97 protein-coding genes and 2 tRNA genes (1 of these 99 running past the window's edge) are annotated in these 115343 nt (G+C 36.2%); 55 read left to right on the top strand and 44 right to left on the bottom strand.

From position 1 onward, the window contains the following. On the top strand, positions 1-1487 hold the 3' portion of the coding sequence (locus LB452_RS10030; RefSeq protein ID WP_224461608.1) for a peptide chain release factor 3. Its footprint begins 100 nt before the window's first position; 1487 of the gene's 1587 nt are visible here — the last part of the coding sequence; its start codon lies off the left edge, out of view; it ends in the stop codon at positions 1485-1487. 111 nt (positions 1488-1598) lie between these two features. Here the strand turns inward: LB452_RS10030 and LB452_RS10025 are convergent, their stop codons facing one another. The 3 genes from LB452_RS10025 to LB452_RS10015 all read right to left on the bottom strand — a co-directional run bounded on the left by LB452_RS10025 (position 1599) and on the right by LB452_RS10015 (position 4346). Continuing rightward, positions 1599-1820, bottom strand: a complete 222-nt coding sequence (locus LB452_RS10025) for a hypothetical protein (RefSeq protein WP_224461607.1) — start codon at positions 1818-1820, stop codon at positions 1599-1601. Positions 1821-2049: 229 nt separating this feature from the next. Next, a complete protein-coding gene (locus LB452_RS10020) occupies positions 2050-3030 on the bottom strand; it encodes a PLP-dependent cysteine synthase family protein (RefSeq protein WP_224461606.1) in 981 nt (326 codons plus the stop codon). Positions 3031-3110: 80 nt separating this feature from the next. Further along, positions 3111-4346 (bottom strand): ABC transporter permease, encoded by a 1236-nt coding sequence (locus LB452_RS10015; RefSeq protein WP_224461605.1) that lies wholly within the window; start codon positions 4344-4346, stop codon positions 3111-3113. A gap of 8 nt (positions 4347-4354) precedes the next feature. Between LB452_RS10015 and LB452_RS10010 the strand changes: the two genes are divergently transcribed. Next, positions 4355-5554, top strand: coding sequence for an exo-beta-N-acetylmuramidase NamZ family protein (locus tag LB452_RS10010; RefSeq protein ID WP_224461604.1), 1200 nt, complete (start codon positions 4355-4357; stop codon positions 5552-5554). Positions 5555-5663: 109 nt separating this feature from the next. Here LB452_RS10010 and LB452_RS10005 read toward each other — a convergent pair whose 3' ends face one another. Next, positions 5664-6086, bottom strand: coding sequence for an OsmC family protein (locus LB452_RS10005; RefSeq protein ID WP_224461603.1), 423 nt, complete (start codon positions 6084-6086; stop codon positions 5664-5666). Positions 6087-6297: 211 nt separating this feature from the next. On the opposite strand from LB452_RS10005, the gene metK reads away from it, so the two are divergent. Then, a complete protein-coding gene (gene metK, locus LB452_RS10000) occupies positions 6298-7548 on the top strand; it encodes a methionine adenosyltransferase (protein WP_224461602.1) in 1251 nt (416 codons plus the stop codon). Between the two features lie 649 nt (positions 7549-8197). Here metK and LB452_RS09995 read toward each other — a convergent pair. From LB452_RS09995 to LB452_RS09950, 10 genes are all read right to left on the bottom strand, one after another. After that, positions 8198-10879 (bottom strand): TonB-dependent receptor, encoded by a 2682-nt coding sequence (locus LB452_RS09995; protein ID WP_224461601.1) that lies wholly within the window; start codon positions 10877-10879, stop codon positions 8198-8200. 24 nt (positions 10880-10903) lie between these two features. Then, positions 10904-11620, bottom strand: coding sequence for a GLPGLI family protein (locus LB452_RS09990; RefSeq protein ID WP_224461600.1), 717 nt, complete (start codon positions 11618-11620; stop codon positions 10904-10906). Positions 11621-11684: 64 nt separating this feature from the next. Next, entirely contained in the window at positions 11685-12374 is a 690-nt protein-coding gene (locus tag LB452_RS09985) for a GLPGLI family protein (RefSeq protein WP_224461599.1), read from the bottom strand. A 65-nt stretch (positions 12375-12439) separates the two neighbouring features. Next, positions 12440-12811 (bottom strand): hypothetical protein, encoded by a 372-nt coding sequence (locus LB452_RS09980; RefSeq protein ID WP_224461598.1) that lies wholly within the window; start codon positions 12809-12811, stop codon positions 12440-12442. A gap of 306 nt (positions 12812-13117) precedes the next feature. Beyond that, complete coding sequence (locus LB452_RS09975) at positions 13118-13345, bottom strand: hypothetical protein (protein ID WP_224461597.1); 228 nt, start codon at positions 13343-13345, stop codon at positions 13118-13120. 43 nt (positions 13346-13388) lie between these two features. Then, positions 13389-14123, bottom strand: coding sequence for a GLPGLI family protein (locus LB452_RS09970; RefSeq protein WP_224461596.1), 735 nt, complete (start codon positions 14121-14123; stop codon positions 13389-13391). Positions 14124-14148: 25 nt separating this feature from the next. Further along, on the bottom strand, positions 14149-14910 hold the full coding sequence (locus LB452_RS09965) for a GLPGLI family protein (protein WP_224461595.1): 762 nt from the start codon (positions 14908-14910) through the stop codon (positions 14149-14151). Beyond that, complete coding sequence (locus tag LB452_RS09960; protein WP_224461594.1) at positions 14886-15680, bottom strand: GLPGLI family protein; 795 nt, start codon at positions 15678-15680, stop codon at positions 14886-14888. The genes LB452_RS09965 and LB452_RS09960 overlap by 25 nt, the downstream gene beginning before the upstream one ends. A 249-nt stretch (positions 15681-15929) precedes the next feature. Further along, positions 15930-16556 (bottom strand): GLPGLI family protein, encoded by a 627-nt coding sequence (locus LB452_RS09955; protein ID WP_322966295.1) that lies wholly within the window; start codon positions 16554-16556, stop codon positions 15930-15932. 504 nt (positions 16557-17060) lie between these two features. Then, complete coding sequence (locus LB452_RS09950) at positions 17061-18116, bottom strand: glycosyltransferase family 9 protein (RefSeq protein ID WP_224461592.1); 1056 nt, start codon at positions 18114-18116, stop codon at positions 17061-17063. A gap of 193 nt (positions 18117-18309) precedes the next feature. On the opposite strand from LB452_RS09950, the gene LB452_RS09945 reads away from it, so the two are divergent. From LB452_RS09945 to LB452_RS09895, 11 genes are all read left to right on the top strand, one after another. Further along, positions 18310-19005 (top strand): hypothetical protein, encoded by a 696-nt coding sequence (locus LB452_RS09945; RefSeq protein WP_224461591.1) that lies wholly within the window; start codon positions 18310-18312, stop codon positions 19003-19005. A gap of 3 nt (positions 19006-19008) precedes the next feature. Beyond that, positions 19009-20277 carry a kynureninase gene (gene kynU / locus LB452_RS09940; RefSeq protein WP_224461590.1) on the top strand — a complete coding sequence of 423 codons (1269 nt, stop codon included), beginning with the start codon at positions 19009-19011 and terminating at the stop codon, positions 20275-20277. Next, on the top strand, positions 20270-21661 hold the full coding sequence (locus tag LB452_RS09935; RefSeq protein ID WP_224461589.1) for an FAD-dependent oxidoreductase: 1392 nt from the start codon (positions 20270-20272) through the stop codon (positions 21659-21661). The genes kynU and LB452_RS09935 overlap by 8 nt, the downstream gene beginning before the upstream one ends. A 9-nt stretch (positions 21662-21670) precedes the next feature. Continuing rightward, positions 21671-22558, top strand: a complete 888-nt coding sequence (locus LB452_RS09930; RefSeq protein ID WP_224461588.1) for a bifunctional 5,10-methylenetetrahydrofolate dehydrogenase/5,10-methenyltetrahydrofolate cyclohydrolase — start codon at positions 21671-21673, stop codon at positions 22556-22558. A gap of 377 nt (positions 22559-22935) precedes the next feature. Further along, on the top strand, positions 22936-24507 hold the full coding sequence (locus tag LB452_RS09925) for a SulP family inorganic anion transporter (protein WP_224461587.1): 1572 nt from the start codon (positions 22936-22938) through the stop codon (positions 24505-24507). 140 nt (positions 24508-24647) lie between these two features. After that, complete coding sequence (locus tag LB452_RS09920) at positions 24648-25733, top strand: amidohydrolase family protein (protein WP_224461586.1); 1086 nt, start codon at positions 24648-24650, stop codon at positions 25731-25733. Further along, the gene (locus tag LB452_RS09915) at positions 25733-26374 is read left to right on the top strand and encodes an O-methyltransferase (protein WP_224461585.1); all 642 of its coding nucleotides are present in this window, start codon (positions 25733-25735) and stop codon (positions 26372-26374) included. The genes LB452_RS09920 and LB452_RS09915 overlap by 1 nt, the downstream gene beginning before the upstream one ends. Before the next feature lie 68 nt (positions 26375-26442). Then, positions 26443-28818 carry a TonB-dependent receptor gene (locus tag LB452_RS09910; RefSeq protein WP_262903000.1) on the top strand — a complete coding sequence of 792 codons (2376 nt, stop codon included), beginning with the start codon at positions 26443-26445 and terminating at the stop codon, positions 28816-28818. A gap of 3 nt (positions 28819-28821) precedes the next feature. Beyond that, the gene (locus LB452_RS09905) at positions 28822-29631 is read left to right on the top strand and encodes a DUF4249 domain-containing protein (RefSeq protein ID WP_224461584.1); all 810 of its coding nucleotides are present in this window, start codon (positions 28822-28824) and stop codon (positions 29629-29631) included. Next, entirely contained in the window at positions 29631-30452 is an 822-nt protein-coding gene (gene murQ, locus LB452_RS09900; RefSeq protein WP_224461583.1) for an N-acetylmuramic acid 6-phosphate etherase, read from the top strand. The genes LB452_RS09905 and murQ overlap by 1 nt, the downstream gene beginning before the upstream one ends. Continuing rightward, the gene (locus tag LB452_RS09895; RefSeq protein ID WP_224461582.1) at positions 30436-30660 is read left to right on the top strand and encodes a DUF6095 family protein; all 225 of its coding nucleotides are present in this window, start codon (positions 30436-30438) and stop codon (positions 30658-30660) included. The genes murQ and LB452_RS09895 overlap by 17 nt, the downstream gene beginning before the upstream one ends. Before the next feature lie 8 nt (positions 30661-30668). Here LB452_RS09895 and LB452_RS09890 read toward each other — a convergent pair whose 3' ends face one another. After that, positions 30669-31538, bottom strand: coding sequence for a sterol desaturase family protein (locus LB452_RS09890; protein WP_224461581.1), 870 nt, complete (start codon positions 31536-31538; stop codon positions 30669-30671). 172 nt (positions 31539-31710) lie between these two features. Here LB452_RS09890 and LB452_RS09885 point away from each other — a divergent pair, with 172 nt between their 5' ends. Beyond that, complete coding sequence (locus LB452_RS09885) at positions 31711-32469, top strand: SDR family NAD(P)-dependent oxidoreductase (protein ID WP_224461580.1); 759 nt, start codon at positions 31711-31713, stop codon at positions 32467-32469. Positions 32470-32472: 3 nt separating this feature from the next. Here the strand turns inward: LB452_RS09885 and LB452_RS09880 are convergent, their stop codons facing one another. Next, positions 32473-32916 carry a methyltransferase family protein gene (locus LB452_RS09880; protein ID WP_224461579.1) on the bottom strand — a complete coding sequence of 148 codons (444 nt, stop codon included), beginning with the start codon at positions 32914-32916 and terminating at the stop codon, positions 32473-32475. A 123-nt stretch (positions 32917-33039) separates the two neighbouring features. Between LB452_RS09880 and hemN the strand changes: the two genes are divergently transcribed. Both hemN and LB452_RS09870 read left to right on the top strand, forming a co-directional pair. Next, positions 33040-34383, top strand: coding sequence for an oxygen-independent coproporphyrinogen III oxidase (gene hemN / locus LB452_RS09875; protein WP_224461578.1), 1344 nt, complete (start codon positions 33040-33042; stop codon positions 34381-34383). An 11-nt stretch (positions 34384-34394) separates the two neighbouring features. Further along, on the top strand, positions 34395-35228 hold the full coding sequence (locus LB452_RS09870) for a universal stress protein (RefSeq protein ID WP_224461577.1): 834 nt from the start codon (positions 34395-34397) through the stop codon (positions 35226-35228). Positions 35229-35294: 66 nt separating this feature from the next. Here LB452_RS09870 and trxA read toward each other — a convergent pair whose 3' ends face one another. The 13 genes from trxA to LB452_RS09805 form a co-directional block, all read right to left on the bottom strand. Further along, positions 35295-35594, bottom strand: a complete 300-nt coding sequence (gene trxA / locus LB452_RS09865; protein WP_224461576.1) for a thioredoxin — start codon at positions 35592-35594, stop codon at positions 35295-35297. Positions 35595-35634: 40 nt separating this feature from the next. Then, on the bottom strand, positions 35635-36921 hold the full coding sequence (locus tag LB452_RS09860) for an acetyl-CoA hydrolase/transferase family protein (protein WP_224461575.1): 1287 nt from the start codon (positions 36919-36921) through the stop codon (positions 35635-35637). Positions 36922-37068: 147 nt separating this feature from the next. Continuing rightward, positions 37069-37467: an STAS/SEC14 domain-containing protein gene (locus LB452_RS09855; RefSeq protein WP_224461574.1), complete on the bottom strand. Its 399-nt coding sequence runs from the start codon at positions 37465-37467 to the stop codon at positions 37069-37071. Between the two features lie 28 nt (positions 37468-37495). Beyond that, the gene (locus tag LB452_RS09850; RefSeq protein ID WP_224461573.1) at positions 37496-38953 is read right to left on the bottom strand and encodes a glutamate synthase subunit beta; all 1458 of its coding nucleotides are present in this window, start codon (positions 38951-38953) and stop codon (positions 37496-37498) included. Continuing rightward, entirely contained in the window at positions 38953-43464 is a 4512-nt protein-coding gene (gene gltB, locus LB452_RS09845) for a glutamate synthase large subunit (RefSeq protein ID WP_224461572.1), read from the bottom strand. Before gltB ends, LB452_RS09850 begins: the two co-directional genes overlap by 1 nt. Positions 43465-43646: 182 nt before the next feature. After that, on the bottom strand, positions 43647-44348 hold the full coding sequence (locus LB452_RS09840) for a sulfite exporter TauE/SafE family protein (RefSeq protein ID WP_224461571.1): 702 nt from the start codon (positions 44346-44348) through the stop codon (positions 43647-43649). Continuing rightward, positions 44349-44795 (bottom strand): FixH family protein, encoded by a 447-nt coding sequence (locus tag LB452_RS09835; protein ID WP_224461570.1) that lies wholly within the window; start codon positions 44793-44795, stop codon positions 44349-44351. Between the two features lie 6 nt (positions 44796-44801). Then, positions 44802-46217 carry a cytochrome c oxidase accessory protein CcoG gene (ccoG, locus tag LB452_RS09830; RefSeq protein WP_224461569.1) on the bottom strand — a complete coding sequence of 472 codons (1416 nt, stop codon included), beginning with the start codon at positions 46215-46217 and terminating at the stop codon, positions 44802-44804. Between the two features lie 17 nt (positions 46218-46234). Then, positions 46235-47122, bottom strand: coding sequence for a cbb3-type cytochrome c oxidase N-terminal domain-containing protein (locus LB452_RS09825; RefSeq protein WP_224461568.1), 888 nt, complete (start codon positions 47120-47122; stop codon positions 46235-46237). After that, positions 47119-47304, bottom strand: coding sequence for a CcoQ/FixQ family Cbb3-type cytochrome c oxidase assembly chaperone (locus tag LB452_RS09820; protein WP_224461567.1), 186 nt, complete (start codon positions 47302-47304; stop codon positions 47119-47121). Before LB452_RS09820 ends, LB452_RS09825 begins: the two co-directional genes overlap by 4 nt. An 11-nt stretch (positions 47305-47315) precedes the next feature. Further along, positions 47316-49511, bottom strand: a complete 2196-nt coding sequence (ccoN, locus tag LB452_RS09815) for a cytochrome-c oxidase, cbb3-type subunit I (RefSeq protein WP_224461566.1) — start codon at positions 49509-49511, stop codon at positions 47316-47318. Between the two features lie 2 nt (positions 49512-49513). Beyond that, on the bottom strand, positions 49514-49720 hold the full coding sequence (gene ccoS / locus LB452_RS09810) for a cbb3-type cytochrome oxidase assembly protein CcoS (protein ID WP_224461565.1): 207 nt from the start codon (positions 49718-49720) through the stop codon (positions 49514-49516). 50 nt (positions 49721-49770) lie between these two features. Next, positions 49771-52167, bottom strand: a complete 2397-nt coding sequence (locus LB452_RS09805) for a heavy metal translocating P-type ATPase (protein ID WP_224461564.1) — start codon at positions 52165-52167, stop codon at positions 49771-49773. 118 nt (positions 52168-52285) lie between these two features. On the opposite strand from LB452_RS09805, the gene LB452_RS09800 reads away from it, so the two are divergent. Beyond that, the gene (locus LB452_RS09800) at positions 52286-52840 is read left to right on the top strand and encodes a hypothetical protein (protein WP_224461563.1); all 555 of its coding nucleotides are present in this window, start codon (positions 52286-52288) and stop codon (positions 52838-52840) included. On the opposite strand, the gene LB452_RS09795 is transcribed toward LB452_RS09800, so the two are convergent. Next, complete coding sequence (locus tag LB452_RS09795) at positions 52837-53310, bottom strand: hypothetical protein (protein ID WP_224461562.1); 474 nt, start codon at positions 53308-53310, stop codon at positions 52837-52839. The two genes, LB452_RS09800 and LB452_RS09795, sit on opposite strands and share 4 nt — an antisense overlap. Positions 53311-53465: 155 nt before the next feature. Here LB452_RS09795 and LB452_RS09790 point away from each other — a divergent pair, with 155 nt between their 5' ends. The 4 genes from LB452_RS09790 to LB452_RS09775 all read left to right on the top strand — a co-directional run bounded on the left by LB452_RS09790 (position 53466) and on the right by LB452_RS09775 (position 57514). Next, the gene (locus LB452_RS09790; RefSeq protein WP_224461561.1) at positions 53466-53939 is read left to right on the top strand and encodes an SRPBCC family protein; all 474 of its coding nucleotides are present in this window, start codon (positions 53466-53468) and stop codon (positions 53937-53939) included. Between the two features lie 6 nt (positions 53940-53945). Next, a complete protein-coding gene (locus LB452_RS09785; protein ID WP_224461560.1) occupies positions 53946-54644 on the top strand; it encodes an SDR family NAD(P)-dependent oxidoreductase in 699 nt (232 codons plus the stop codon). A 93-nt stretch (positions 54645-54737) separates the two neighbouring features. Continuing rightward, entirely contained in the window at positions 54738-56045 is a 1308-nt protein-coding gene (locus tag LB452_RS09780; RefSeq protein ID WP_224461559.1) for a cryptochrome/photolyase family protein, read from the top strand. An 11-nt stretch (positions 56046-56056) separates the two neighbouring features. Next, positions 56057-57514, top strand: coding sequence for an FAD-binding domain-containing protein (locus tag LB452_RS09775; RefSeq protein ID WP_224461558.1), 1458 nt, complete (start codon positions 56057-56059; stop codon positions 57512-57514). Between the two features lie 63 nt (positions 57515-57577). Here LB452_RS09775 and kdsB read toward each other — a convergent pair whose 3' ends face one another. Both kdsB and LB452_RS09765 read right to left on the bottom strand, forming a co-directional pair. Continuing rightward, positions 57578-58321: a 3-deoxy-manno-octulosonate cytidylyltransferase gene (gene kdsB, locus LB452_RS09770; RefSeq protein ID WP_224461557.1), complete on the bottom strand. Its 744-nt coding sequence runs from the start codon at positions 58319-58321 to the stop codon at positions 57578-57580. A 23-nt stretch (positions 58322-58344) separates the two neighbouring features. Further along, positions 58345-59778 (bottom strand): ATP-dependent DNA helicase, encoded by a 1434-nt coding sequence (locus tag LB452_RS09765; RefSeq protein ID WP_224461556.1) that lies wholly within the window; start codon positions 59776-59778, stop codon positions 58345-58347. A gap of 115 nt (positions 59779-59893) precedes the next feature. On the opposite strand from LB452_RS09765, the gene LB452_RS09760 reads away from it, so the two are divergent. From LB452_RS09760 to aat, 7 genes are all read left to right on the top strand, one after another. After that, positions 59894-60538: a hypothetical protein gene (locus tag LB452_RS09760; RefSeq protein WP_224461555.1), complete on the top strand. Its 645-nt coding sequence runs from the start codon at positions 59894-59896 to the stop codon at positions 60536-60538. Continuing rightward, on the top strand, positions 60538-61335 hold the full coding sequence (locus LB452_RS09755) for a DUF3822 family protein (protein WP_224461554.1): 798 nt from the start codon (positions 60538-60540) through the stop codon (positions 61333-61335). The genes LB452_RS09760 and LB452_RS09755 overlap by 1 nt, the downstream gene beginning before the upstream one ends. A gap of 3 nt (positions 61336-61338) precedes the next feature. Further along, entirely contained in the window at positions 61339-61875 is a 537-nt protein-coding gene (locus LB452_RS09750) for an RsmD family RNA methyltransferase (protein ID WP_224461553.1), read from the top strand. An 80-nt stretch (positions 61876-61955) separates the two neighbouring features. Next, positions 61956-62828, top strand: coding sequence for a flavin reductase family protein (locus LB452_RS09745; protein ID WP_224461552.1), 873 nt, complete (start codon positions 61956-61958; stop codon positions 62826-62828). A 2-nt stretch (positions 62829-62830) separates the two neighbouring features. After that, positions 62831-63205, top strand: coding sequence for a DUF3127 domain-containing protein (locus tag LB452_RS09740; RefSeq protein ID WP_224454503.1), 375 nt, complete (start codon positions 62831-62833; stop codon positions 63203-63205). 92 nt (positions 63206-63297) lie between these two features. Next, positions 63298-64650, top strand: coding sequence for a short-chain fatty acid transporter (locus LB452_RS09735; protein WP_224461551.1), 1353 nt, complete (start codon positions 63298-63300; stop codon positions 64648-64650). A 3-nt stretch (positions 64651-64653) separates the two neighbouring features. After that, the gene (gene aat, locus LB452_RS09730) at positions 64654-65301 is read left to right on the top strand and encodes a leucyl/phenylalanyl-tRNA--protein transferase (protein ID WP_224461550.1); all 648 of its coding nucleotides are present in this window, start codon (positions 64654-64656) and stop codon (positions 65299-65301) included. Here the strand turns inward: aat and LB452_RS09725 are convergent. Continuing rightward, the gene (locus LB452_RS09725; RefSeq protein ID WP_224461549.1) at positions 65298-65645 is read right to left on the bottom strand and encodes a tRNA-binding protein; all 348 of its coding nucleotides are present in this window, start codon (positions 65643-65645) and stop codon (positions 65298-65300) included. The genes aat and LB452_RS09725 overlap by 4 nt on opposite strands. Positions 65646-65764: 119 nt before the next feature. On the opposite strand from LB452_RS09725, the gene LB452_RS09720 reads away from it, so the two are divergent. The 6 genes from LB452_RS09720 (at position 65765) to LB452_RS09695 (ending at position 71016) form a co-directional block, all read left to right on the top strand. Next, positions 65765-66865, top strand: coding sequence for an alkene reductase (locus tag LB452_RS09720; RefSeq protein ID WP_224461548.1), 1101 nt, complete (start codon positions 65765-65767; stop codon positions 66863-66865). Positions 66866-66943: 78 nt separating this feature from the next. After that, entirely contained in the window at positions 66944-67582 is a 639-nt protein-coding gene (locus LB452_RS09715) for a flavin reductase family protein (RefSeq protein ID WP_224461547.1), read from the top strand. Further along, positions 67582-67719 carry a DUF2256 domain-containing protein gene (locus LB452_RS13635; protein WP_224461546.1) on the top strand — a complete coding sequence of 46 codons (138 nt, stop codon included), beginning with the start codon at positions 67582-67584 and terminating at the stop codon, positions 67717-67719. Before LB452_RS09715 ends, LB452_RS13635 begins: the two co-directional genes overlap by 1 nt. Further along, positions 67698-69008, top strand: coding sequence for a DASH family cryptochrome (locus LB452_RS09705; protein WP_224461545.1), 1311 nt, complete (start codon positions 67698-67700; stop codon positions 69006-69008). The genes LB452_RS13635 and LB452_RS09705 overlap by 22 nt, the downstream gene beginning before the upstream one ends. A 190-nt stretch (positions 69009-69198) precedes the next feature. Then, positions 69199-70737, top strand: a complete 1539-nt coding sequence (locus LB452_RS09700; RefSeq protein WP_224461544.1) for a cryptochrome/photolyase family protein — start codon at positions 69199-69201, stop codon at positions 70735-70737. 51 nt (positions 70738-70788) lie between these two features. Further along, on the top strand, positions 70789-71016 hold the full coding sequence (locus LB452_RS09695) for a hypothetical protein (RefSeq protein ID WP_224461543.1): 228 nt from the start codon (positions 70789-70791) through the stop codon (positions 71014-71016). A gap of 53 nt (positions 71017-71069) precedes the next feature. Here LB452_RS09695 and pyrF read toward each other — a convergent pair whose 3' ends face one another. From pyrF to LB452_RS09655, 8 genes are all read right to left on the bottom strand, one after another. Then, the gene (gene pyrF / locus LB452_RS09690) at positions 71070-71882 is read right to left on the bottom strand and encodes an orotidine-5'-phosphate decarboxylase (protein WP_224461542.1); all 813 of its coding nucleotides are present in this window, start codon (positions 71880-71882) and stop codon (positions 71070-71072) included. A gap of 6 nt (positions 71883-71888) precedes the next feature. Then, on the bottom strand, positions 71889-72965 hold the full coding sequence (gene prfA, locus LB452_RS09685) for a peptide chain release factor 1 (RefSeq protein ID WP_224461541.1): 1077 nt from the start codon (positions 72963-72965) through the stop codon (positions 71889-71891). Between the two features lie 87 nt (positions 72966-73052). Next, complete coding sequence (locus LB452_RS09680; RefSeq protein WP_224461540.1) at positions 73053-74111, bottom strand: DUF3078 domain-containing protein; 1059 nt, start codon at positions 74109-74111, stop codon at positions 73053-73055. 6 nt (positions 74112-74117) lie between these two features. After that, entirely contained in the window at positions 74118-75293 is a 1176-nt protein-coding gene (locus tag LB452_RS09675; RefSeq protein ID WP_224461539.1) for an AIR synthase related protein, read from the bottom strand. An 86-nt stretch (positions 75294-75379) separates the two neighbouring features. Then, positions 75380-77566, bottom strand: coding sequence for a glutamine synthetase III family protein (locus tag LB452_RS09670; protein WP_224461538.1), 2187 nt, complete (start codon positions 77564-77566; stop codon positions 75380-75382). Positions 77567-77671: 105 nt separating this feature from the next. Further along, a complete protein-coding gene (locus LB452_RS09665) occupies positions 77672-78622 on the bottom strand; it encodes a calcium/sodium antiporter (protein ID WP_224461537.1) in 951 nt (316 codons plus the stop codon). 68 nt (positions 78623-78690) lie between these two features. Then, entirely contained in the window at positions 78691-80181 is a 1491-nt protein-coding gene (locus LB452_RS09660; protein WP_224461536.1) for an OmpP1/FadL family transporter, read from the bottom strand. Positions 80182-80202: 21 nt separating this feature from the next. Continuing rightward, positions 80203-81441 (bottom strand): hypothetical protein, encoded by a 1239-nt coding sequence (locus LB452_RS09655; protein WP_224461535.1) that lies wholly within the window; start codon positions 81439-81441, stop codon positions 80203-80205. Positions 81442-81541: 100 nt separating this feature from the next. Here LB452_RS09655 and proS point away from each other — a divergent pair, with 100 nt between their 5' ends. The 7 genes from proS to LB452_RS09620 all read left to right on the top strand — a co-directional run bounded on the left by proS (position 81542) and on the right by LB452_RS09620 (position 87308). After that, positions 81542-83020 (top strand): proline--tRNA ligase, encoded by a 1479-nt coding sequence (gene proS, locus LB452_RS09650; RefSeq protein WP_224461534.1) that lies wholly within the window; start codon positions 81542-81544, stop codon positions 83018-83020. A 64-nt stretch (positions 83021-83084) separates the two neighbouring features. After that, a tRNA-Glu gene (locus LB452_RS09645) sits at positions 83085-83156 on the top strand. Positions 83157-83189: 33 nt separating this feature from the next. Continuing rightward, a tRNA-Glu gene (locus LB452_RS09640) sits at positions 83190-83261 on the top strand. A gap of 25 nt (positions 83262-83286) precedes the next feature. Further along, complete coding sequence (gene rpsT, locus LB452_RS09635) at positions 83287-83538, top strand: 30S ribosomal protein S20 (RefSeq protein WP_224461533.1); 252 nt, start codon at positions 83287-83289, stop codon at positions 83536-83538. Positions 83539-83655: 117 nt separating this feature from the next. Continuing rightward, a complete protein-coding gene (locus LB452_RS09630) occupies positions 83656-84684 on the top strand; it encodes a Fe(3+) ABC transporter substrate-binding protein (RefSeq protein ID WP_224461532.1) in 1029 nt (342 codons plus the stop codon). A gap of 7 nt (positions 84685-84691) precedes the next feature. Then, positions 84692-86329 (top strand): ABC transporter permease, encoded by a 1638-nt coding sequence (locus tag LB452_RS09625; RefSeq protein ID WP_224461531.1) that lies wholly within the window; start codon positions 84692-84694, stop codon positions 86327-86329. Continuing rightward, complete coding sequence (locus LB452_RS09620) at positions 86313-87308, top strand: ABC transporter ATP-binding protein (protein ID WP_224461530.1); 996 nt, start codon at positions 86313-86315, stop codon at positions 87306-87308. The genes LB452_RS09625 and LB452_RS09620 overlap by 17 nt, the downstream gene beginning before the upstream one ends. Here LB452_RS09620 and LB452_RS09615 read toward each other — a convergent pair whose 3' ends face one another. Then, positions 87309-88685, bottom strand: a complete 1377-nt coding sequence (locus LB452_RS09615; RefSeq protein ID WP_224461529.1) for a sugar transferase — start codon at positions 88683-88685, stop codon at positions 87309-87311. It abuts the gene before it with no gap. Positions 88686-88815: 130 nt separating this feature from the next. Between LB452_RS09615 and lnt the strand changes: the two genes are divergently transcribed. After that, a complete protein-coding gene (gene lnt, locus LB452_RS09610) occupies positions 88816-90393 on the top strand; it encodes an apolipoprotein N-acyltransferase (protein ID WP_224461528.1) in 1578 nt (525 codons plus the stop codon). 1 nt (position 90394) lies between these two features. Here lnt and LB452_RS09605 read toward each other — a convergent pair whose 3' ends face one another. Next, positions 90395-91123 (bottom strand): CDP-alcohol phosphatidyltransferase family protein, encoded by a 729-nt coding sequence (locus LB452_RS09605; protein ID WP_224461527.1) that lies wholly within the window; start codon positions 91121-91123, stop codon positions 90395-90397. Positions 91124-91211: 88 nt separating this feature from the next. On the opposite strand from LB452_RS09605, the gene LB452_RS09600 reads away from it, so the two are divergent. The 9 genes from LB452_RS09600 (at position 91212) to LB452_RS09560 (ending at position 110905) form a co-directional block, all read left to right on the top strand. Further along, positions 91212-92279 carry a putative type IX sorting system protein PorV2 gene (locus tag LB452_RS09600; protein WP_262902999.1) on the top strand — a complete coding sequence of 356 codons (1068 nt, stop codon included), beginning with the start codon at positions 91212-91214 and terminating at the stop codon, positions 92277-92279. A 153-nt stretch (positions 92280-92432) separates the two neighbouring features. Then, a complete protein-coding gene (locus LB452_RS09595) occupies positions 92433-95657 on the top strand; it encodes a SusC/RagA family TonB-linked outer membrane protein (RefSeq protein WP_224461526.1) in 3225 nt (1074 codons plus the stop codon). A 10-nt stretch (positions 95658-95667) separates the two neighbouring features. Then, on the top strand, positions 95668-97101 hold the full coding sequence (locus tag LB452_RS09590) for a SusD/RagB family nutrient-binding outer membrane lipoprotein (protein ID WP_224461525.1): 1434 nt from the start codon (positions 95668-95670) through the stop codon (positions 97099-97101). Between the two features lie 502 nt (positions 97102-97603). Next, positions 97604-100723 carry a SusC/RagA family TonB-linked outer membrane protein gene (locus tag LB452_RS09585; RefSeq protein ID WP_224461524.1) on the top strand — a complete coding sequence of 1040 codons (3120 nt, stop codon included), beginning with the start codon at positions 97604-97606 and terminating at the stop codon, positions 100721-100723. Positions 100724-100735: 12 nt separating this feature from the next. Further along, a complete protein-coding gene (locus LB452_RS09580; RefSeq protein ID WP_224461523.1) occupies positions 100736-102379 on the top strand; it encodes a RagB/SusD family nutrient uptake outer membrane protein in 1644 nt (547 codons plus the stop codon). A 558-nt stretch (positions 102380-102937) separates the two neighbouring features. Continuing rightward, positions 102938-106159, top strand: a complete 3222-nt coding sequence (locus LB452_RS09575) for a SusC/RagA family TonB-linked outer membrane protein (protein ID WP_224461522.1) — start codon at positions 102938-102940, stop codon at positions 106157-106159. Between the two features lie 12 nt (positions 106160-106171). Continuing rightward, the gene (locus tag LB452_RS09570) at positions 106172-107845 is read left to right on the top strand and encodes a SusD/RagB family nutrient-binding outer membrane lipoprotein (protein WP_224461521.1); all 1674 of its coding nucleotides are present in this window, start codon (positions 106172-106174) and stop codon (positions 107843-107845) included. Positions 107846-107858: 13 nt separating this feature from the next. Next, a complete protein-coding gene (locus tag LB452_RS09565) occupies positions 107859-108731 on the top strand; it encodes a hypothetical protein (protein WP_224461520.1) in 873 nt (290 codons plus the stop codon). Positions 108732-108802: 71 nt separating this feature from the next. Beyond that, positions 108803-110905: a M1 family metallopeptidase gene (locus LB452_RS09560; RefSeq protein ID WP_224461519.1), complete on the top strand. Its 2103-nt coding sequence runs from the start codon at positions 108803-108805 to the stop codon at positions 110903-110905. Here LB452_RS09560 and LB452_RS09555 read toward each other — a convergent pair. Further along, positions 110902-111426 (bottom strand): DUF7935 family protein, encoded by a 525-nt coding sequence (locus LB452_RS09555; RefSeq protein WP_224461518.1) that lies wholly within the window; start codon positions 111424-111426, stop codon positions 110902-110904. The two genes, LB452_RS09560 and LB452_RS09555, sit on opposite strands and share 4 nt — an antisense overlap. A gap of 136 nt (positions 111427-111562) precedes the next feature. Between LB452_RS09555 and LB452_RS09550 the strand changes: the two genes are divergently transcribed. From LB452_RS09550 to LB452_RS09540, 3 genes are read left to right on the top strand one after another with little or no spacing between them, the layout of a single operon-like run. Further along, positions 111563-113881 (top strand): ATP-dependent helicase, encoded by a 2319-nt coding sequence (locus tag LB452_RS09550; RefSeq protein WP_224461517.1) that lies wholly within the window; start codon positions 111563-111565, stop codon positions 113879-113881. Continuing rightward, complete coding sequence (locus LB452_RS09545) at positions 113881-114516, top strand: potassium channel family protein (RefSeq protein WP_224461516.1); 636 nt, start codon at positions 113881-113883, stop codon at positions 114514-114516. Before LB452_RS09550 ends, LB452_RS09545 begins: the two co-directional genes overlap by 1 nt. Before the next feature lie 35 nt (positions 114517-114551). Beyond that, a complete protein-coding gene (locus LB452_RS09540) occupies positions 114552-115169 on the top strand; it encodes an L-threonylcarbamoyladenylate synthase (RefSeq protein ID WP_224461515.1) in 618 nt (205 codons plus the stop codon). The last annotated feature ends 174 nt before the right edge of the window (positions 115170-115343 follow it).

Here is a 115343-nt window from a genome sequence, read left to right as displayed (position 1 = left end):
GAGGCGCTATACAGGAAGCGGGTGCTGTAAAGTCCAATAAAATAAAGAAAACTGCTACGAGTGACTTTATGGAAATTGAACGCCAAAGAGGAATTTCGGTAGCCACTTCTGTTTTAGGATTTGAATATAAAAACATAAAAATCAATATTCTTGATACTCCTGGTCACAAGGATTTTGCAGAGGATACATTTAGAACATTAACCGCTGTAGACAGTGTTATCGTTGTGATCGATGTTGCCAAAGGGGTTGAGGAGCAAACGGAAAAACTTGTCAAAGTTTGCCGAATGCGTAACATTCCTATTATTGTATTCATCAATAAGATGGATAGAGAAGGTAAAGATGCCTTTGAACTCCTGGACGAAATAGAGCAAAAACTTGGGCTTCATGTGACGCCATTAAGTTTTCCTATCGGAATGGGTTATGACTTTAAAGGCATTTATAACATCTGGGAGAAAAATGTCAACCTCTTCACAGGTGATCCAAAAAAAGATATCGAAGAAACCGTGAAGGTGAGCGACTTATCTACAGGCGAAATTGATGAACTTATAGGCACAGATTCTGCTGACACACTAAGAGAAGAACTTGAGCTTGCTCAAGGTGTGTATCCAGAATTTGACATAGATCAATACAAAAGAGGAGAATTACAGCCTGTATTTTTTGGTTCAGCTTTAAATAATTTTGGGGTGCGTGAATTGCTGGATTGCTTTATTCAAATCGCTCCACCTCCAAGACCAAAACAAAGTGACATCCGTGAAATTAAGCCTGAAGAAGATAAGTTCACTGGCTTTGTCTTTAAAATTCACGCTAATATGGATCCTCGCCATAGGGACAGACTTGCTTTCGTGAAGGTCGTGTCTGGAAAGTTTGAACGCAACAAACCCTATCTGCATGTGAGAAGTAATAAGAATTTGAAGTTCTCTAGCCCTAATGCCTTTTTTGCAGAACGAAAAGAAATTGTAGATGAGATGTTTCCAGGCGACATCGTTGGACTTCACGATACTGGTACTTTTAAAATTGGAGATACCCTTACCGAAGGAGAAATACTTCAATACAAAGGCATTCCAAACTTCTCACCAGAGCATTTTAGATATATCAATAATGCCGACCCGATGAAATCCAAGCAACTTAATAAGGGCATTGAGCAATTGATGGATGAAGGCGTGGCACAGTTATTCACCTTAGAACTAAACAACAGAAAAATTATAGGTACAGTAGGGGCACTACAATACGAAGTGATTCAATACAGATTAGAACACGAGTATGGTGCCAAATGTTCTTACGAAAACATCAATGTTCACAAAGCTTGTTGGATAGAACCCAAAGATCCTAAAAGTGAAGAGTTCAAAGAATTCAAACGGGTAAAGTCGAAATTTTTGGCTAAGGATAAGTCTGACCAATTAGTATTTCTAGCCGATTCTGAATTTTCTCTACAGATGACTCAGCAAAAATATCCTAACATTAGGTTTCACTTTACCTCAGAATTTTAATTTTTTTGGAGCCGGGAACCTGCTTTCCACTTCAAGTCCTCCCCTTCCCCAAAGCTTTGGGGATTTGGGGTGTGGGCTTTTCAATACAATCAGGGCTAAGACAACCTTCACTTAAGAGGTCAGGTTTCTTTTTTCTTCATCAAAAAATACATAAGCTGAGGCATAGTAGGCTAAAATGCCAAGCATAGGTAAAATCCAAATTATGGATATGAATATAACTTTATCCATCAATTTCTTCTGAACTACAAGTATGTGAAAGGATGAGATAATGTTTAATCCAAATAAGGACATAAGAAAAATATGAATCAGGGGTTCTGGTAGTAGTATGTCCATAAGCTTTATTGATTTAAAGATTTATAAAATTATCAATAATTGCTAAATATACACAATAAATGCTATATAATTTAAATAGCAGCTATTAATTTTTATTTATTGCTTTAATTATTTTATAAATGCTTTTTCGAATTTAGATAAGGTTTTATGCTTTAACCACGGTTTTTACCATAATAAAAAAAGCTCCTGGTTTCTCAGGAGCTTTTTTTCTATTTTTATTAATCTTGGCTTAATCAATGTATCCCATCTCCCGCATCCAATCGTCATTAAACATCTTTCCAACATAGCGACTGCCATGGTCGTGGAACAGCACGACTACCACATCGTCTTTTTTAAAATGCTCTTTTAGTTGTAGTAAGCCTTTCACCGCTGCTCCGGCTGAGTTTCCTAAAAACATACCCTCTTCTTTGGCTAGTTTTTGAGTATAAACTGCAGCATCTTTATCGGTGACCTTGGTAAAACCATCAATCCCATCAAATCTTACATTTAGTGGCAATATGTCTTCACCAATCCCTTCGGTGACATAAGGATAGATTTCATCTTCATCAAACTCTCTGGTTTCATGGTATTTTTTAAAAACCGATCCGTAGGTATCGATTCCCCAAACTTTAATATCGGGATTTTTCATTTTCAAATAGCTACTCACTCCAGAGATGGTTCCACCTGTACCTACCCCTACCACAAAATGAGTGATTTTACCATCGGTTTGTTCCCAGATTTCAGGACCCGTCGTTTTAAAATGTGCTTTACAGTTGGATGGATTATCATACTGATTCACATACCAGGAATTAGGAGTTTCTTTAGCCAATCTGGCAGACGTAGAGTAGTAAGACCTTGGATCGTCTGGAGCCACATCGGTTGGACAAACATGTACTTCACAACCTACAGCTCTAAGAATATCCATTTTCTCTTTACTTTGCTTATCACTCAAGACACAAACCACTTTGTAGCCTTTCACGATTGCAACCAAAGCCAATCCCATACCTGTATTTCCAGAAGTTCCTTCAATGATAGTTCCTCCAGGTTTTAGCGCTCCGCAGGCCTCAGCATCTTCAATCATTTGCAAAGCCATCCGGTCTTTGACAGAATTTCCTGGGTTGAAGGTCTCGTACTTAGCCAGAACTAAGGCGTCTATCTCTTCAACTATTTTATTCATTTTTACCATTGGTGTTTTACCAATAGTTCCAATGATATTTTCAGCGTAATCCATAGTTTCAATTTAATGGCGCAAAGATAAAAAAGTAAAAGTCAAATACTATGTTATTAAGTTTAGACTAATTCCAATCTTACTTATTCAAACTTCATGGCTTTCACTGGAGAAATTTTAGTAATGATAACCGATGGAACCAATAACATCAACACACACAATAAAAGTGTACCAATATTTATTACAAATATATAGTCTAAGCTTAAATAAATTGGGGCTTCAGAGACATAATAAGTTTCTGGATTTAAAGGAATGACTTTGAGGTACTTCTGTATGAGCAAAAGTGAAATACCGATGAGGTTCCCCCAAAACAAACCTTTGAAAATCAAAAATCCCGCATTGTAAAGAAATATTTTTCGAATGGACCAATCTGAAGACCCCAAGGATTTTAAGATGCCTATCATTTGCGTACGTTCCAAAATCAACACCAGTAAAGCCGTAATCATATTAATACCTGCTACCAAAATCATTATTCCGATAATCAATATGATATTGAAATCAAACATCTTGAGCCATTCAAAAATAGAAGGGTATAATTCAATAATGGTGCTGGCATTCAAAAACGAATCCACTTCTTCGTAGACCTTATAACCAACGTCCTGAATTTCTGTAAAGTCTTCAACAAACAATTCAAACTGACCAATCTGGTCTTTTTCCCAGTTATTTAATCTCTGGATCTGTCTCAAATCGGTGATGATGTAGGTTTCATCAAATTCCTTAAAGCCAGAATCAAAAATTCCTGAAATCGTCAATCCTACCGATCTCGGTAAACGGTCCTGATCTTCTCTTATAAAGTAAACAATGAGCTTATCCCCCACATCAAAGCCCAACCGATTGGCGTGGTAGTTTGAGATCAACGCCTCTCGGCTTATGTCCTCATCAAAGATGGGAAGTTGACCTTTGGTTAGATATTCCTTCAGGTATTTCCAGCGGTAGTTCTCTCCTACTCCTTTTACCACGATACCTTCAAAATCGGTCTCCGTTCTGATGATGCCGTATTTGGTCGCTACTTTTTGAATGTGTTCTATTTCTGGAACCGCGGTAAATTCTGGATAAAAATCCTGCTTGGTGGTTATGGGATTTTGGGTGATCGTCGACTGGTTGTTGGAAAAGTTGTTGATCACAATGTGCCCGTTGAAGGCGGCAATCTTTTCTCTTATCTTATTTTGAAGACCCAAACCTGTGCTAATCGCTACAAACATCATTATGATTCCAATCGCTATCGCAGAGATCGCGATTTTAATTATCGGAGCCGATATGTTACTTTTATGATCGGTTTTGGTGACTAGCCGTTTAGAAACAAAATATTCAAAATTCAAGTTGACTTATGATTTTAAAGTGGTTCAAAAATACAGTTTATTTTATTCTTTTGGCATGTATTTCTTGTACAGCGCAAGATGATGAAACTAATTCATTTAGCAGCCTTGGTGTTGCTGCCAATCGAACAGAAACCTATCTCAGTTTGCTTGAGAATAAAAATGTTGGAATTGTAGGTAACCAAACCTCGGTGATCTTTACTTCTGAAACGGATTACGTTCATTTGGTAGATTCACTTTTGAGTCGAGATATCGAGGTCCAAAAAGTATTTGCACCCGAACACGGTTTCCGCGGCACTGCTGATGCAGGTGAACTCATCAAAGATGGACTAGATGCCAAAACGGGAATTCCTATTATTTCCCTTTACGGATCCCAAAAAAAACCAAGTCTTAAAGATTTGGAAGGTATAGACATCATGGTGTTTGATATACAAGATGTAGGTGCTCGTTTCTACACTTACATTTCAAGTCTGCATTACATTATGGAAGCTTGTGCTGAGCAAAATATTCCACTCTTGGTCTTGGATCGACCAAATCCCAACGGTCATTATATCGACGGACCTGTTTTGGAGGATGAGTTTAAAAGTTTTGTAGGAATGCATCCAGTTCCTGTGGTTCATGGATTAACCATTGCTGAATATGCAAAAATGATAAATGGTGAAGGCTGGCTAGCCAATGGAATACAGTGTGATTTAGTGATCATTAGCATGAGGGACTACTCCTTGCAATTGAGCTATGACTTACCTATTAAACCCTCGCCTAACCTGCCCAATGCGAAGTCTATCAATTTATATCCAAGTCTGTGCTTTTTTGAAGGCACCAATGTGAATGCCGGACGAGGAACATCGATGCAGTTTCAGGTGTTTGGATCGCCATTTTTAGACGCTTCCATTTTTGATTTTGAATTCACACCTACTTCCTCAGAAGGGGCTAAATATCCTAAACATGAGAACGAGCTTTGCTACGGCAGGAACCTTCAAAATCAGAGCGATCTCGACCATTTAAATTTAGACTGGTTACTTCAGGCCTATCGTCACACCCAGGACCAAGCATTATTTTTCAACGATTTTTTCAATAAACTGGCTGGAAATGCAAGCTTGCAGGAGCAAATTCAACAGGGAACAACCGCCCAGGAAATTAGAAAAAACTGGGAATCTGATCTAAAGTCTTATAAGAAAAAGATCAATCCCTATTTGTTATATATTCGATAATTTCGGTGAAGTGGTTGACTGACAATTTAAAATTAAGAATTAAAAATTTTGAATTGGTTTTTAAATCAGACAACCTACTACCCGACTCAAAAACTCAATGACTCACTAACTACTCCAACAACTCCCCATTCAACTGCACCTGGTACTGAATATCCACGGTGGCGTCCAACATTTTAGATACTGAGCAGTACTTTTCGAAAGACAATTGCGCCGCTCGCTTCGCCTTGTTTGCCGGAATATCACCCTCTAATTTTACGAGTAATTTGATCGTGTGAAAGACCTTAGGATCGGTATCCTGACGTAAGCCCTCCACTTCTACATCTAAATTTTTAATCTCCAGATTTTGCTTTTTAAGAATATGTACAATATCGATGCTGCTACAACCTGCTGTTCCCATTAATATCAATTCCATAGGACTCGGGGCCTTGGGGTCGGGTGCTGTAGAATTGTAAAGCTCAATTTTATGGCCTAACGCATTTTCTGCTTCAAAATGCACATCGCTGTTGTGTTTCTTATGGAGACTGATTTTCATGATTCTGTATTTTTATACAAAGCAAAGGAATCTGAAGTATAAATCTGCTAAAAATAACTTAATACAATTTAGAATGACTCAAATTTATTATGTTTGCACTGAGGAAGGATTTGACTGATTGCAACCTCTTTTTAAAATGCTAAAGCAGTGCTCTTTGAGATTATAGTCTTTTCAAATCCTTCCTTGCGACTATAACTTTAAACTTATTTTTATGTCCTATTTATTTACTTCAGAAAGTGTTTCTGAAGGACACCCCGATAAAATCGCTGACCAAATCAGTGATGCTTTACTCGATTCTTTTTTAGCATTTGACGAAACTTCTAAAGTGGCTTGTGAAACCTTAGTCACTACCGGACAGGTCGTTCTGGCAGGTGAAGTAAGAAGCAATACTTACTTAGACGTTCAGCAAATTGCCAGAGACGTTATAAACGATATAGGTTATACTAAAGGAGCTTATCAATTTTCTGGAGATTCCTGTGGTGTAATTTCTTTGATTCACGAGCAATCTCAGGATATTTACCAGGGTGTGGACAAAGCTTCCAAAGAAGAACAAGGCGCTGGAGACCAGGGAATGATGTTTGGTTATGCGACCAACGAAACCAAAAACTACATGCCCCTGGCTTTGGACATTTCACATAAACTCCTTATTGAGCTAGCCAAGCTTCGCAGAGAAAACGACGACATAACTTATTTACGACCAGATGCAAAGGCTCAAGTCACTATTGAGTACTCCGACGATAATGTACCCCAGCGCATAGATACAATTGTAGTCTCCACTCAGCATGACGATTTTGATAAAGATGAGACCATGCTTCAAAAAATCGCCGATGACATCAAATCCATCTTGATTCCAAGAGTAAAAGCTTTGTTTGATGAGCAGACTCAAGCTTTGTTTGATGAAAATATCACTTACCACATCAACCCCACAGGGAAATTTGTCATTGGTGGACCTCACGGTGATGCTGGACTTACGGGTAGAAAAATCATAGTAGACACCTATGGTGGTAAAGGTGCTCATGGCGGTGGTGCTTTTTCTGGAAAAGATCCTAGTAAAGTAGATAGATCTGCCGCTTATGCAGCCAGACACGTCGCCAAAAACATGGTAGCTGCTGGTATTGCCGATGAAGTTTTGGTCCAGGTGTCCTATGCTATTGGGGTAAGCGAACCTACGTCCATTTTGGTGAACACCACCAATAAACACATCGACATGAGCGATGGAGACATCGCCAGAAAAATCAGACAGATTTTTGATATGCGCCCAGGAATGATCGAGGAACGCTTAAAATTAAGAAACCCTATCTACAGAGAAACTGCCGCTTATGGCCACATGGGAAAAGAACCTCGCTTAGAAACTAAAATCTACCGTTCAGATTACTCAGGAGAAGTTAGACACGAAGTCGAACTATTCACATGGGAAAAATTGGATTATGTGGATCAACTGAAAGAAGCTTTCGATTTGTAATACCCTACAAATCATTAAACCATTTCAGATATCTCTAATTAAAGCTTTCAATTATAAGAAAGCATAATTATAATTCCGACATAACTTTTGTTTTAAGTTCGAGCGGAGTCGAGAACCCATTCATCTCAACGGAGTTTATACTGAAGTAGTGAAGTGCTCGATGTTAAACACTAGTACCTAGCAACACTTAGCTCAATACTAAAGCTGGCTTCAGCTCAACGTCCAGGCTTGTCAACTTGTCCCAAAGCACGGGACAAGTTGACAAAGCTAAGCACGTGTTAATGCGTTATGTCTCATTAGATAATGATACTAGAACATGGCTTTTAAGATGTCAGGGCTAGCGCCCCTCCTTAATATACTGTCTTCTTTGGCTAAGAAGATGACGGGGCTCTGCCCCTTCCGCGTTTTTTTCGTTATAAAGAATATTGGGACTAAAATTTTTACATGCATTCCCTTAGGATATGAAGACTATTAGGACTACGCCCTTTTAAAAGGGAGCACAGCTCCTAAATCATCATCACACGAACATATACTCATCCGACGGAGGGGGCAGAGCCCACTAATCTTGGTAAAACAAGCACCTAGTTTATGTACCGAGGGGCAGAGCCCTGACACCTAAATCGCGTAAAAGAATTAAATTAAAACCAGATTACAACTTATAAATCACCTTAAACATCACAATCCTGGGCTGTACAAAAATCCGTCTATCCGAAACGATAAACTCATTCACTGAGTTTTGACGTTTGAAGCCGATATCAAATAAATTGGTGGCATTGACTTCAAAGCCCCAGGCTGAATCTTCTTTGCCATAAAACAAAGAGGCGTCCGCCAGCTCAAAGCGATTAACATCCCCTGTTGTCTGGTTTTCAAAATAATTGTAATCGTAATTGAATTCAAAAATAAAGTCACCAAAATCATACTCCAAATTCGCAAAGGGAGACAACGTGGTAAACTTGTTATTAATGGCGTCTGAATCTAATCTGGAAAAGCTCTGTCGTACCCCAGCTTCCAGGTTGGGCCAGTCGTCAAAACGCGTTCTTACTTTGGCGTTATAACCAAAATTGAGGCTTTCATAATCTAGCACCTCATCATTGATGATTCTGGAATATTCAGACAAGTTGGTGTTTCCTCCTAAAGTAAAGGTAAAATCTGGAATGCGTTTGTTGATCGTAGCATATACACTGTACGTATTTTCGGGTAAGTCGGTAAAAATACTGGTACTGATCTGATCGATACCTTCTATCTGGGTTTGATTACGAATACTGCTTTCGCGATGGGTATAGGATAAACGTGCATTATAAAATAAGCCTTTGAACATATTAAACTGACTGTAAAGTAAACTCGCTGAGTGATACACCTGGTTTTGCAGGTTTTCATTCCCACGTTGGATTCGGTTAAAGCTTTGGAGACTTAATCTATTGGCATAACTGGAAGCATTTCCAAAATTGGTATAGCGGTTATAATTCAGTCGTAGTTTTTCTGAAGATTTGAATTTATATTCCACGTAGAGCTCTGGTAATAAAATAGCCGTCTGGTCATTCACCAGTTCTTCATTAAATTGAGAAATGTTCCAGTTATAATTTTGGACCACCAGACCAGGCCGCAACACCAGTTCCCCAATCTGGGTTTTGTACTGAAACCCAAGAGAGGCTTTAAACAGTTCAAAATCCATTTGATTATTGAATCCTGCCGACTCAAAACTATTGGTGCTGCCATCGTTTAAAATCTGCTCATCGAGGGTGTTAAAGTTATAATTAAAATAATCCACTCCCGCTACTGGGTAAATATGATGGAAATCTTCCAGCACCCAGTAGTGTTTTGCATTCACACTTAGATTATGGACTTGCTTTTGGTTGAGTTGATTCAGCCTAAAATCATCGCCTTCGTCGACCAAAGGAATAATATCAGTAAACAAAGCCTGGTTGAAATCCCAGAGTCTATTGGTGGTTTGGTCTTCACTTTTGATTTTAGCTTCCAGCTTTAAGGTGTGTTTGTACGAAAACTGTTTATTGAGATTGAAGGTTTGTAGGAACTCAAAATTTTCTGGCTGAGTGTTGGTATTGACGAACCGACTAGAATTACCTACTTCAGAAGTTAAAAGCGATTGCGCCTCTGCCGTATTGTATTTAAAATTGGTATTGGCCCGCAGATCGGTATCATCATTATTGTCGTACCTCAATTTGATTTTACTGATGCTAAACAACAAATCGTTTTGATTGGTCTGCTCCCTAAGTTCATCTGGCGCCTCTGTAGTTTGGTAAGTGATGTCCTGAAGTGTTTGTGTTCTCATCTTGCTTTTATTGAAAATACTGTAAGCATCCAGACTAAAATTACCGCCAAGTTCCTGGGAGAGACTGGCCGCTCCAAAATCATTTTTATTGAAGACGAAATCATCTTCTCTAAGGAATTGGGCAAAATCATCTGAGTATAATTGGGAATAGGCCCCCTGATCTTCCAGAGCCAAGGCCATACCGCCTTCAAAATCTAAATAATCCTGCATCGTAAACGACTTTTGTCCTGTATTGTTAAAATCGCCAATCGCATTCACGGCAGTTTTGGGGCTGTAATAAAACAGCTTGGGATGAAGCAAAAACCGGTCTTCTACTCCTGCTCCAGCTTCGATATCGCCAAACACAAATTTCTTTTTTCCGTCTTTGAGTTTGATGTTCAGGGCCATTTTATCGCTGTCTTCCAGACCTTTTAGAAAAGCCACTTCACTATAATTATCCAGAGCTTCCACCTCATCCACCGCATCGGCAGGGATGTTATTCACCCCCAGCTTTTCATCTCCTGTAAAAAAAGCCTTCCCATCTACCATGAGCTTGGTTACTTCTTTACCATTCACGGTAACGTTTCCTTCCCGGTCTACTTCTACACCTGGCAGTTTTTTAAGGATGTCGCGTAGCTTGCGCTCCTCCCCGGTTTTGAACTGGTCGGTCCTGTAAGTAATCGTATCTTCTTTTACGATCACCGCCATTTCCTGTTTGATCAGGATTTCCTCCAGACTTTCAGTGGTTTCTTGCATTACGAAATTTCTGGATACATCTTCAGACAATTGAACAGTATCCGTGATTTTTTTAAACCCCAAATGCGTGATTTCAATTAAATAGGGTTGATTCTCCTCCAGCTTTAATCTATACTCTCCTTTGGAACTGCTGATGCTGAACTTGATTTGAGCATTGGCCTGTTGTAAAGGTGTCGCAATCACATTGGTATTGGCTAGCGGGTTGTCTAGACTGTCGGTGATAAAGCCTTCAAGTTGAACAGATTGAGCTGAAGTAACACTTATGAATAGTATAAAGATGAGGAATGAAGTAAAAAGTTTTGGCATAAAAACGAGTAAGTGTCGAGTAAATTAGTTTTGAATGGATGATTTAAAGTCACCAACTTTCTGATCTATCAAAGTATAAAACTCCTTAGAAGGCATAGTATTAGATTTATCGGGTTCATCAAATTCTAATGTATCCTCTTCTATAACTTGATCTAGTGTAAAGATTGTGTTTTGAAGTCTTAACTGGATAACAAGACCAGGTAAACCTACAGCTCCCATTGGCCCATGAGGTATGGGAATATCAGGACAGAACCAAGCTTCGATCTCTTTTTCTTTCACACCTTTAGAACCTATGAATTTTCGACTTGTGGTTGCCTTTATAACTTTATAGTTCCCTATTGCTTTAGTATTATTTTCAATTCGCCATTCAGGTAATTCATTAAATTCTACAGAAAGTGGCTTATTCATAAACTTGGTATTAAGTTGTAAATAAGATTTATCAGCATTATAAAACCACTCTTCATTGACATATGTCATTGCTTTAGCAATATTTAGAATATTCAAATTTTGATTTTGATTATCGATTCTTTTTTCACTGTTGAAAAGTGACTTGTTTTTGTTTAATACCAGTATGAAGCTTTGTTGATTAAGTTCTTTTTCTACTGATTTCATGAGTTTTTTAACTGTTGCCACTTCTATACTATCATAATCTATATCTGCTGAAACTTTATAAATAAAAGACTTCTGTGCAAAGGATAGATTAAAAGTCAAAAAACAGAAAATGAAAAACTTATAAATCATAAATTAAATTTGAATTCAAATATAACTAATTTATTAGTTAAAAACAGGCTTTTCTTTATAAACTTTATTTATAAGGAGATTGACTTAAAAATTCTTTTTTTGTGATGCTTTTTTTAACATCTGGTAATTTGATATTATGTTTCTTATTATTTAAATCAATTTCTGTCGCATAAAATTTTATACCTCGTTCTTCTATTTCTAATATTAAACCTGGAAGCCCTGCATATTCTTTAGGACCAAAATTAAAAGGAATATCTTTCGCAAACCATGCAACTACTTCAATGATATCTCCATTGTCCAACTCTTTTTCTGTAGTTGCTTTTAAACATTGATAACCTAAAACATCTTTTTTCTGATTAGAGATTTTCCATTCTGGAAAATTGGATCGTATTATATACTCATTATTCCATGCTTTTAATTTTCTTAATCTTATTTTTTTGTTTTTACTATTGAAAAATTCACCATCAGCATCGGAGAACCCAGCAATTAAATTGTAGTCAATAATTTCATCAACAGTCATTTTCTTTGCTATTTTAAAAATAGATTCATTGGAATTAAATTTTAAAACATAAGAAGCATAAGGCATCTGTTTTTTCATTTTTTGGACGGTTTGTAACATTGATTTCTTAATCTTATCATCTTTAATTTCTGTTGTGTCAATGACTTGTGAGAATATCTTGGACTTATAGTTTACTAAACCAGAAGTTTGAGCATTTGCTGTAAAGCAAATTAAAAGAATTAATAAATATTTCATGTTTTTTGAATAAAACCCACCATTGAATTATGGTGGGTAATTAAATTAAAATTTTATATCTTAATCTATTGAGATATAGTTACTTCAGTTCCTGAAGTTCCTGAATGGGAAACACAACTATCATATGCAGCATCAGCACGACCAGAGGCAAAATGATCTGTATAACCTTGATTAGTCCAAGAATCATGGACATCCATTGCTAATTGAGTACAATTTGCATTTAGTAAAGTATTAGAATCTTCTTTCAAATTCGTAAAACTACTTAAACTCATTGTCATCGCTCCTAAAGCGATAATTGAAAAAAACTTTTTCATGATATTAATTTTTAAAATGTAAATAAATTTCGATTGTTTTAAATCGAGTCTCAGCACAAGGCTGTACACATCTTCATGAAAAATTAGTATCATTGCAATACGTTTGAGATATGAATTTTTCATGTCTTATACCTAAGTAGATACTCAAATTATCATTTTAGGTATGAATCTGTGGAGCGCTTTTCATCCCGAAAAGCGCTTCCTTTTTTTGAAGCTAGAAGAACACTTTCATATTCAATAGAGTTATCGTTTGTTGATTCAAACCTAAAAAAATAAAAACGGTAGGCTGTAAAAACAGATGTTAAAATTTAAGTATTCGGTAACATTTACGGTTTTCCCGTAACACAATTACGGTTGAACCGTACATTTTAGCAATAATAATGGAATTCTTAAGTAGTTTATACAATAAAGCAATAATGGTGAAATTTACTAAATCAATTTGCTAAAAAATGATTCAAGTCTAAATTTTCCTTTGGAAGTAATGATGCTAAACTTGATTTGAGAATTGGCCTGTTGTAAAGGTGTCGCAATCACATTGGTATTGGCTAGCGGGTTGTCTAGACTATCGCTGATAAAGCCTTCGAGTTGGAAGGATTGTGCAGATGTAACAGTTGTGAATATTGAAAGGATAAAAAAACATGCAAAACGTTTAAACATATATGGACTAGGTTAATGAATTTCTGGCAGGTAGGAAAAGCTTTTAATTATCCATGTAGTCTGAATGCGCTTTTTGAGCCCTTTTATCTAAAGCTTCATAAGTAGTTAATTCCTGACCTGATCTTAATTTTATTATTTGCGGCTTTTCTTTTGTCTCTTGAACTTCAATAGCCCTTAAAGTTGAGTTATGATTCTCCAATTCTAAAACTGCTCCTGGCAGATCTCCGAATACACTTGGGCTAGCCTTAAAATTTAAACCTGGTGCAAACCATACATGTACAGGCATAAAACTTGACTTAATATTTGGTTTATTGGGATTTAATATTGGTAGTGCTTTAAAACATTTAAAACCTAAAATAGTTTTTGTTTCATTTAAAATCTCCCATGTCAAATAGTCCTCATTATCAACCTCTACAACTCGATCTGAAAAAAGCAGATTGTGGGCAAGGCTAGTTCCATTATTGTAATAAATAGGATATACCGAAGCCACCAAAAGTTTTACCGATGATAAAGTCGTGGAATCATATTCATCACTTTCCATGATCTTGTTGAACGAGGTATAGTAAGCATTACCATCGGAAATGGTGTGCATCTTTAAAAATTCACTTATCTGATTGTATTTTTTATATTCTTTAGTGAAATGTTGTTTTAAATAATCTTCAGTTTTCTCTGGAAATTCAGGGTGTGGAATTTCAAACTCATAAGTGATTCTATAATTTTGAGTATAACCAAGCAGGCTAAAAAGTAAAGACATGCACAGTAAAGCAATTTTAATCATAGGTAATAGTTTTATCATAAAATGGCTATCGCTTAAATCTCAAGCTACTTTGCCTGCCAATTTCTTTAAATTCTGACTCATCAATAGTTTTTCCTTTCGAGGGTTCTTCAATTTCGATTTTATCGCTTTTAGTCATTTCAACAGCGGTCAGTATATAGCCAAAATCCCAGTGAACCTCCAGTTCTAATATCAGTCCCGGCAAGCCTCTATACACACTTGGCCCATAAGGGTATGGCAATTCTGAAGTAAACCAGGCTACAATCTCTCTTTTTTGGTTAGCTCTTTGCTCTTCACTCACATAAAATTCTAAAGTCGCTTTTCTACAGTTAAATCCTAAAATGCCTTTTGTTTCCTCTTCCAGCTTCCATGCCAACCCATCAAACTCAGACTGGATAATATAAAGCCGGCCAAAGGCATTTTTTTCATGTAAATTAATATTTCTATTCTGGTCATTATAAATTATACCGTTGGATTTTGCAGAACCAATCATTAAATTGAAAAGCTGTTCTTTTAAACCCTCAGATACTAATCCAACGTCCGCTTTATAAATAGATTCATTGGGAGTGGCTTGCAGTAAGAAGTCAATTTTTGGTAAGAAAGCTCTGGTTTTATTTTGCATCTTTCCCATAAAGCCATCTGTCAATTCTTTTTGGAAGTCAGACTCGTATTTATAAATCACTTCGATGCCTTCTTGAGAAAAAGAATTGAGACTGATAAAAAGCAATAGAATGTATGTCAAATTCTTTTTGACTACAGCATACATTAGTCTTGGACTGGTTTTTCCCATTCGTAAATTTTTTCTATGCTTACTCTCTCAGTTTTGTTTAATGTTATGGAACCACCTCTCGATACTCTGGTTGTCATCCGTTGATCCATCTGTTTCAGTCGGTTATCAAATTTCTCTACAATACTTCTATACGCCACAATAGGAGTATTATATAGTTCTGATGAAAACTTCAAATCAACTTCGTTTTCAAATGGGATGATTAGTTTTGTTGCTGTCCAGTGGTACTTTAAGCCATGATCATCATTATACACTTCCATGATGAGTCCGGGAAGTCCTTTAAATTTAAAAGGCCCAAATCCTATCGGAATTTCGGGCGTATAATAAGCTACAATCTTAGACCCTCTAAATGTTGTCGTTGCTTTATAACATTTAAACCTGCTAATCATTTTGAATTCATCTGTATTAAGATTCCACGAAAAATCAGGCAAACTATCATTAGCTACTATGGGATTCTGCTTGTTTTTAGGCTGACTAACAAAGTGTAAAATTGGCGAATCTGAGGTTGTGTAATACTTCATCGCATTAATTTTCACTTCTGTGGGAGTAATTGAGAATTGATTATTGCCTTCTTTTGCTATGGGTTCATCATTCGTTACTTCCAAAAAATCAGTCGTGTAAAGCGCATGATTTGAGTCTGCGATCAAATATTCAGAACTAGCATTAGCACCCTTTAGGACAGCATATTCCACATATATTTTAACTGCTTTATTTTGACCGTAAACACCATAAACTGCAGTGACTGACATTAATAAGCCTAAAATATATTTCATGATTCTTTTTAAAGATGAAGAATTATTTACCATAAACAATCAATTTGTTCCTTCTTTTAGCTTAACATTCAATCTCTTTTTTTGTAATTGGAGTTTTAATTAGATATAATTGATAATTACACACTCTACAAACTAAAAGATTAGTGTTAATATATAAAAATATTAAGTGTTAAATTTTTAGTCATAAGCAAAAATGTACGGTTTTCTGTAAAAAAAATACGCTTCCCTTAATAAAATAAGTATAAAAAACTAAATTGAATAGGATGAATTGTAATCTCGATTTAAGCTTTCTAGTTGTTTTTTAGAACTGGAAACATAGTCTTCGTATTCTTCCTGACTCATGGCAGTTGCTTCATCTGGTTTCTCAATGGATACCTTTTCTTTTTCTTCTATAAGAGTGGCTGTAACAATTACTTTAGGTAATCGAACTTCAACAACTAGACCTGGTAATCCCATATAAATATCAGGTCCGGAACGAAGAGGAATAGCAGGAATAAACCAGGCTTCCACATCTGTTGTTGTATCCCATATCAAATTATAATATGTTCCTATAGCTTTTCTAGCCTCAAAGCCTAGAATGGGTTTAGTTTCACTTTTAATTTCCCAGTCAAAATCATGAAAACCTGTTTTTATCGTTCTGTCGACAGACATTAAATTTTGCACAAAGATGAGACTATAGGTCTCAAAATCAGCATAAGTTTCTTCGTTGAAACGTGTAAAAGATGCAACAGTACTTTTTAATACATTTACGAGGGTTGGATTTTCAAACTGCACTCGTTTTTTCTCAGAAAAAAAGAATGCTTTTGAATTTGTGGTAAGTACAAATTTCATTCGCTTAGCATAGTCCATACTTTTCTTCATAATATCCTTAAACACCTGTCTTTCATCTTTCAGTGTTTACATATCGAAAAGGGATTCAATTTTGTAAATCACTTCGTAGGTCGGCATATTACTTTGGGAAAAGCTTATAGAAATGAAAAGGCAAAAAATAAGCGTAAAATATGGTTTCATAAGTATTGTTCTGAAGACTGATAAGTCATAATAAATTGATTTAGAATTCAATTAAACACTAAAACTAAGAAACTTTAGCTAGTGAAACCTTCCTACAGCTGTTAAATAAATTCTAGATACACAGACTACTATAATACTTAGTTTTTAAGATGTCAGGGCTAGCGCCCCTCCTATATAATATACTGTCTTCTTTGGCTATGAAGATTGCGGGGCTACGCCCCTATCATATCTACTCCCCGTACTTCTAAACAGAGATTACAGGGCTATGATCGTAAAAAAAGGGAAGGGGGCAGAGCCCTCAAATCTTCTTAAAACATGTAATCAGTCTGTGCGTTGAGGGGCAGAGCCCTGACATCTGATTTAAAAAACTCAAATCTCACTTTCAGCAAAGTCCAGACTCTCTATGTGAGTCCTCAGGATTTGGCAAATTTCTTCTGCGCTTTTCTGGTTGGTATCTATCCCTGAACAGGCCACATTATAAGGCTCGTACATCGCTTTTGCGGTGACATTAAACAACCCAATGGTAGGTGTGTTTGTCGCTGCAGCCAAATGCATGATACCACAATCTCCAGTAATAAATACGGATGTGTGAGAGATAAATGAAGCCAATTCTCTTATATTTTTACTGTAAAACGCGGGGATTTTAAAATCTAAGGACGATACATTCTCTACTGGTAATGCTTCAATAATATTATAGTGAGGATACTCATTTTTTAAAGCTGTATAAAACTGGTTCCACCACGCTTTTGAAAAACATTTATGACCTGTAGCAAACGTGTACAAGCAAATTGTGGGTTTTTCTAAATCAGCATACTCAGCTAATATTTTTTTTCCGTGATTTAATTCTTCAGCTGTCAATTTAATTTCTAAGTCGGGTAAGGGCTTTTCTGTAAGGGATTGCTTCAGAAAGTAACGCAAACTGTAAATGGGGTATTTAGAAATATGATCTACATTGGCTACATCGAAAAGATTCAACTCCCGTTCATAACCAAAAAATTTATAGTTAGCTCTCGCCACCTTAGTCGACAGACGTCCGGAGGAAGAAGAGGCTTCCGCATTGATCACCAAATCATATTTAAGGCGTTTCAACTTAAACCATGAGATTAGATAACGACCTAATTCTTTGAAATGCTTCTTTGGCAAACTGATGATATGATTTACATACTCATAATTTTTAAAAAGGATTTCACCAAGATTACCTTTTAGAAATAAATCGATCTTGGCCCCAGGAAACTGCCGGTGTACTTCTTTCACTAAAGGAGAAATAAGCAACTGATTACCAAGCCGATGATTGGGACGAGTAATTAAAATGCGTTTGATATCCTCTCGATCGGATAGATTAATGCTTTGCTGGTCTAGTAAATTTTTGGTTATAGACTTGGTTGCTTTTTTCCGATAGACATTAATCTTCTTTTTAAAACTCAAAACACATTTAATTTATGATTTTTATAAGGTTTGAAATTAATAAATATTTAAATTTCAGGTCTTGAAATACAAAAGTATATTTTAAAAATTTCAAATACTTAGATCTCCGACAGCTGTTAAATAAATTCCTTGCCATTTCATTTTATTTGTCTAAGCCTTATGCATCGCTTAACTTTACTCAAAAATAAACACCATGAAACATTTTGCTTTATTATGTGTATCTCTACTCATCCTAGTTGGATGTCAGCAGAAAAAAGAAAAGTCTAAAGACTCAAAAGCTACGTCAACTTCTGAAGTGACCTCTAAAAAAGACCTGAGTCTTCTCGAAGAAATCGCCTATGCCAATGGTTACGACAACTGGTCTGAAGTAGATTCTATATCGTATACCTTTAATGCTCAAAATGGAGATAATATCTCCAGCCGCACCTGGAAATGGAAACCTAAAACAGGTCAGGTGACTATGAAAACGCAAGACACCACCCTCACGTATAACACCAATAAGTTTGAAGAAGAAATCGCTTTTGCCGATCGTGGTTTTGTAAATGATAAATACTGGTTACTATTTCCATTCCATTTGGTTTGGGACGATAACTTTGATTATGAAGTTGCCGAACAAGTAAAAGCACCGATTTCTGATGAATTGATGCAGGAAATTTCCGTCATGTATAAAAATAAAGCGGGTTATACCCCTGGCGACACCTACCATGTTTACGTGGATGACACTAACATGATTCGTGAATGGTCATACACCCCCAGCGGTAGCGACGAACCAAGACTGGCGACCACCTGGGAAGATTACGATGACTTTAAAGGCATCAAAATTGCCCGGATGCACGATACCAAAGAAGGCCAGTTTAAAATTTTCTTTACCGATATAAGCGTCAACTAATTTATGAAATACATCAATTCCAGGGCTTTTGCAGAAGAACAGGATCAAAACGATCCTCTAAACCCCTTCAGAAGTCAGTTTCACTTCCCGGTCAAAGCAGACGGTTCACCTAAAATTTATCTGTGCGGAAATTCACTTGGGCTCCAGCCTAAACAAACGGCTGACTATGTTCAGCAGGAATTAAAGGATTGGGCAAATTTTGGAGTTGAAGGCCATACCGATGCCAAAACCCCATGGCTCACTTCTCATGAAGATTTAGCTGAGCCTATGGCTAAAATCGTGGGTGCCAAGCCAGAGGAAGTCGTCATCATGAATACTTTGACGGTGAATCTTCACTTGATGATGGTGTCGTTTTACAAACCGACTCAAACAAAATTTAAAATTCTGATTGAGAGCGATGCCTTCCCCTCCGATAAATATGCGGTGGAGTCTCAATTAAAGTTCCATAACATCGACCCCAAAGACGGTTTAATTCTGTGGAAGCCAAGGGAAAATGAACACCTGTGCCGACATGAAGATTTTGAAGAGTTACTGGAAACCCATAAAGATGAAATTGCCTTAGTCATGATTGGTAGCACTAATTACTATTCGGGCCAGGCGTTTGATTTGAGACGAATCGCCAAGCGCTGTCAGAAAGAAAATATCACGGTAGGTCTTGATCTAGCCCATGGAGCGGGCAATATTAAGCCTAACTTACACGACATCGGCGCCGACTTTGCCGTGTGGTGTACGTATAAATACCTCAATTCTGGCCCTGGAAGCATTGGCGGATGCTTTGTTCATGAAAAACACATTAAATCAACTACGATCGATAGGTTTGTTGGCTGGTGGGGACATAACAAAGACTCACGATTCAACATGCGAGTGGGATTTGATCCTACACCCACAGCGGATGGCTGGCAATTAAGCAATCCACCGATTTTATCTTTGGCAGGAACGCGATCTTCTTTGGACCTTTTTGAAAAAGCTGGATTTGATAAGTTGAGAGAGAAATCCATCCAATTAACGGGTTTTCTTGAATTTTTGATAGATGAATTGAAAGATTCCAGTATTTCAATTTTAACCCCTCGATCACCTGAAGAACGTGGATGTCAATTATCCATACAAATGAAAAATGCCGATCGCTCTTTATTTAAAAAACTCACTACCAGAGGCGTCGTTGCCGATTGGCGGGAACCCGATGTGATCCGGGTGGCTCCTGCTCCACTTTATAATTCATTTACGGATGTTTATGAATTTGTACAACGTTTAAAACATTGTCTACATGACTAAGAAGGAACACATACTGATTATTGGCGCTGGACTTTGCGGGTCTTTATTGGCTCTGCAACTCACCCAATTGGGCTATCAAGTCACTTTAACGGAAAAGCGACCAGATTTGCGAAAAGCCAAGCTTGCCGCTGGACGTTCCATTAATTTGGCTTTGTCCAATCGCGGTTTAAAAGGTTTAAAACTGGTAGGTTTAGAAAAAGAAGTAGAAAGCCTTTGCATCCCGATGTACGGCAGGATGTTGCACAATGTAGAGGGAGAACCTCAACTTTCAAAATACAGCGGTCGCGAGGGAGAATACATCAATTCCATTTCCAGAACTGGTCTTAACGCCTTACTTTTAGATAAGTTGGAAACTTATCCTGGTGTCGAGATCCAATTTGAAGTCACTTGTACCGACGTGAACCTTAAGCAAGCGAACGCCAGTTTTAAGTCAGCAGGGTCAGATTCAGAATATACTTTGCAAGCCGATTATATCATAGGAACAGACGGTGCGGGATCTATTGTAAGACAGCAAATGGAAAAAGAAAAAGGCTTTTTATTTAGTCATTCGCAGGACTTCCTAACCCATGGGTATAAGGAGTTAACTTTCCCAGCGACCAAAACTAGGGATTATGCAACTGAAAAAGGAGCCTTACACATTTGGCCACGAGGGGAAAACATGCTGATCGCTTTGCCAAATATGGATAAAAGCTTTACGGTCACTTTATTTCTAGCCTATGAAGGTGGAACATATAATTTCAATAATCTGACTTCTGAGGCTATTGTTGAAGAGTATTTTAAAGAGGTTTATCCTGATGCTTACAAGTTAATGCCAGATTTAAAAACTGAGTTTTTTGAAAATCCTACGGCGCCTTTGGGAACCATCCGTTGTTCACCGTGGACTTATGGCAAAACCCTATTGATGGGTGATGCTTCTCATGCTATTGTGCCCTTTTATGGGCAGGGTATGAATGCATCATTTGAAGATGTTGTGGAATTTGATAAAGCTCTAAAGGAAACTGATTTTGATGTTGATGCTGCTTTGAAACGGTTTAGTGAGCACAGAAAACCAGATGCTGATGCCATTGCAGATTTGGCTTTGGATAATTTTCATGAAATGAAATCGCATACGGCTGAAGAGGTTTTTCTAGCGAAAAGAAAACTGGAGCTGGATTTTGAAAAGGAATTTCCAAAGGATTACCATTCAAAATACTCGCTGGTGACCTTCAGAGAAGACCTTCCCTACTCCAAAGCGATAAGTCAGGGGCGGGCACAGGACCTGGTCATTCAAGAAATGTTAAGAAAAAACATTCTAAAACCTGAAATGAATCTTCAAGAAAAATTAAATTTGGTGCGTGAAGTTTCCAAAAAAGCAGAGGAAAACGAATTGATTTTTGACCTTTAATTTATTGTCATGAACTTACTAGACGGCCGAGCAGTCTCAAAAGAAATTTTAAAAAACGTAAAAGCAGATATCGATCATTACATCGACCAAAAACACCTGGGGTATAATTTATCCCGACCTAGTATTGCGATTGTGATGGTAGGCCATAATGCAGCTAGTGAATCTTACGTTCGAGCGAAAACTAAAGCTTGTGAGAGGGCAGAAATCAATTACAAAATCATTCGTTTTGAAGACAATATTTCGACCTTCGACTTGATTTCTGAAATCAAAATTTTAAATAAATCTCACTTTGATGGTTTTATTGTTCAGTTGCCTCTCCCCGATCATATCGACCCAAAACCGATTATCAACGAAATAAGTGCTTACAAAGATATTGATGGATTTCACCCGCTGAATTTTGGAAAAATGGCTCTAGGCCAGAAGTCCATGCGACCTGCTACAGCATATGGGATTTTAAAACTGCTTCAGCATTACGACATCCCTACCAACAGTCAGCATGTTGTGGTGATAGGTAGGTCAAATATTGTAGGTAAACCTATAGCGATCATGTTGGGGAATGACTTTGAAGTGGGACGTTCTACAGTGACTTCTTGCGATATTCATACTCCTAAAGAATTATTGATAGAAGAAGCTAAAAAAGCAGATATTGTTATTGTAGCTGTAGGTCAGCCAAACTTTTTGACGGCAGATATGATCAAAGAAGGAGCGGTTGTCATCGACGTTGGCATCAACAGATTGGAATCTGGCAAGTTGGTTGGAGATTGTAACTTTGAGGAGCTTTCAAAAAAAGCAAGCTATATCACTCCAGTTCCTGGTGGCATTGGCCCCATGACCATTGCTGGTTTGATTCTAAACACATTCGAAGCTTGGAAAATGAAAAATTTGATTGAAAGCTAGATTATATATATTAGACAGGTAATTAGTAATCGGTAACTAATATTAAATATTCCATACACAGTATTCAGTATTAAAATTTCTTTATCCTAACAAGTCAAAGGCATAAGAAAATGTTGAACATAGAAACATTTACCACTGGAAAAGTTGAAAACGGTATTGATAGATGGAAGGTTTTAGGAAATAAGTTGTAAATCTGGAATTCAGATCATGGTATTCAGCAGTTAGTATTTCTAAACATAAACTTTACGGAATCTCCATCGATTTCTTCAAAACTCAAGAAGATCCGTAAATTTTTTCCAAAGTTTAATGCTGACTTAACTGACCAAACCTTTTATTTTGACTATTTTTGCGACTTTTAAAAAAAAACCAAACATTCTATGAAGGAAAATCTCGAGTTCATCAAAAAACATTTTGTTACTGATTTATCAGCCGGCTTAGTTGTATTTTTAATTGCTTTACCCTTGTGCCTAGGAATTTCCTTAGCTTCTGGAGCTCCTCTATTTTCTGGAATTATTGCTGGTATCATAGGAGGTATTGTCGTTGGTATTTCTAGTAATTCAAGTATAAACGTAAGTGGACCTGCAGCAAGTGTTGCTTTAGTTATATTCACGGCTATTCAGGTTCTAGGTAGTTTCGAAGCTGTCCTTGTTTCTGTTATTATTGCAGGGATTTTTCAAGTAGGTTTGGGTTATCTAAAAGCTGGTACAGTAGCTTACTTCTTCCCGAATGCTATGATTAAAGGTATTTTAGCATCTATTGGATTGATTTTAATACTGAAACAGATTCCACATGCTTTCGGAGTTGACGATGTGTTTGAAGGCGTTGATAGTTTCAAAAACAACGATGGAACCAATACTTTTTCAGGATTAATGAATATTGTAGGACACATCAATTATGGTGCTTTAATTATCACAATAGTTTCACTTTTCATCATAATAGGATGGGACAGGCCTATTATGAAAAAATTCACCTTTTTTAAATTTTTTCCATCTGCACTTGCTGCAGTAATTGTAAGTATTTTATTAAACGAATATTTCAAAGCCTCTTTTCCTGGTCTAGCTTTGGACACGAGTCACTTAGTAAATCTCCCTGTAGCAGATTCTCTTGGTGAATTTTTCCAATTTTTTCAATTTCCGGATTTCTCAGTTATTGGAAATACGGAGGTTTATACATTCGCAATATCTATAGCATTTATTGCAAGTTTAGAATCTTTATTGAGTACTGAAGCTGGTGATAAATTAGATCCTTACAAAAGAAGAACATCTACCAACAGAGAATTGAAAGCTCAAGGTCTTGGAAACATTGTAGCAGGTTTTATTGGGGGACTTCCCATTACAGCTGTTATCGTAAGAACTTCTGCAAACGTAAACGCTGGTGGACGTACCAAAACGGCCACCATAACCCACGGTATTATCATGTTTGTTTGTGTACTTGCCATTCCTTACGTTTTAAACTTGATTCCACTCGCGGCTTTATCTGCAGTGCTTTTTGTAGTCGGCTACAAATTGACAAGTCTAGAGATCTATAAAAATGTTTATAAACAAGGTAAAAAACAATTTTTACCTTTTATCATAACCATTCTTGTGGTGATGTTTACAGATTTGATTACTGGAATCTTAGTTGGAGGTACGGTAGCTGTTTTCTTTATCTTGAGAGATAATTATAAAAATGCATTTATCAATGAAAAGGCCAATGCTGAAAACAAGAATCATGTTTTAAAACTTTCACAAGAAACTACGTTCCTCAACAAAGCTGACATTCTGTTATACCTAGACCATGTTCCAGAAAAAAGTCACCTGCTTATTGATGGTAGTGATGCGAAATTTGTTCATCATGATATTTTTGAAATTATTGAAGATTTTAAGCAAACGGCCAAGTTCAAAAACATTGATCTAGAAATCAAAAATCTAGATAGAAGCTTAACCACAAAATTTTGGAAAAAACAATAAACCTATACTTCTGAAGTGAATTCTTCAGTTTTATACCTTATTTTATTACTAAATTGCAATGGCTGTTTAAAGCGGTTGCAATTTTTTTTGAATTAAATTTAGTTACCTTAATGCCTCAGAAAATTTAAACAAAAGTAGAGATGACAAAACGAAAACTTAGAATTAATGGCCATTCTCATCTGCTGCCTTACCCAGAAGAAATTCCCGATTTCATGCGTGAGAAGGAAATTTTCTGGATCGATGAGGATAAAAAATTCATGCTTCAAAAAGGCTGGAAAAGACCTGTAACCGATTCTAGTTTTTTTCTCAACGAAAAGCTGGAATGGATGGAACGTTACAAAATAGACCATGCCGTTGTTCTCAATCTATCTCAACTTTACGGAAATGGGCTTCGCGTGGAAGAAATGAAAAAAGCGCTGCGCTTTCAAAATGATTTCAACGCTAAAATTCAACAAAATCATCCTAAAAAATTCACCTGTGGATTTGTAGTTCATCCTGGTTTTGTGCGTGGTGCACTTTGGGAAATCGAGCGTTGCGTTGAAGAATTAGATCTTAAACTACTCTGCTTACCAACTCACTATATGGACAGCATCGGCACTTGGCGTTGCATCTTTGATGAAGAAAACGAACCTATTTTTGAACTGGCAAGCAAGTATAATCTGGCCGTAGAAATTCATCCTTACGATGGCGAAAAGTTCATTAAACTGGAAAATACCTCCTGGCGTTTTCATCTCATCTGGATGCTGGCTCAATGTGCAGATGCCTATCACTTTTTAACCTTGAATGGCTATCCCGATAAATATCCAAACATGCGGGTGTGTTTCGCCCATGGCGGACAATTGGCACAGATCAATTTAGGGAGACGTATTCAAGGTTTTGATGGTCGTCCAGATTTATTTGAAGGCAAAGTTCACCCAAGAAAATCGGTTGGACATAAGAATATTTTCTTTGACACTTTAGTTCACGATACGCGATCTTTGAAGCTACTATTAGAAAATCAAAAAAGTTCCCAAATCCTAGCAGGACTAGACGATCCTTATCCGCTTGGTGAAATGGAGAGCGAACCTCAATCCTCTTATCCAGGAAAAATATTAGATTTAGCTTTAGAACAAGAGGTCATCACCGAAGTAGAAAAGGACGAAATATGGTCGGATAACGTACTTCAATGGCTGTTTGGAGATGATCAGAAGAAAAAAGAAGATTTAGTCAACAAGATCATTAGCTAATGGATTTTATCTCATCAAAGCTTCAAAATTATGTTGAAGCACATTCAGAAGACGAACCCGACTTGCTTCAAAAATTAACCAAAGAAACCTGGCAAAAGGTCCTTCAGCCTAGAATGCTAAGTGGGCATTACCAGGGCCGGCTGTTGAGTTTAATTTCAAAATTAGTTCGACCAAACTCTATTTTAGAAATTGGCACCTATACAGGTTACTCAGCTTTAAGCTTAGCAGAAGGTCTTTCAGAAAAAGGGAAAATACATACCATCGATCGCAACGAGGAACTGTATGATCTGCAGCGCAAGTATTTCGATCTTAGCGGCTACGGAAATCGAATTTTTCAATATACTGGTGATGCAAGAAAAATAATCCCTGAAATTGATGCTGAATTCGATTTGGTTTTCATCGATGCCGATAAAATATCTTATCCACGTTATTTTGAATTAATTATTAACAAGCTCAAACCTGGCGGGCTAATTTTATCCGACAATGTTTTATGGAGCGGTAAAGTTGTTGAAGAGCTTAATCCTAGAGATAAAGACACCAAGGCTTTACTGGAATATAATTTACTGCTCAAAAACGATCCAAGAATCGAAACCCTTTTATTACCTATAAGAGACGGATTTACGATTTCAAGGAAGCAATAAAAAATTGTGAAATATTTTATTTTATTTAAAGTTTTATTCAGAGCTAGAGTAAGTTTTGTTAAATATATTTGATCAAAATTTCAGCTATCAAATTTTTATTCATCCTCTTTTTTTTAATTAATGCTCATATTGTTTCAGCACAAGGCTATGAGCTTTCAGGCACTGTACTTGACGATAATAATCAACCTATTCCTGGGGCAAATATCATTATCGATGATAGCAATAGAGGAACGGTATCCAACGAAAATGGAAAGTATTCAATAAAACTTGCTAAGGGTAATTATACGATCAAAGTTACTTATCTTGGTTTTAAAACTATTGAGCAACAAATCACCTTCAATAATGATAAAACATTAAATTTCAATTTGATTCCACAGACTGAGGATTTGCAGGAAGTTGTAGTCTCAGATAATATTGAAGGCATTAATATAAGAGATCCGGAAATGAGTGTGAGTAAACTTGATGCCTCAAGTATTAAGAAAATTCCAGTGGTCTTTGGTGAGGTTGATGTTATACAGTCTTTACTCCAACTCCCTGGTGTTTCTAACGCTGGTGAAGGAGCTTCTGGATTTAATATAAGAGGTGGAGCCACCGATCAAAATTTAATTTTGATAGATGATGCTTTAATTTATAACTCCTCTCACCTTTTTGGCTTCTTCTCCATCTTCAATCCGGATGCTGTCAAAAATCTAAAACTTTATAAAGGTGGTATTCCCGCCAACTATGGAGGACGTGTATCCTCAGTTTTGGATATCAAACAAAAAACAGGAAATACACAAAAATTAAAAGGCGAGGGTGGAATTGGAGTCATCTCCAGTAAACTCACTTTGGAAGGACCTATTCAAAAAGACAAAAGTTTCTTCCTCCTGAGTGGAAGAGGGACTTATGCACATTTATTCCTGAAACTAACAGACAATTCTAATTCTGCTTATTTTTACGATTTAAACACCAAACTGAATTTCAATATTGACGAGAAGAATTCGCTGAGCTTTTCTGGTTACTACGGTTTAGATTACGTCAATATCAACGATAGCTTTACCAATATTTACGGTAATGCATTTGGGATTTTAGACTGGGAACACAAGTTCAATGAAAATATAAATTCAAACTTGAATTTTTCTTATAGCCAATACAACTACGAACTTGATTTGGCTTTGGTAGGTTTCAACTTTGATAATAGTATTTCCAATTTCGATTTAAGTTATCAGATCAATCATACTATCAGCCCAAATCTTGATCTCTCATATGGATTGAGCAGCATTCAATATACCATAAATCCTGGTGAAATCGTGCCTACGACTGCAGATTCTGGAATCAACCCAAGAAAATTGAATAACAAATATGCTTTTGATAATGCAGCTTTTTTGTCTGTAAATCAATCTTTAAGCGACAAGATTAATATTCAATATGGATTAAGAGTGAGTGCATTTTTAAGAATGGAAGATGAATCCATCGACATTTATTCCAATAACAATCCGCTTTTATATGACGAAAATCGAAGTATCTACGTCGAAGCAACTCCTACGGAAACAATAAGTGGCAACACATCTCGTGTCAACGAAAGCTTTATAAATTTGGAACCAAGAGCTGGAATTTCTTACCTCATAGACGACAATACTTCTATAAAAGCAAGTTACAACCGCATGGTTCAAAACCTTCATTTGCTATCCAACACCTCATCTCCTACTCCATTTGACGTGTGGGCTCCGAGTGGCACTTACATCAAGCCACAAAAACTAGATCAATTTGCTTTTGGTTATTTCAAGGATTTTGAAAACATACCTTTCACTTTAGAAACTGAGGTTTTTTATAAAACCATCAATAACAGAATTGACTATATAGACGGGGCCAACCTCATTGCCAATGATGCTATTGAACGGGTGATCCTCAATGGCGAAGGCCGAGCTTATGGACTTGAGTTTTATCTCAAAAAGAATACAGGAAGACTTACAGGCTGGCTATCTTACACCTTATCCAGAAGTGAGCAGCGCACACCTGGAAGAACACCTAATGAAATCGGCATCAATAATGGAGATTGGTATCTCAATGGTTATGATAAAACACATGATGTGTCTTTAACCAGCAGTTACGAGCTTAATGAAAAATGGCAGATTAATAGTAATTTTGTACTACAAACTGGGCGACCTGTGAATTTTCCCGTCGGCCAATTTGAATTTCAGGATCTTGATATTCCAGTTTTTGAAGGAAGAAATTTGAACAGACTACCTACTTTCCACAGACTAGACTTATCAGCGACTTATACTCCAGAAAAGAATAACAAAAGCTGGTCTTCCTCCTGGAATTTTGGTATTTATAATGTTTATAACCGAAGAAACGCCGCATCGTTAAATTTTGAGCAGAATACAACCACAGGGCAAAATGAAGCGGTTAGATTTTCTATCTTCGGAATAGTTCCATCTGTTAGTTATAGTTTTAAATTTTAAATGATGAGGAAATTCTTTATTTTACTTGGTCTTGTAAGCTTGCTATCCGCTTGTGAAGATGTGGTAGAAGTAGATCTGGAAGAAGCACAGCCAAGACTTATCGTGGATGCTATATTGAGTTGGAAAAAAGGTACTGATGGAGCAAATCAAACCATAAAGCTGACTCGTACGCGTGGTTTTTTTGAGCAAGAACCCAATCCGGTTTCTGGAGCGAGTATAGCGGTAAGCAACAGTTCTGGTAAAGAATTTATTTTTGAAGAAGTCACTTCAGGTGAATATTCCACTGATAATTTTGAACCAGAACTGAATGAACTTTACAGCTTAACGATAGAACTTGATGGTAGCGTCTATACCGCAGAAGAAACTCTGAAACCTGTAGTTGCCATAGATTCTATTGAACAAAATGATGAAGGCGGTTTTTCTGGTGAAGACATCGAACTAAAAGCATTCTACAAAGATCCCGAAGGAATAGAAAATTATTATTTATTCAAGTTTTTCGCTCCTTTTCTTGCCTTCCCAGACTTTAATGTTTTCGATGATGAATTCAATGATGGCAACAGAATATTTGGATTATTTTCGGAAGAAGACCTAGCGCCGGAAATGGAAATAGGTGTACAAATTCATGGGATTTCACGAGAGTACTTTAACTTCTTGGAAATACTACTTGCTCAGGCTGGCAGCGCAGGTGGTCCTTTTGAAACTCAACCTGCTACCGTGAGAGGAAACATCAAGAATGAAAATGATTCAGAAGAATTAATTTTTGGTTATTTTGGACTTTCAGAAGTAGATGAAGTCATTTATACCATTCAATAATGAGCAAATCATTCGAAAAAATAACAGAACAATCTTCCAAGTACAGAGATCTGGAAACCATGTCAACACGGGAACTTTTAACCCATATAAATACTGAGGATCAACAGGTTCCACTCGCAGTTCAGAAGGAAATTCAAGCCATTGAAAGCTTAGTTGACGTGACCGTAAAGCAAATTCAGAAGGGAGGAAAATTATTTTACATTGGTGCAGGCACCAGCGGAAGATTGGGGATTTTGGACGCCAGTGAATGTCCACCAACCTTTGGAGTTTCGGCAGAACTGGTTAACGGACTCATAGCCGGCGGTGACAAAGCCATCAGAAAAGCAGTCGAACACGCCGAAGATGATACCGAACAGGCCTGGTTAGACCTCAAAGAGCATCATATCCAAAAAGATGATGTTGTGATAGGCATTGCAGCTTCTGGAACTACGCCTTACGTGGTTGGTGGATTGAAAGCTTGCCAAAAGCAAGAAATTATTACTGGCTGTATTGTTTGTAACCCAAACTCACCAATTTCAAGAGTATCTGACTATCCCATTGAAGTAATTGTAGGACCAGAGTTTGTAACAGGAAGTTCCAGAATGAAAGCAGGAACAGCCCAAAAGTTGGTGTTGAACATGATTTCAACTTCGGTAATGGTTAAGCTGGGCAGAGTTAAAGACAACAAGATGGTAGATATGCAGCTTAGCAATGCAAAACTAAAGCAGCGTGGAAACCTTCTAATTGCTGAGGCTTTAAATATTTCAGAAAAGAAAGCTGATGAGTTATTAAAAATTCACGGAAGTGTGAGGAAAGCTATCGATCATGAAACACACCAATAAAGATACTTTAGCCAAAGGCGTGAAATATCTGGCAGGTGCTTTACCGCTCATTTTCATTGGACCTTCAATATTATATAGTGCCTTCAACAATCAAGATAAAACTTTATACTGGCCAATTTTAATAATTGGAATTTTAATTAGTTTTGGAGCTATTTTTCTAATTTTTAAAGGGATTATGACCCTTTTGAAAGCCTTGTTTGACGAATAAAGATCAGCTTACTCCTTGAAAGGCCTTTTCAATTGATTCCAGAAATCCTGAGGATAATCTTCATCGCTATCAAAACCAAGCTCAATATTTTTACCATCTTCAGGAATATGAGCAGTGCCAAATAAATAATCCCAAAGACTTAAAGTTAGCCCGAAATTCATTCCATAAGGACGCTCTTCTGGTAAAGCTTTGGAATGATGCCAAATATGCATTTTAGGATTATTCAATATATATTTAAAAGGTCCATAATCCCAACCGACATTAGCATGGTTCAGATGTCCAATCAAAACACCAAACATGTGTACGATAAAGAATTCCTGAATTCCAAAACCTATCATAGCTAGTGGAACGTATTGTACCACCTTGTAAACAATAGTTTCCATAAAGTGGAATCTGAATTGAGCCGCAAAACCCATTTCCTTTACACTATGGTGAACTTTATGAAACTTCCACAACCATGAGCGTTTATGCAATTGTATGTGAACATTCCATTGAATGAAATCTGCCACCAGAAACATGATAAGAAATTGAGACCAAATCGGGAAATTCTGAATGTGAAAAGCGACTAAATTATCAATTCCGAATAAGCCTAAGAAATCATTAAACAATTCTACAAACACGTTGGAAACAGCATTATAACCTATAAGAGAAAAGATAAAAAAGTTGAAGAAGACGTAAAATACATCCAGCCAAAATCCTTTTCTTATAATTTTCTGGTCTTTTCTCCAAGGGATAATGATTTCCATAGCGAGGACTAAAAAGGAGAGTCCAATCAACCACCAAAAATAATTTGTCAGCGAAGGGTTTTGAATTTCATTGATCAGGTAATTAAAATACCCTGAAAATGAGTTTAAAAAGATGTCAATATATTTTTCCATAGCGGAACACAAAATTAAGCTCTCAAAGCGATTACAGGTGTAACCTTTGTCACAAAAATCCCTTAAATTCCAAAGTAAAAGCGAAGCAGGCATTATTAACCATTTTAGATGCTTATCAACTTCAAAAAGCCTTATTTTTATTTCGAATAAATTTTTAACTCAAACAAAGTCTATGGATTTTAAAGATAAATGTGTACTAGTCACTGGAGCCTCCAGAGGAATTGGAAAAGCTACTGCTCTCGCTTTTGCCGCTAAAGGAGCCAAAGTCGGTATCAACTTTAGAAGTCGAATTGGTGAAGCAGAAAAAACACTTGCAGAACTACCAGGCAGTGGACATCAACTTTTTAAGAGGGATGTTTCTGTCAAGGAAGAAGCTAAAGCTCTGATTGATGATTTCATTGATGCCTACGGAAAAATAGATGTATTGGTCAATAATGCAGGAATAGCGATTTCTCATAAAGTAGATGAGATTGATTTTGAAGACTGGACTTCTGCCTGGGAGAAAACACTTCAAACCAATCTTTTTGCTCCAGCGCATTTATGCTACCTAGCGGCACATCATATGATAAAAGCTGGTAGTGGAAGTATAGTTAATGTGTCATCCAGAGGTGCTTTTCGTGGAGAACCCGATCAGCCCGCATATGGCGCTAGTAAAGCAGGGTTGAATGCTTTAAGCCAATCCCTTGCAAAAAAACTTGCCCCTCATCATATTCATGTTGGTGTTGTAGCGCCTGGGTTTACAGAAACCGATATGGCAACGGAAACACTCACTGCATCAGAAAATGAAAAAATGCTGCAAGAAACTCCTTTCCATCGTATGGCAAAACCTGAAGAAGTTGCTCATGCTATTTTATTTTTATCTTCAGAAGAATCCGCTTATTTCTCTGGAACAATTATAGATGTGAATGGAGCTAGTTATCTTAGAAGTTAGAGTTTAGAATTTAGGAAAAAACCGTCCCGTTTTGGATTTATAGAATTTATAATCCTCAAATGTATTTTCAAGTAAAGATTCTTCGTAGCGGGTTTTATAATAGAATAAAGCTAAAATCGCCAGACTTACACTTAATTTATAACCATCCCCAAGCCAGAACGAAAAACTAAACATAAAGATTAAAATTCCCGTATAAATTGGATGTCTACTGATTTTGAAAACACCATTAGTAATCAGTTTGGAATTAGCTTTAGGTGTTGGAAAAGGAGATAAGTTAACATTTAACTGTAAAAGTGCGATTCCTGAAATAGCGACACCTAGAACACCTAGGTAAAACCATATGAAATGCTCCATAAAGTTTAATGAAAACCACTCCACATTCAGAAAATATACTAGCATCAAGAAAAACTGAATAGAAACTAAAACAACATCTTTAAGTTTTGGCATTCCCTTTTTATTTTCAAAGTTAGCATTCTTTACGCGCACATATAATAGTAATATCTTATATGCTGATTTATATCATTTTAAATACGCCACTTCCCTATTACTTTTGAATAAAATGCAATGGTAATGCAGAATTTAATAAAGAAATATAATGTCCCCGGACCTAGATACACGAGTTATCCGACGGTTCCTTTTTGGGATGAAACCACTTACAGTACAAAGTCATGGATCCATAGTCTTCAACAAGACAATTCTTCCAGAGAAATAAGCTTGTATATTCATCTCCCTTTTTGCGAGAGTTTATGCACGTTTTGTGCGTGTAATAAACGTATCACTAAACGTCATGAAGTTGAATTACCCTACATAGACGCTCTTCTTAAAGAATGGAACATGTATTTGGAAATTCTTCAGGATAAACCTATTCTGAAAGAAATACACCTTGGTGGCGGAACACCGACTTTTTTCGATCCAAAACATCTGGAATATCTACTGGAAACAATTAAAAAAACCTGTGAAATTCCTGAAGATGTAAGCTATAGCTTTGAGGGTCATCCTAATAATACGACAACAGATCACTTGCAAACATTGCGGCAGTTAGGCTTTGATCGTGTGAGTTACGGCATACAGGATTATAATCCTAAAGTTCAAATTGCAATACACAGGATTCAGTCTTTTGAAACTGTCAAAAGAATTACTGAACAGTCTAGAGCATTGGGATATAATTCTGTGAGTCACGATCTTATTTACGGTTTACCATTACAAACCCTTGAAGATGTTATTTCAACCATAGAGAAGACCATAGAATTAATGCCAGATCGTATTGCATTTTATAGTTATGCCCATGTGCCATGGACCAAAGGAAATGGACAGCGTGGATATGATGAAAAGGATTTACCTTCTCCGGATTTGAAGCGTCAGCAATATGAAACGGGAAAAAAAATGCTCGAGGATCAAGGATACATAGAAATTGGAATGGATCACTTTGCATTGCCTGAAGATGATTTAACCAAAGCTTTTCAGAATCAAAATCTTCACAGAAACTTTATGGGCTACACCACTACCAAAACTGACAAAATGATCGGTTTAGGAGTTTCTGCCATAAGCGATAGTTGGTATGGATTTTCGCAAAACCATAAAAAACTTAATGAATACTATACTAGTTTGTCCAAAAATGAATTACCCGTTTCCCGGGGTCATATTTTGAATAAAACCGATCTGATTATCAGAAGAAAAATATTAAATTTAATGTGTCACTTTGTAACTGATCTGGATGGATTAGACATTAGTCATCAGCTTGAAATTAAAAGCGGTCTGGATGAATTTAAAACTGACGACTTAATAAACATCGAAGATGATATGATACAAGTAAAACCAGCAGGAAAAGCTTTTATTAGAAACATATGCATGGCCTTTGATCTTAGATTGAAAGCGAAGCAAACAGAATCAGAATTATTTTCAATGACCATTTAAATCCAAATATTATGAAAAAGATATTAGTACCCGTAGATTTCTCAACACCATCTGAAAACGCACTCAAAGTTGCAGCACAACTCGCCAAAAAGAATAATGCAGAAGTGCATGTATTGCATGTAGTCGAACTTGCAGAATCTCTGTTTGGCGCAGAACAGTTTAATGTCAACGACGAGCAAATCATTTTTTTCATGAAACTTGCTCATAAGCGTTTTGAGAAATTTTTAAAACAAGATTATTTAGAGGATGTCACTGTAAAAAGTTACGTTGAACCAGGATCTGCTGCAATGGCTATTAGAGATACAGTTAGTAAAAACGAGATTGATATGATCGTGATGGGTTCAAGTGGCACATCAGGATTGGAGGAAATTGTGATAGGTTCAAACACGGAGAAAGTTGTAAGATATTCTGAAGTACCAGTATTGGTTGTCAAAAATGAAATACAAAGTATCAATATTAAAAATACAGTATTCGCCTCTAATTTTGAAATCGAAAATATTGAAGCCTATCAAAAAGCTAAAAAGTTTGCAGATAGTTTTGATGCAAAAATGCATATGCTGTATGTGAATCTCCCTGGGAATCAGTTCAGCAGTACAACAGAAATACATGAGCAAATGCGAGTCTTTCTAAATAAGGTTCAAATGCCATTAAATAAGGAGCATATCGAAATTTTTAATGATTACACCATACAGGAAGGAGTTTTAAATGGATCGAAGAAACTTAAAGCTGACCTCATCATTATCCCAACACACGGAAGAAAAGGCTTATCTCATTTCTTCAATGGAAGTATCGGTGAAGATGTGGTTAATCATTCAGAATTGCCAGTTCTCACTCTCAAAATTTGATAAATAATTTGTATTAATAAAAAAGCACCTCAAGTTGAGGTGCTTTTTTGTTTTTAAACCAAGACATTAAGAATTTGACTTGATGACTTGAACGATCTCATCTTTCTGCAGAACACCACTTTGCCTCCATTTTTGCTCACCATTTTTGAAAACAATCATGGTTGGCACACCACGCACTTGATATTTAGCTGCTAATTGCTCGTTTTTGTCCACATCTATTTTGATGATTTTAATAGCATCACCAAATTCTTCTTTTACTTCTTTAAGGATTGGAGCTAGCATTTTGCAAGGTCCACACCAATCAGCGAAAAAGTCTATAAGTACGGGAGTTTCGCTTTTTATAATTTCATTAAATTTCTGACTCATAATTGTAAATTATTAAATTAATACTCAAACTAATTATCTATTAAGCTTTTGACCTAAAGCGTTCAAAAGCTGCTTTCTCAAGATCTTCCCTATGATCTGGATGAGCGATTGAAATTAAGGCTTCTGCTCTTTGTTTTAGATTTTTACCATAAAGATTAACGACTCCATATTCTGTGATTATATAGTGTACGTGAGCTCTAGTTGTCGTTACACCTGCACCTTCATTCAGGAATGAAGAAATTTTTGAAATGCCTTTACTGGTCACAGATGGCATGGCGATGATAGCTTTCCCTCCTTCAGACAAGGAAGCTCCTCTTATAAAATCCATCTGACCTCCCACTCCAGAAAACTGCATTTTTCCGATTGTATCTGCACAGACCTGACCCGTCAGATCAATCTCTATAGCTGAGTTAATAGCTGTCACTTTAGGATTACGCCTAATAATAGCGGTATCATTGGTATAGGCTGCTTCTTTCATGTGTACCAGTGGATTATCATCCATAAAATCATAAAGTTTTTGGGAACCCAAAGCAAAGCAAGTTACAATTTTTCCAGTTTTTACTTCCTTTTGACTTCCATTGATCACACCACTCTCAACAAGAGGTAAAATTCCATCAGAAAACATTTCTGTATGAATACCGAGATCTTTGTGACCCCCAAGATTTTGTAAGGCAGCATTTGGAATTCCTCCAATGCCCATTTGTAATGTTGCACCATCCTCGACCAAACTTGCAACATTAGCTCCTATTTTCCTTTCCAATTCTGAAACTTGAGCGGGTTCATGACTAAATATGGACTCATCTACTTCAACAGCAAAATCTAACTCACTCATATGAATAATACCATCACCATGAGTTCTTGGCACTTGAGGATTGACTTGTGCAATAACCAACTTAGCGGTTTGGATCGCTGGTATTGTGATGTCAACTGAGACACCAAGCGAACAATAGCCATGCCGATCTGGAGGTGAAACTTGTATAAAAGCAACATCTAAAGGCAAGATTGAACGTCTGAACAGTCTGTGGACTTCACTTAGGAAAATAGGAATATAATCACCGTTCCCTTCTCTCACTGAGTTTCTAACATTTCCACTAACGAAGGCACTATTAATTTTGAAGGCATCAGAATAAGGTTTTTCTGTATATGCTGCCTGACCCTCAGTGTGAAGGTGCATAATTTCAACATTTTCCAAGGTTTTATATCTCGAAACTAGAGCATCAATAAGTTTTAAGGGAGTCATCGCTGCACCTTGGATAAAAACTCTATCCCCAGAAGTTACTTTGGAAACGGCTTCTTCAGCAGTCACTTTATTAAGTAGATGAATCATATACTTGTTTCTATATTAAATTAAAGTACAAAAATAAGAGCCAAAAGTCTACTATGGCTGAGCTTAAACAAAAGCTTATATGATTTCAATCAGTTTCTGGAAAGGTTTTTTGATAAAAAAAAGACCTCAAATTTTGAAGTGAACCAATTAATTCTTTTGAATTTGACTCCAGGTCCAGACTTGTGCATCTTTATACGTTGAAAATATCTCAAAAGGAACGGGCTGTTTTTGGAGCAAAAGAATCATCTTTAACACCCATCTCATGGTTTTATTTGGAATCACATAAGCTGTCCCTAAGCAATAGTCTTCCATCAAAGTAGTATTTTCCCTTAACCATTGAGCTTGCAAAATCTGGTGGGAAATTTTAGGCACCACGGCCTTTGTAGCATCAAAAACAATTGCCAATTTCTGCTGTGCAAAATAGCAATCATCTAGTTCTTTCAGGTAGGACTTGAAGCTAGCGTTCGTTCCTCTTTCACCAGTAAATGTTACCGTTATTAAAGGAAATGCTGTCTGATCTACAACTGCGTAAGGATTCTTTTTCAAAATTTTTATCCAAATTTAAGATAAACTTTTATACTTCCAAACTTAAGTATGAATCGTTTTTGGATGGAAGTTCGGTAGTTCCCATTAAGAATTCATCAACTTCCCTGGCAGCTTCACGGCCTTCTGAAATAGCCCAGACAACAAGCGATTGTCCTCTTCTAGCATCTCCTGCAGCAAATATGAAATCTATATTTGTTGAATAATTATTAGAATCTATGGTTCCAGATTTAGTTTGAGAAACACCAAGATGCTTCAAAAGTGAGCTTTCTGGCTGGGTAAAACCGATCGCCAGTAGAGCAAGTTCACAGGGTATTAAACGCTCTGTTCCTTCGATTTCCTTCATCTGTTGTCGTCCACCCTGATTGACCCACTCTAGGTCTACAAGCTTGATGTGAGTAAGCTCACCTTTATCGTTTCCAACAAACTCCTTGGTTAAGGTGCTCCATTTACGCTCACCGCCTTCTTCGTGTGAAGAGGATGTTCTCAATGTCATTGGCCACATTGGCCATGGATCATTTATTCCGCGACTGCTTTGAGGTTTCGGCATTAATTCCAGTTGCAATACAGATGCAGCACCTTGTCTGTGAGAAGTGCCTATACAATCTGAACCTGTATCACCTCCCCCTAGAACCACGACATTTTTGCCTTCTGCAGTAATTTTATCGTCAAACTTAATTCCATCAATTTCCTTATTCTGAAGACTAAGGAAATCCATAGCATAATGGATGCCTTTTAATTCTCTGCCAGGTATAGGGAGATTTCTTGGAACCGTTGAACCGGTACAAACCACTATGGAATCAAAATCGTCTTTTAACATATCAGGATTTACGGTTTTACCGACTTCAGCATTAACTTTGAAACGTACTCCTTCATCATCCATGATTTGAATGCGACGGTCTACTACCCATTTTTCAAGTTTAAAATCTGGAATACCATACCTTAACAATCCACCAATTTTCGCTTCTCGTTCATATACAGTAACCCAGTGACCAGCTTTATTCAATTGATCTGCAGCGGCAAGCCCTGCAGGGCCGGAACCGATAACAGCGACTTTCTTGCCTGTCCGCACTTTAGGTGCATTGGCTTTTATAAATCCCATTTCGTGAGCTTTCTCAGCAATTGTTTTCTCAATGTGTTCAATCGCCACAGGATTTTTATTAATTCCTAAAACACAGCTAGCTTCACATGGTGCTGGACAAATTCTTCCGGTAAACTCAGGAAAATTATTAGTTGAGTATAAAATGGAAACTGCATTTTTCCAATCTTCGTTATGAACTGCTTCATTAAATTCTGGAATGATATTACCAAGCGGACAACCTGAATGGCAAAAGGGCACTCCACAATCCATACATCTTGCTGCCTGACTCTTGGTCTTCTCTTCTGGAAAAGGCTCATAAATTTCTTTATAATCACCAATTCTCACTTCTGGAGCTCTACTGTTTGGCAACTCCCTATCATATTTCAAAAATCCGTCGTGTTGTCCCATTATGCTACTATTTTTTGTTCTTGTTTTTCTTTCGCTTCTAAAATTCGTTTGTAATCATGTGGAATAATCTTGACGAAATGAGATTTCATCTCTTCAAAATGATCTAAAACGTGCTTAGCTTTCTTACTTCTCGTCAATTTATAGTGACTCTCAATCAAGACTTTAAGTTCCTCAAAATTATCTTCTGAAGGTATTTCTAGTCCAACCATTGCCTTGTTACAGTTATTTTCAAAAGCATTGTGATCATCGAGTACATAAGCGATTCCGCCACTCATACCTGCTGCAAAATTCTTACCTGTTTCTCCTAAAATTATAATTTTACCGCCGGTCATATATTCACAAGCATGATCTCCTACACCTTCTACTACGGCTTCTACTCCTGAATTTCTGACACCAAAACGTTCGCCAGCCATTCCATTGATATAAGCTGTTCCTGATGTTGCTCCATAAAAAGCCACATTTCCTATAATTATATTTTCTGCTGAATCAAATGAAGAGGATTTTGGAGGGTAAATAATCAATTTTCCACCGGATAATCCTTTGCCAAAATAATCATTGGATTCGCCTTCAACTTCAAAAGTGACGCCTTTAGCTAAGAAGGAGCCGAAACTCTGACCAGCAGATCCATCAAATTTGAAATGTATTGTATCTTCTTTCAATCCCTCAGCTTTAAATTTTTTACTGATTTCATTGGATAAAATTGCACCAGTGGCTCTATCAATATTTCTGATGGAATATGAGTTTTTGACTGATTTACTACTTTCGAAAGCTGGTTTTGCATCTTCCAAAAGTTTCCAGTCCAAAACTTCATCAATTTCATGATCCTGATCAATTTGTTTGAAAACACCTACTTGTTCAGCTATGTGTTCTTGATACAAAATTGGACTCAAGTCCAAATCTTTCAATTTCCAGAATGGTACGTCTTTTCTTACTTTCATTACTTCTGAATGACCAACCATGTCACTCACTGTCTTGAACCCAAGTTGTGACATGATTTCTCTCAAATCTTCCGCCAGGAATCTAAAGTAATTGACCACGTGGTCTGGATTCCCTGTGAAGAGTTTTCTCAATTCTGGATTTTGGGTTGCAACACCTACAGGACAGGTATTAGTGTGGCATTTTCTCATCATGATACAGCCTTCCACAATCAAAGCTGCCGTAGAAATTCCCCATTCTTCAGCACCGAGTAAAGTCGCGATGGCGAGGTCTCTACCAGTTCTCAATTGACCATCCGCCTGAACGGTGATTCTACTTCTTAAATTATTTTTCACCAGCGTTTGATGAGCTTCGGACAAACCAAGTTCCCAAGGCAAACCTGCATGACGTATAGAACTTAAAGGAGACGCTCCGGTTCCTCCATCGGCTCCAGAAATCAAAACCACATCAGCATTGGCTTTTGAAACTCCGGCAGCCACAGTCCCAACTCCTGCTTGTGAAACTAATTTCACATTGATTCTGGCTTTGCGATTTGCATTTTTCAAATCAAATATAAGCTGAGCTAAATCCTCTATTGAATAAATATCATGGTGTGGTGGTGGTGATATTAATCCAACACCGGGAGTAGAATTTCTTACTCTACCAATCCACTCATCAACTTTATGACCAGGCAATTGGCCACCTTCTCCTGGTTTTGCTCCCTGAGCCATTTTAATTTGGAGTTCATCAGCATTGGTGAGGTAGTAACTCGTCACCCCAAAACGACCTGAAGCTACTTGTTTTATGGCAGAACGCTCCCAATCACCGTTTGGCTTGACTTCAAATCTGGCTTCATCTTCTCCACCTTCTCCACTATTGCTTTTGGCACCAATCCTGTTCATAGCAATAGCTAAAGTTGAATGTGCTTCGTGCGAAATAGAACCAAATGACATGGCTCCAGTAGCGAAACGTTTCATTATATCTTCTGCCGGTTCTACTTCCGCAAGTGGTATGGGTGTTCTTTTCTTGAACTCCAGTAAACCCCTTAAGGTCAATGAATCTTTTAATTGGTCATTGACCGTTTTAGCAAACTTTTTATACAAGGGAAAATTATCCGTCTGTGAAGAATGCTGAAGCAAATGAATAGTTTCCGGGTTGAAAAGGTGTTTTTCACCTCTCAACTTCCACTGATAGATCCCGCCAACTTCCAAACTCTTTTTCACCTCATCATTTCCCGGAAAAGCTTTATGATGTCTGACTAGAACTTCTTGAGCAAGTCCATCAAAATCAATTCCTTCTATCCTTGATATGGTCCCTTTAAAGCATTTTTCAATCACGGTAGTATGCAAGCCCAAAGCTTCAAAAATCTGAGCGCCTTGATAAGATTGAACTGTGCTAATTCCCATTTTAGAGAGAATTTTTAGGAGCCCATACCCTATTGCCTCTTGATAATTGGCTTTGGCTTGGTCTACACTTATATCTGCATCGAGTTTTCCATCGATCTGCAGATGTTCGATAGATTGTAGAGCTAAATAAGGATTGACTGCACTGGCTCCATAGCCTATTAAAGTTGCAAAATGATGTGTTTCTCTAATGTCTCCCGCTTGTACTAAAATACCAGCTTTAGTTCTCAAATTCAGTTTGACTAGATGGTGATGAACTGCTCCAGTGGAAAGCAAAGATGGGATTGGCGCATGGTTTTTATCAATAACTTTATCAGATAAAATCAAAACCTTTTTACCAGATTTCACTGCATTTTCTGCTTCCTTACAAACCTCATCTATAGCCTTCTCTAAGCTTCCAGGTTTTCCATCCGCTTTAAAAACACAATTTATAAAACCGTAGTCAAAGCCTTTTTCTGCTAGATGCTTAAATTTTTCAATATCAGAATCCAATAAAACAGGTTGTGAAATATGAATCTGTTTGGTATGTAATTCAGATTCATCCAATATATTAAGACTTTCTCCAACTCTTGTAAATAGTGACATTACCATTCTCTCCCTAATAGGATCTATTGGTGGATTACTAACTTGCGCAAACAATTGTTTGAAATAGTTGGCCACATGTTGACTTTGTTTACTCAATATAGCCAGCGGCGTATCAGCACCCATTGATCCTATTGGCTCTGTTGCTCTTACGGCCATATCGGCAAGAATAACTTTCAATTCTTCTGAGGTATAACCATAGGCATTTTGAAGGTGAAGTAACTCTTCACTTGATAATTTATTTTCTTCAAATTCAGGAATTGGCTGAAGCCTTAATTTGATACGTTGGTTTTTAATCCATTGCGAATACTGCTTATCCTTGACGATTCTATTTTTAATTTCATCGTCGTAAATGACTTTATTCGAATCAAGATCTGCCATGATCATACGTCCAGGTTGTAAACGACCTTTTTTGATAATTTGTGAAGAATCCACAGGAAGTGCGCCGGCTTCAGAAGAAATGATAAAGCGGTTGGTCGATGTAATGCAATACCTTGAAGGCCGTAAACCATTTCTGTCTAATGTTGCCCCGACCTTCTTACCATCTGTAAAAATAAGCGCTGCCGGGCCATCCCAGGGCTCCATTACAGAAGCATGGTATTTGTAGAAGGCCTTTCGTTCTGGGTCTATGGATGTATTATCCTGCCAGGCTTCTGGCACAAGCATCATCATCGCGTGTTCCAAAGGTCGCCCATCCAGAACAAGCATTTCTACCATGGCATCTAAGTTAGCCGAATCTGAATGCTCGGGATTAGTGACGGGAAGTAAACGCTGAAGATCTTCGTCGGAGAATACTTTAGATTTAAAATTTGCCTCCTTAGATTTCATTTTTGTCACATTCCCCCTAATCGTATTGATTTCGCCATTATGAGATGTAAAATGAAAAGGCTGAGCCAGTTTCCAATTTGGAAACGTGTTAGTTGAAAACCGTGAATGAATAATCGCAAAAGCAGATTTGAAGTTTGGATTTCTTAAATCTTCAAAATATTTTCTTAGTTGATTGGTCTTGAGTTGCCCTTTATATATGATGGTATTGATAGACATACTGCAGACGTAAAATGCCTTATTGTTACCTTGTATGTTTTTACCTATATAATGAGTTGTATGATTTCTGAGAACAAAGAGTTTTCTTTCCAGTTCTTCGTTAGACATTTTAGTTTTTGGCTGAATCAAAACCTGCTCAATTAATGGTTCCACAGGTTTTGCTCCCATACCCGGAACTTTAGAATCTACTGGAACCGTTCTGTATCCTAAAATTTCAAGATCGAGTTCCTCTGCATGTTTGGCTAAAATTTCTTTGCACTGATTGGCAACGCTTCGAACTTTTGGAAAAAACAGCATTCCAATTCCTACAGGTTTTCCGGCATCAATATCAACAGCAATCTCTTTTGCAATTTCCTTTATAAAATTTTCATCAATTTGAATAAGAATTCCAGCCCCATCGCCTGTTTCCGGGTCTGCGCCTGTTCCTCCCCGATGCTCCATATTTTCCAACATGGTGAGAGCATCGACTATAAGCTGGTGTTCTCTTTTCCCATCAATATTTATGACAGACCCGATTCCACAAGCGTCATGCTCAAAACTACTATCGTACATTGATTCTCCCTTCATAAAAATATTTTCAACTGTTATTATAAGAATTAACTCTTAAATCTAGTTAATTATGAGGAAAATAATCAGTAGTAGAAGATTAATTAAGCATTATTTTTGTTAAAATTGATTATAAGCTAAACTAAAACGATTTCGTAAGTGTATGAAATTAAATATAGAATGGAGGAAGGTCAATCTCAAAGTTAATGACATTCCATAGAAGAAGTTACTTGAGTTTGGGCAGGTTTTGGGGAAACGTAAGGAATACCAAGCCCCATTCCTCGAAGGATAAAAAGAATGCCAATTATGGCAATAGCAATAGGAATTAAGCGTTTAGGATTGAATTTTAAAACTGATTTGAGCCAGTCTTTAGCATAAATCACAATGCTCATTAGCGGGATTGTACCTAGACCAAAGAAGGCCATATACAATGAACTTTCAAACAATCCTGTGATGGCTATAGATCCAAAAACTGCCATATAGACCAAGCCGCAGGGTAGTAAACCATTCAGAAAGCCTAAATAATAGAATGTATCGAGATCCTTTTTCTTTAACGAAGAGCCAAGCTCGGACTTCAGTTTACCTACCCATTTATAAAGTGGTTTGGCCAGATTAAGCTTTCCTAGAATAGATTCAGAAAAAAGAAGAGAAGACAGCATGATAACTCCAATGATAATTGAGAGTTGTTGCTGAAATCCGAATAATGCAAAACTTTCGCCGATAAGGCCAAATACCAAGCCTATGAGCGCATAGGTTGTTATTCTGCCTAAATGGTATAAGGAAACCTGGAAGGCTTTTCGCCATGGGTTTCGGCGATCTACGGGCAGCATAAGGGCTATAGGTCCACACATGCCAACGCAGTGAAAACTACCTAAAAGTCCTAAAATGAAAGCTGTCCACAACATTTAGATTTGAATTTTTTGTTGAATAAAATAATCTTCGCCTTTGTGATTAAACTTTAGGTTGACTTCCCATTTCCCAGCCTCCATCAATGATCTTGGTAAAACATATTCACTGTTTTCCAATTGAAGCTGAACTGTGAAATCCAATGCCTTATCTGATGGTCTGTAAAGAAAAACTTCTCCTTCTATTTCAGAATAATCAAAATCTGAAGGAAAAATAATCTGAAGCCCTTCTGATGTCATTGCTATATTCACCTGATTTTCCAAATCTGCCGCATTCTGTGCAGAGTCCAAATCGTCCTGAAAAGTCAATTCTTTTTGGTAATAAGACTCCACGACAAGGTCGTATTCTAGTTCTTTATTTGACAACATTTGTACCACCATAAACATGATGAATCCAATGAAAAGTACAAATGCTATTACTATAGATGTTCCCCAATTTAATTTCATAATTTTTTATCTAAAGGTTCGTGGTCCCATGAAGTTAGTCGTTGCCCGGTCAATGATTCGGTCTTTACTATAAACTTCTATTTCAATTTTATTTTTGGAATCGCTAAGCAGAGCTGGTTCTATTTCTATGAAGAAGGTTCCTTTGGCAATTCCGCCTTTATCTATGCTGAAATACTCTTTTTTAACCATTTTTAATTCACCGTCAAAAGAGTTAAGTTTAAAATGAATACTATCCATTTCCACATTGGTTTTGTTCAGTAATTTATAAGTGAAAACATTGGACACTTTACCTTCTTCTGTCATTTCATAAAGTTGTCCAGGTAATCTCAAAACCTTAGCTTCAATATCGCTTCTGATAAGTAAAAGACCTATTAAAAAACCAATGAGTATAGTCAAAACTGCTGAATAGCCTTTCAATCTCGGTGTAAATTCGAATTTGGCTTTTTTCTCAATATTCTCTTCACTAGCATAACGAATAAGTCCCTTAGGTAAATCCACGCTTTCCATGATAGAATCGCAAGCATCGATACATGCGGTGCAGTTAACACATTCCAGCTGAGTCCCATTTCGAATGTCTATCCCCGTAGGACAAACTTGAACACATTGCGAGCATTCAATACAATCTCCAACACCTTCTTCTGCCCTATTTTGATTTTTCTTAAATTTTTGACGACCAAGTTCTCTTTCTCCCCGCTTGTGATCATAAGCTACCACAATAGATTTCTTATCCAGCATCGCACCTTGAAGTCTTCCGTAAGGACAAGCTATGATACAGACTTGCTCTCTAAACCAGGCAAATACAAAGTAGAAAACGGCCGTAAAAATGAGTAATGGTATAAATGTTCCTAAGTGACTAGTTGGTCCATTGGTGATGTATTTCACTAACTCATCACTACTGATCAGGTAAGCTAGAAACACGTTGGCAATCAAAAAGGAGATGAAGGCAAAAATAGCCCATTTACTTCCTTTTTTTAATATTTTTTCTTTGTTCCACGGAGCTTTATCTAAGCGTATCTGTTTGCCTCGATCGCCTTCTATGGCATATTCTATTCGTCTAAATACCATTTCCATAAAAATGGTCTGTGGACAAATCCACCCACAAAAGATCCTTCCAAAAGCAACAGTAAACAAAGCGATAAAAACGACTCCAATAATCATGGAAATCACAAAGAGATAAAAATCCTGTGGCCAAAACGGAAATCCAAAAATGTTGAACTTACGCTCTAATACATTAAAAAGTAAAAATTGATTCCCATTGACTTTAATAAAAGGAGCGGCGAACAAGAAAAGTAACAGAAAATAACTAACGTATTTTCTATACTTATAAAAAACACCATTAGGCTTTTTTGGATATACCCAGGCACGCTTTCCCTCCTGGTCTAACGTCCCTATGCTGTTTCTAAATTCTTGCTTATTATCCACTTTGCTTTATTTTAAAATTATTCTATTTCTTCTACCCAAATCTCACCTTCAGGTTCTTTAGGTTCAGCTGGGACAGTTCCTTGCAATGAAAGCACATAACTCGCTACCTGCTGTAATTCTGAAGGTTTGAAGTCATTTTTCCAAGACACCATGCCTTTTCCTGGTCGCCCACCTTCAAGTAAAGTTCTGTACACATTCTTAATTCCACCCCCAAGAATCCAATGTTCATCTGTTAGGTTAGGACCAATTCCTCCACCTGCATCAGCCTTGTGACAAGCTACGCAGTTGTTGGTGTAGATTTGCTTACCAGCTTCCAGATCTGATGGATCTGCCATAAGCGTTACTGTTTCCAGAGTAACCAAATCTTTGGCAGTTTCTTTATATCGAGCAATGTCTATTTCAGCTTGAGCCACCTCAGCTTTATATTCTTCAACTTGGGTGTAATCGTCAAACACATGGAATCTCACTAAGTAAATGGCTGCAAAAATTATACTCGCATAGAAGCTATAGATCCACCATGGTGGTAATTTATTGTCCAGCTCACGAATACCGTCATAGTCATGATCCAGCTCAATTTCACCTTCTTCTTCAATAGGTCTTGAACGAGTCAAAAGTTTTGGAAGGTTTTCAAATTTCGCCTTCAATTGATTTACTTGCTTATTTTCTAAGGCTAAAAATTTTTCTTGTTTCTCTTCTGAAAGTGACTTGAACAATGTAAATCTAAGTGCAGCAACAGAAACTTCAATAGCAATAGACACTAGAGCTATGACTCCTAAGAAAATTAAGGTTTTTGGATATGCTAACACGGCAAGCTGTCCTGGTTCTGTTTCAAAAAGAAGTTCAATTCCTCCCCAAGCTATTGCTACCAGCGCTATGATTCTAAATATAGATGCTAGGTTTCTCATAATTGATGGTCGTTTTTAGATTCCAATGGTATTTGACTTACTTCTTCCACGTAGTCTTTCTTGGCGGTAAACACCCACCAGAAAAGCACAACAAAAAAGATGAAGAAAATAAGCAGAGAAATGATGGGATAGATCTCTATCCCTTGTATCGTTTCCATATGTCCTTTTATAAATTTCAACATAGTTCAAGGATTTAATTAGAAGTTGTGACTTCTTGGTTAGTCTTTATTTTAATATCAGTTCCCAGTCTTTGCAGGTATGCAATAAGAGCAACAATCTCTCTGTTTTTCATTTCAACAAAATCGAGATTATTTTCTTCCGCATAAGCTTTATCAGCTTCATATGCTTTTACAAAATCCGGATCGTTATACAAGTTAGATTGAATCTCCTCTCCCTGTGCAAGCATTGAAGCCTGAGCATTTTCTATTTCTTCATCAGAGTATGGAACTCCAAGATCTGCCATAGTTTGTAATTTATCTTCAGTGTTTGATTTATCAAGCTCATTCTTGATTAACCACTGGTAACTTGGCATGATAGATCCCGAAGAGGTACTTTGCGGATCGTACATATGGTTAAAGTGCCAGTTGTCAGAATATTTTCCTCCAACTCTCAGTAAGTCTGGACCTGTTCGTTTACTTCCCCATAGGAATGGTCTATCGTAAACAAATTCTCCAGCTTTGGCATATTCACCATAACGTTCTACTTCACTTCTGAAAGGTCTCACCATCTGGGAGTGACATCCCACACAACCTTCTCGAATGTATAGGTCACGACCCTCAAGTTCTAATGGGGTATAGGGTTTCACAGTAGAAATTGTTGGTATATTAGATTTTACCAATAAGGTGGGAATGATCTGAACTATACCACCTATAAGAATGGCGATTGTTGCCAAGATAGTTAATTGGATAGGCTTTCTTTCCAACCAAGTATGGAATTTCTCTCCTCTTTTTCTTCTACCACCGCGGCTTAAAGCAGCTGCTTCTGCAAGTTCATCCTCAACGCTTGAACCTGCTTTTGCTGTTCTAATGACGTTGTAAATCATTACAAAAGTACCTATGATATAAAGACTACCTCCGATAGCTCTCATCCAATACATCGGCATAATTTCAGTAACAGTTTCTAAGAAGTTACCGTAAAACAAACTTCCATCTGGATTGAATTGTTTCCACATTGAAGCCTGTAAGAAACCGGCAACATACATTGGTAACGCGTACATGACAATACCTAGAGTACCCAGCCAAAAGTGTAAGTTAGCTAACCCAGTAGAAAATAATTTAGTCTTAAACAATCTAGGAACCAACCAATAAACCATACCAAAAGTCAGGAATCCGTTCCATGCTAAGGCTCCAACGTGAACGTGAGCGATAATCCAGTCTGTAAAATGAGCGATAGCATTTACATTTTTAAGCGAAAGCATAGGTCCTTCAAAAGTAGCCATACCATAACCTGTAATAGCAACCACGAAGAATTTAAGAACAGGATCTGTCCTTACTTTATCCCATGCACCTCGAAGGGTAAGAAGACCATTAATCATTCCACCCCAGGATGGCATCAATAACATAATAGAAAAGGTAACACCTAAATTTTGAGCCCAGTCTGGCAATGCAGTGTATAGCAAGTGGTGTGGACCAGCCCAGATGTAGATAAAGATCAAAGACCAGAAGTGAATGATCGATAATTTATAAGAATAAACAGGTCTGTTCGCTGCTTTAGGTACAAAATAATACATCAAACCTAAGAATGGGGTAGTCAAGAAAAACGCAACCGCGTTGTGTCCATACCACCATTGTACCAAAGCATCCTGAACACCAGCGTAAGCAGAATAACTTTTAAACAGGTTAACAGGCAAGGCCAAACTATTGAAAATATGAAGCACGGCAACGGTAACGAATGTGGCTAAGTAAAACCAAATGGCTACATATAAGTGACGTTGACGTCTTTTGAGGATTGTACCGATAAGATTCCATCCAAAAACAACCCAAACAATGGCTATCATAATATCGATAGGCCATTCTAATTCAGCGTATTCTTTTGAGCTTGAAAAACCTAAAGGTAATGTGATTGCTGCTGCAACGATGATTAATTGCCATCCCCAGAAGTTGATTTTACTTAAAGCATCACTAAACATTCTAGCTTTGAGTAATCTTTGAGTAGAGTAATATACCCCAGCAAAAATAGCATTACCAACAAATGCGAAAATCACAGCATTGGTGTGTAATGGTCTTAAACGACCGAAACTTAACCAAGAGATACCATCGGTTACGCTTGGAAAAATAAACATAAATGCCAATAATAGGCCAACAGACATTCCTACCACACCCCAAATAATTGTGGCATAAAGGAAGTTTTTTACGATTTTGTTATCGTAATGAAATTGCTGTAACTCCATAATTATGATTGTTTTTGTTGATTGGGCGAATTTTCTTTGTCTTTTACTTTAGCGTCATCGTCTTTAACTAATTCGTCATCGAATAGCATTCTTACCGATGGTGTATAATCATCATCAAATTGGCCTTTTTTAACTGAGAAAATAAAGAGCCCAAAAAACACAAGGGCTACAAGAATACTGATGGCAAGAAGTCCGTAAATGACATTCATAGTTTAATTTTTTTCAAAATTACGCGGGTAGTTCTCTTTAAAAAATGACCTTAGTCATGTTTACTTGGCTTTTCATTAAGAATTGGTTTGGAAATGTATTGTGTTGCCAATGTTGTAAAAATGACGATTGAAATTGAGCTTAAAGGCATGAGTATTGCAGCAATAACAGGCTGTAGCTGACCTGTCAAGGCGAAATAGAGACCAATGACGTTATAGAGGAATGAGAATGCAAAACTGAGTTTAATGATTTTGATTCCTTTTTTTGTAATGCCAACATACTTATCAAGTTTATAAAATTCAGAAGCATCCATTATCGCATCGCAGGCAGGAGAGAAAACATTTACATCTTCTGAAATGGCAATACCTATATCAGCTTGCTTAAGTGCTCCAGCATCGTTTAAACCATCTCCAACCATGGCGACATTTTTGTTTTCAGATTGAATTTTTTCAATCAAACGCATTTTGGAGTCAGGCTTTTGATTAAAAAACATTTGGGTAGTTTTGGGTAACATCTTGGTAAGCACTGGCTTTTCTCCTTCGTTATCTCCAGAAAGAATAATCAGTTTATAATGCGAGTCCAAAGACCGGAAAAGTGGCTCTACTCCTTTTCTGTAAATCGTATCAAATTCAAACTTGCCTAAGTAAGTCTCATCCTTACTGATGTGAACGGCAGTTGACAAACTCGGATCCTCCACATGATCCGAAACAAATTTTGCAGAACCCAACTTGTAGGTGTGGTCATTGTAAGATGAAATAATCCCCTCTCCGAGGTGTTCTTCGAAAGATTCTGAATCTTGAATATTCTGACTGCTTAAAAAGGAATACAACTCTCTACTCAAAGGATGATTGGAGTTTCTGAAGGAGTTTTTCAATACCATCTTGTCATCCTCGCTTAGAGTCAGGCCAGAATAGGAAATATCACTTTTTTTATTTGTTGTTAGTGTTCCTGTTTTGTCAAAAACAAACACATCTAGGCCTGCCATTTGCTCCAGGACGTTTGTGTTTTTGAGATAAAACCCATTCTTCCCGAAGATCCTCAACAAGTTACCCATTGCAAAGGGTGTCGCCAAAGCAATAGCACAAGGACATGCAATAATGAGCACCGCTGTAAATACATTTAAGGCAAGACTGGCATCGTAAAACAGCCAGAAAAGCAAGCCTGAAAAAGCTATAGAAAGAACTGCTACTGTAAATTTCTTACTGATCTTATCAATAAGACTTTGAAATTTTGGATTGTAATCTTTTTGAAAAACATCATTGCTCCATAATTGGGTCAGGTAGCTTTGTTCAACCGACTTTTCGGCAACAATTTCTACAGCGCTTCCACTCTGCTTTCCTCCTGCATAAACTTTATCGCCAGATACTTTTTTTACAAGTTTAGCTTCGCCAGTAACAAAGCTATAGTCGATTTCTGCAGTAGCGGACATCAGGACTCCATCTACAGGAAGCAGTTCCTGATTTCTGATGAGTAACCTATCTCCTCTTTCTATTTCGTAAACCTGCGTGTTTTCTTCTTTTCCTTCTGAATTTATTTTCGTTACCGCTATTGGGAAATAGGATTTATAATCCCTTTCGAAGGACATAAATTTATACGTCTTCTGTTGCACGATTTTACCTAAAAGCAGAAAGAATACTAAACCCGTAAGACTATCGAAAAATCCAGATCCTAAATTGAAAAGAATATCAACGGTACTTCTCAAGAACAAAACGGTAATTCCTAGAGCGATGGGAATATCAATATTTAGAATTTTACTTCTCAAACCCTTGATGGCCGACTTGAAATAATCTTGTCCAGCGTAGATAACCACCGGCAAACTGAAGAAAAACATGAGCCATCTAAAAACTGGCTTATACTGCTCCAACCAATATTCAGATACTTCAAAGTATTCTGGAAAACTCAGAAACATTACATTACCAAAAGCAAAGCCGGCAACCCCAATTTTGTAAACGAGACTTCTATCCAAATTTTGCTTGGCTTGTCCGTAATTTTCAAGACTGATATAAGGTTCGTAGCCAATTCTCGACATCAACTCGACCAATGACTTCAGAGAAAATTCTTCTGTATTGTAAGTTATCGTAACTTTTTTCTTGGGAAAGTCAACTTGAGAAGAAACGACGTGTTTATTTAATTTATGAAGATTTTCGAGAACCCAAATGCATGAGCTACAGTGAATATGAGGGATATAAAGAGTAACAATTTCAGTAGAATCTTCCTGAAAATCAATGAGCTTATTTACGATATCTTCCTTTTCAAGATAATCAAATTTACCATTGATTTCATTTGGAGTTGCCCCAGGATTTTGCTCTAAATCATAGTAGCAAGTCAAGTCATTTTCAGAAAAGATCTCAAAAACAGTTTTACAACCATTACAACAAAAGACTTTATCATCGTGATAAACCTTGGTTGAACAGTCATCACCACAGTGAAAACACTTATCCTTTGACATAAAATTAAATTAGGATACAAAAATCTCACAATAGCCTGTTACTAAAAATGATATGTATCAGCTCTAGTGATATTGGAGGAATAAGTTTATATCTTTGCTGTAGATAAAGATGAAAATTATGAAAACTCTATTTTCTACTGTTTTATATTTATTAATATTAAGTAGTGCACATAGTCAAGTCTGGCTTGACAACACCTGCCCAATTGAAATAGAAATTTCAAATGAAGATTATACCTCTTCAAAATCCAATAATCTGTTGACGCTAATCATTGATCAGGAGGGAAAGTTATTGATGAATGGTATCAAAAAAGAAGGAATTTCTGAAATTAAATTAAAAGAAACGGTTTATGATTTTATAACTAATCCTAATAAGGAAAAAACTAAAGCTGACTCTTCAAAACAAGCTATCATTGCGTTAGGATCTTATGGAGAACACGATTCTTACGATTTGATTTTAACCTATGTAAGAGAAGTTTATTTGTATGCCTGGGATACGACTGCTGAGGAAAAGTATGAAACGTTTTACGCCAATTTGGATTGTAAGAAAAGAAAGAAGATCAGAAATGGGAACTTCCCTTACAATGTCATAGAACTAAACTCTGAAGAGGATACAAAAAAACCGAGTTTCTCACCTGGCGTTCCTACATTTTCTGGGGATGTTATTGATAATTAGATTTCAAGATCGATAATCTGAATTATATGTTTTTTATCTGATTTGATTTCTAAATGAAGTGAAATAGTTTCCTTGTTATTTATAATTACAAGTTCTCCGTGATTTACATAAGTAAATCCAGTCTCTTCACAATCACAGATTTTACCAAACACTACCTTCTGATTGTTTAGACTATGATTTTTGGAATGAATTTCTCTAAATCTTGATGGGATTTGAAGATAGATTTCTTCAATATATTCTTTTCTCTTGGAGTCTTTGTATTTGATAAAAATAACTTGAAAATCTTTGTCCTCTTCAAAAGATACATCTGAGATTTCTGATGATTCTTTTTGAAGTAATAGTTTAGTTTCTTTAAAAACTTGAACTTCACAATCCCCATTCCCAGGACAATTCTGCAAAACAGGCAAATCAGTTTGAGAACTTTTACAGCCCGTGAGTACAAGCAGTAATAAAAGACTCTTATATATCATCTAAATTATTTTGTTACAAATAAAAGCATACTCCTTATGATCAAGTATCGTATAAAGATTTATTTATCAGTTTTTAGGTTTGAAACTACGTAACAATAACTTTTGTTTAACTTCAATCTTATTTCATTAAACAATAAAATATTTACTTTTGGATCATGATATATGAAATCAACACTAAACAGAAATTACCCATTACAAAACTAGAAACTTGGGAATTTCTTTCAGATCCTAAAAATTTACAAGAAATTATGCCGGATGACATGGGGTTTGAAATATTATCTGGCGCGGATAGAAAAATGTTTACTGGACAATTGCTACAATATAATGTAACTCCTCTGCCAGGTTTCAATACAAAATGGGTGACTGAAATTACACATGTGGAAAAACCTAACTATTTTGTAGACATTCAGCTATATGGGCCATATGCGTTGTGGCATCACAAGCATTTTATCAATGAAATTGAAGGTGGCGTAGAGGTTGAGGATTTAGTCCACTATAAATTACCACTCGGAGTTTTGGGTAGATTAATGCACCCACTAGTTGTTAAGCCAAAATTGAATAAAATTTTTAGAGCCAGAGAGGCTAAAATGATTGAAAAATTTGGTCATTTTGAAAATCAAAATAAATAGATAATTATGAAAAAGAATATTTTACTTATTGGTGGATCCAAAGGAATAGGTTTGGAAATCGTAAAAGAGTTAAGTGCAGAACACAATATAATAGTGGCATCAAGATCTGATGAAAATTTATCAGACTATGATGTGACTTATCATAAGTTTGACGCATTAACAGATGACATTTCAGAATTGGATTTACCAGACACTTTAGATGGTTTAGTATACTGCCCGGGAAGTATCAATTTGAAGCCTTTCAAAATGATGAAACCTGAAGTCTTTGAAGATGATTTTCAATTGAATTTTATGAGTTTGGTAAAAGTTACTCATGGTTTGCTATCCAAGTTGAAAAATTCTAAACAAGCTAGTATTGTATACTTTAGTACTGTTGCAGTACAAACTGGAATGCCATTTCACACCAGTGTTGCGGCAGCGAAAGGTGCTATAGAAGGTTTTGCTAGATCACTAGCAGCAGAGTACGCACCTTCATTTAGAGTGAATGTAATTGCCCCATCTCTTGTTAATTCACAATTGGCTGGTAAATTGCTAAACAACGATAAAAAGAAAGAAAAAATGGATGAAAGACACCCACTTAAGCGTGTAGGTGAACCTTCTGATATCGGAAAAATAGCAAGTTTCTTACTATCCGAAGATTCTACATGGATTACAGGCCAAGTTCTTGGAGTAGATGGTGGAATGGGAAGTCTTAATGTAAGTTAGATTTCAGCTAAAATTTTTAAAATCTTCTTGTAAGTCGGTTAACTTACAAGAAGATTTTTTACGTTTAAGAAAGTAATTTAAATTTCTAATAAAATGAGTGATAAAGTAAGAGTGTTTTGGTTTAGAAGAGATATGCGTTTTGAGGATAATGTCGGGCTATATCATGCGCTTTCAGGTGAATTTCCTGTGCTTCCTTTATTTATATTTGACAAGCATATTCTGGACGAGCTCCCAAAAAACGATGCTCGCGTTACTTTTATTCACGATGAATTACAAAAAATGCGCTCTTATCTTCAGGAGCATCACGATTCTTCTATTGCCACTTACCATGATACTCCAGAAAATGCAATTAAACAGCTTATTGAAGATTTTGAAGTTGAAGCGATTTACACCAATAGAGACTACGAACCTTATGCTCAAAAACGAGACGCTGAAATTAATGCTCTGTTAGCTGAAAACGGTATAGAATTCCACGATTTTAAAGATCAAGTCATTTTTGAAAAAACTGAAGTCGAAAAAAATGATGGTGGGATGTACTTAGTATTCACGCCCTATATGAAGCAGTGGAAAAAAGAATTCGAAGATATCAATTTTAAAATCAATCCTTCTGAAGACTTACTAAATAACACTTATAAAAATACAAGATTACCCAATTTTTCCTTGTCTGACATGGGATTTGAGAAGTCTTCCATAAAAGTTCCAGACCATAATTTTGATAAAGACTTATTAAGAGATTATGACGATACCAGAAACATTCCTTCTATAGAGGGTACTTCAAGGTTAAGTCCTTATTTAAGGTTCGGCACCATCGGTTACAGAAAAATTGTGAAAAAGGCATTATCTGTTGAGAATAAAGCATTTTTGGATGAGTTGATCTGGAGAGAATTTTATAAAGCCATTCTATATCATTATCCGGAAACACAGGATAGAGCCTTCAAGCCCAAATACGACAGAATTGAATGGAGAAATAACGAAGAAGAGTTTGAAAAATGGAAAACAGGACAAACGGGTTATCCCATCGTGGATGCAGGAATGCGTCAACTCAATAAAACTGGATGGATGCATAATCGTTTGAGAATGGTTGTTGGAAGTTTTCTTTGTAAACATTTGTTGATTGATTGGCGCTGGGGTGAAGCCTACTTTGCAAAAAAACTACTGGATTATGAAATGTCCTCCAATGTCGGAGGCTGGCAATGGGTCGCTGGTTCTGGCGTAGATGCAGCACCTTACTTCCGGGTTTTTAATCCCTATTCTCAAACTGACAGATTTGATAAGGATAAAAAATTCATCAAAAAATGGGTGCCAGAGTTTGAATCCGACGAATATCCTGAACCCATGGTTGAGCATAAAATGGCTAGAGAGCGTTGTCTGGAAACGTATAAAGACGCAGTAAAAAATTAAGAGAAAATAAAATGGTAAATGTAGTATGGCTGAAGAGAGATTTGAGATTGCAGGACCATGCACCATTACATAAGGCTTTACAAAACAGGCATCCAGTTCTGATTCTTTATGTGTTTGAGCCTATTCTTCTTAAAGATCCACATTATAGTGAAAGGCATTTTAGATTCATCAAAGAATCTTTAGCAGATCTTCAAAAAGAATTAGCTGGTTATCAATCTGAAGTATTAATTGTAAAATCATCAGCAGAAGAGGCATTTAAAAAGATACACGCACAACTGAAAATTAAAAGTGTTTTTTCTCATCAGGAGACTGGTTTGAATATTACTTTCCAAAGGGACAAAAGGTTAAAAAGCTTTTTTGATTCTCATAAAATCCAATGGAAAGAATTTATCAATAATGGTGTCATTAGGGGTTTGAGCAACCGAAGGACCTGGGTCAATTCATGGGAGAATTTCATGAATCAAGAGGTGATTCCATTTTCTGCAAATCAGGGTCAGCTTGTCGATTCCAAGACCATACAAAAGCTCAAAGGCCAATTTGAAACTGTAAATATTTCTGTAGAAAGAGATGCAAATTATCAAAAAGGAGGTCGAAAAACCGCTCTTCGTTATCTCAATAGTTTTCTGGAAGAACGCTATTCCAACTATCAAAATCACATTTCAAAACCACTTTTGGCCAGAAAATCCTGTAGTCGTTTATCGCCTTACATCGCCTGGGGAGTGCTATCCATAAGGGAAGTTATTCATGCTTCAATGGAAAAAGGAGAAAAAATTAAAAACAAGCAAGCTTTAAGTCAATTTCAATCTAGATTGAGATGGCAGGCACACTTCATACAGAAGTTTGAAATGGAATACAAAGCAGAATCACAAAATTTTAATTCTGCGTTTGATGTATTAAAGCATAAAAAAGATAATGTTTTAATTAAAGCCTGGAAAAAGGGTATGACAGGATTTCCGCTTGTGGATGCAAGTATGAGATGCTTGACTCAAACGGGATATCTTAATTTTAGAATGCGAGCTCTTCTGGTCTCATTTTTCACTCATTTATTATGGCAAAAGTGGCAGGATGCATCAGAACATTTAGCGAGTTTATTTTTAGATTTTGAGCCAGGCATTCATTATCCTCAACTGCAAATGCAAGCTGGAACTACAGGTATCCATACGTTAAGGATTTACAATCCGGTAAAAAATTCCTATAAACATGATCCTGATGGAGAGTTTATATTGAAATATGTCCCAGAATTGAATACGATCCCCATTGAATTTGTTCACGAACCTTGGAAATTAACTAGTATGGAACAAGAAATGTATGGATTCAAACTGGGTGAAGATTACCCAGAACCCGTGGTTGATTTAGAAAAATCTCGCCAACACGCCTCAGATTCTATCTGGAAAATTATTCAATCTGAAAGGTCAAAAATTGAAGGAAAGAAAATTCTGAAGCGACATACCATAAGAGGAAGTAGATAAATCTATCAATTTCCAGTTAAACAAGTGGATACTTTAAAACTTACACGAACGGTTATTAGACCCTCAATGAGTAAATCTAAGTCTTGCTTTTTCTAGATCTTGCGGCGTATCAATTCCGATACTTACTTCTTGTGTTTCCACCATTTTTATGGTTTTACCATTTTCCAAATAACGAATGCATTCGATTTTTTCTGCTGATTCCAATGGACTCATCGGCAGGTTATAAAAAGCCATCAGGGCATCTTTCCTGAAGGCGTAAATGCCCACATGTTTAAAATAATCGACCTGTAAGTCTTTGGCTCTGTGAAAAGGAATTGGTGACCTGGAAAAGTAAAGCGCAAAATTATTGAGGTCTGTAATCACTTTGACATGATTTGGATTCAAAATATCCTCTTCAGAGGTTAATTTTACTTTTAACGACGCTAAGTCTATGAGTCTGTCTTTATCTTCTTTGAAAACATTCAGTAGTTTACTTAAGGCCTTTTCATTAATGAAAGGTTCATCACCTTGAACATTGATAACAATATCAACATCCATATGTTGAACAGCTTCTGCAATGCGATCGCTGCCACACTCGTGTTCCTTTTTACTCATTATCACCTTTCCACCTTCTTTTTCAATTTCAGAAAAAATGAGTTCAGAATCTGTAACAACGTAAACTTCATCAAACAATTCAGTTGATTTTGCGGCTTCGTAAGTTCGGGTAATTACCGTTTTCCCTGCTAAATCCTGCATCAACTTTCCAGGAAATCTGGAGGCTTCGTACCGAGCTGGAATCATTGCTATCACTTTGAAAGACTTAGACATAGTTTAAAGGTTTTATTAAAAGTTTACAATTGCTTTTCGCTGAAAAAATCATCTTTAAAACCGATGAGATAAAGTTTTTCTTTAGCTCGAGTACATGCGGTATATAACCACCTTAAATAATCTTTGGTAATACCATCTGGCAAATAAGGCTGTTCTACAAACACCGTGTCCCATTGTCCACCTTGGGATTTATGACAAGTGATCGCATAACTGAATTTGACCTGCAAAGCATTAAAAAATGGATTCTGTTTCACCTTCAAGAACTTCTTGTATTTGGAAGTAATGTCTTCATAGTCTTTCATCACTTCCTGATATAGCTGATTGGACTGCTCATAGGGCAAGGACGGAGAATTCAAATTTAATGTGTCCAACATAATCACCGTTTCAAAAGGTTTCATTTTAGGGTAATCTACCATTTGGACTTTTACTTCTGCAAACCTAAACCCGTAAAGTTCTTTGATTCCAAAAATTTCTAAAATTTCAACAATATCACCATTAGCAATAAAGCCTGCATCGCTTTTCGGTTTGACCCAGAAGTAATTATTTTTAACAACCATCAAAAAATCACCCGGAGCAATTTCATCTTCTCTCAGTAATATCCTACTCCGTATTTGCTCGTTATATAGATTAGCTCTTTTATTGGATCTTACAATGATGGCGGTTTCCTCATGACCAAGATTGTCATAAGCTTCATTGATAGCATCCAGGATTTCGTAGCCATCTACAAGTCTCACCATGTCAGCTTTATTAGACAACTCAAATTTGAAGCTTTCAAAATCTTCATTTTCAATGGTTTCCCGGATTTTGGTAGCATTTAATAAAATACTACTCTCGAGTTTTTGTCTTACAACCTCATCAAGCTCTACAGGAATTACATCCATTTGGTAATGAGTAGTTAAGGTTTTTTCATCTAATGCGGGACTCAGATTCGCTTTAACCGGAGGTAGCTGAGCAGTATCTCCGATAAAAATTAACTTACAATTTTCTCCAGAATAAACATATTCCATGAGGTCATCTAACACAGATCCACGGTTGAAAAGTTGATCTCCACTTGGGAAATCTGGAATCATTGAAGCCTCATCTACAATAAAAATTGTGTTTTTATGCTTATTAATTTGAGGAACAAACTCTATTCCTCCACCACTGGTACTTTTGGGCTGATATATTTTTCTGTGAATGGTTTGAGCGTATTGATTACTGTAGTTTGAGATGACTTTAGCAGCTCTACCTGTTGGTGCCGCCAAAATGACCTTCTTTTTTACCTTCCAGATGTTTTTGACAAGTGTTCCTATTATCGTTGTTTTACCTGTTCCCGCATAGCCTTTTAATAAAAAAATGCGGTCTACTGAAGTTTCCAAAACAAACTTGGACAACAATTGTAAAGTAAGATCTTGCTTTGGTGTTGGAAGGTGTCCAAAATCGGTTTTGAGGGCTTCGTAAAACTCTTGATTGTTCATAAAGTAAGATACAATTCGTAAATTTCAAATATAAGCACGATTTTTTGGTAGTAAACTTTTGTGATTGAAAAAAAGTTGTAGTTTTGTTTAAATCAAAAATTCTTAATTTTAAGTTATGAAGATTGTAATACAGATTGTTTTATGGGTTGTTATCGGAGTGCTAGGTTACTTCACTTATAACGCGGTTTACGGACCTGTCGAATTCAATAAAATAAGAGACAGAAGATACGTAGATATTGTTGAAAAAATGAAAGACATCCGTGATGTGGAGTTAGCTCACAGAGAAATCATAGGTAACTTTGTTGGAAATTTCGATGATATGATTAAATTCATTGACACTGCTGAATATGTTATTACGCAAAGAAGAGATACTACTTTTCTTGACGAAGAATACCTTAAAACCTACGGAGTAGACAGATATATTCAAGACGTAGTGATTGATACTTTAGGGTTTGCAGCTGTTAAAGATTCCATATTTGGTCAATCAGACAGATATAAGCAAATAATGTATATACCACATACAGACAAGAAGACTTTCAAAATTGATGCGGGATTTATAGAAGAAGATGGAAATAAAATTCCTGTTTTCGAAGTGAGTGCACCAAAAGACTTGATTCTTGCAGACCAAGATAGAGATTTGGTGATCCAAGAAAAGCAAATAAAATCTGTTGATGGTGTTGATGGAGATGCTATTAAAGTAGGATCTATGAGACAAGTTAATACAAATGGTAATTGGCCAAAAAACTTTGGTGACAATTAATGAGTGTATACACAACACATATTCATAATAGACTATCCATCTTAATTTTACAAGATGGATTTTCTTTTTTAGTACTTAACGAATATCAAACTCCACTGGTTTTTGAACATTTTAAACTGGAAGCAACTTCATCTGTATCCGAACTTTTTAAGCTTTTAAGATCAAAAATCAATTCTCAGTTCTTAAGCTATTATGCAATTAAAGAACTTGAAATCATTTATGGAAATCCTCAATTCTGCATCGTTCCCCAGGAATATTTTGAAGAGTCTCATCTGCCTCACTATTTAAAATATAGTTCAAAACTTATAGAAGGTGATGATTTCTCTTATGATGAAATTAAGTCTATACATGGGAATACAGTTTATATTCCCTACATCAATATCAACAACTATTTGTTCGAAGAATTTGGAAGCTTTAAATTCACTCATATAGTTTCAGGTTTGGTTGAGGATGGGTTTAATGAAAGTTCAGTTTCAGCAGAATATTTGAAAATTCATGTATCCAGAAATCAGTTCTATCTGGCGGCGTTTAAAAATCAAAAATTACAACTTGCAAATGCCTTTTTCTTTGAAACAGCAGAAGATTTTGCCTACTATGTGTTGTTCTCTATTGAAGAATTGAATTTCAATAGAGAAGATTTGATTATTGATTTCACAGGAAATTTTTATAATTCTGAAGACAATAAAGCTTTCTCAATACTTTCAACCTATATCCGGCATATGCACTTCAAAAACAAGGAAGATTTATCTGGTTTTGAATATAAAGAAGGATTTCACGAGCATTTTAATCTAATATAACATATGAGAATTGTATCTGGCAGTCTTAAGGGACGAAGAATTATAGCTCCCAAGAAACTTCCTGTAAGGCCAACTACAGACATGGCCAAGGAAGGTTTATTTAACATTCTGAATAACAGATTGCACTTTAGAGATTTAGAAGTAATTGACCTTTTTGCAGGGATAGGAAGTATTTCTTTTGAATTTATTTCAAGAGGAACTCAACGCATTACTGCTGTGGATTCAAATTATGACTGCATTAAATTTTTGACCAAAACTTCTGAAGAATTAGATTTGAATTTAAACATTATAAAAAGTGATGTTTTTGATTTTTTAGAGAAAACACCTCAGAAAGCAGATCTTATTTTTGCAGATCCTCCTTATGGAATTCCTCTGGAAGAATTTGAAAGGATTGAAAATACTATAAGAGAACGTAAACTTTTGAATGAGGATGGTTTGCTCATTATTGAACACTCAAAACATACAAAGCTGGAACATATCGATACCTTTTCTGAACAAAGAAGATATGGAAATTCTGTGTTTAGCTTTTTTAAAATCTAGCTCCAGGTATTTTTTTTAAGTGAGATCTTTTCTGAAAAGAAATTCCAAAAGAGATTAATTACCTTTGTAAAAATTCAAGCATGAAAAGTTTTTTGCCTTCAGAACTGGAAACTAAAAACGTTTACGGACTTCTTTCTGGTTCTGTAGGACCTAGACCTATTGCTTTTGTGAGCAGCGTCGATAAGAATGGGAAACCTAATTTATCTCCCTACAGTTTTTTCAACGTTTTTAGCGCTAAGCCACCTATTTTAATATTTTCACCCGTGAGGCGCGTTAGGGATAATTCCATAAAGCATACCTTGGAAAATTCAATGGAGGCAAAAGAAGTAGTCATCAATGTTGTCAATTGGGATATGGTTCAGCAAGTCTCACTCTCAAGTACAGAATACGCTCAAGGTATAAATGAATTTGAAAAGGCTGGCTTTACAATGCTAGAATCGGATTTAGTGAAACCACCAAGAGTAAAAGAATCTCCGGTACAATATGAGTGTATGGTCAATGACATTATCTCACTTGGAGAAGAAGGCGGTGCAGGAAATCTTGTAGTTGCCGAGGTGGTTAAAATTCACGTTAGAGAAGATTTACTGGATGAAGGTTTGCACATCGATCAACATAAAATAGACTTAGTGTCCAGAATGGGTGGTAACTGGTATTCCAGAGCAAATGAAGGCATGTTTGAAGTTGAAAAGCCTATACATAAAACTGGAATTGGTGTTGACCAATTACCGAAATCTGTGAGGCTAAGTAAAATTCTAACAGGAAACGATTTGGGGAAACTTGGAAATATTGAAGAATTACCTGACAAAGTTTTAATTCAAAAATTTATTTCTGAAAATGATTTAGAACATTTTATAGAAGAAAGCACTGATGAGCGCATACATGTGATCGCTCAGGAATATATAGAAAAAAATGAGCTTGAAAAAGCTTTAAATATTTTACTCGCAAAACAATAATTATGGAAGTACAAGGAAAAATTAAAGTCTTAGGAGAAACCAAAGAATTTGGAAGTAATGGTTTCAGAAAACGAGAGATGGTTGTAACCACAGAAGAACAATACCCTCAACATATTCTTATTGAATTTGTTCAGGATAAAACCAACTTATTAGATAATTTCAATGTTGGACAAAACGTGAAAGTAGGGATTAATTTAAGAGGTCGTGAGTGGGTAAGTCCACAAGGAGAAACCAAATACTTCAACTCTTTAAATGGTTGGAGAATTGAGAACTTGGAGCAAAGTAATTCAGCTGGAGCTCCTCCAGTGCCACCGTCGGATCAATTTGAACCTGTACAGGACCTGAATGATGATGACGAGGATGATTTGCCATTTTAACTCGTATTCAATAACAAATACTTACAGCTCTAGACGTTTATCTAGAGCTTTTTTTATTTTTACTTCAGAATTTTTGAAATAACCATTATCTGTTGATCGCTAAACTCGAACTCTTTTTTGCAAAAGTACTCCCCTCACCTTTTACCTTGAGTATTGGACTTACTTTGCTTACTCTTGTTTTAGCTTTTGTCTTCGGCGATTTCTCTGGTGACCATTCCCAAGTAGTTTCCACATTACAAGCCTGGCAATCTGGAATATGGAATCAAGATCTATTGGTTTTTGGCTACCAAATGATGCTAATTTTAGTTCTTGGTCATGTTTTTGTTTTAAGTAGTCCTGTAAATAAACTTCTTGAATTAATAACAAAAGGCGTAACAGACACCAAAACTGCCATCGTCATAGTAAGCGTAAGCACCATGCTAATGGGATTTTTCAACTGGGGTTTAGGGTTGATTTTTGGAGCCATACTCGCCAGAAAAATTGGCGAGAAATCCGCAAAAGAAAACCTGGACATCAACTATCCGCTCATTGGCGCTTTAGGTTATTCTGGAATGATGGTTTGGCATGGCGGCATATCTGGCTCAGCTCCTTTGAAGGCTTCAGAAAATGGTCATCTACATTCTATTATCAGTGATATTCCTGCTGGTTTTCCTTCAGAACTATCTACTTCTGAAACTATCTTTAGCTGGAGCAACATCATCATATTTGTCGTAATTCTTTTAGTAGTTCCATTAATTTTCAGATGCATAAAGCATAGATCCTCTTCCAGGTTTGATGTCTCTAATCTCTTAAGTGAAGTAGGATCAAATTCAGAAGAAAAAACAGCGCATCCTCTGGAGAACAACAGGCTTTTACCTTTAATTTTTGGAGGATTGATTAGTTTATGCTTTTTCGTGGTGTATCATGAGAATCTGCTAAAACTCAATATCACTCCCAATATGCTCAATTTCCTGATGCTTGGATTGGGGATTTTATTTCATAAATCCATCATTCGTTACCTGGATTCTCTTTCTGAAGCTATTAAAGGAGCTTCAGGGATTTTAATTCAATTTCCACTTTATTTTGGAATCATAGGGGTGATGAAGGAAAGTGGACTGGCCATAAACTTTGCCCAATTTTTTATTAGTATTTCTAATGAAACGACATTACCGATTTTTACATTCATCAGTTCTGGTATCGTAAATATTTTTGTCCCCAGCGGTGGTGGGCAGTGGGCAATACAAGGACCTATTGCCTTGCAATCTGCTACAGAACTTGGCGTGCAACTCCCCAAAATTATCATGGCCTTGAGTTATGGTGACCAGATTACAAATATGCTCCAGCCTTTTTGGGCTTTACCGCTTCTTGCCATAACCAAGTTAAAAGCAAGTGATATTTTCCCATTCACTTTTATATTATTTATAGTTGGGAGTCTTATTTTTATAACAGGATTACTTATTTTTTGAAACATGTATAAACTCACTAAAGACATCATATTTCCACATCCAAAATTTGCAGACGACAAAGGATTATTGGCTTTTGGAGGAGATTTGAGTTTGGAACGTATAAAAGTTGCTTATGAAAATGGAATTTTTCCATGGTATGAGGAAGGGCAGCCTATTTTATGGTGGAGTCCAGATCCTCGGATGGTACTGTTTCCTGAGAACTTAAAAGTCTCAAAATCTATGAAGAAGCTTTTTAAAGAAAAAGCCTTCACAGTGACGTACAACAAGGATTTTGAATATGTGATGCGCAAATGTGCAAACATTAATAGAGATCGACAAGACGGCACCTGGATTACTGAAGATATGATAGAGAGTTTCATCAAACTTCATGAAGCAGGATTAGCGAAATCTGTTGAAGTTTGGAAGGATGATAAAATTGTTGGTGGTCTTTATGGAATTCTATTGAAAGAAAAAAAAGTATTTTGTGGAGAAAGCATGTTTACTGAGGCGGACAACGCGTCGAAGTATGGATTCATTACCCTGGTCAAAAATATGGAAAAAAATGGCATTAGTCTTATAGACTGTCAGGTTTATACCAAGCATCTGGAAAGCCTTGGCGCAGAAGAAATAAGCAGGCATAACTTTTTAACCATTTTAAATTCCAAGGTCTAAGAAATTCGAGTTCCATTTTTTAACCTATGATCTAGGGATAAAAGAGATATCCCAATTTCATTATCTACTCCAGCTAGGACCAAACACTCACTCATCATGTTAGCGATTTGTTTGGGTGGGAAATTGACAACAGCTATGATTTGTTTTCCAATGATATTCTCTGGTGAATACAGCCTGTTGATTTGTGCGGAAGAACGCTTCACTCCTAATTCTCCAAAGTCAATTTCTAGTTTTATTGCCGGCTTATTAGCTTCCTTAAATACTTCAGCTTTGAGAATTGTACCAACTCTCATATCTACTTTTTGAAAATCGGACCAGCTTAAATTATTTTCTGAAATATTCATAATTTGTTTTAGTATAATAAATCATTATATCTTAATAAGATAAAAGTAAGTTTCTTTTATAATTGCCTTAACTAACTAGATTTTAATAAATACTAAGTTTACAAAAAAAATATTTAATAATGAGTGATCAAGCTTTACTAAAGCCTATTAAAATGGGCGATATGGAATTAAAAAATAGAGTGATTATGGCTCCAATGACAAGAAATCGAGCCAATAATAAGCATAATGCACCTACGGACCTTCACGCAGAGTATTATAAACAACGCGCAAGTGCAGGACTAATTATAAGCGAAGGTGCCCAAATATCTTATCAAGCCAGAGGGTATATAAATACGGCAGGCATTCATTTGCCAGAACAGATTGAGGGATGGAAAAAGGTGACAGATGCAGTTCATGAAGAGGATGGAAAAATCTTCGTCCAGTTATGGCATGTAGGAAGAATTTCACATCCAGACTTTCATAATGGTGAAAAACCGGTTGCCCCAAGTGCAATTAATGCAAACGCACAATGTTTTACAGAAGAAGGTTTTAAGGATACTGTAGAGCCTAGAGCTATGACAACAGAAGAAGTAAAACAAACTGTTCAGGATTTTAAAAGAGCTGCTAAAAATGCTGTAGACGCAGGTTTTGATGGTATAGAGATTCACTCTTCCAACGGCTATCTACTACATCAATTCTTTAACAAATCTTCCAATCATCGAACAGATGAATACGGCGGGTCGATTGAGAATAGAGCTAGAATACTTTTTGAAATACTGAACGCCGTGAAAGTTTTTATGCCAGAGAATAAGATAGGATTGAGATTAAATCCTTCACTAGATGGAATATTCGGGATGGAAGCTGATGAAGAAACCATTCCAACTTTTGAATATATCGTCAAGAAGCTAAATGAGTATGATTTGGCTTACCTCCACTTGTCAGAACCTTTTAATGATGTAAGTGAAAAGGATTATCTGGTAAGCAATATTGCTGAACACTTTAGACCTTTATACAAAGGAAACCTTATGATCAATGCAGGTTTTGACCAGGATAGCGGAAATAAAGTGATCGAAGAAAGCCATGCGGATATGGTAGCTTTTGGTAAATTATTTATCTCTAATCCAGATTTACCTGTGAGATTTGAAAAAAATGCAGAAATGCAGGACTGGGATCAGGACACCTTTTATGCAATTGGTAAAGAAGGTTATACAGACTATCCCAAACTTGAAGAACAGAAATAATTTAATTTTGTTTAATTTTTAACAATAAATGATTGAACAATATCTATTTTTAGGTAGATTAAAACTCGACCTTTTTTTATGCCTTATTTTTCAAAAGAAGACATTATCAACTTACCTGGAATTGAGCGAATGCACCTCATCAATTCGTGTGGAGGTATTAAATCAGGGAATCTTATTGGCACTGTTTCAAGATCTGGGATTTCCAATTTAGCTGTTTTTAATTCAGTAATTCATTTGGGTAGCAATCCACCGATGTTAAGTTTCATGTTGAGACCTACTACTGTAGAGCGTCATTCGTACGATAACTTCTGTCAAAATTTGTTTTTCACAGTGAATCACATTAATGAAAATTTCGTGGATAAAGCACATCAAACTTCAGCTAAGTATGAGAAAGAAGATTCAGAGTTCAAAAAAGTAGGGTTAACCGAAGAATACATTCATAACTTCAAAGCCCCATTCGTCAAAGAGTCGAAAATTAAAATGGGCTGCAAATACATCAACGAATATTACATCAAAGAAAACGGTTGCAGGCTAATTATTGGAGAAATTCAACATCTCACATTCGATGATGGATTACAAGATAATGACGGATTTTTAGATTTAGCAAAAGCAAATTCAGCAGGAATAATAGGTTTAGACGGCTATGTAAAAACTCAACTCATTGAGAGGTACGAGTATGCAAGGCCAGACAAAACATTAAAAACTTTGAAAAGATAATGGCACATAAAAAAGTAAATCTACCGGAGAAGATATGTGCTACTTGTGGTTTACCATTTGCCTGGAGAAAGAAATGGGAAAAAAATTGGGAAAACGTAAAATATTGTAGCGAAAAATGCAGAAGAAACAAGACATAAATATAGTTTGGTTTAGAAATGATCTACGCACCAGAGATCAAAAATCATTACATGAGGCTTGCCAACACGATGAACCGGTATTAGGCTTATATTGCTTCGATCCAAGACATTACGAAACCACAAAATATGGTTTTAAAAAAACCGAAAAGTACAGAGCTAAATTTTTAATAGAGTCGGTTACTCAACTTTCCACAAATCTGAAAAATCTAAACATCAGCTTGCAAGTTGAGCACGATGAGCCGGTAAATGTGTTGAAACAACTCGACGAAAAGTATAACATCAAGACTGTTTTTTTTCAAACCGAATGGACGAAGGAAGAAAAACAAGTAGAGCTCGAAGTGAAGTCAGCCCTAACAAAATCTAATTTTGTTGATAACTACAATCAATTCCTATTTCATCCGGACGATGTTCCATATGACGACTTTAGTCAGATTCCAGAGGTTTACACAAATTTCAGGAAGAAATGCGAAAAGCAAAGTGAGGTAAGGAGTGAGATTCCTGTCCCAGATGCTCGTTCTTCCAATGATTTATTGGACATTGAAACCAAAATACCAGGTCTTGAAGATTTAGGCTTAGAAGAATTTGAGATGGATGAAAGAACAGCATTTCCATTTCATGGAGGAGAGAATGAAGCCTGGAACCGCCTACAACATTATTTTTGGGATACTAAGAAACTACAGTATTACAAAAAGACCAGAAATGGTTTGCTAGGCAAAGATTACAGTTCCAAATTTTCTGCATGGCTTGCAAACGGAAGTATTTCAGCGGTTTCTATTTATCATGAAGTCAAAAAATTTGAAAAAAAAATTAAGAAAAATCAGGATACTTATTGGTTGATATTTGAGCTCATCTGGAGAGATTACTTCAAATATGTTTCGCTTAAACACGGCAACAAAATATTTCAGTTGAAAGGTATTACCAACAAGAATTATGACTGGGGAAATAGTAGTAAAGCCATCAATCAATGGATTAATGGTAACACTCCAGAATCATTTGTCAATGCCAATATGATAGAAATTCGTGAAACTGGTTTTATGAGTAATCGCGGTAGACAAAACGTCAATAGTTACTGGGCAAAGGAATGGAAACAGGACTGGAGGATTGGTGCTGCATATTTTGAAGCCATGTTGGTGGATTATGATGTCCACAGCAACTGGGGCAACTGGATGTACAACTCCGGAGTGGGCAATGATCCTAGAGACAGAAAATTCAATATAAAAAGCCAGGCAGATCGTTATGATTCCAACGGAAAGTACCAGAGAACTTGGTTGCAGGACTCTTTGTTCTAAGAGCCAGGAACCTGCTCTCAGCTAAATCTTGCCCTATGAGCTACAGCAAACTAGGCTTTATAAAAGAGCTTCTTATCAGTCGCTTTTTAGAAAGCAGTTTGCAAAGTCACTCAAAGGCCAAGGATATCGCTTCCATCAGGGCTATTTAGGTAGTAGAAAATTAAAGAATAAGATTGTAAAAATTGATGCAATGGAAAAAACATTACGATTTATACTCGGTGACCAGCTAAACCACAAGCATTCCTGGTTTCAGGAAAGAAATGAGAACGTCATTTACTTCATGGCAGAAACTCAACAGGAAACTGGTTATGTAAGACATCACGTGCAAAAGGTAGTGGCTTTCTTTCTATCCATGAGAAATTTTGCAAATGAGCTAAAAGAAAAAGGACATCAAGTGATTTATTATCAGATTGATGATAAGAAAAATCAACAGAATTTGCCATCCAACCTTGACCAAATCTTAAAGGAAGAACATATTGAACATTTTGAATATTTGTATCCAGACGAATATAGACTTGACATTAAGTTAAAAACTTACTGTAATAAGTTAGATATTACAAGTGAAGCTTATGACACTGAGCATTTCTACACAAAAAGAGAAGACATAGAAAAGTTTTTCGAGGGTAAAAAGGAAATGACCATGGAGTACTTCTACAGAGATATGCGGAAGAAACATGGGATAATGATGCTCAATGACAAAAAACCCGAAGGTGGAGAATGGAATTACGACAAAAGCAATCGTAAAAAATGGACCGGAAAGCCATCTATACCAGAGGCGAAAACTTTTGATAAAGACATCAGTGGGGTTTTGAAACAACTGAAGGCAATGGATGTAAAAACCATGGGGAGAATTGACGAGAACAAATTCCCTTGGCCTACATCCAGAGAAGAATGCCTAAAAGTGCTAGATTATTTTTGTGAGAATTTACTGGTTCATTTTGGTGACTACGAAGATGCACTTCACACCGACCAGAAGTTCTTATTTCACTCAAGGCTTTCCTTTGCCATGAATAGTAAGATGTTATCTCCAAAAGAAGTTATTGAAACAACATTAGATTATTATTACGAGAATAAAGAAAATATTGATATTTCTCAAATTGAAGGATTTGTAAGGCAAATTTTGGGTTGGAGAGAGTTCATGAGAGGTATTTATTGGAAAGAAATGCCTGGCTATAAGTCCAAAAATGAACTTAAAAACACCAACAAACTTCCAGATTTTTATTGGACTGGTGAAACGGATATGAATTGCCTAAAGCATTCTGTCAATCAAAGTCTTGATGACGCTTATGCGCATCACATTCAGCGATTGATGATTTTAGGAAACTTCGCCTTATTAACCATGACCGATCCAGATGAAGTCGATGCTTGGTATCTCGGTGTATATATAGACGCGATCGAATGGGTTGAACTAACTAACACGAGAGGAATGAGTCAATTTGCAGATGGCGGTATCGTAGCTACCAAACCCTATGTTTCCAGTGGGAGTTACATCAATAAAATGGGGAACTACTGTAAGTCCTGCAAGTATAAGGTAAGCAAAAAAGAAGGCGATGATGCCTGTCCATTCAACAACTTATACTGGAATTTTCTTTATGAAAAACAAGAGCATTTTAAAGGAAATATGCGAATGAATATGATGATGAGTCTTCTCAAAAAAATGAAAAAGGAAACGCTTGATAACCACATTAATCGCTCAAGAGAAATAATAAAAAACCCTGGTAATTTTTAAAATATTTAAGAAATTTCTATACTTTTGGCTTTCAATCAAAAATCAAAACAAATGAAAAAGTCAATCTTATCAATTACAATGGCTGCACTTCTTGGATTAGGAATAGTGAGCTGTAGAGAACAAAAAAGTGATGCTGAAAAAGCAGCAGACGAAGTAGAAGAGTCCATGGAAGATGCTGGTGATGCAGTTGAAGACGCTGCAGATGAAACTGGTGATGCGGTAGAAGATGCTGCTGAAGAAACTGGAGATGCAATGGAAGAAACTAAGGAAGAAATGTAATTGCATTTTAAATTCTTATCATAAAAAGCTTACACTTGACAGTGTAAGCTTTTTTAATTTATGAATAATGCCATTTCCTTTTGAAGTGCTTTAGCTTTTAACTTCGCTTTTTCGGCGAAATCGTTTTGATTTGATGCATAAATAATTCCTCTGGAAGAATTGATAAGCAATCCATAAGAGCTATTCATTCCGTTCTTACATACCTCTTTTAATGAGCCGCCTTGTGCACCAACTCCTGGAATAAGTAAAAAACTATTGGGTAGAATTGACCTAATTGACTTTAAATGATCTGCTTTAGTAGCTCCTATTACATACATCAATTGCTGACTATTTTCCCAGGTCTGTGATTTTTTTAATACGTTTTCAAACAGAAATTCATCTTCAGATTTCAAGAACTGAAAATCCTCGGATCCCTGATTTGAAGTTAGTCCCAATAAAATCGTATGCTTATCATTAAAACTCAAAAAAGGCTCAACCGAATCTCTACCCATATAAGGAGCGACTGTAACAGAGTCAAAATTTAAATTTTTAAAAAAAGCTTTGGCATACATTGAAGATGTATTCCCAATATCACCACGCTTAGCATCAGCAATGGTGAATTGCTCGGGATAAAACGTGTTGAGATAGTCTATGGTTTTCTTAAGTGCTGCCCAACCTTTAAGTCCTTGAGCTTCATAAAATGCGGTATTAGGCTTGAAGGCTACACAAAATTCCTGTGTGGCTTCAATTATAGCCTTATTAAATTCAAAAATAGGATCTTCATGATCAAGCAAGTGCTTGGGTATTTTTTCTAAATCCACATCCAAACCAACACAAAGCATGGACTTTTTCTTTTCAATTTGCTGGATTAACTTTTGAATTTCCATTAACTTTTATAAATCGTCAGAGATATTTTTGAGTTTTTCGGTATTATCAACGAGTTTTAATTCATTAATTATTTTTTCAATATCACCGTTTATAACGTTGTCTAGATCATAAAGCGTCAAGTTGATTCTGTGATCTGTGACTCTGCTTTGTGCGTAATTATAGGTTCTAATTTTTGCACTTCGGTCACCACTAGTCACCATAGAACCTCTTTTTTCAGCATCTTCTGCCTGTTTTTTAGCGAGTTCCATTTCATAAAGTCTAGATCGTAAAACTCTAAAAGCCTTTTCTTTATTCTTATGCTGTGATTTTTGATCTTGACACTGAGCTACAATTCCGGTAGGTTCGTGTGTTAATCTTACTGCAGAATAAGTTGTATTAACCGATTGTCCACCTGGTCCTGAAGAACAGAAATAATCGATACGTACATCTTTAGGGTTTACTTCTATATCAAACTCTTCCGCTTCAGGAAAAACCATAACTGTAGCAGCACTGGTATGTACACGGCCTTGAGTTTCTGTTTGTGGTACACGTTGCACACGATGCACGCCTGCTTCATACTTCAAGGTTCCATAAACGTCTTCTCCGGAAACTTCAAATTGAATCTCTTTGTATCCACCATTAGTGCCTTCACTATAGTCCACAACATCTACTTTCCAGCCTTTGCCTTCGCAGTATTTTGTCAACATTCTAAAAATATCTCCGGCAAAAATACTTGCTTCATCACCACCAGCTCCAGCCCTTACTTCAACAACTGCATTCTTTGCATCTTCGGGATCTTTGGGAATAAGCATCATCCGGATTTTTTCCTCGAGTTTTGGCAGTTCATCTTTGGCTTCATCATACTGAAGCTTGGCCATGTCTACCATTTCAGAATCAGACTCATTCGAAATAATTTCTTCTGCTTCCTCTATGTTGTTTTTCAATTCAATATAAACCTCGCGCTCATCCATGATGGCTTTGAGATCTTTGTACTCTTTAGAAAGATTTATATAACGCTTTTGATCAGACATGATGTCTGGCTGAATGATAAGATCACTCACTTCATCAAAACGTTGTTTTATAAAATTTAATTTATCTAGCATATCTATTAAATGTGATGCAAATTTAAGTGAATTCTGATGATTTTTTTACCACAAAACCTCCTTAATCTTTTATATAATAAAGTGTCTCTACAAGTCAATGGCGATGCCTATACCCAATTGCTGCTTAAGCTGAACTTTGGGACCTCCCTGAGTAAGTGAGCCATCTTCGGCTTCATTTTGCACTTTGATGTCGTCATCGTATCTGATATGAGCGCCTAGATTTGCTCTCATGAAACTATTAATTTTGAAATCTAAAACAAGCTCCCAGTCAATATCAATATTTCCAAAATTGTTTAAATAATCTGTGTATAGGCTTATTCTGCTGGAAAGCACAGTACTTTCAAACAGCTTTTGTTCAAAATCATTGGTTACCAAAATACCGAGTTCATTTCTGGAAGTTTTTCCTTCTCTTATAATTACACCCTGATCATTCCTTACAGCTTCTCTTACACCAAAAGCTCCTTGGTTTGCCAAGCGTTGGTTTAATACAAACGTTGACTTTTGTGTTAAAGGAGATAAATAGAGTTCAAAGTTGCTTTTAGTTTCAACAAATTTTGCACCTGCACCAAGAAAAATATAGCCGGGCGCCATAAACTCTGAAATTGAAACCTCTGTGTCTGGATAATCAAATCCTCTGGCAACTTGAGTTTTAAACCTAAATTTACCAGTGTAAAACCATTTCGAGTTTTTAGAAATTTCATAGCCAAAAGATGAATTAAACTCCAAATCATCATCAGTTTTTCTCAGCTCCTGACCTTCCTGTTGATTAATTCCGTACCTGAATCGAAATTGATTATCCCATCTAAAACCATCATTATTATAGGCCCTTACTAAATTCATCCCGTAAAGCCCAGAGATTGAATTTACACCCCCTGCGTTCCAGTTCACAAATGCAACTTCACTCACGTCCAAAGTGAACTTATTCACAGATTCCCAAAAACTAGTTCTACCAGTTCTTGGCACCAACTCGTTGTAACTGAACTCATATTTAACTACCAGATCCAAGCTTGTTTTGATAAATGGGGTTGCGCCCACTGGAAAAATATTATCCCCAATGGGTTTCACATCAATAATTTCTCCAAAAGACTGAGAAAATCCATGAGTTATACAACCCAGGAAAAAAACGACTATTAAAACTCGATTCATTAATATTTATTGATAAACGAAATGACCTTGGTCTGATGAAATACTTAGAGATTTATTTTCTGAAGCTTCTACCCTTCCTACTATTTGCGCATCAACATTGAAGCTCTTTGAAATCTCTATAATTTCATCAGCAACAGACTCATCAACATAAAATTCTAAACGATGTCCCATGTTAAAAACCTGATACATTTCTCTCCAGTTTGTTTGGCTTTCTTCTTGTATGAGTTGAAATAACGGAGGAACATCGAACATATTATCTTTTATGATGTGCAAGTTATTGACAAAATGAAGTATTTTAGTTTGAGCTCCGCCACTGCAATGAACCATGCCATTTATAGATTTTCTACCTAGTTTTTCAAAAATCTTTTTAACTATTGGTGCATAAGTTCGAGTTGGAGATAAGATCAATTTACCTACGTCTGGTAAAGTTTCAGAAATATGATCGGTCAAAGATTTACTACCTGAGTAAATTAAATCTTTCGGAACATCAGGATCAAAAGATTCTGGGTATTTCTCAGCTAACTTGTGGTTCAGAACATCATGTCTGGCTGAAGTTAATCCATTGCTTCCCATACCACCATTATATTGATCTTCGTATGCTGCCTTACCAAAAGATGAAAGTCCAACAATGACGTTACCAGGTTTTATATTAGCATTATCAATAACATCATTTTTTTGCATTCTGGCCGTTACTGTGGAATCAACGATGATAGTTCTCACTAAATCACCGACATCTGCAGTCTCTCCTCCAGTTGTATAAACATTGACACCATGTGCTTTTAAGTCATTGACTAAATTTTCAGTACCGTTAATGATTTCAGCAATAACATCTCCAGGAATTAAGTTTTTATTTCTACCTATAGTTGAAGACACCAAAATATGATCTGTAGCTCCTACACAAAGCAAGTCGTCAATATTCATAATCAATGCATCCTGAGCTATTCCTTTCCAGACGGATAGGTCGCCAGTTTCTTTCCAATAAAGATAAGCGAGTGAAGACTTAGTTCCTGCACCATCGGCGTGCATGACAACGCAATGATCGTCACTACCGGTAAGATAGTCTGGAATAATCTTGCAAAAAGCCTGTGGAAAAAGGCCTTTATCTATATTCTTTATGGCTTTGTGGACATCTTCCTTTTGTGAAGAAACCCCTCTTTTTGCATATCTATCTTGATCACTCATCTTAAAAAATTTATGGCAAATTTATAAAAAAATAACCCAGCCGTAGTAAACATACTAGACTGGGTGAAAGAAATCTATTTATTGTTTTATTTAGTAAATAAAAGCTCTCTATATTTAGTCATAGGCCAAATTTCATTATCCACTAATAGTTCTAATTTATCACAGTGGTAACGAATATCATCAAAGTAAGGTTTCACCTGATTGCAATATGCAAAGGCTTTTTCTGTAGGATCTTCAAGAACATTAGCCTTTTTACGCTCTTCTATCATCAACTCTACTTCTTCATTTATCTTTTCTATATGCTCAGAAATAGCTTCAATAATGCTGATCTGTTGCTTGGCTTGATCTTTAAAGTTTGAACCATATATCTCTTTTAAGCCCTTCACGTTTTTGATAAGTACGTTTTGATACTTAATAGCTGTTGGGATAATATGATTTCTGGCGATATCACCTAGGACTCTACCTTCAATCTGAATATGCTTGGAATAATCTTCGATCTCGATTTCATACCTAGCTTTGACTTCTCTTTCATTCATGATATTAAGTTCCCCAAACAGATCAATAGCCTTTTTAGAAATCTTTGCCTTAAGGGCTTCAGGTGTTGTTCTAAAATTACTCAAACCACGTTTTTTCGCTTCTTTTTCCCAAGCTTCACCATATCCATCGCCTTCAAATCGTATTTTTTTAGACGATTTAATGTACTCTCTCAAAACATTAAAGATAGCATCGTCTTTTTTCATTTTATTATCTGAAATAAGACTATCAACCTCAATTTTAAATTCTTTAAGTTGTTTTGTAACTATTGCATTGAGAACTGTCATAGGATCTGCACAGTTTGCAGTTGATCCTACGGCTCTTAATTCAAACTTATTCCCTGTAAATGCAAAAGGTGAAGTCCTATTTCTATCAGTATTATCCAATAAAATTTCTGGAATTTTACCTACTACATTGAGTTTAAGTTCAGTTTTTTCTTGTGGGGATAACTTTCCGTCAGTAACTTTTTCAAGTTCATCAAGAACTTTGGTAAGTTGTGATCCAATGAAAACTGACATTACTGCTGGTGGTGCTTCATTTGCACCTAATCTATGATCGTTGGAAGCAGAGGCGATAGTCGCTCTTATGATTTCTTCATTTTCATAAAAGGCCTTAATCGTATTAATGAAAAATGTGAGGAATCTCATATTTTTCATAGGCGTCTTTCCAGGACTTAGTAAGTTAGCTCCAGTATCTGTTGCCAAAGACCAGTTATTATGTTTTCCGCTACCGTTTACCCCTTGGAATGGTTTTTCATGAAATAGCACTTTAAAATGATGACGCTCTGCAATTTTATCCATCACATCCATCAATAATGAATTGTGGTCTACTGCAAGGTTAACCTCTTCGAAAATTGGAGCAAGTTCAAATTGATTTGGTGCTACTTCATTGTGTCTAGTTTTGACAGGAATTCCAAGCAACATACATTCTTTTTCCAAATCTCTCATATAGTTGAGAACACGACTAGGAATAGATCCGAAGTAATGGTCGTCAAGCTGTTGACCTTTTGCCGGAGAGTGACCTATTAAGGTTCGACCTGACATCATCAAATCTGGACGCGATGAAGCTAAAGCTGAATCTACAAGAAAATATTCTTGTTCCCAGCCTAATGTGGTTATGACTTTATTTGTCTTTTTATCAAAATATTTAGCTACATCTGTAGCCGCTTTATCTAATGCGGAAACCGATCTCAACAGCGGTGTTTTATAATCTAAAGCTTCTCCAGTGTAAGACACGAAAATTGTTGGAATACATAAAGTAGGCCCCCAAACGAAAGCAGGCGAAGATGGATCCCAGGCCGTATAACCTCTGGCTTCAAAAGTATTTCTGATTCCACCGTGAGGAAGACTGGATGCATCTGGTTCCTGCTGAACCAATTGAGAACCACTGAATTTTTCCATGGCACCTCCGTCTTCAATAGTTTCAAAAAAAGCATCGTGTTTTTCGGCTGTTGATCCTGTGAGCGGCTGAAACCAGTGTGTATAATGGGTCGCTCCTTTTGAAATAGCCCATTCTTTCATCCCTGTTGAAATATTTTCCGCAAGCGAACGATCTATTTTAGTGCCGCTTTCTATTGCACTTTTTAGCCCTTCAAAAGAGTCTTTGGTAAGGTATTGGCGCATAGCCTTTTGGTTAAAAACATTGCTTCCAAAAAGATCGGAGCGGCGTTCGTCTTCCTGAATTTTAACCGGTGTTCTATTAAGTGATTCTTTTAAAGCATTAAATCTCAAAGTTGCCATGTTGAATTAAGTTTTGAATTCAAACAAAAATAGATAATTTTAGAATATGATATAAAATAAAGGGGGTTAAATTTAATAAGACAGCATTTTTAAAAAATAACCCCTCTATTTTTTAATGAAGGTTAGAAGTAGAAACAAAATATAAGCTAAAAATATAATAACCCCCTTATATCTAGATATTGTGTTTTTTGGAGGCAGAAAAACTAATGGAAGAAGTACCAATGAAAATCCAATCATCCACAAAATATCATTGCTTAAAACTTCCTCAGATTGAAGAAAGATAGGTTGAATGAGTGCGGTGAGTCCTATTACAGAACCAATATTAAAAATATTGGAACCTATAAGGTTTCCTAATGAGATCCCTTTTTCTTTCTTCAGTGCAGCAATTACGGAAGCAGCCAATTCAGGTACACTTGTGCCCACTGCTATCATCGTTACAGAGATAATTCGTTCGCTTACGTCAAACGATTCTGCTATTCCTACAGCGCCATCAACTAACCATTCAGACCCAAAATAAAGTCCTGCGGCACCTATAAAAAGCCATAGAATTATTTTAAAAATGGAGGTGTGAGTTAGGGTTTCATCTACACCTTCAGAACCATCAACTTGTCCTTTTATAGCTTTTCGAATCAAAATCAGAACAAAAATAAAAATGACTATTAATAAGGCTATCCCTTCAACTCTGGATATTTGCTTCCCTGTAAAAAGAAATAAATAAAGCAATCCAGATAATAAAATCATAACTGGAAAATTAAATTTCAAAAAGTCCTTATCGGTGTCTATTGAAGAAATAATAGCAGTGAGACCGAGTACCAAGCCTATGTTAGCAATATTTGACCCAATAACATTTCCTAAGGAGATATCAGAAAAACCGGACAAGGCGGCCTGTAAGCTTACTAAAAGTTCCGGAGCTGATGTAGCAAATGATACAACAGTAAGACCGATGATCATTTTTGATATATTAAATCTTAATGAAAGAGCAACAGAAGATCTTACTAAAAACTCTCCTCCTACCACTAAAAGAATAAATCCTAAGATTACTAAAAAAATATCCATTAATTTTTTTTAGCGAAAATAGGATTTTGAAAGATATGTGATTATAAAATCTCCTCTAAAGTTTGATGTTATAAATTTAAAGTCAACGTAACCATATAATTATTCATAAAACTTTGTATGTCTGCTTCCTGAGTTATATCTGTAAAATATAAAATGCCTTGTCGATCTTGATCTACACGTTGGTAGGAGAAATCCAAAATGGCATTGCCAAAATTGAAGCCTAACCCAAAAGAATACCCCGTCGTATCACCAAGAAAATTTTCATCTGAATATGGACTTTCTTGAATAAAGTAACCAGCCCTTAAACTAGTATTTTGAATTCTGTATTCACCACCAAGATTGAAAGTAGAAGCTCCTGACATTAAGTTTGAAATTTCATCATTTTGAAAACCAAATCCTCTTGAAGTGAATTCCATAGCTGAAAAATCTTTATAACTGTAATCAAAACTGATTAACCCAGAGCCTCCAAATACGTAAGCTGTGCTCAAAGACAATCGCCCTGGAGTTTTAAAATTATAATCTGGATAAATATTGAGGATATCTGGATCTAGGATCGCTGGAGTATTAACGCCTGCCCTTACCGTTTCTAATCTTTGGATAAGTTCTTCTGAAATACTCATCCAAGTTGGAGAATCATAGGTAAAACCTAACCTCCACTCTTCGGTGATTTTGGCAATTCCACCCAACTGGAATGAAAATCCACTACCTCTAATTCTTAAATCATTATCAAAAAATATTTCATTTACTCCAGGCCCAGAATTAAATTCATCAAATAAAGTTTCTCTTCTATATTCCGAAAAATGAAAATTAAGGTTCAATCCTAGATGAAGCCGATCACCAATCATACCTCCACCATTAATCGTATATTTCCCTGAACTCCCTCTAGTGGTTTCACTATAATTTTGATTGGAACTCGTCCCAAAAACATTACTCACGTATGAAGTATTATTAGGATTGTCAGGATTTGCAGCATCAATTATGAATGTGTTATACCCTATAAAGCCCTGTTGAGCGGCAAAATTTTGTCTTCTGCCAAAGTCACGATAAGCTCCAATAGGATTTGACAAACCTTGATCAAATGTATTAAGGGCAGTTCCATCTGCTCTGTTGATAAAATAATCTGCAATGGTTTCTATATTATCTCCATTCACAAAATATTCGTTATCGTAATTATTTGTTCTGTTGTATGAAAATCCTAATGTCAATTTCTTAAATAAGGCATCTTGATTATTGGCTTCAAATACAAATACTGCGCCTAGCTGATTAAGATCAAAATTTGATGAAGACGTAGAGTTGAAACCTCCTCCATAAAAAGCGTCATTATTGACAGAGGTTAAATCTAAAGATCCTGAAAATTTATTATTTAAAAAAACTGCAGAACTCGCTGGGTTAATATTAATCGCAGATATATCTCCACCTAGAGCACCGAATGCTCCTCCCATTGCTGTATACCTTGCAGTTCCGTTAACTTCCTGAGTAGAAAACCGTAGAGCATCTGTAATATCCTGCGAGAAGCCACTTGTACCAATAAATAAGACTAAAATTATAAACCTTTTCATTCGATCTGTTTTGATTAAAAATTATCCTCTTCCTCCTGAACTTCTACCACCAGAAGATCTTCCACCGGATGATCTTCCTCCAGAAGACCTTGAACTACTACCACTGCTTCTCGTAGAAGAACTTCTTGATGAGCTGCCTGTAGATCTAACACCAGAACTTCTTGATGAACCGCTTGAAGATCTAACACCAGAACTCCTCGTACTTCTGGAAGATGAATTATATAATCCTGCTCTAGAAGAATTGTTTGAATAGCTTGAATTTGTTCTGGATCTTGCATTCACATTATTAGAATTTCTAATTCCAGATCTTGAATAATTAGAGGAACTTCTTACCCCAATGCTTCTTGAGTTGTTTACTCTATTAGAATATCTTGAAGTATTAGTTCGTGTACTTCTAGCAACATTAGACCTGTTACTTGAAGCTCTGGTAACGTTACCTCTAGATCTTGTAGAATTTGCTCTAGTAACATTAGATCTGGCAGTTCCTGATCTATTACTATAATTACCTCTCGAGTTTGTTAAAGATCTAGTATTGCTTGTATACCCTCTATTGTATCTATTATAAGCTATACCATTATATCCTCTGCCATAAAAGCCGCCACCATAGAAACCACCATAAAAAGGATAACCAAATCCTCCGCCATAGAATCCTGGGCCAAAAAAGCCGCCGTAACCAAATCCTCCATAACCGAATCCTCCATAGCCAAATCCTCCCCAGCCTGGACCATAAAAGCCTCCATATCCAAATCTACCGAAACCCCAACTTGGGCCATAAAAGCCTCCTCCAAAGAATGGTCCACCGAAACCAAAGCCGCCCCAACTAGGACCGAAAAAGCCATTATTTATGTAGTTAACGCTTACGGAAGTTGGGTTTGTACCCCAACCGGCATTATTACCATTGTACACTGGTTCTTCGTAATATTTTTCCTCTTCAGTATAGTTGCCATCATCAGATGAATAATTGTCAACATCAGTAAATACTTCATTATTAGAAATTCTAGCTTCAGAAATCATTTGCCCCTGATCTTGAAAGAACTTTGAGTAAGTATTTGTTTGGTTATCTGAATTCTGAACTGAAATGGATTTTCGTTGTGTAGTATTTTCATTAGAAACTGACCTTCTAGTCTCCGAAGGGACGCTAGATCCATAAATTCCATCAGACGTAGAATTTACATTTCTGTAAGACGAACACGAAGTCAAGAAAACCACAGATAATATTCCTAAGGATACGAAATTTAAAATTTTGTTTGATTGTATCATAACTTGTGGTTTTTATTATTACTATTATCAAATTTAATTAGTTTTGTGCTAACTAAATAATCATTAACACAGGTACAACATTTGTGCCAAAGCAAACAGCATGGGAAAGAGCTTAACAAGTAGAAAAGAAGATTACTCCAAGTGGTATAACGAGTTAGTTGTAAAGGCAGATTTGGCTGAAAACTCAGCTGTAAGAGGCTGTATGACTATTAAACCTTACGGCTTTGCCATTTGGGAAAAAATGCAAGCTGAGCTGGATAGGAGATTAAAAGAAACTGGGCATGAAAATGCATACTTCCCCCTATTTGTTCCAAAATCTCTGTTTGAAGCAGAAGAAAAAAACGCTGAAGGTTTCGCTAAAGAATGTGCTGTCGTTACACACTATAGATTACAAAATGATCCGGACAGACCTGGAAAATTAAGAGTTGACCCTGAAGCTAAACTTGACGAAGAGCTTGTAGTGAGACCTACTTCAGAAGCGGTTATCTGGAATACTTTTAAAGGTTGGATACAATCATATAGAGATTTACCATTGAAAATCAACCAATGGGCAAATGTGGTAAGATGGGAGATGAGAACCCGTTTGTTTTTAAGAACGACAGAATTTTTGTGGCAAGAGGGACACACAGCTCATGCCACGAAAAAAGAAGCTATTGAAGAGGCTGAGCTTATAAACTCACTTTATGCCGATTTCGCTGAAAACTTTCTAGCAATGCCAGTGATACAGGGTTTGAAATCTGAAAGTGAAAGATTTGCTGGTGCTTTGGAGACTTATTGTATAGAAGCTTTAATGCAAGACGGAAAGGCTTTACAAGCAGGAACTTCACACTTTTTAGGTGAGAATTTCGCTAAAGCATTTGATGTAAAGTTCACCTCAGACCAGGGAAAACAAGAATATGTTTGGGCAACAAGCTGGGGAGTTTCAACAAGGCTAATGGGCGCACTAGTGATGACCCATTCAGATGACAATGGTTTAGTCCTTCCGCCAAACTTAGCACCTATACAAGTGGTCATTGTTCCTATTTTCAAAAATCAAGAACAATTAGATCTAATCACTGAGAAAGCAGAGTCGATAGCTGAAGCCTTAAAAGCTAAAAACATCAGAGTAAAGTATGATAATAGAACTACTCATAAGCCGGGTTGGAAATTTGCAGAATATGAGCTGAAAGGTATACCATTAAGAATTGCTATTGGACCAAAAGATCTTGAAAAAGGAACCGTTGAACTTGCCAGAAGGGATTCGCTTACCAAGTCTTTTGAAGATCAAGAGGGTATTGAAAACCTTATTGACAATCTCCTTAAAGAAATTCAAGGTGCATTGTTTACGAAAGCTAAGAATTTTAGAGATTCTCATATTACTGAAGTGGATACTTTTGAGGATTTTAAAGACATCCTTGAAAATAAAGGTGGATTTATTTCGGCACATTGGGATGGAACTTCAGAAACTGAAGAAAAAATTAAAGAAATCACAAAAGCCACAATCCGTTGTATTCCTATGGAAGGTCATAAAAAAAATGGTGAATGCGTCTTAACAGGCAATTTTTCTTCTCAACGCGTTTTATTCGCGAAAGCTTATTGATTTTTTTCAAAAAAACATTTGTGCAATTTAAAAAATTGGTTATTTTTGCACTCGCAAATTTAATGGTCCGTTCGTCTAGGGGTTAGGACGCCAGGTTTTCATCCTGGTAACAGGGGTTCGATTCCCCTACGGACTACAAGTTTAAGTTCATATAATAAATTATTAACACGGTCCGTTCGTCTAGGGGTTAGGACGCCAGGTTTTCATCCTGGTAACAGGGGTTCGATTCCCCTACGGACTACTATTAAAATTTTATATTTAAAGTTATGGCTAATCATAAATCAGCATTAAAGAGAATAAGAAGTAACGAGGCAAAGCGCTTAAGAAATCGTTATCAACATAAGACGGCTCGTAATGCCATCAGAAGATTGAAAGCTACAGAAGATAAGTCCGAAGCGACTAAAAGTCTTCCTGAGATCATTTCAATGATCGATAAATTGGCTAAGAATAACATTATTCACAATAACAAAGCTGCTAATTTGAAGTCTCAACTTACAAAACATGTTTCAGCTCTTTAAGTTGAAGCGTTTAATAATTAAATGATCTCTTAATTGAGGTCATTTTTTTTGATCAAAAATATTATTAATAATAAGTCTAAATAAGTTTAGTTGTTATAAATTTGTAAATAAAAAACTATGAAAAGAATAATCTATTTACTTCTAATTGCAGTTTCAATAATCGGATGTAAATCTGAAAACAAAGAAGAATCTGAAAAAATACTAACTGTATATACACACAGACACTATGAATCGGATCAGGAATTATTCAAACGTTTTGAAAAAGAAAGCGGAATAAAACTCAATATTGTGAATGCCAGTGCTGATGAATTGATACAAAAAATGAGTCTTGAAGGTAAGCAGTCTCCTGCTGATGTACTTATAACTGTAGATGCAGGTCGACTTTACAGAGCTAAATCTCAAGATTTATTACAACCGATTTCTTCATCTCTTATAGATTCTATTGTACCCAGCTATTTAAAGGATGAAGATGGACACTGGGTTGGATTGACCAAAAGAGCTAGAGTGATTGCTTATTCTAAAGAAAATATAGACTCCACTCAATTATCTACATATGAAGATTTAACTTCAGATAAATGGAAAAATGAAATACTTGTTAGGAGTTCTTCTAATATTTATAATCAGTCTCTTTTAGCCTCTATTATAGCTAATAAAGGTCAAGAGAATGCAGAAAATTGGGCCCAGGGCATAGTTAATAACATGGCTAGGTCACCTAAAGGTAATGATCGGGATCAGGTAAAAGCAGTAGCTAATGGTGTTGGGAATTTAGCTATTGTGAACACCTATTATATTGGAAAACTTTTAAATTCTGAAGATGAGGATGAATTAAAAGCTGGAAATAGTGTTAATATATTTTTCCCAAACCAAGAAACAACAGGAACACATATTAATGTGAGTGGTATTGGTGTTGCTAAATATTCTCCAAACAAAGAAAATGCTATTCAATTTATTGAATTCTTATTGAAAGAAGAAGCTCAAAATATATTTGCAGGATCTAACTATGAGTATCCTGTAAATCCAAATGTTGAGCCTTCAGATATATTGAAGCAGTGGGGGGATTTTAAAGAAGACAAATTATCACTAAACGAACTTGGCAGAAATAATAAAGAAGCTGTTATTATTTTTGATAAAGTAGGCTGGAAATAATATTTAGTTGAACATAAAAGATAGATTTTACAAACTAAAAAGAGACCTCAATAGATGGTCTCTTTTGTTGTTGTTAATCTTAGCAGTAGTAGCCATACCAATTCTCACCATAGGCCTCAAATTATTTGACGGTCCTGGAGAAAGCTGGAATCATATAGTAGACTACGTACTGTTTGACTATTTGCAAAATTCATTTCTATTAGCCATTTTCTGTTCTATCATTGTTATTGTCTTCGGAGTTACAACAGCTTGGCTGGTTTCCAGGTTTGAATTTCCTTTCAGAAAACAATTGGAGTGGCTTCTAATTTTACCACTGTCGGTCCCCGCTTATATTATGGCCTATGCTTATGCTGGTGTTTTTGGATATTCTGGAGTATTTTCAAACTTTATGGAATTAGTGGGAGTAGATAGTTTCAGAATAGAATTCATGAACATTTACGGCCTCTCATTTGTTCTCAGCATCTCACTCTTCCCCTATGTTTATGTAAGTTGTAGAACTTTTTTTCTAGCTCAGGCAACCAATTTACTCGAAGCTTCAAGAATGCTTGGAATAAGTGAATTCAAATCTTTTTTCAAACTTATTTTCCCACTAGCTCGTCCAGCTGTAATAGCAGGATTAGTCTTAGTACTTATGGAAGTATTGAATGACTACGGTGCTGCAAGTTATTACGGAGTAAGTACATTTACTACTGGGATTTTTAGATCCTGGTTTTCTCTTGGAGAACCTGAAACTGCTATCTATTTATCAGCCATCCTTTTGATTATCGTATTCGGATTAATTCTTTTCGAAAAGTGGCAAAGAAGAAATCTGAACTTCACTTCAGCAAAATCTTCAAAGCAGAATTACAACTCAAGGTTAAAACCAAAAATGAGTAATCAAATTTGGTTTAGTATAATTTGCTTTGTCCCTGTTTTTTTAGGTTTCATTTTACCTGTTGTCCAGTTAGTTATCTGGGTAAAACAAACTTTAGAAAAAGTTTGGAATGTTGAATTTATTTCAATTACCCTTGAAAGTTTTGGCATTGCTTTTCTAACTGCTTCGGTTACCGTTTTGGTAGCTCTACTCCTACTCTTTTTTACAAAATGGAATAAAATTGAATTGCTTAAAACCACCTCAAAGCTTGGTGTTTTAGGTTATGCGATTCCTGGGATTATAATTGCTATAGGTGTTTTAATACCTAGTTTATACCTAGATAAGTGGTTAATCGAAAGAAATATTACTTCAAAACTGATTTTGAATGCGACGTTAATTGCATTAGTATATGCATATGTAGTAAGATTTCTAGCTGTAGCCTACCAACCCCTAGAGTCTTCTAGTCTAAAAATAGACAGAAGCTTATCTGATTCTTCTAAAGTCTTAGGCAAAGGAAACTTCAGAACCTTCTTCAAAATTGAGTTCCCCCTCATAAGAACTGGATTATTGAGTGCTTTTATTCTTGTCTTCATTGATATTCTGAAGGAATTACCGCTTACTTTAATCATGAAACCTTACGACGTAAATACTTTGGCCGTTAAGGCTTTTGAATACGCTAGTGATGAAATGGTAAGTTCTGCAGCACTTCCTTCTCTTCTCATAATATTAACGGCATTAATTCCCGCAATTTTTTTAAATAAGTTACTTTTGAAGAATGCAAGCAACACTTAACATTTCTAACTTATCAAAGTCTTATGACCAAGGAAAGGTAAAAGCGCTCGATAACATATCTTTTTTCGTCAAAAAAGGAGATATCTGCGCAGTAGTTGGTGAAAGTGGGAGTGGTAAAACAACCCTAATCAGATTGATTGCTGGCTTGGAAGAACTAGATAATGGAGAAATCCTCATAAAAGACCAACTCGTAGCTTCCATCAAAAAAAATACTGCTCCAGAAAAAAGAGATGTCGGGATGGTATTTCAAGAATATGCCTTGTTCCCACACCTTTCCGTTTTAGAAAATGTGATTTACGGCATTAAAAAATCGAAAACCAAAAAAGATGTTGCATTAGAAACCCTTGACCTTGTTGGTTTGAAAGGTTTTGAAAAACGTTATCCTCATGAATTGTCTGGAGGACAACAACAAAGAGTTGCATTAGCAAGAGCTCTGGCTCCCAACCCCTCTGTATTGATCTTGGATGAGCCCTTCAGTAACCTGGATGCCATGATGAGGCACAGGCTAAGAAACGAAGTTTTCAATATCATCAAAAAAACTGGTGTAACCGCTATTTTTGTTACTCATGATACTCAGGATGCCCTAGCAGTAGCAGATGAAATTCTGATTCTTCAAAATGGCAGGCTAGTACAAAAAGATGAGGCTTCAGCTTTGTATAAAAAACCACAGTCCATATACGTCGCTTCATTATTCGGGAATACAGTCCAACTTAATAAAGGTTTGCAGACTGCATTCAAATGTCCGCTAAAGGAGGATTGTTGCCATGCCATAAGAAATGAAAACCTTACTGTAAATCAAGATTGTGATTATGTTTCTGAAGCTGAAATACTCAAAAGAACCTTTCTAGGCACCCACTCTCAATTACTTCTAAAACTTGATAATGGAGAACACCTTACAGTTGTCACAAACGAACCTGTTTTAGGCAATACCATAAAGATTGGATTTAATTCTAAGGATGTTCTGGCTTTCGACGAATAACTATTGACCTCTAAAGAATATAACCGTACTTATCGTTTTGAGAATAATTCTTAAATCCAAAAAAATACTTCTATGCTTGATGTAGTAAAGGTCATATTGAAGCTTTTCAATCATATCTTCATCGGAATTGGCGTATTTTGAATTCACCTGAGCCCAGCCGGTAAGACCAGGTTTTATAATTTGTCTCACTTCATAAAATGGTATTTTTTCTGAAAGTGTTTTAACAAACTCAGGACGTTCCGGCCTTGGACCGATCAAACTCATATCTCCTTTCAACACATTAAAAAACTGAGGGATTTCATCAAGTCGACTTCTTCTTAAAAAATTTCCGAATTTTGTGATTCTTACATCACCTTTCGAAGCAAGTTGAGCACCATCAGTCTCAGCATTTTTGATCATAGATCTGAATTTGATTATATAAAACTCCTTACCGGATTTTCCTAACCTTAATTGCTTGTAAAATAGACTACCCCTATTTCCTATCAAGTTACCAAGCAATACCAAAGGCAAAAAGAAAACACCAAAAATCAAACCAATTAAACTCATTAGAATATCGACTATTCTATGGTATAAAAGATAAAGTCGATTCTGATTGCTTCTACTAAAAGGAAAATAAAAATAAAAATCGTTGTTGATATATTGAATGGGCACTTTACTGGTGATTTCTTCATAAACATGCGCATAGGCTTTAATTGGAAATCCTGTCTTAAGAAGAGGTGTCAAAGCCTGATAAAGCTCGGAACTCAAACCATCCATAGAATTTGCAACTACAATCTCCCCTACTTTACGGGCCTGGACAACATTTTGCAGATCACTAAGTTTGTAAGCTTCAAAATTGACAGATGTCCTTTCTTTAGTACTTATAAAACCTTTGATTTCATAATTAGGGTCATTCGATAACAAATCATTTCCAATTTTATCAATATCAACATCATCACCAACGATCAAAACTCTTTTAAAGAATCTAGGTGAAGCAATTAAGCCTATGTAAAGGAATCTCCAAACCAATAGAGTAAAAAGAATTATTCCAAAAAAATAGATGATTTGAAATCGGTTATCTGGAAGTGGAGGAGAGAAAATAGGTGTAAGCAGAAAAAATAAGGTAACAAGCAAGCTAGTGAACACTACATTTTTTACTGTAGCCTTTCTGGACTCAGCTTTTTGCAAATCATAAATTTCGAAAACAGTTCCAAACAATAAAATGTAAAAACCCAGCGTGACTAACCAAGTCCATACATTGTCTTTGAATGGAAAATAAGTGAACGCGGAGCTTTCTGTAGTTATATAGAGGGCGATCCAAACAAAAACCACATCAAAAATTCTAAGTAGTATTTTTCTCTCAGAAATCTCAAAATGGGTAGCTTGGTTAGTTTTCATATTTCAGGATGAGCAGACAAATTTATAAAATATCCAGATGAATACTCGATGAACTATTTCTTTATATTTTTGTTTGTTAGAATTTCTTTTGAGGGCTTCAATTTTAAAGTAAATTTGAAAAAAATTGAGTTTGAAAAACATACTTTTAGCCTTAGCATCTGGATTATTATTAGCATTAAGCTGGCCTACAAGCGGATTTAGCCCTTTAAGTTTTATTGGATTTGTCCCACTTCTACTTGCTGAATTTGACATCAGGAAAGATAATTTTAAAAGAAAAAACTTGAGAACCTTTGGTTATGCTTACCTCAGCTTCTTAATATGGAATATTATAACGACTTATTGGCTTTACTTCTCTACTCCCTTCGGTGGGATTTTTGCTATTCTCGCCAACTCTCTATTGATGAGCGTGGTTTTATTGATTTATCATATCATAGCTAAAAAAGTTACATTTACAGCAGCATCTTCATTTTTTATTGCCTTATGGCTTAGCTTTGAAAAACTTCACCTTGGTTGGGAATTCTCATGGCCCTGGCTAAATCTTGGTAATGTCTTTGCAAATGATATCAATCTCATCCAGTGGTATGAATACACAGGGACTTTTGGCGGAAGTCTATGGATCTTGATTTCCAACTTCATAATTTTTAAGGGGATTTTGCTTTATATCCAGCATAAAGATAAAGGGATACTCGTTCGCACAGGACTAAGATTTATACTCATAATTGCGTTACCTATCATCGTTAGCCTTATAATAAAGCCTGAAACAAGTTCAGAAAATACTATTGAAACCTTAAGTCTTCAACCTAATGTTGACCCTTATGCTGAAAAGTACACAACAGATAATAAAGGAATTTCCAAAAGCCTAATCAAGCTTACTAAACCTTACCTCAATGAAAAGAAGCAACTTCTCATAGCGCCTGAGACGGTTTTTGCTGAAGGTGTCGATATAAACAACTACAGATTTTCTCAAGCTAAGAGATTTTCTCAGCAACTTTTTGAACAAAACGAGAAACTCAACATTTTATATGGCATATCGATGTATGAAATTTTACGCGATAAGAATCAATTGTCACCACAAAGCAATTTTTTGAGAAAAGGTGTTTGGTTCAATGATTATAACAGTGCAGTATTCGAGAGAAAAGACACTCAACATGAGTTTTACCATAAATCGAAATTAGTCGTAGGAGTAGAAAACTTTCCTTATCAATCTACTCTAAAGCCATTATTGGGAGATATTATGATAGATCTTGGCGGCACCGTTGCTATGAAAACCACTCAAGATAAGAGAAGCGTTTTTGAATTGAATAATGGTTCGAGCATTGCTCCTATTATTTGTTATGAGTCAGTTTACGGTGAATTTGTAAATGGATACATAAAAAATGGTGCCAATGCACTGGCTATCATAACAAACGATGCCTGGTGGGGAGAAACTCAAGGGCACAAACAACATTGGAGTTATGCGAGATTGAGAGCTATTGAAACAAGACGAGCGGTTGTAAGAAGTGCAAATACTGGAATATCAGGCTTTGTAGACAAAGATGGGACTGTTCTTAAAAAATCTGAATATGATGAAAAAACTATTCTGAAATATGATTTACCTCTGTATGAAGGTGAAACTTTTTACGTTAAATCTGGCGACTATATTCCTAGAATTTCAAATTTCCTGGCGTTATTCATATTTCTATTTGCAGTGACAAGAAGGAGAAGATAAATCAAGTTTTAGACTGCAGAGCTATCGATAACATTATGTAAGTCAAAATAATGAGAGGGATCGCAACAAACTGAAGTAAAAGTAAAGCTACGATGGAGAAAATCACAATAAAATATCTAAACCAATTTTCTTTAAAGTTTAAGTTTTTGAATTTCAATGCGAATAATTTCAATTCTGCATTGAGTAATAAAACGCTGAGTACTGAAATAAAAATAAGAACGTAAGTATTTTCAATCAAAGGAATTAAAAAAGATTCCGGATGGTATTCCAGGATAAGTCCTAAACTTAAAATCAACAAGGCATTGGCTGGTGTTGGCAAGCCTATAAAACTTTCAGTCTGCCGCTCGTCGATATTGAATTTTGCCAATCTGTAGGCAGAACCAAGTGTAATGATTAATCCTATAAAAATCATCCAATTCACCTCTGAAGACAGAAAGTCTAAATCCATATAAGAATCGATAGATTGTAATAAAAGCTGACACATTACAATCCCTGGAACCAAACCACTTGTAACCATATCTGCTAAGGAATCTAATTGTAAGCCCAGATCACTTTTCACGTCCAAAGCCCTGGCAGCCAAGCCATCGAAAAAATCAAAAAAAATACCAAAGCCGACAAACAGAGTTGCAACCCCTAAGTCGCCTTGCACTGCAAGTACAGCAGCAACACTTCCGGAGAGTAAATTTAAAAGGGTTATAAAGTTTGGGATTTGTCTTTTTATCAATGACATAAAGTTGAATATTTTCACACAATAAGAAATAGCAAAATAAGTTTTAATATTATTAATTGTAGCATATTTGCTCAAAATAATTACAAGATTGAAGAGGCTTACCTTCATATTAATTTCGTTTTCTACATTTTTTGCTTTTTCACAGACAGCAAAGTATTCCAACGAATTCTTAAACATTGGTGTGGATGCCGCTTCCTTTGGAATGGCAAACGCTGTAACAGCTACTACGAGTGATGTGAATTCTGGATATTGGAATCCTGCTGGTTTGATTCATCTGGAAGACAATCAAGTTTCTGCAATGCATGCCAATTATTTTGCCAATATTGCTACTTACAATTATGTCGCTGGTGCGATGCCGATTGACCGTAGAAGCGCTGTTGGCTTTAGCGTAATAAGGTTTGGTGTAGATGACATTTTAAATACAACTCAACTTATAGACGAACAGGGCAATATTGATTACAATCGCATAAGTCTTTTCTCGACAGCAGACTATGCTTTTACTTTATCTTACGCCAGAAGTTTACCTCTTGAAGGATTTTCTTATGGCGTGAATGCCAAAATCATAAGAAGAGTCATTGGCGATTTTGCCAATGCCTGGGGATTTGGTTTTGATGCTGGAATTCAATTTCAAAAAAACTCCTGGTACTTCGGTGTAATGGCAAGAGACATTACAACCACCTACAATACATGGACTTTTGATGATTCTGAATTAGCTACAATTCAGAATGCAATAGAAGGTCAAAATCAGTCAATGCCAGAAACCTCAGAAATCACTTTACCAAAACTTCAAATTGGGATTGCAAGAAAAACTGCAATTACAAGAGATTTTGACTTGAACACTTCTTTAAATCTTGACATGAGATTTGCGCAAACCAACGACGTGATCTCCTCCGGTACGTTAAGTGCTACCCCTGCTTTTGGTTTTGAAGTAGGCTATGTCAATTTAGTTTATCTGCGAGGAGGCGTTGGCAATTTTCAAAATCTGGAGCAACTGGGAGGAAACGGCACCGAGCTTGGTTTTCAGCCCAACTTTGGAGTTGGCTTCAAGTATAAAGGCATACAAATTGACTATGCCCTTACCGATATTGGCGACCAAAGTCTTGCTTTATACTCCAATGTTTTCTCTTTAAAATTGGACTGGTCGATATTTAGATGATTTCTAAATAGCTTCAATCCTCTCTCGCCCAGAGCAATATTTACAAAATTATAGTAACTACTTAACAAGTCATAAAGTTTTAACCTTATCGCCTTGTTAAAAGTTTTTGAGCCCTTTAGTTTCGCCGCTGGCTAATTCAAAAACAACTAACTAATGAAACAAAATGCAAATTGGATCTTTTTATTCGTTTTCGCTTTAATCTCCCATGTGGGGTTAGCGCAGAATCAAGAAGTGACAGGAACTGTCGTTGACAACACTGGATTACCCTTACCAGGTGTTAACGTCATTGAAAAAGGAACAACTAATGGTACTCAGACTAACTTTGATGGAGAATTTACCCTTCAAGTTGGTGATGACGCTACTTTGGTGTTTTCCTATTTAGGAATGAAAGAACAACAAGTAAATATTGGGACTAAAACAAGCCTTGACATTACATTACAACCTGATACGGGTCAACTTGATGAAGTTGTTGTAACTGCTTTGGGTATAAAAAGAGAGAAGAAATCTTTAGGCTATGCGACTCAAGAGGTCGGAGGAAATGAAGTCTCTGATGTAGCAACACAAAATTTTACAAACGCTTTATCTGGTAAAGTTGCCGGTCTTAAGGTAAAATCTTCGGGTACCATGGGAGGTTCTACCAATGTAGTAATAAGAGGAAATGCTTCATTAACAGGAAGTAATCAAGCCTTATTTGTAGTAGATGGAACGCCAATTATCAATCAAAATTCCAACACAACAGGACAAACCCAAGGACGTGGTGGGTATGATTACGGGAACGCTGCTGCGGATATCAATCCTGATGATATTGAATCCATCAATGTCCTGCGAGGAGCTGCTGCTTCTGCACTTTATGGAGAGAGAGCTGCTAATGGTGTGATCATTATCGAAACTAAAAGGGGACAAAAAAACAAAGGTATAGGCGTAACCGTAAGATCATCTGTAATGTTTTCTAACGCAGATGATGAAACCTTACCAGACTACCAGCAAAAATATGGAGCTGGATATGGGCCATACTATCAATCTGAAGATGGTTATTTTAATCTTTTTGATGTCAACGGTGATGGTGTTTTAGATGAAACAACTCCTTTTACAGAAGATGCTTCTTTTGGTGCAGCTTTCGACCCGGATAGAATGATTTATCAATGGAATTCTATCTATCCTGAGCTAGACACTTATCAACAAGCTTCCCCTTGGGTGGCTGGAAAAAACACCCCAAATGACATTTGGGAAACTGGTTATACAATGATCAATTCTGTTGCACTGGATGGTGGAACCGATAAAAGCACATACAGAGTTGGATTCACAAATTTAGATCAAGAAGGAGCCTTACCAAATAGTAGCATCACTCGTAACAACATCAAATTTTCTGCATCTCATGATTTGACTGATAAATTCAGTGTGAGTTCTAATTTCAACTTTATCAAAACAGATGGAAAAGGAAGATATGGTACTGGTTATGATGCTTTGAATGTTATGCAATCATTTAGACAATGGAATCAATCAAACGTTGATTTGTACAAACAAAGAGATGCATATTTTGCTACTGGTAATAATATTACTTGGAATCCAAACGGTCCAAATAATTTGACTCCAATCTATACAGATAATCCCTATTTTACGAGATATGAAAATTACCAAACAGACACTAGAAATCGCTACTTTGGTAATATTAATTTGAATTATCAAATCAGTGATGTATTTAGTGTTTTAGGACGTTTCACATTTGATACATACAGTGAACTACAAGAAGAACGTAAAAATGTTGGATCTGTTGGAGTTTCAGGGTATTCAAGATTTGATAACAGAGTCGCTGAATACAATTATGACTTAATTTTAAATTTCAATAAAAATTTAAGTGATGACTTAAATTTAGATGGTAATGTTGGTTTCAATTTGAGAAGAAATGAGCAATCATCTATCAGAGCATCCACCAATGGAGGATTAAATGCACCTGACTTTTTTGCCTTGAGCAATAGTAAAGATCCGCTAAATCCACCTTCAGAATATGAAGCAGACCAAATGCTCGACGGTATATTTGCCAGAGCAAGTTTAGGTTACCTGAACACATATTACATGGAAGCTACCATGAGAAGAGACAGATCTTCTACTTTACCAAGTTCAGACAATACTTATTATTATCCATCAATTTCAACAAGTGTTTTATTATCAAACATCATTGATAAGTATTGGTTGAGTTTTGCAAAATTTAGAGCCAACTATGCACAAGTAGGAAGTGGAACAGATCCTTACAGAGTTTTTAACACTTACCTGGTCTCAGCACCATTTGACGGTCAAGGTGTTGCAAGTTTGAACGGAACTCTCAATAATCTTGAATTAAAATCCGAAACTTCTAAGTCATTTGAAGTAGGTTTAGAGTCCAGCTTTATAGACAACAGATTAAGTGTAGATTTTTCTTACTACAACACTAGAACAGAGGATCAAATCACTCCTGTTCCTGTTTCTAATGCCACAGGTTACACAAGAAAACTTCTTAACGCAGGAGAGATAGAAAACAAAGGTTTTGAAGTTCTTCTTAGTGGTAAGCCAGTACAGATGGATGATTTCAACTGGAATGTTAGTGTAAACTGGTCTAGAAATAGAAATGAAGTGATAAGCCTAACAGATGGAGTCGATAACCTTCAACTGGCAAGCCTGCAAGGAGGAGTTTCAATTAATGCAGCTCCAGGTCAACCATATGGAGCGATAAGAGGAACTGATTATGTTTACGATGAAAATGGAAGTAAAATCGTAAATAGCGACGGTTATTACGAAACAACAGATTCTAATAATAACGTAATTGGAAACATTCAGCCAGATTGGAATGCAGGTATCACAAACTCATTTAGATATAAAAATTTCAGATTTAGTTTCTTGATTGATATACAAGAAGGAGGAGATATCTTTTCATTAGATACTTGGTACGGAATGGCTACCGGAGTTTATGATGTCACAGCAGGTATAAATGATCTTGGAAACGAGATGAGAGCACCATTAACTGGAGGAGCTGATAGCGGTGGTATAATTTTACCAGGTGTAAATGCAGATGGATCCCAAAACGAAACAAGAGTTCCTTTTGATACCTATGCTAATCCTTACGGGTATGCACGTGATGCGAACAAAGGGCACGTTTATGATGCCTCTTACATAAAGCTTAGAGAATTAAGTCTTACTTATGATTTCAGCGATAAAATTCTCGAAAAATTGCCATTTACCAACGCTTCTATTTCATTCATAGGTAGAAATCTATGGATTATTGATAAAAACTTACCGTATTCAGATCCTGAAGCTGGATTGAGTTCTGGTAATGTACAAGGCTATCAGTCTGGAGCGTATCCAGCAATGAAGCAATATGGTCTTAATCTTAGGTTTAATTTTTAAACAATAAAAAATGAAAAAATACTTAATCATATTAACGGTAGCCTTTCTTTTCGCATCATGTTCTGATGATGAAAAGTACGAAAGGCTCAATCAAGACCCAAAAAATCCAACCCAAGTATCAGAAGACTTCTTATTTACTTCGGCAGCGGTGAGTTTGGGAGACTTTTTGGCAAGCCCAAATGTAAACATCAATATTTTTAGATTCGTAAGTCAGTACCTCACAGCTACAACTTACGTAGATGAGCCAAATTATGACTTGACAAACAGAAATATACCTCAGTCCCAGTGGTCTGAAATATATAGAGATATCTTATTAGATCTTGATGACGCTAAAGGGTATATCAATGATAATTCTGATCTTTCTCAAAGTGAGAAGGATGCACGTATAGGACAAATTGAAGTTATTCAAGTTTATGCATGGCAAGTTTTGGTTGATACCTTTGGAGATATACCCTATAATGAAGCTTTACAGGCAGAAACAAATACACTTCCAGCTTACGAAGATGATGCCGTAATATATGAAGATCTTATAGAAAGACTTCAAGCTGCAAGTGCATTGTTAAATTCTGGACAAGGATTTGTCGGTCCAGATGTAATATTCGGAGGAGATATGAGTAAATGGAGTAAATTCAATAACTCTCTTCAACTTAGATTAGCAATGAGAATTTCTGATAGTAATCCAAATTTATCAAAAAGCGCTGCAGAAGATGCCGCTAGTAAAGGAGTTTTTACAGGAAATCAAGATAATGCGATAATAGCTTACCAAAGTTCACCGCCTAATACCAACCCATTGTGGGAAGATTTAGTACAAAGCGGAAGATCCGATTATGTTGCAGCAAATACTATAGTTGATATCATGAACGATCTGGAAGATCCAAGACGAACCTACTATTTCGATCAAAACCTAGGAGATGGTGTTTATGAAGGAGGTATTTATGGGTCTCAAAATCCATTTTCTGGATCGACTCATATAGGGGAAGCCTTTAGAGATCCAACACATGCAGGTATATATTTAGATTTTGCTGAAGTTTCATTTCATTTAGCAACTGCATCAGAATTAAATTATAATGTTTTTGGTGATGCAGAAACACATTATAACAATGCTATTACAGCATCTATGAATTATGCTGGTATTGATGACCAAGATGCTATTGATGCTTATTTGAGCAAACCGAATGTTTCTTATGATCCTTCGAACTCCAATACTTTAATAGGAACTCAATTTTGGATTGCTATGTTTGATAATCCTTTGGAAGGATGGTCAACTTGGAGAAAATACAACGAACCAAATTTAAATCTACCCGGATCTACAGGAAATCCAGTACCAGTGAGATATACTTATCCTGTTAATGAGCAAAATTTGAATGAAGCAAATTATAATGAAGCTTCTCAAGCTATTGGAGGAGACACACAACAAACCCAAATCTTCTGGGATGTGAATTAGCTTTCAATTTTATAGTATATTATCAAGACCTGCTAGAGAATTCTAGCAGGTTTTTTTTGGTTAAAAATCACTCTAAAAATCTGGATTAAATATTTTAAATTATATTTTACTCGATATCATAGTTATCAAAAAGTCCAATTAGATCATTTTTTAAAATAAATACATGATCTCTAAAAAAAATAAATCAAGAAATAATTTCAGACTTAATTAAATGGTATTTTATAAAAGATCTCTAACCAAAATCGGTCTTATTTTTTGTCTTTTGATTTTGAATTCATTTTAAAGTTAAATCTGGCTTTATTAAAAGTAAGAATAAAGAACGTTAAAATTGTTTTTCTTATTAGGATTTAAAATTAACATTTTTGGTGTTATAAATAAATAGCTTTTATATAATAACCTGTTTAACAGATTATTATATAATTTTTTAAAAAAATAAATTTAACATAAATATATTGTTAATTTAGTTTAGGTTTGTGTTTGGCTAATTCAAATAAATAAAAACATGAAATTAAAAATTAATGGATTTATGACGCTTTTTTTAGCGTTTGTGGTGCAAGTAACAATTGCTCAAACCAAGACGGTTACTGGAACTGTTACAGATTCAGAAAGCTTGCCATTACCTGGTGTAAATGTGCTTATTAAGGGGTCTTCGAGTGGTACACAAACTGATTTTGATGGAAATTATTCCATTGAAGTGGACAATAACCAGCAACTCATATTTTCGTACGTAGGGTTTCAAACCCAAACCGTTCGTGTTGGTGATAGAACAGAAATCAACATCCAGTTAGAGACTGGTGAATCCTTAGATGAAGTCTTTGTTGTCGCCTATGGAACAGCCTCTAAAGAATCTTTTACAGGTTCTGCAAGTGTAATTTCTTCAAAACAATTGGAAACCCGTAATGTGACCTCTCCAATTGAAGCTATCGAAGGTAGAGCAACAGGTGTGCAATTTACAACACCCACAGGCCCTGGGGATTCTCCAGGAATAGTCATTAGAGGTGTTGGAACACTAAATGGCGATACTGATCCTTTGTATATCGTAGATGGAGTACAATATAATGCGCCTTTAAATACATTGAACCAGGAAGATATAGCGTCTTTCACTATTCTAAAAGATGCCGCATCAACATCTATTTATGGATCCAGAGCTGCTAATGGTGTGGTTATCATTACAACAAAGAGCGGTACCAAAGGAGCAATAAAAGTAAGTGCTTCTGCTCAATCCAGTATTATAAATAGAGGTAGACCATTATATGATCAGGTGAATCCAGGTCAATATTATGAAACAATGTGGGAAGCTCTAAGAAATTCTTCTGCTGCCAATGGAGACGCTGCTTTTGCTAGTGCAAACATCTACAATCAATTAGGTTATAACCCCTTCAATGTGGCCAACGATCAAATTGTAGGAACCGATGGTAGACTCAATCCTAATGCTCAACTCATTTACAAAAGCTTAGACTGGTTTGAGGAATTGGAGCGAACTGGACAAAGACAAAATTATAATGTGAATGTATCTGGAGGCGGGGAAGATCACTCTGTATTTTTCTCTGCTTCATATTTGGAAGAAGACAGTTATGTGATCACTTCAGGTTTTGACAGATTCACTGCTAGATTGAATGCCGATTTTCAGGTCACTGATAAAATTAAGGTCGGTGGTAGTACAAACCTTTCTTTAACTGAAGCAAGAGCACCAAGTTCTGCAGGAACAGGTAGTATTGTTAACCCTTTTAGCTTTGCACAAGGCATTGGTTCTATCTATCCAGTTTTTGTCAACGATAGAGATGGAAACATAGTTTTAGATGAAGTAGGTGCTCCTTTATGGGATAGTGGAGAAGGCTTCCCAGACTTTGGAATTGGATCACGACCAACGAATCAAGGAAGACACGCGATTCAAGAATTAACTTTAAATCGTGAACTCGAACAAAACAATACATATGGTATACGTTTGTTTGGTGAGTATGAAATCATAGATGGGTTGACCTTTAAATTAAATTATGGTAGAGATTTAACTGACTTTTTTGCAAGTCAATACGAAAACCCAATTATTGGAGATGCTCAGCCAGTTGGTCGTTTAGATCAAAGACGGGCAAGACGTGATACAGAAACTTTTAACCAACTTCTAACTTATCAGAAAAGTTTTGGTTTTCATAATTTAGACTTGACTGCTGGTCATGAGAGCTACGAAACTTCTATTAGTGATTTGGATGGTTTGGCAACGATTCAGGCTGCAAGCGGCATATTTGAATTTGCTAATTTTTCAAACATTGTAGACTTAGATGGAGCAACATTCGACAGGTCTTTGGAAAGTTATTTCTTTAGAGGAAATTACAACTTCAATGACAAATATTACTTAAGTGCATCTGTTAGAGCTGATGGTTCTTCGGTTTTCCAGTCTGAAAACAGATGGGGTAATTTTTACTCTGTTGGAGCTTCATGGAGAATGGATCAGGAAGAATTTATACAGAAGATAGATTGGATAGATCAGCTAAAAATAAGAGGCTCTTATGGTGAAGTAGGTAATGACGATCTTTTAGATTCTTATCTCTCACAAGCTAGATTCAACATCACCTCTAATGCTGCAAATCCTGCAATATTGTTTACTGATATCGGAAATGAGGATTTACAGTGGGAAACCACAGAAAGCTATGATGTGGCTTTAGAGTTTGGTTTATTCAATAACTTTTTAGATGGTTCTGTTGAATATTATAGAAGAAATTCTACTGACCTACTTTACAATCTTCCAATTGCACCTAGTAACGGACTGAATGTGGTTCCAGTAAACGCTGGAGACCTTTACAATTCTGGTTGGGAAATGGCCTTGACTGGTCATATGGTTAATACCGATGAACTTAAATGGGATTTAACCTTATTAGGATCAACGCTTAAAAATGAAATCACAAGTCTACCAGATCCATTCATTAATGGAAGTAAACGATGGGCTGAAGGAGTATCTAGATTTGATTTCTTCCTTTTTAGAACTGCAGGAGTCGATCCAGCTACGGGAGACCAGTTATACTTACAATACGAACTTGACGCAAACAACGAGAGTATTCCAGTCTTAGATGCTAATGGAAATCAATTAACGACCAACGATTGGACAGAAACAGAGAGAGCATATACAGGAGATTCTTCAATTCCAGATTTTATTGGCTCTGTTGCTAATACAATCAGCTATAAAGGATTTACGCTAGATCTATTGATTACTTATGGTATTGGAGGAAGTGTTTTAGACAATGGTTACGCCGACCTTATGCACGCGGGTGCTTATGGAAGATCCTCACATCCTGATATTTTAAATGCCTGGAGACAACCTGGAGACATTACAGATGTACCACGATTAGAAAATGGAAATGTCCTTTTAGTTCAAACTCAATCTGATCGCTTTTTAACAGATGGTTCTTATATTAACTTAAGAAATGCTAGTCTTAGCTATAGATTCGACAGCTCTATGGTCGAAAAATTAGGCTTAGATAATTTGACTGTAAACTTAACAGGAGAAAACCTTTATTTTAAAAGTAAAAGAGATGGACTCGATCCTCAATTCAATTTAGCGGGCACCTCTCCAGCTAACAACTTTTTTGCTCCAAGAATTATATCCCTAGGGTTAAACATTTCACTATAAAAAATTATAGATATGATAAATAAAATTAAACTTATACTACTGGCTGCTTTATTTTTTCCAGTACTATCATGCGAAGACGAGTTCTTAGAGAGAACTCCTACCGATGCGATATCGGCTGACGATGCACTTGCAAGTGTTGACAATATGCAACTTGTTTTAAACGGTGTACACAGGGGCTTATATTCTCAATCACAAACCGTTTTCCCTGGTGGTAACACTGGGAGGGCTAATGATCATTACTGGGTACCAATGGGCGACAATTTAGCAGGTTATCTTATTCATTCTGCAAACGCCAATAATCTCGGATGGCGAACCAATGCGCAATGGAATGATCACACAGTTCAAACCTCTTTAACAACTGAATTACTTTGGTATCACCGTTACAACATCATATTACACGCAAATCTTTTAATTAATGGTATTGCTGAAAGTGGATTTACTGAAACAGCGAGACTTAATGAAATATTAGGTCAAGCTTATACCTATAGAGCTATGGCCTACCTTTCTTTAGTACAACATTACGCAAAAGGTTATCTGATTGGTAATCCAGAAACAGATCCAGGTGTACCATTATTATTTTCTTCAGAATCTCCGTTCACAAGTCAACCAAGGTCAAGTGTACAAGATATATACGACCAAATTGGAAGTGATTTGACCGATGCTATAACAGCATTTGAAAACGGTACAGGAAGATCTGGTTCGGGAGCTGCAGCAAAATCTCAATTGAATATTGATGTGGCTTATGGCATTAGAGCAAGATGGGCTTTATCTAAAGGAGACTGGGAAACTGCTGCAGCATCTGCAGTAGCTGCAAGACAAGATTACCCTTTAATGAATGAAGCTGACTGGCTTTCTGGTTTTAATTCTAATGAACTCTCAGAAGTGATTTGGGGAAGCCATGTAATAGAAGCTGAAACTACATTTTTTAGATCTTATTTCTATTTAGCCAGTAATACATTCAATGGAAGTCAGATAAGAAATAATCCTAAAATAGCAGACCGTAGATTGGTAGATGCTATTCCTGAAACAGACTATAGAGGTAAAGTTTTTATAGTGGATGCACCAAACACAAATACATCAGCTGCAAATGGACAAGGTGGGTTTGGAAATGATCCTAATTATACTGACCAGGCCGAATTTAATGCACGTAGAGCTGAGATTAATGCTGAATATGGTATTTCAAACAGTTTTAATCAACATCCATATATGCATTTCAAATTAAAGAATGCAAATCCTGGTACAATTGATCCAGATGATGTCATTTATATGCGATCTTCAGAAATGTATCTAATTGAAGCTGAAGCCTTAGCGATGATGGATGATATTCCAAATGCTCAAATAGCACTTGAGGCCTTAGTTAACGAAAGGGACAGCGCTTTTGATGTTTCCGTATTTAACACCAAACAAACGTTAATGGAACAAATCAAGTTTCAAAGACGATTAGAGCTTTGGGGTGAAGGTTTTGGATATACCGATAAAATACGTTGGGATGAAAATATAGATCATGCTGCAGATGGTGGATCTGGAGCTTCTCAAGTTCTTTACCAGCAAGCCTATCAAATCGATAGACCATCAATAAATGACGATTGGATCTTTAAGATTCCTCAGGCTGAAATTAACGCAAATCCAAACTTAAGCTCAAGTGATCAGAATTAAACTAATAATCCTTTTAACTTAGTATCAAGACCTGCTAGAATATCTAGCAGGTTTTTTTTGGTTGAAAATCACCCTTAAAGATGGATTAAACCTTTTAAATTGATTTTTACTTGATATCATAGTTTTCAAAAAATCCAATAAGATCCTTTTTTTAAAATAAATACGTACTCCTAAAAGGGATAAAATCAAGATATAATTTCAGACTTAATTAAATATTTAAAATTAAATGGTATCTCATAAAAGATCTCTAATCAAAATCGGTCTTAATTTTTGTCTTTTGATCTTGAATTCATTTTTAAGTTAAATCTTGCTTTATTCGGTAAAATAAAGTGACTCACTTTTTGAAAATCTTTTACTAAACCGATATAGTTAATTTTGTAACTTCTGTTCGTTATTTAAACAATTATAATAAACAATACGTAAATCACTGTTTTTCAGTATTTTGAAAATTATTAATAAATATTTTTTAATAAATTATGTAATTTTAACGTTAGTATCTTGTTAATATGTTAAAATGCATTTAGGTTTGTAGTTGGCTAATTCAATTAAACAAATGATATGAAAACAAAGTTAAATGGAATTTTAATGCTCTTTCTGGCATTAACGGTGCAATTCAGTATTGCACAGACCAAAACGGTAACCGGTACGGTTACCGATAACACTGGTTTACCATTACCGGGAGTTAATGTTTTGGTGAAAGGAACAACACAAGGAACACAAACCGATTTTGATGGAAATTACTCCATCGATGTGGAGCCTACTCAACAATTAGAGTTCTCTTACATCGGTTTTACAACGCAGACCATTGCTGTGAGTAACAAGTCTGAAATCAATGTTCAAATGGAATCAGGAGAAGCGCTTGATGAAGTTGTCGTTGTTGGTTTTGGTACGAGTAGAGAAAAGAAATCTCTTGGTTATTCTGTAAGTGCTGTTGAGTCAGAAGGATTGGAAGACCGATCTGAAGGTGATTTAGGACGCGTATTACAAGGTAAGGCTTCCGGGGTTGTGATTAACAACTCTAGCGGTGTTTCTGGATCTGCAACCAACATTAATATTAGAGGATATACTTCTATAAATGGTAGCAACCAACCCTTATTCATTGTAGATGGTGTGCCAATTTCAAACGACACCAATGGAGTTGGTGATTTTGAAGATGGTAACGCAGGATCTTCACGATCTTTAGATTTAGATCCAAACTCCATTGAAAGCGTATCTGTGCTTAAAGGGTTTGCTGCAGCAACTGTTTACGGTTCTGCTGGAAAAAACGGGGTGATTTTAATCACTACCAAAGCTGGTTCTGCTGGGGAAAGACAAAAGAAAAGTGAAGTCTCTGTTTCACAAGGAATTTTCTTCAATGAAATAGCTTCATTACCGGACTATAACAGTAAGTATGGTAATGGATTTGATGGTGCCTTTGGAAACTTTTTTTCAAACTGGGGCCCTGGTTTTAATGCCGAGGGTTTTGGTGGATATCCGCAACAAGGAAGTGGAATTAATGCTGATGGAACTTATAACCATCCTTATAACCGAGCTAATTTAGCAGACGTATTTCCAGAGTTTCAAGGAGCAACATTGCAATGGGAAAACCAGCCAAACAACGTAAAAGACTTCTTTAGAACTGGATTAGTAAAAAATACTTCAGTGAACATAGGGAAAACTTCAGAAGATGGTAAAATTTCTTACAATGTTAATTTTGGACATCTAGATGATGAAGGATTTACTCCTAACAACAGTCTATCCAGAACTAACTTTTCTGTAGGAGGCAGAGCTCTATTATCAAATAAGCTAACTGTTAATAGTACAATTAACGTCTCAAGAACTGACTTTAAAACACCTCCTGTAGCCCTTGGCGATGGTAACAGTACAACGGGTGATGGATTGTCTGTATATTCAAATATATTTTTTACCCCTAGAAACATTCCATTAATGGAGATTCCTTTCCAGAATCCCGTGACTGGTGCTAGTGTTTATTATAGAAACGATGAAGCAATTCCAAACCCAAGATGGGTTGCCAATAATAGTTTTGTAAGACAAACAACTTCTAGGTTTAATACTGCTAATACACTAACGTATGAAATAAATGAAAGTTTGAATTTTTTATACAGAGGTGGTTTAGATATCTATTCAGAACGTAACGAGACAGGTACTAATATTGGTGCTACAATAGGTCCAGTTCTTGGAGAATATTCTTCTTTTACAAACACCAATATCGTATGGGATCATAACTTCCAATTGAATGGTGAATATGATTTAACATCAGATCTCAATGTAAATTTTACTCTAGGTGCTACATCTAGATACAACAAATTTCAAAGAGACGGTGTAAGAAGCTCTGGCCAAATTGTTTTTGATGTATTTAGGCATTTCAACTTTAGACAGCAATCACCTATACAATTTGAAACTTTTCAAAATATTGTAGGTGTATATGGAGTTGCCGATTTTGAATATAAGGATTACTTATACTTTAATTTATCAGCTCGTAACGATTGGGTGTCAAATCAAGAGAATAACTCTCAATTTTATCCAAGTACAAGTGTATCCTTTCTTCCAACATCTGCTTTTTCAGACTTAAGAAGTCAAGATGGACTGAATTACTTAAAAATTAGAGCAGGATATGGTACCTCTGCTGGTTTTGCCTCAGGATTTCCTACGGTAAATACGCTACCTTTAAATACACGATTTTTCCAATCAGCTGGAAGCAGTACGCCAATAGCAAGCAACTCTTTATCAAGAGTCTTAGCTAATCCAGACATTAGGCCTGAGCTTTATGAAGAATATGAAATTGGATTAGAGGCTAGAGCTCTAGACAATAGAATATCACTGGACTTTTCTTATTTCAAGAGAAATACACAGGACTTAATAATCAATAGACCTTTAGCTCCAACTACTGGTTTCACTTCAACACAGTTTAATATTGGTGAAATCCAGGGTTATGGTTTTGAAGGAGATTTAGGAATAGACGTCATTCAAAATGATGGAACAGGATTAAATTGGAATGTAAATTTGAATTACACTAAGATACGTTCTAATGTTACAGATCTTGGTTTGGAACCAACTGATGACCCCGTAGATAACGCCATTCCTTATTCTGGATTTTCAAACTTAGGAAACGCAGCTATTGAAGGCCTACCATTTAGCACAATGATTGGATCGTCGGTTGCTAGAGATGAGGATGGAAACCCATTGGTGAATTCTCAGGGTACTTACGTCATAGATAACGGACCTAATGTCATTGGAGATGCTACACCTGATTTCTTAACTAACTTCAGCACAACTTTATCTTACAAAAATTTCACATTCAATGCATTAATTAGTTACCAACATGGAGGAGATATTTACTCCAACACCATTGCAACCATGCTAGGTAGAGGGGTAACAACAGATACAGAAAACAGATTAGATACTTACATTCTTCCAGGTGTACTAGCTGACTCAGGACAGCCAAATGATATCCAAATCAACAATTCCACTTACTATTTTGATGTATTTGGTATTGGTGCGCCAGATGAGTTAAAAGTGTACGATGGCTCATTTGTTCGTTTACAAGAGGTATCTTTAACTTATAAATTTCCTAAAGAATGGCTAGATTCAACACCTTTTGGTAATTTATCTTTATCAGTTCAAGGTAATAACCTTTGGTATAATGCTCCAAATACTCCGGATGGGGTAAACTTTGATCCAAACATCATAGGTACTGGAGTGGGTAATGGTCGAGGCTTTGATTTTCTAAACGGCCCAAGCGGAAAGCGATATGGATTTACTTTAAGAGCAACATTTTAAAAAATAACTACAATGAAAAACATAAAATATACTGTTATTTTGATGCTAGGTCTACTTACACTTTTTTCGTGTGAAACTACAGACCTAGACAAACTAAATAACCCAAACGAATTAAGTCCAGATCAAGCTGATATCGACTTATCTATGAATGCAATTTTAGTAAGAACTGGAGATTTTACAAATACAATGGGTTCTTATGGTTCGAGATTTACTAGAATAAGAAATATGTTTGGCAGAACTTATCTTAACGTTTTTGGTCCTGCTACATTTAGCGGAGTATGGAACCAAGCTTATGCGGATATTTTGAGCGACATACGTGCAATGAACCAGCAAATAGATGGCTTAGAAGGTGAATTTGAAAAGCATAGAGCCGTCGGTGAAGTTATAGAAGCCTATATCGTAGTAACTTTAGTAGATTATTTTGGTGATATCCCTTACTCAGAAGGTCTGGATCCTGCAATTTTAAATCCAGCAGTAGATAGTGGAGCTGATGTTTATCAAGCTGCTTTAAATCTTTTGGATGATGCTATTGTAAAGCTTAATGAACCAACTACTGTTAATATAGCAAATGATCTTTACTATGGAGGAGACTATGACAAATGGGTTAAGCTAGCTAACACTTTAAAAATGAAAATATATTTTCAACAGCGATTGGTCAATCCATCTGCAATTGATGATTTTCAAACCATTGTAAGCGGAGGAAACTATATTCAAGAAGGGGAAGACTTTGTTTTCAACTGGGGAGAAAACCTCGATAATCCAAATTCAAGACATCCTATTTATAACGTCCAGTATGCCCCAGGTGGTCCGGATACATGGTATATGTCGAATTGGTTAATGGACCAAATGAGAAATGGCCAGACTACTGAAGATCCAAGAATTCGTTATTACTTTTACAGACAAGTAGATGATGTGGTCTCCAATGTAGATCCGGATTCTGGTTCAGAGAAGCGTTGTATTATACAAACTATACCCCCGCATTATGCAAACAACAATATCTTATATTGTTTTCCTGAAGACAATAGAGGTTTATGGGGTAGAGATCATGGACAAGATGATGGTATTCCGCCAGATGGATTCTTAAGAACAGCTTTTGGAATTTACCCAGCAGGCGGTCGTTTTGACGACAGCAGTTTTGAAATTATTGATGGAAATAACTACGGTGCAAATGGTGCTGGAATTACTCCAATTTTGTTAGCCTCAACGGTTGATTTCTGGAGAGCAGAAATCGCATTGGAGATAGATAATGATCCAGGTACAGCATCTCAGCTTTTAGAAAATGCTATGGTAAAACATATAAACTATGTTCAGTCGTTTACCTCTAGAAGTGCAGCAGATTTTGATGAATCGACAATTCCAACCAACGCGGAAGTGTCAAGCTTCGTCACAGAAGTTATTGATGAGTTTGATACTGCAAATGCAGAAAAACAACTCAACATCATTGGAGAGCAGTTCTTTATTTCTTTGATCGGTAACGGCACTGATGCCTACAACTTCTATAGAAGAACTGGGGCACCGACAGATATTCAGCCAAGTGTTGAACCAAATCCAGGATTACTACCAAGAACATTATGGTATCCAGCAACAGAAGTTACTGCTAATCCAAACGTATCTCAGAAGGATGATTTAACAGTGAAAGTATTTTGGGATAATAACCCATCCACTGGTTTCCCTGTTAATAATTAAAACAAATATTAAAATGAAAACACTCATAAAACAAATAAGTATCATTACAGTTCTTGCTTTTCTAGTTGGTTGTAGTGATACAGAGAAAGTAACAGAAGTTCTACAGGAAACTACTGAAAGAGGCACTGTACTAAAAACTATCGAAACGAACTTGGAGTTTGAAGTAGGTGAAGATAATTTAATTTCAGTGTCTGCTGAAGTTATAGATCAACGTGGTCAAGATTTCGAGAAAATTGATGTATTCTTATCTTTTACTGATAATAGAGATGCATCTGATCCAGACAACGTTACTCAAGATGAAACTCTCTTCGAGACGTTTTCTCCAGCAGACTTGGACAATAGTAGTGAATATCCAGTTTTGAATTTTGATTTTACTGGAGATGAATTTGACGATTTCTTTGGTATAAATGATACAGACTATGCACTTGGTGGGCGAATCAATATCCGTATGGAACTAGTCATGAATGACGGCAGGGTATTTACGAGTACAAATGTAAATGCAGTGGTATCTGGTGGAGGATTTTACCGTTCTCCTTTTCAATACAGCATGAACCTAATTTGTCAACCAGCACAGCCTGTACCAGGAACATGGGTTATAGATCAACAAGATAGTTTTGGTGATGGCTGGAATGGTGCAGAACTGATTGTCACTGTTGACGGAGTTGAAACAAGGTTTGGTTTGGATGATGGTGGCTCAGGAACAGCAAGCTTTATAGTTCCACCTGACACTGATGTTGTTTCAGTTGTTTTCTCATCTGGAGATTTTGATGGGGAAGTTAGCTTCCAAGTTAGAGCTGCAAATGGCAATACTGTAATAGATGCAGGTCCAGGGCCATTAGTGGATACTGAACTAATTGACTACTGTAGATTAGATTACAGATTGTAAAATAATTGATAGACGATTAATTCGTTATCTAAAACTTTAAACCTGCTAGAGAATTCTAGCAGGTTTTTTTTATGGCCAAGCCTTACCTTTGGAACATGCAAAAGCTGACAATACTTTTACTACTCTACTCTGCTATTGGATTTAGCCAGCAAACTGATAAAGTAGACTTCTTGAAAATGGAGGCTGAAGTTGAAGTTGATACCCTTGAGTTTAAAATCAAAGGAAATATTCAAGTCAAATTTAAAGCACTTCAAAACATAGATTCGGTATTCTTGGACGGGGTAAATATGAAGATTAAGACTTCTGAAACAAACCCTTTCAAGATTGTTCAAGAGGACGATAAGATATGGATCACCAGTAATTTTAAGGAAAATACAGAATACACTGCAGAATTCTCTTATGAAGCAAAGCCACGGCAAACTGTTTATTTTGTTGGGTTCAATTCAGATTTGAAAGCTTATCCTTCTCAAGTCTGGACACAAGGTCAAGGCAAATATACCTCACATTGGTTACCAAGCCTGGATGATATGAATGATAAACTCATTTTTAATATCACTTATAATGCACCAAAGAATTATGAGGTTATGGCTAACGGCAAACTTTCCCGAACCAGAAATCGATTGAATCATAAATCGTGGACGTTTGAAATGCAAAATCCTATGAGCAGTTATCTCGTTGCTTTTGCTATGGGTCACTTCAGGAGATCGACAAGCAAAAGTAATAATGGCACTCCCCTTCAGTTATATCTTGAAACCAAACATGCAGATAAAGTGAATTCCACCTATAAGCATCATAACAAAATCTTTAATTTTCTGGAAAGCAAAATCAATGTTAACTATCCATGGCAGAATTTTAAGCAAGTCCCTGTGAGGGATTTTTTGTACGCTGGCATGGAAAACACTACACTTAATATATTTTCTGAAGAATTTGTAGTTGATGATATAGGTTTAAACGACCAGAGCTTTGTCAACGTGCAGGCGCATGAGCTTGCTCACCAATGGTTTGGAAATCTAGTTACTGAAACTTCCTCTCGCCATCATTGGCTCCATGAGGGTTTTGCAACCTTTTATGCTCTGGAAGCTGAACGAGAAATTTTTGGGGAGGATTATTATTACTTCAAAATCTATAAAACTGCAGAAGAACTTAAAACCTTAAGCGATACAGGCAAAGGCCAGATTCTAGTAAGTCCCGGCGGCTCTTCCCTTACCTATTACCAAAAAGGAGCTTGGGCGCTTATCATTTTGAAAGAAATTGTAGGTGAAACTGTTTTTGAAAATGCCGTAAAAAATTATCTAAACAAATATACTTTCAAAAATGTGACTACAGACGATTTTATGAATGAAGTGGAACTCGAATACGGCCAACCGCTCACTAATTATAAAGAAAGATGGCTAAACCAGAAGGCTTTCCAATCGAGAGAAACTTTGGAATTTTTGAAAAAAAATGAGTTTATTCAAGACTACATGAAATTAGTGGCTTTTAGAGAAACGCGACTAACTTTTAAAACTGAAAGGCTTGATGAAGCTCTTGATTTTCCTGTCAATGATTATTTAGGACAAGAAGCGGTTTATCAACTAAACAGTAATGAACCTGAACTTTCACTACCCTTGTACCGAAAGGCTCTAAAAACAAATAATCTTTACGTTCGTCAGGCTGTAGCAAATTCTCTTACGGCCGTTCCAAAAGCTCTCAAAACCGATTACGAGACTTTACTTGATGACAAGTCATACACGACAATAGAAAAAGCACTATTACACCTATGGATGTCTTTCCCAGAGGACAGGCACGAGTACCTGGATCGAACAAATAACATCACAGGCTTTCAGGATAAAAATGTGAAACTTTTATGGCTGACCTTAAATCTTGCAACTTCAGATTATAATCCAAAAGAGAAATCAAAAGTTTATTCTGAATTAAGCAGTCACACTCAACCAGGCTATCCTTACCAAATAAGGCGCCATGCTTTTGGGTATTTATATCAAATTAATACATTCACTGAAGATAATTACAAGGATTTGATGGAAGGTGTTTTCCATCCTGTTTGGCAGTTCAAGAAATTTTGCAGAGAGCTATTGGACACACTGATGAAATCTGATCTTCATAAAAACGCACTTCTAAAACTGAGGGATAACTTTTCTACAAAAGAAAAAACCTTTTTTAATAACAGATACTAAAAAAGATGTTTGATCTCATTTTTAACAAAAGCAATACCTGTGTCGCTTGGAGATGACTTTTCCAGTAAATCTGTCAAAATAACCTCTCTTAACTTTTGAGCATTGGTGATTTTATCACTCATATTCGTATGTCGAATAAGTGAAATGGTCGAATTTTTGGAAGCCTTTATGGCATCCCAGCATTTCTGACTTACATACACTTGTTGCACAAGATTGTGCTCAAATTCCTGCTCTATAGAAGCAATAAGAAGATTTTCATAATCATATTTATCATCACCTACAGGTTTTACCCGAGATAAAAGCTGGCCTGGAGATATACGCTCAAGAAAGAGCACCAAACGCTCAAAGGCCTGAAGTCGCAATGGAAGAACCTCACTCCTATTTTCTTTCCTTAGGACTAGATACTGCATCTCCTTTTGGTGATCTACATAAGTTTTAAAAAAATAATAGCCTATACCACCAGCAATAAGTGCAGGAAGCAAATAAGCCAAATAGTTTAAAAATTCTGAAGATGATACCATTATGAAGTTTTTTTCAAATATAAATATTAAACCTTAGTTTAGGTTTAGAGATTTAATTTTTAAAGATGATATCCCACTAAATGCTTACAAAATTCACTAATTTTGAAGTGATTGTAATAATTTAAAAATTCAACTCTTGCAGAACTATATTGAACAATTGAACGATGCTCAGCGCGAGGCTGTCTTGCAGAAAGATGGTCCTATGATCGTTATCGCTGGTGCTGGATCTGGTAAGACCAGAGTTCTTACTTACAGAATTGCGTATTTGATGAGTGAAGGTGTCGATTCTTTCAATATTCTCGCACTTACTTTTACCAATAAGGCTGCAAGAGAAATGAAAAACAGGATTTCTGAAATTGTTGGTCCTGAAGCAAAAAACTTATGGATGGGAACCTTCCACTCCGTATTTGCAAAAATATTGAGGTTCGAAGGCGATAAACTTGGCTTTCCCTCCAATTTTACGATTTACGATAGTAATGATTCTCAACAACTGATTAGAACAATCATTAAAGAAAAGAATCTCGACAAGGACATTTATAAATATAAACAAATTCAATCGAGAATTTCCTCATTTAAAAACAGCCTGATTACTGTTAAAGCTTATCATCAAAACCCAGAATTGCAGGAAGCTGATGCTATGGCTAAACGTCCTCGTATGGGCGATATCTACCAGGAATACGTAGATCGCTGCTTCAAATCTGGCGCTATGGATTTCGATGATTTACTGTTGAGAACCAACGAACTTTTAACGCGTTTCCCGGATGTGCTGGCTAAGTATCAGCAGAAATTCAAATACATTTTAGTCGACGAGTATCAGGATACGAACCATTCTCAATATTTGATTGTAAGAGCTCTTAGCGATAGATTTCAGAACATTTGTGTCGTAGGAGATGATGCTCAGAGTATTTATGCGTTTCGAGGAGCAAACATCAATAACATTTTGAATTTTCAAAAGGACTATGACGATGTCAAGTCCTACAGGTTAGAGCAGAACTATAGATCCACAAAAAACATCGTAGAAGCAGCAAACTCCATCATTGAAAAAAATAAAACCAAGCTGGATAAGATAGTCTGGACACAAAATACAGATGGCTCTAAAATTCATGTAAATCGCCTTATCAACGATGCCGAAGAAGGTCGATTTGTGGCGAGCTCTGTCACCGAAAAACGCATGCAGGAGGGTGCTAAAAATGGAGATTTTGCCGTTTTATACCGAACCAATGCACAAAGTAGAGCCATTGAAGATGCTTTAAGACGGAAAGATATTCCCTACAGAATTTATGGGGGGTTGTCCTTTTATCAGCGTAAAGAAATAAAAGATGTTCTTGCCTATTTGAGATTAATTATAAATCCAAAAGACGAGGAATCCTTAAAACGTGTCATCAATTATCCTTCTCGAGGGATTGGACAAACGACCTTAGATAAATTGACACTAGCGGCAAATCACTATAAAAGAACAATTTTTGAAATTATAGAAAACATTGGAAAGCTGGATCTCAAAATCAACAGAGGGACTCAGACCAAACTGACCAACTTTGTGAATATGGTCAAGAGTTTTCAAATACAGAATGAAAATTTGAATGCCCTTGAGATCACAGAAATTGTCTCCAAAAAAACAGGACTTCTTCAGGAATTTAAAAAAGACGGTACACCAGAAGGCATTGCCAGAATTGAAAATATTGAAGAGCTTTTAAATGGTATCAGTGATTTTGTGGAAGGTCAAAAAGAACTGGTGGATGCTAAAGGATCTCTTTCAGAATTTATGGAAGATGTTGCTTTGGCTACCGACCTGGATAAAGAAACGGCAGACGAAGACCGGGTTGCCCTCATGACTATTCACCTGGCAAAAGGACTAGAGTTTCCTTATGTGTATATAGTTGGTCTTGAAGAAGACCTCTTTCCTTCCGCAATGAGTATGAACACAAGGTCCGAACTGGAAGAAGAACGACGTTTGTTTTATGTCGCACTTACACGAGCTGAGAAGGAAGCTTACTTGACTTATGTGCTTTCCCGATATAGATGGGGAAAATTAATCGATGCTGAACCCAGTCGATTTATCGAAGAAATTGACGATCAGTATCTGGACTACATGATTCCCAAAGATGATTACAGATACAAATCATTAATTGATAAGGATATTTTTGACGATGTCGATAAAAGTAAATTAAGACAAACCAAACCAACCAATGGAACACCTCCCCCAAGTCATAAACCAACAGAGCAACAACTAAGGCGACTCAGGAAAGTAAAGCCAGAAGGTGACGAACTTCCTACAAAAAAGGCTAAGCCGGTACAACTAGATGAAGGGCAAATTGTTGAACACACACGATTTGGAAAAGGTGAGGTTTTAAAAGTTGAAGGTGCGGGTATGGATAAAAAAGCGGCCATCAAATTTGAAAATGGAGGAGTTAAAAACCTCATCCTGAAGTTTGCTAAACTTAAAGTTATCTCTTAATGTTAACAGTCACCAAACTCATTGTTGCGCTATTATCAATATTCAGTATCATACTGTTGAGTTTTACTTTCTTCATTGAAAAGGATTCTGAGCTATATCGCCTAATTCATTATTACGATTTCGGGCTTTGCATGATTTTTTTGTATGATTTCTTTGTACAGTTATACAAAAGAAAAAAACGATGGCGGTATTTCTACACCTACGGCTGGTTGGACTTGTTGTCTTCTCTTCCTGTTATAAATCAATTGAGATACATTAGAGTTCTTAGAATTTTTAGAGTGTTACGAATAATAAAATCTTTTAACAGGCTTTATAAATTTATTATTACCAACAAAAAAGCAAGCCTCTATGGATTGATAGTTTTCGTATCTACCATAACATTAATTTTGAGTTCAACGTTGGTTTTGTACTTAGAAGAAGATGTAGGTAATATTCAAACGGCTGAAGATGCCTTATGGTGGAGCTATATCACAATCACAACAGTTGGCTATGGAGATTATTATCCGGTAACAAATCCAGGCAAACTTGTCACAAGCATTTTAATTCTTAATGGAATAGCTATTTTTGGTACTATCGTATCTTATATTACAGATAAAGTGAATACCATCAAAAAAAGATCATCTATAGGTGAATAATTTCGTAAATTAGAATTCATTTTAATCATAAGAACATGGCAGAACTCATCAAACTTTACGAAGAAAATCCTTCAGAAAAAGAAATAAAGCGCATTGCAAAAGTTCTTAAAGATGGTGGATTGGTAATTTACCCTACAGACACCGTTTATGGACTTGGGTGTGACATAAATAACACAAAAGCTTTAGAAAAAATTGCACGTCTCAAAGGCGTGAAACTTGAAAAAGCAAATTTCTCCTTTGTTTGCGAAAACTTAAGCAACCTTTCTGAATATGTAGCTCAGCTTGATTCAGCAACCTTCAAAATTTTAAAGCGTAATTTACCGGGTCCTTACACTTTCATATTGCCAGGTAATAATAATTTACCTTCAGTATTTAAGAAGAAAAAAACAGTTGGTATAAGAGTTCCAGATAATAAAATAGCGCAAATGCTTGTTCAACATCTTGGTAATCCTATCATTTCAACATCAATCAAAGATGATGATGATGTTGTAGAATATACAACAGATCCAGAACTCATTGCAGAAAAATGGGATAAACTTGTGGACATAGTTATAGACGCTGGTTATGGGGATAATATGGCTTCTACGGTCATTGATTTAACACAGCAAGAACCCGAGCTTATAAGGCAAGGTAAAGGTTCTGCTAATATTTAAAGCAAAAAAAACGGCAACTTTTCAGTTGCCGTTTTTTTTAAATTTTATGTCCCGTCCTAATATAGCGATACACTAAAATCAAGTGTATATGGAATCACCAACAAATAAAGGGTATGTAAAGCGAACCCAAAAAGATTATTCGCTTTCTTTTAAGCTTCAGGTAGTCGAAGAAAT

The organism is Psychroflexus longus, assembly GCF_020164595.1.
GTDB classification, from domain to species: Bacteria; Bacteroidota; Bacteroidia; order Flavobacteriales; family Flavobacteriaceae; genus Psychroflexus; species Psychroflexus longus.
The sequence above is the reverse complement of the archived record's forward strand: the minus strand, read 5'-3'. Positions and strand labels throughout refer to the sequence as shown.

Excerpts from the sequence above, each read along its gene's own strand:
- LB452_RS10025 (WP_224461607.1), bottom strand. The coding sequence starts at position 1,820 with ATGGACATACTACTACCAGAACCCCTGATTCATATTTTTCTTATGTCC.
- LB452_RS10020 (WP_224461606.1), bottom strand. The coding sequence starts at position 3,030 with ATGGATTACGCTGAAAATATCATTGGAACTATTGGTAAAACACCAATG.
- LB452_RS10010 (WP_224461604.1), top strand. The coding sequence starts at position 4,355 with ATGATTTTAAAGTGGTTCAAAAATACAGTTTATTTTATTCTTTTGGCA.
- LB452_RS10005 (WP_224461603.1), bottom strand. The coding sequence starts at position 6,086 with ATGAAAATCAGTCTCCATAAGAAACACAACAGCGATGTGCATTTTGAA.
- metK (WP_224461602.1), top strand. The coding sequence starts at position 6,298 with ATGTCCTATTTATTTACTTCAGAAAGTGTTTCTGAAGGACACCCCGAT.
- LB452_RS09995 (WP_224461601.1), bottom strand. The coding sequence starts at position 10,879 with ATGCCAAAACTTTTTACTTCATTCCTCATCTTTATACTATTCATAAGT.
- LB452_RS09990 (WP_224461600.1), bottom strand. The coding sequence starts at position 11,620 with ATGATTTATAAGTTTTTCATTTTCTGTTTTTTGACTTTTAATCTATCC.
- LB452_RS09985 (WP_224461599.1), bottom strand. The coding sequence starts at position 12,374 with ATGAAATATTTATTAATTCTTTTAATTTGCTTTACAGCAAATGCTCAA.
- LB452_RS09980 (WP_224461598.1), bottom strand. The coding sequence starts at position 12,811 with ATGAAAAATTCATATCTCAAACGTATTGCAATGATACTAATTTTTCAT.
- LB452_RS09975 (WP_224461597.1), bottom strand. The coding sequence starts at position 13,345 with ATGTTTAAACGTTTTGCATGTTTTTTTATCCTTTCAATATTCACAACT.
- LB452_RS09970 (WP_224461596.1), bottom strand. The coding sequence starts at position 14,123 with ATGATTAAAATTGCTTTACTGTGCATGTCTTTACTTTTTAGCCTGCTT.
- LB452_RS09965 (WP_224461595.1), bottom strand. The coding sequence starts at position 14,910 with ATGGGAAAAACCAGTCCAAGACTAATGTATGCTGTAGTCAAAAAGAAT.
- LB452_RS09960 (WP_224461594.1), bottom strand. The coding sequence starts at position 15,680 with ATGAAATATATTTTAGGCTTATTAATGTCAGTCACTGCAGTTTATGGT.
- LB452_RS09945 (WP_224461591.1), top strand. The coding sequence starts at position 18,310 with ATGAAACATTTTGCTTTATTATGTGTATCTCTACTCATCCTAGTTGGA.
- kynU (WP_224461590.1), top strand. The coding sequence starts at position 19,009 with ATGAAATACATCAATTCCAGGGCTTTTGCAGAAGAACAGGATCAAAAC.
- LB452_RS09935 (WP_224461589.1), top strand. The coding sequence starts at position 20,270 with ATGACTAAGAAGGAACACATACTGATTATTGGCGCTGGACTTTGCGGG.
- LB452_RS09930 (WP_224461588.1), top strand. The coding sequence starts at position 21,671 with ATGAACTTACTAGACGGCCGAGCAGTCTCAAAAGAAATTTTAAAAAAC.
- LB452_RS09925 (WP_224461587.1), top strand. The coding sequence starts at position 22,936 with ATGAAGGAAAATCTCGAGTTCATCAAAAAACATTTTGTTACTGATTTA.
- LB452_RS09920 (WP_224461586.1), top strand. The coding sequence starts at position 24,648 with ATGACAAAACGAAAACTTAGAATTAATGGCCATTCTCATCTGCTGCCT.
- LB452_RS09915 (WP_224461585.1), top strand. The coding sequence starts at position 25,733 with ATGGATTTTATCTCATCAAAGCTTCAAAATTATGTTGAAGCACATTCA.
- LB452_RS09905 (WP_224461584.1), top strand. The coding sequence starts at position 28,822 with ATGAGGAAATTCTTTATTTTACTTGGTCTTGTAAGCTTGCTATCCGCT.
- murQ (WP_224461583.1), top strand. The coding sequence starts at position 29,631 with ATGAGCAAATCATTCGAAAAAATAACAGAACAATCTTCCAAGTACAGA.
- LB452_RS09895 (WP_224461582.1), top strand. The coding sequence starts at position 30,436 with ATGAAACACACCAATAAAGATACTTTAGCCAAAGGCGTGAAATATCTG.
- LB452_RS09890 (WP_224461581.1), bottom strand. The coding sequence starts at position 31,538 with ATGGAAAAATATATTGACATCTTTTTAAACTCATTTTCAGGGTATTTT.
- LB452_RS09885 (WP_224461580.1), top strand. The coding sequence starts at position 31,711 with ATGGATTTTAAAGATAAATGTGTACTAGTCACTGGAGCCTCCAGAGGA.
- LB452_RS09880 (WP_224461579.1), bottom strand. The coding sequence starts at position 32,916 with ATGCCAAAACTTAAAGATGTTGTTTTAGTTTCTATTCAGTTTTTCTTG.
- hemN (WP_224461578.1), top strand. The coding sequence starts at position 33,040 with ATGCAGAATTTAATAAAGAAATATAATGTCCCCGGACCTAGATACACG.
- LB452_RS09870 (WP_224461577.1), top strand. The coding sequence starts at position 34,395 with ATGAAAAAGATATTAGTACCCGTAGATTTCTCAACACCATCTGAAAAC.
- trxA (WP_224461576.1), bottom strand. The coding sequence starts at position 35,594 with ATGAGTCAGAAATTTAATGAAATTATAAAAAGCGAAACTCCCGTACTT.
- LB452_RS09860 (WP_224461575.1), bottom strand. The coding sequence starts at position 36,921 with ATGATTCATCTACTTAATAAAGTGACTGCTGAAGAAGCCGTTTCCAAA.
- LB452_RS09850 (WP_224461573.1), bottom strand. The coding sequence starts at position 38,953 with ATGGGACAACACGACGGATTTTTGAAATATGATAGGGAGTTGCCAAAC.
- gltB (WP_224461572.1), bottom strand. The coding sequence starts at position 43,464 with ATGAAGGGAGAATCAATGTACGATAGTAGTTTTGAGCATGACGCTTGT.
- LB452_RS09840 (WP_224461571.1), bottom strand. The coding sequence starts at position 44,348 with ATGTTGTGGACAGCTTTCATTTTAGGACTTTTAGGTAGTTTTCACTGC.
- LB452_RS09835 (WP_224461570.1), bottom strand. The coding sequence starts at position 44,795 with ATGAAATTAAATTGGGGAACATCTATAGTAATAGCATTTGTACTTTTC.
- LB452_RS09825 (WP_224461568.1), bottom strand. The coding sequence starts at position 47,122 with ATGAGAAACCTAGCATCTATATTTAGAATCATAGCGCTGGTAGCAATA.
- LB452_RS09820 (WP_224461567.1), bottom strand. The coding sequence starts at position 47,304 with ATGTTGAAATTTATAAAAGGACATATGGAAACGATACAAGGGATAGAG.
- ccoN (WP_224461566.1), bottom strand. The coding sequence starts at position 49,511 with ATGGAGTTACAGCAATTTCATTACGATAACAAAATCGTAAAAAACTTC.
- ccoS (WP_224461565.1), bottom strand. The coding sequence starts at position 49,720 with ATGAATGTCATTTACGGACTTCTTGCCATCAGTATTCTTGTAGCCCTT.
- LB452_RS09805 (WP_224461564.1), bottom strand. The coding sequence starts at position 52,167 with ATGTCAAAGGATAAGTGTTTTCACTGTGGTGATGACTGTTCAACCAAG.
- LB452_RS09800 (WP_224461563.1), top strand. The coding sequence starts at position 52,286 with ATGAAAACTCTATTTTCTACTGTTTTATATTTATTAATATTAAGTAGT.
- LB452_RS09795 (WP_224461562.1), bottom strand. The coding sequence starts at position 53,310 with ATGATATATAAGAGTCTTTTATTACTGCTTGTACTCACGGGCTGTAAA.
- LB452_RS09790 (WP_224461561.1), top strand. The coding sequence starts at position 53,466 with ATGATATATGAAATCAACACTAAACAGAAATTACCCATTACAAAACTA.
- LB452_RS09785 (WP_224461560.1), top strand. The coding sequence starts at position 53,946 with ATGAAAAAGAATATTTTACTTATTGGTGGATCCAAAGGAATAGGTTTG.
- LB452_RS09780 (WP_224461559.1), top strand. The coding sequence starts at position 54,738 with ATGAGTGATAAAGTAAGAGTGTTTTGGTTTAGAAGAGATATGCGTTTT.
- LB452_RS09775 (WP_224461558.1), top strand. The coding sequence starts at position 56,057 with ATGGTAAATGTAGTATGGCTGAAGAGAGATTTGAGATTGCAGGACCAT.
- kdsB (WP_224461557.1), bottom strand. The coding sequence starts at position 58,321 with ATGTCTAAGTCTTTCAAAGTGATAGCAATGATTCCAGCTCGGTACGAA.
- LB452_RS09765 (WP_224461556.1), bottom strand. The coding sequence starts at position 59,778 with ATGAACAATCAAGAGTTTTACGAAGCCCTCAAAACCGATTTTGGACAC.
- LB452_RS09760 (WP_224461555.1), top strand. The coding sequence starts at position 59,894 with ATGAAGATTGTAATACAGATTGTTTTATGGGTTGTTATCGGAGTGCTA.
- LB452_RS09755 (WP_224461554.1), top strand. The coding sequence starts at position 60,538 with ATGAGTGTATACACAACACATATTCATAATAGACTATCCATCTTAATT.
- LB452_RS09750 (WP_224461553.1), top strand. The coding sequence starts at position 61,339 with ATGAGAATTGTATCTGGCAGTCTTAAGGGACGAAGAATTATAGCTCCC.
- LB452_RS09745 (WP_224461552.1), top strand. The coding sequence starts at position 61,956 with ATGAAAAGTTTTTTGCCTTCAGAACTGGAAACTAAAAACGTTTACGGA.
- LB452_RS09740 (WP_224454503.1), top strand. The coding sequence starts at position 62,831 with ATGGAAGTACAAGGAAAAATTAAAGTCTTAGGAGAAACCAAAGAATTT.
- aat (WP_224461550.1), top strand. The coding sequence starts at position 64,654 with ATGTATAAACTCACTAAAGACATCATATTTCCACATCCAAAATTTGCA.
- LB452_RS09725 (WP_224461549.1), bottom strand. The coding sequence starts at position 65,645 with ATGAATATTTCAGAAAATAATTTAAGCTGGTCCGATTTTCAAAAAGTA.
- LB452_RS09720 (WP_224461548.1), top strand. The coding sequence starts at position 65,765 with ATGAGTGATCAAGCTTTACTAAAGCCTATTAAAATGGGCGATATGGAA.
- LB452_RS09715 (WP_224461547.1), top strand. The coding sequence starts at position 66,944 with ATGCCTTATTTTTCAAAAGAAGACATTATCAACTTACCTGGAATTGAG.
- LB452_RS13635 (WP_224461546.1), top strand. The coding sequence starts at position 67,582 with ATGGCACATAAAAAAGTAAATCTACCGGAGAAGATATGTGCTACTTGT.
- LB452_RS09705 (WP_224461545.1), top strand. The coding sequence starts at position 67,698 with ATGCAGAAGAAACAAGACATAAATATAGTTTGGTTTAGAAATGATCTA.
- LB452_RS09700 (WP_224461544.1), top strand. The coding sequence starts at position 69,199 with ATGGAAAAAACATTACGATTTATACTCGGTGACCAGCTAAACCACAAG.
- LB452_RS09695 (WP_224461543.1), top strand. The coding sequence starts at position 70,789 with ATGAAAAAGTCAATCTTATCAATTACAATGGCTGCACTTCTTGGATTA.
- pyrF (WP_224461542.1), bottom strand. The coding sequence starts at position 71,882 with ATGGAAATTCAAAAGTTAATCCAGCAAATTGAAAAGAAAAAGTCCATG.
- prfA (WP_224461541.1), bottom strand. The coding sequence starts at position 72,965 with ATGCTAGATAAATTAAATTTTATAAAACAACGTTTTGATGAAGTGAGT.
- LB452_RS09680 (WP_224461540.1), bottom strand. The coding sequence starts at position 74,111 with ATGAATCGAGTTTTAATAGTCGTTTTTTTCCTGGGTTGTATAACTCAT.
- LB452_RS09675 (WP_224461539.1), bottom strand. The coding sequence starts at position 75,293 with ATGAGTGATCAAGATAGATATGCAAAAAGAGGGGTTTCTTCACAAAAG.
- LB452_RS09670 (WP_224461538.1), bottom strand. The coding sequence starts at position 77,566 with ATGGCAACTTTGAGATTTAATGCTTTAAAAGAATCACTTAATAGAACA.
- LB452_RS09665 (WP_224461537.1), bottom strand. The coding sequence starts at position 78,622 with ATGGATATTTTTTTAGTAATCTTAGGATTTATTCTTTTAGTGGTAGGA.
- LB452_RS09660 (WP_224461536.1), bottom strand. The coding sequence starts at position 80,181 with ATGAAAAGGTTTATAATTTTAGTCTTATTTATTGGTACAAGTGGCTTC.
- LB452_RS09655 (WP_224461535.1), bottom strand. The coding sequence starts at position 81,441 with ATGATACAATCAAACAAAATTTTAAATTTCGTATCCTTAGGAATATTA.
- proS (WP_224461534.1), top strand. The coding sequence starts at position 81,542 with ATGGGAAAGAGCTTAACAAGTAGAAAAGAAGATTACTCCAAGTGGTAT.
- rpsT (WP_224461533.1), top strand. The coding sequence starts at position 83,287 with ATGGCTAATCATAAATCAGCATTAAAGAGAATAAGAAGTAACGAGGCA.
- LB452_RS09630 (WP_224461532.1), top strand. The coding sequence starts at position 83,656 with ATGAAAAGAATAATCTATTTACTTCTAATTGCAGTTTCAATAATCGGA.
- LB452_RS09620 (WP_224461530.1), top strand. The coding sequence starts at position 86,313 with ATGCAAGCAACACTTAACATTTCTAACTTATCAAAGTCTTATGACCAA.
- LB452_RS09615 (WP_224461529.1), bottom strand. The coding sequence starts at position 88,685 with ATGAAAACTAACCAAGCTACCCATTTTGAGATTTCTGAGAGAAAAATA.
- LB452_RS09605 (WP_224461527.1), bottom strand. The coding sequence starts at position 91,123 with ATGTCATTGATAAAAAGACAAATCCCAAACTTTATAACCCTTTTAAAT.
- LB452_RS09595 (WP_224461526.1), top strand. The coding sequence starts at position 92,433 with ATGAAACAAAATGCAAATTGGATCTTTTTATTCGTTTTCGCTTTAATC.
- LB452_RS09590 (WP_224461525.1), top strand. The coding sequence starts at position 95,668 with ATGAAAAAATACTTAATCATATTAACGGTAGCCTTTCTTTTCGCATCA.
- LB452_RS09585 (WP_224461524.1), top strand. The coding sequence starts at position 97,604 with ATGAAATTAAAAATTAATGGATTTATGACGCTTTTTTTAGCGTTTGTG.
- LB452_RS09580 (WP_224461523.1), top strand. The coding sequence starts at position 100,736 with ATGATAAATAAAATTAAACTTATACTACTGGCTGCTTTATTTTTTCCA.
- LB452_RS09575 (WP_224461522.1), top strand. The coding sequence starts at position 102,938 with ATGAAAACAAAGTTAAATGGAATTTTAATGCTCTTTCTGGCATTAACG.
- LB452_RS09570 (WP_224461521.1), top strand. The coding sequence starts at position 106,172 with ATGAAAAACATAAAATATACTGTTATTTTGATGCTAGGTCTACTTACA.
- LB452_RS09565 (WP_224461520.1), top strand. The coding sequence starts at position 107,859 with ATGAAAACACTCATAAAACAAATAAGTATCATTACAGTTCTTGCTTTT.
- LB452_RS09560 (WP_224461519.1), top strand. The coding sequence starts at position 108,803 with ATGGCCAAGCCTTACCTTTGGAACATGCAAAAGCTGACAATACTTTTA.
- LB452_RS09555 (WP_224461518.1), bottom strand. The coding sequence starts at position 111,426 with ATGGTATCATCTTCAGAATTTTTAAACTATTTGGCTTATTTGCTTCCT.
- LB452_RS09545 (WP_224461516.1), top strand. The coding sequence starts at position 113,881 with ATGTTAACAGTCACCAAACTCATTGTTGCGCTATTATCAATATTCAGT.
- LB452_RS09540 (WP_224461515.1), top strand. The coding sequence starts at position 114,552 with ATGGCAGAACTCATCAAACTTTACGAAGAAAATCCTTCAGAAAAAGAA.